This window comes from Phenylobacterium sp., from assembly GCF_030646615.1.
Taxonomy (GTDB): Bacteria; Pseudomonadota; Alphaproteobacteria; order Caulobacterales; family Caulobacteraceae; genus Phenylobacterium.
The window spans coordinates 1-113,120 of record NZ_JAUSLG010000073.1; the positions used below are offsets into that span (position 1 = coordinate 1).

Here is a 113,120-nt window from a genome sequence, read left to right on the forward strand (position 1 = left end):
CGTGATACTGCCGCTCGAAGCCGCCGATGGTGTTGACCTCGGTGACCCCCGGCGTGTTGCGAAGTTGCGGCCGGATCACCCAATCCTGCAGGGTTCGCAGGTCTTCGGGGGTATAGCTCCCGCCGTCCGGCTTGCGTGCACCGGGCTTGGCCTCCAGCGTATACATAAAGATTTCGCCGAGACCGGTCGCGATGGGTCCCATCTCCGGCGAGACCCCTTCGGGAAGCTGGCTTCGGGCAATCTGGAGGCGCTCGTTGACCAACTGGCGGGCGAAGTAGATGTCGGTGCCGTCCGCGAAGATGGCGGTCACCTGGGACAGGCCGTAGCGCGAGACCGAGCGCGTGTACTGAAGGCCCGGCACGCCCGCCACGGCGGTCTCGACTGGGAAAGTGATGCGCTGTTCGGCCTCGAGCGGCGAATAGCCCGGGGCCTCAGTGTTGATCTGAATCTGGACGTTGGTGATGTCCGGTGTGGCGTCGACAGGCAGGCGCTGGAAACTCCAGACGCCGACCGCGGCCGAGACCAGGACAATGGCCATGACGAGCCATCGGAAGCGGATCGACTGTGCGATGATGCGTTCAAGCATGGTCTGCGCGCTCCCTAGTGGTCATGGCTCGCGCCGGACTTTTCGATGTCCGCGCGAATGAGGAAGGCGCCGTCGCTGACGTACTCGGTCCCGGGCTCAAGTCCACCGAGCACCTCGGTCCACTCGTCGGTGCGGCGCCCGAGTTCGAGCATCCGGACCTCGTAAGTGTCGCCGACCTTGGCGTAGACGACCGTGAAGTCCCGGAAGGGCTGCAGAGCCTTGGTGCGTACCGCGAGCGGGACGCTCCCCTCCCCGACCTGAACAACGCCCTGGACGCCCAGGCCTGGACGCCACACGCCGCCTTGGAACGGCAACTCCACGTGGGCGATGAGTGTCTGGCTGATGGGATCGGCCGCCGGCAGGATGACCTCGATCACACCCATGGCGCGATGACCGCCGGCTTGGCTCACGACCTCGACCCGCTGACCAACCCGCACGCGCTCGGCGTCCTTCGGATAAAGGAAGAATTCCGCGTGCAGCCGTGTCGGATCACCGATGGTCAGCATCGGACTGGTTCCGGCCATCGTTCCCACATTCACCGTCTTGGTCAGGATGACGCCGGAGATCGGGGCGGTGATCGCGTAGGTCTGTAGGCTCTCGCTCGATTCCACGCGCGCCAGGACCTGACCCCGCGTCACGCGCTGCCCAAGGGCGGCATTGAGGCTGACGACCCTCCCCGGGTATCGGGCGAAGACCTCACTCTGGCCTTCCGGTGTGATCTCAACACGGCCGTTTAAGGGAAGTGATTCGCCGAGCACCGCGGCTCCCGCCCGCTCTGTCTTAACGCCGCCAGCCTTGGCGGCGTCTGCCTTGATGACCGTGCGGCCCTCATAGGACTGGTAGGTCCACGCCGAGCGCGCACCGCCTCGCGTGGCGGCGACGCTGACGTCGAAGGAGTGCGGTTCGGAGACGACGCCGGGGCTGGCGAGATAGTCGGCCTCGGGCGTGAAGGTGAAGCGGTCGATCTTCGGTCCAAGACGGGTGAGCGCGATCGAAACCTGGACCTGGCGCGGATCCAGCGGCTTATCCTTCAAATAGGGATAGAGCCGGAACAGCGGCGCAGGGCCTTCCTCGTAGATGGTGACTTCAAGGCTGAAGTCTCCGTCGCGCAGCAGGCGACCGTTGTGCGGGCCACGTTCGTATTCAGCTGGACCAGCTTCGGCGCCGGCTTCGGCTGTCGGGGTCTTGGACCGCTCGCCGCAACCGGTGAGCAACCCGGCGGCGAGGACGAGGGCGAAAGGCGCAATGCGCCAGGTTCGGACGGGCGTCATTAGCGGATCTCCGCGGTTCGGGTTTGAGTGAGGCCAGCCTGACGGCCGGACAGCCGATCAAGGGCGGCCTGATCAAGGTGGTATTGGCGCAGGACGCTGACCCGGCGGGCCCGCGCGTCGGCGAGTGCGCGCTCGGCCTCCGTGACGTCGAGGTAGCTGAAGCCTCCGCGATTGAAGCCTTCCCGCACCTGCTCGACGGACTTGATCGCTGGGGGGATCACTTCGGCGCGGATCCGCTCGGCCTCGGTCGCTGCCGACGAAATCCTCGCGATCAGCTGAGCGATCTCACGTTCTCTGGCGAGGCGTGCAACCGCGATGTCCGCCTCAGCGGCGGTCCGCTCGGCCCGCGCGCGTTCTATTCCTGACCGATTGGTATCGTAGCGCCGCAGCGGGATCGTGCCGCCGACAACGAAGGCGACGTTGTTTCCGTCGCCGAGGTAACGGATTCCAGCCCGGACGGTCGGATCAACGACAGCACGCGCCTGCTCCACGCGGATATTGGCGATGGCGACGTCCCGTTCGGCCTCGAGGAGCGCGAGGTCCGCGATCGTCAGGCTGGCGGGGACAACAGGTCCCTTGGCTTCGAAGAACGGCTCGAGCGCTAAGCGGAATTCTGGGCCGCCGCCCCAGAACCGGGCGAGCGCGGCGCGGGCGTTGCGGGCGCGATCCCGAGCCTGGTCACGCGCTATTTGGGCCTGAGCCGTCATCATATCGGCCCGGGAACCGGCGAAGAGCGGGTCGCGCGCAGCTTTCACCCGCCGCTCGATGTCAGCTTGGGATTGGTGAGCGGCGATGAGGCGAGCTTCCGCGATCAGCAGCTCGGCCTCGGCCGCGGTCGCTTCGGCGTAGGCGACCTGGACATCCCGGAGCAGATCGAGCGTGCGCACCTCGCGCCGCAGGCGGGCGACATCGATCTCGGCACGCGCCCGCCCCGTGCGGGCCTCGCGCTTGCCGCCCCGTTCAACGGTCTGCTGATAGCTGACCGTGGCTTCTGTCCGGTCGAGGAGGGAATAGGCGCCGGTGCCGGCGAAATTCTCCAGCTCCACCCCTAGCGTCGGGTTGGGCCGCACCCCGGCCTGACGCAGGTTGGCCTGCGCCGCTGCAAGGCGAGCGTCCGAACCCGCGAGCGTCGGATCCGCCCCCGCCGCTTTGGCAAGCGCCTCCGTGAGGCTAAGGGCTGGCGGCTCTGTCTGTGCCCTCGCCGCCGTCAGGCTCGCGAGGTTGAGTGCGAGCGTGGCCGCGATGGCCAGGCCCAGTCGCGCGCTGGCGCGACACCGGAATCTGAATGGCATGTGTCTCTCGAAGCATGGGTGATCAGGCGCGCGCGGCCTGATTGCCGCGCTACGTCAGGCGATGACTTCGAGAGGTGCTCTTGGAGGGCGTTCTAGCCCTAGGATCATGCCTGAAGACGGCGGCGCATCGTTTGGCCCACGCAGCGACAGGGCTTGCGCTGAAATCACCGACGTGGCGTCCCCGCGAGGGAGCGGAGCAAACTGCGGGCCGTCCCCGTGATGGTGGTGCGAGGGTCCGTCCGTAGATACGTCATCGGCGGCGCTGACTTGCGGCTCGTCGTGACCCGCCTGATGGTCGTCGTGGTCGAAGTGGATCTCTAAAGCCGGGTGATCCGCCATCTGGCTGTGCTGAACCTGATCCACAGTAGCGATAGTGGATTGCGAGGCGAGCACAGCCGTCAACGCCACGCATAGCGTGGCGAGGAACGTCCTCAGCTTCGTGGCTCGCAGAGCTAGCACTTTAGAACTCCCGACACGCGTTACTAGGTTGTGCGGCTTGGCGAAGCAAGACGAACGACGGTCATGTGACTACATGCCCGCCTTCGGCCAATGGTGGTGAAGATCATCGATGACGAAAGGGTGCACGTGCGCTGCGCGTGTGCTGACAGGCTTACCCTCTCCCTCGCGCAGGTGCGGATGTTGGGGCGGCAGGTCCGGATGCACGTGCGCAAGTTCGTCAGGGTCGGCGGCAGGCCAGACCTTGAGCGCGACGACCACGCCGACCAGGCTAAGGCCGGCGAGGGCTACGAAAGTTGGCGCCATGCCGTAGGCGGCTCCGAGGGAGCCCGCCACAGTGTAGGTCAACAGCCAGCAGGCGTGCGACAGGGCAAACTGAGCGGCGAAGAGCGCGCTGCGGTCCTCAGGCGTCGCCGAACGCCGCAAGAGCCGTCCTGACGGGGTCAGGACGGCTGAATAGCCTACTCCTATGATCGCCCACAGGATCAGCAGTGAGACCCAGTGGTCCACGCCAGGCGCAACGGTGAGCAAGGCCATGACGACCAGGGCCACGGTCAGAAGGCAGGAAGCGGTGATCATAACCGTGCGGTCGCCCACACGCTCCAACACGCGCGGGAGCAGCAGGGCCGCGACCATCGAACCGCCACCGAAGGCGGCCAGAGCCAAGGCCATGTCGTCGGCCGATCGGCCGAGCAGGGTCCGCACAGAGACGACGGTGTTGACGATCACCATGGCGCCGGCGGCCGCGGCTGCGAGATTGAGCGCCAGTAGCCCTCTCAGCCTTGGTGTCTTGAGGTAGATGCGAACGCCGCGCGTGGTGCGCGCGTAGATTCCGCCTTCGCGCGCCACGGTCTTGGGCTGCGGGACGATGACAGAGACCACCAAGGCGGCTGAGGCCAGGAAGCCGACGACAGTTCCGCCAAAAAGCCAATGGAAGCTGATGACCGTGAGCAGCGCGGCGGCCAGCATCGGGCTGACTAGGCTTTCCATGTCGTAGGCCAGACGCGAGAGCGACAGCGCCCGCGTGTAGCGCTCCTCGTCTGGAAGAATATCCGGTATGGCGGCCTGGAAGGTCGGCGTGAACGCTGCAGAAGCCGATTGCAGGAGGAAGATCAGCAGGTAGACCTGCCAAATCTGGGTGACAAAGGGCAGCGTGATGGCCACAGAGGCGCGCACCAGATCCATCGACACAAGGAAAGCTCGTCGCGGAAGGCGATCGACGAAGGCGTTCACGATGGGGCCGACGCCAATGTAGGCGATCATCTTGATCGCCAACGCGCCGCCAAGCACAACGCCGGCGTTCGCGCCGGCCAGGTCGTAAGACAACAGACCCAGCGCTACTGTCGCCAGGCCGGTGCCGACCAGGGCGATCACCTGCGCCAGGAAGAGATGTCTGTAGGTTCTGTCCGCAAGAACGCTCAACATCACCAGTCCCTCCGTTGAGTCATGACAGCGAACCTCGGGGAGGCGACGCGGAATCGCTGAGGGTGTGGCCCTTCCCCTGTTCGCTCAGCCGATCGACACGGCGCTTCAAATCCTTCGACATCATCTGGCGAGCACGAGGTTGCATCTTCCGCCAGGCGCGGATTTCAGGAACGGTTCGACCACAGCCGATGCACCAGCCTGATCGACCATCAAAACTGCAGACGCTGATGCATGGATCGCCCGACTTCACGGGTGGACCGCCGCCGGCTGAACCCCAAGAGGCGTTGACGGGGCCTTTCCCTCTTCAGCCCCAACCTTGCGCGGCAGCAGCCGGGCCGAGTTGAGGATGAAGGCCATTTCGGACGCGACGTGAATGAATGCCGCCATCAGGGGATTCAGCACCCCCACGGCCGCCAAGCCTATCCCGATCGCGTCGATCGCGAGCGTGCCGGCGAAGTTCTGCCAGATGATGCGCCGCGTGCGCCTTGCCACCTTGAGGGTCTCCACGAGACGGACAAGATCATTGCCCAGCAGCACGACGTCGGCGCTCTCCTGGGCGACGTCCGTCCCAGACCCCATCGCGATGCCGACGCTCGCTTCGGCCAGTGCGGGTGCATCGTTGACACCGTCGCCGACCATGGCGACCGTCCGCTTCTGCTGGATGAGCGCCTGGATTCGCGCGAGCTTGTCTTCCGGCAGGAGGCCGGCTTCAATTTCCTTGATGCCGAGGCTGCGGCCCACAGCCTGAGCAACGGGAAGCGCGTCGCCGGTCAGCAGGAGAGTGCGTATCCCGAGAGCCGTCAGGCTTTCGATTGCGCGCTTGGCTTCGGGGCGCACCGTGTCAGCCACTGCAATCGCGCCGAGCAGCACTCCGTCCCTGGCGACATAGACCTCCGAGGCCGCTTCGACGCCGAGGTTCAGCGGCGCTGTGATCGCCACGCCGTTGTCCCGCATCCAAGCCTGGTTGCCGACCAGGATCATGGAGCCCGTCACCCTGGCGGCGATGCCCCGCCCGGGCGTGTAGGCGAAGTGTTCAGGCTCAGCAACCGGGCGTCCTTGGGCCTTGGCATGGGTGATGATGGCCTTGCCCAGCGGGTGCTCCGAGCGCAGCTCAGCTGCGGCAGCCGCGTCGAGCAGATCTTCGGCGCTGACGCCGGGCGCGGCTACGACGGCTTGCACTTCCGGCCGGCCGAATGTGAGCGTGCCGGTCTTGTCGAGCACCACGGTGTCGACCTTGCCGAGCGTTTCGAGATGGACGCCGCCTTTGATGATGGCGCCGAGCCGAGCGGAGCGGCCGATGCCGCCGAGGATCGCAAGTGGGGTGCCGGCTGCGATGCCGCAGGCGCCGGCGACGATAATCACGGAGATGGTCGAGTAGATGTTTTGGGTGATGAGGTAGGTCAGGACGGCGGAGCCGAGCGCAAAATAGACCAGGTAGCCGGCCATGCGGTCGGCCAGGCGTTGGACGGGTGCGCGCGAGCGCTCGGCCCTTTCTACCGCCTCGATGATCTTGCCGTAGCTGGTGTCGCGCCCGATCCGCTCGGCGCGCACTTCAAGCGCGCCCGACTGATTAATCGACCCGGCGAACACTGCGGCGCCTTCGATCTTCTCCACCGGCATCGATTCGCCGGTGATGCGGGATTCATCGACGAAAGAATTGCCGGACAGGACCGCGCCATCGACCGGGATACGGCCGCCCGGAGCCACCAGGATGGCGTCGCCAATATTGAGCTCGGCAGCGGAAATCGTCCGAATGGAGCCGGTTCGGCGGACGGAAACCTCGCTGGGCAGGAACTCCAGAAGATCCCGGATCGCCTTGCGCCCCCGCCCGACCGTCAGGCCTTCGAGGACCTCGGCCACCAGAACGAAAAGCGTGATGACCAGGGCGGTGAAGAATTCGCCGATTGCAGCAGCCGCGACGATGGCGATCGTCATCGACAGCTCCATCGTCATGCGGCGTTGAAGGACGTTCTCGAACGCTTCCTTAAGGATCGGCCAACCGCCAACCAGAAGGCCGACAACGCCGATCACGCTGATGGTAGGGATCGGCTCCCACACCTTGAACCAGACCAGCGCCGCAGCGACAGCCACGAACCCAATACGCAGGGCTTCTTGCCGCTCGAATGGGTGTTCGTGGTCGTGACCATCTTCGTCATCATGATCGTGATCATGAGAATCATGCCGATGGGTGTTTTCGTTCAGCGCGGCTGGCGCTGTCGTCCGGACCTCCGCCTGGTCGGCCAGGCTTGCCCGGTCGCGCTTCGTTTGGTCGGCCATGGCTGGCTTCCTTGTCATTTCAAGTAACTGCGGACGACCTCGATCAGCTGTTCGGCGCCTTTGGCGCGTTCGGGATCAGGGTCGTGCGCCGGATCGACGACATGATTGCGAATATGGTCTTCCATAACCTCGGCCATGAGACCGTTCATCGCCCCGCGGACCGACGCGATCAGCTGAAGCACCTCCGCGCAGTCGGTCTCCGTCTCTAAGGCGCGCTCAACTGCTTCCACTTGTCCGCGAATGCGCCGTACGCGGGCGATCAGCTTTTTTTTCTCCCGAACGGTGTGGCCCATCGAAAACCCTCTACGTGTAGAGATAATATAGGGGGGTATGCTATCAGCATCAAATGAAACGCGCCCGTTCCCCGTTGATTCATGGCGACAGCCAGATGAGGCGGAGCCAACTAGATTGAGGGCTCAGGAGGCTGCGGTGCGTAGACCCTCACAGACACCTCGTCGGGAGACCCAAATGAGAAACCGCTATTTCGGCCTTGCCGCCCTCTCCGGCGCCACGGCTCTCCTCGCCACCAGCCCCGCCTGGGCTCACGCCCAGCTGGTGAGCTCCAATCCTGCAGCCAACGCCGCCGTCGCGGCCGCGCCGAAGGTCATCACCCTGACCTTCAACGAAAAGCTTGTGCCGGCCTTCTCCAAGTTCGAGCTCACCATGCCGGAACATGGCGGGATGAAGGTGCCGGTGAAGACGACCGTCTCGACGGACGGCAAGAGCATTACCGGCACGCCCGAAGCGGCTCTGGCGAAGGGCGCCTACAAGATCGTCTGGACGGCGGCCTCGGCCGACGGCCACAAGATGAACGGCGAAGTGGCCTTCAAGGTCGGTTGACGTGCTCGAGTCTGCGGTCGTCGTCCTCAGGCTGATGCAGTATGCGGGAGCGATGGTCCTCATGGGATCATCGCTCTTCTTCATCTATGCCCTCCCCTCCACGGGTCCCGGCTCGGCCGCGGAGGCGCCGTGGACCCGCAGGCTGCTGGCGGGCGCGGGCGCGCTGCTGGCGCTCGCGACGCTGCTCTGGATCGCGGCCCAGGCCAGCGTGCTGGCCGGATCGATGGTGGAGGGACTCAAACCCGAGGCGCTCGGCGCCGTGGTGACGAGTATGGACCTCGGCAAGGCGGGCGTCCTTAGGGCGGGGGTCGCCCTCCTGGCCACGATCCTCGCCGTGATGCTGAGGCCAGCGCGAGCCAGCTGGATCGTCGCGGCCGCGCTCGGAACTCTCGCGACCGCAACCTTCGCCTGGATGGGTCATGGCGCGGCGACGGAGGGGCCAGGCGGTGTCATCCACCTTGTCTCCGACATCCTTCACAGCTGGGCTGGGGCCGTCTGGATCGGCGCGCTTGTGGCCTTCGCGCTGATCCTGCGCATCCGCAGCCCCGCGCCGGCGGGCTTGGTCGCCCTGCACCGGGCCCTGCACGGCTTTTCGGGCGTGGGCGCGCTGCTGGTGGCGGTCCTGGTGGCGACCGGACTCGCCAACAGCTGGTTCTTGGTCGGGGTGGACCGGATCGACGGCCTCTGGACCACCCCTTATGGGCGGCTCTTGAGCCTCAAGCTCCTCCTGTTCGTGGCCATGCTCGGCCTGGCGGCCGCAAACCGCTTCCGGCTGACGCCTGTCCTGGCCCTGGCCTTGGACGAACCATCGCGGCAAGGCGCGGCGCTTGCGGATCTCCGCCGCAGTATCGCGCTGGAGACCGCCGCCGCCCTCGGGGTCGTCGCGCTCGTGGCCTGGTTCGGCACGCTCGCGCCGCCGGCGGCGATGTGAATCCTATGGCGCGCCCGCAAGACACAGCATCGCGAAACCAAGTGACAACGGTCGCTGTGGCGCTAGGCTCACGGGCGATGCGCTTCCTGCTCGCCCTTCTGGCCGTGTTCGGCCTCCTGGCCAGCCCGGTGTCCGCCGCGGCGGCCCAGGCGACCTGCCAGGGACATGGCGACGCGATGATGAGCATGGCGATGGCCGACATGCCGGGGATGGATCACGCCGACGGCGAGGCCGACCCCTGCTGCGACCCCGCCAAGGACGTGACCCCCTCGAAGCACGATGACATGAGCTGCCTTCTCGCGTGCATCGCCATGTGCGGCGTGACGGCGGCCCTCCCCAGCATGCCGCCCGTCAGCCTCCTTAAGGCTGATCACTTCGCGCCCGCGCCCGGGCGGATGGCGTCGTTGACGCCCCACGACCCCGGACGCCTCGAACGACCTCCCAGACCGATCACCTGAACCCAGCGCTGCTCGCCTGCGGGCGGCGCTTTGCGTGCAGAGCCCGGCCGGACTCCGTCCGGCCATGATGATCGATCCCAATCGGGAGTGTTTCCCATGACCTATCGTATTTCCCTGACCGCAGCGGCGCTGGCCCTCGCTGCGGCCGCGAGCGCCGCTTCCGCCCAGCCCTACGGCAAGGGCGGCAATTACAACATGGCGCCAAGCGCTCGGCCGCCCGCGGCCCAAGCCGCGCCCATGGGCGACTGCGCCTGTCCGATGATGAAGGGCGACCGGGCCATGCGCGAGCAGTGCATGACCGTGATGCTTGATCGTGGCCCGCCGACGCCCAAGAGCGGCTCCGCCGGCTGACCGTGATCGCTCTCGCGCGCCCTGATCCCCTTTGGGCGCGCGGTGAGCGAGGGCGCTTGCGGCCGGCTTGCCCGGCCGTCGGCGCTTCACGCCATCCCTTGTTCTCTTAAGAGGAGTTCCTCATGCGGCCTCTTTGGCTGATGCTGGGCGCCGCGTTCCTATCGAGCGCCGCCCAGGCCGCCCCCCTCACCTATTCAGCGGCGCTGCAACGCGCCGGCGAGGCTCCCACGCTTCAGGCCAGGGCGGCCGAGGTCGCAGCTGCTCGCGCGGCCGCAGGCGCGGCGGGACGCCTGCCGGATCCGAAGCTCCGGTTTGGCCTCGACAACTTTCCCGTCTCCGGTCCGCCCGCCTGGCGGTCCGGGCCGGAAAGCATGACCATGGCCACGGTCGGCGTGATGCAGGATGTCCCCAATGGCGCGAAGCGGCGCGCCGAGCGCGAGCGCGCAGCCGCCGATGTCAGCGCAGCCGAGTCGGGGCAGGCCGTGGAGGCCCGCAACGTCCGCCTCGCCGCCGCCGTGGCCTGGATCGACCTATATTACGCCCAGCGTAAGCTCGCGGCCTTGGCCGAGATCGCGGCGGCGCTCAAGCCGCTGCACGATGCCGCGCCAGCCCAGCTGGCGGCTGGCTCAAGCCGCCCGGCCGCGGCCTTGGAAGCGGACGAACTGACCGCGGCGCTCGGCGACCGCCGCGCCGAACTGTTGGCCGCCGCGGCCAAGGCCCGCGCTGAGCTGACGCGCTGGACCGGTGAGCCTGAACCGGAGGCGCTGGGGGATCCGCCGCCGCAGACCGTAGACGCCCCCAGGCTGCGGGCGGCTCTCGACCATCACCCGGCGCTGCTCGCCTACGACGCCATGGGCGGTCAGGCCGCAGCCGATCTGGCGGCCGCGCGGGCGGACAAGCGGCCCGATTGGAGTTGGGAGCTCGCCTATCATCGCCGCGACCCGATGTGGGGCGACATGGTCTCCCTCGGCGGAACTGTCAGCCTGCCGATATTCCCCGGCAAGCGACAAGACCCGATGATCGCCGCCAAGGCCGCGAGCGCCGGCCGCGTGAGCGCGGAGCGGGAGGCCATGCGCCGGCAGCTGCGCGCCCAACTTGACGCCGACCTCGCCGACCATGCCATGCGCCATGACCGCATGATGCGCGCGCAGGCGACGCTCGTGCCCCTCGCCCGACGCAAGGCGGATCTGGAAACGGCCAGTTACGCTGCGGCGAGCGCCAGCCTCTCCGATGTGCTCCAGGCCTTTCTGGAACTGGCGGAAGCTCGCGTCGACGCCCTGGACCGCGAGGCGGCCGTGGTCCGCGATGCGGTGCGCATCAACCTCACCTACGGAGCCGGCGAACCATGAGCGCCCTCAATCTTACCCGTGCTCAGCTGGCGGTCGGCGCCGCCGCCCTGACGCTGATCGGCGCCCTCGGCGGCTATGGCTTGGCGCACCTGCGCCAGACCGCGCCGGCCGCGAGCGCAGGCCCGGAGGCGGGGCGCAAGGTCCTCTACTGGTACGATCCGATGGTTCCGGGGCAGCGCTTCGACAAGCCCGGAAATTCGCCTTTCATGGACATGCAGCTGGTGCCCCGATACGCCGACGAGGCGCCCGGAACGGCCGGCGTGCGGATCGATCCGGCGCAGCTCCAAAGCCTCGGCGTGCGCTATGCGACGGTGCGGCGGACGGCCTTCGCCGAGGATCTCACCGCGCCGGGCCTTCTCGAATTCAATGGGCGTGACGTGGCCATCGTGCAGGCCAGGGCCGCAGGTTTCGTGCAGCGGGTCTATGGCCGCGCGCCCGGCGACGTTGTCACCGCCGGGGCGCCCATCGCCGATCTGCTGGTCCCGAGCTGGGGCGGTGCCCAGGCCGAGTATCTTGCGATCCGCAGGTCAGGCGACGCCACACTTGAGGCGGCCGCGCGCCAGCGGATGCGCCTTCTGGGCATGCCGGATCCCCTGATCGACTCTGTCGCCCGCTCGGGCCGCCCACATGCAGTCGTCACCGTCACCACACCCGTGGCTGGCGCGATCCAGACCCTCGACGTCCGCGCGGGCATGACCGTCAGCATGGGCCAGACTTTGGCCCAGGTCTCCGGCCTGAACACCGTGTGGATGACGGCTGCGGTTCCCGAGGCCCAAGCGGGCCTGGTGCGCCCCGGCGCCTCCGCCCGCGTCGAGCTGGCCGCCTTTCCGGGCGAGGCTTTCTCCGGACGGGTCAGCGCCGTCCTGCCCTCGGCCCAGACGGAAAGCCGAACGCTGCAGGCTCGGGTCGAGCTGCCCAACCGCGGCGGACGGCTGCGGCCGGGCATGTATGGGACCGTCCATCTCGACGGACCGACGAGGCCGGTCCTGGTCGTGCCGGCCGAGGCGGTGATCCGGACCGGGCGACGGGCGATCGTCATGCTCGCTCTGGACGGCGGGCGCTTCCAGCCCGTCGAGGTGAAGATCGGGCGCGAGGACGGCGGGCTTACGGAGATCCTCGGCGGCTTGCAGGAGGGCCAAAGGATCGTCGCCTCGGGCCAATTCCTGATCGACTCGGAGGCGAGCCTCGCTGGGCTGCAGGCCCGGCCACTCGCCCCGGCGATCACGCCTCAGTCCGCCACCGCGGCGCCGACGCTCCTTGAGAGCCGTGGCCGCGTCGAGGCTTTGAAGGGCGACCAGGTGACCCTCAGCCACGAGCCCGTCCCGGCGATCGGCTGGCCCGCCATGACCATGACCTTCAAGCTCGATCCGCCCGGGCTCGCCGCTGGCGTCAGGGTCGGCGACCAAGTCGCCTTCGGCTTTGAGCAACGATCGGACGGCCCTGTGGTTCGGCGGATCGCCCCGGCGGGAGCGCGCCGGTGATCGCCGCCCTCATCCGTCTCTCTGTCCGCTTTCGGCTCGTCGTGCTCCTGGGCGCTGCAGTCCTGCTGGCCTCGGGTCTCCTCGCCTTGCGCGCCACGCCCGTCGACGCCCTGCCGGACCTTTCCGACGTCCAGGTGATCATCCGCACCACCTACCCCGGCCAGGCGCCGCAGATCGTGGAAAGCCAGGTCACCTATCCGCTCACCACCACCATGCTCTCGGTGCCGGGCGCCAAGACGGTGCGCGGCTATTCCTTCTTTGGCGACAGCTTCGTCTACGTGCTGTTCGAGGACGGGACCGACCTCTATTGGGCCCGCTCGCGCGTGCTCGAGTACCTCAACCAGGTGCAAGGACGGCTGCCGGATTCCGCCAAACCGGCCCTCGGGCCCGACGCCACCGGCGTCGGCTGGATCTTCGAATATGCCCTCGTCGACCGGTCCGGGCGCCACGACCTCGCCCAGCTCCGATCCCTGCAGGACTGGTTCCTGCGATACGAGCTGAAGACCCTGCCCGGGGTGGCCGAGGTCGCCTCGATCGGCGGCATGGTCAAGCAGTACCAGGTCGTCCTCGACCCGGTGCGGCTGGCCGCCTACGGCGTCACCCAAGCTGAGACCGTCGAGGCGATCACGCGGGCCAACCAGGAGACCGGCGGCTCGGTCCTGGAGTTGGCCGAGGCGGAGTATATGGTCCGGGCCGGCGGCTACCTGAAAACCCTGGACGACTTTCGCGCGATTCCGCTCAGGATCGCGCCCGGCGGCGTCCCCGTGCGCCTCGGCGATGTGGCGACGATCCAGATCGGCCCCGAAATGCGCCGCGGCATCGCCGAGCTGAATGGTCAGGGCGAGGTGGCCGGCGGCGTGATCGTGCTGCGTTCGGGGAAGAACGCCCGCGCGACGATCGCCGCCGTGAAGGACAAACTCGTTGAGCTCAAGAGCAGCCTTCCGCCCGGCGTCGAGATCGTTACGACCTACGACCGCTCGCAGCTCATCGACCGCGCCGTCGCCAATCTGCGCGAGAAATTGATCGAAGAGTTCATCGTGGTGGCGCTCGTCTGCGTGCTCTTCCTCTGGCACGCTCGGTCGGCGCTCGTCGCCATTCTCACCCTGCCCCTGGGCGTCCTCTTCGCCCTCATCGTCATGCGGGTGCAGGGCGTGAACGCCAACATCATGTCGCTTGGCGGCATCGCCATCGCCATTGGCGCGATGGTCGACGCTGCCGTGGTCATGATCGAAAACGCGCACAAGCGGATCGAGCGCTGGGAGGCCGACCATCCTGGCGAGCCCCTGGTCGGTGAGACGCGATGGCGCGTAATCACCGAGGCGGCGGCCGAGGTCGGGCCGGCGCTCTTTTTCAGCCTCTTGATCATCACCCTGTCGTTCGTGCCGGTCTTCAGCCTGCAAGGCCAGGAGGGGCGGCTCTTCGGGCCATTGGCCTTCACCAAGACCTACGCCATGGCCGGCGCGGCGATCCTCTCGGTGACCCTGGTGCCGGTGCTCATGGGACTGCTGATCCGCGGTCGGATTCCGCCAGAGAGTTCCAATCCCTTGAACCGCTGGCTCATGGCCGCTTATCGGCCGGGGCTCGACTGGGTGATGCGGCGGCCGAAGACGACGCTGCTGATTGCGCTCATGGCCTTTGCGACCACAGCCTGGCCCCTTAGCCGGCTGGGCGGGGAGTTCATGCCTCAGCTGGACGAGGGCGACCTCCTCTACATGCCCTCGGCCCTGCCGGGGATCTCCGCTCAGAAGGCGGCGGAGCTGCTTCAGCAGACCGACCGGCTCATCAAGACGGTCCCGGAGGTGCAGACCGTCTTCGGCAAGGCAGGCCGGGCGGAAACCGCCACCGACCCTGCCCCGCTCGAGATGTTCGAGACGACCATCCAGTTCAAGCCACGCAGCCAGTGGCGCCCGGGTATGACGCCCGAGAAGCTGGTCGAGGAGCTGGACCGAACGGTGAAGGTTCCCGGACTCGCCAACGTCTGGGTGCCTCCGATCCGCAACCGCATCGACATGCTGGCCACCGGCATCAAGAGCCCGATCGGCGTGAAGGTCTCGGGCCAGGATCTGGCGCAGATCGACCGTATCGCCCACGACATCGAGGCCGTGGCTAAGACCGTGCCCGGCGTCTCTTCGGCCCTGGCCGAGCGCCTGACCGGAGGCCGCTATGTCGACGTGACCATCGATCGGGCGGCCGCGGCGCGCTACGGCCTCAACATCGCCGACGTCCAGGATGTGATCTCCACCGCGGTCGGCGGGCAGACCATCGGTCAGACGGTTGAAGGCTTGGCGCGATACCCGATCAGCGTCCGATATCCGCGCGAGCTCCGAGACAGCCTGGAGGGCCTGCGTCAATTGCCGATCCTGACCCCGGCGGGTCAGCAGATCATCCTCGGGACCGTGGCGGCGGTCGAGGTCACCGACGGACCGCCGATGCTGAAGACGGAGAACGCCCGACCCTCTACCTGGGTTTATGTGGACGTCCGGGGCCGCGACCTCGCCTCGGTCGTCGCCGATCTGCAGTCGGCCGTCACCGGCAAGGTGAAGCTCGCGCCTGGCGTCTCCGTCGCCTACTCTGGCCAGTTCGAATACCTGCAGCGGGCGACCGAGCGGCTGAAGATCGTCATCCCCGCCACCCTGGTGATCATCTTCCTGCTGCTCTTCATGACCTTTGGCCGTCTGGACGAGGCGGTGCTGATCATGGCCACCCTGCCCTTTGCCCTCACGGGAGCCATCTGGACCCTATATCTCCTGGGCTATCACCAATCGGTCGCCACAGGCGTCGGCCTCATCGCCCTGGCCGGCGTCGCCGCCGAGTTCGGGGTCGTCATGCTCATCTATCTCAAGGTGGCGCTCCACGACCGCGGCCCAGCGCCCTCACCGGCCCAAGTGGAAGACGCGATCCGCGAAGGCGCCCTTCTGCGGGTCCGGCCGAAGGCGATGACCGTGGCGGTGATCCTGGCGGGCCTCTTCCCGATCCTCATTGGTCACGGCGCCGGCTCGGAGGTGATGAGCCGCATCGCCGCCCCCATGATCGGCGGTATGCTGACGGCGCCGCTGCTCTCGATGTTTGTCGTGCCGGCAGGCTACCTGCTGCTGCGACGGCGACGTTCCGCGTCCTCAGCTGCAATCCTCAAAGGAGACCAACCATGAAGCGTATTGTCCTAACCGGCGGCATCCTGGGCGCAGTCCTTGCCTTGGCCGCGTGCGGTCAGGAGTCCGAGACGACCATGGTCGAAGCGCCGGCCGCGCCAGCGGCGGACACGCCTGCCGCCCCGACCGGCGATATGGCGGGGATGAACATGGCCGGCTCGCAGGTCGCCAAAACGGCCAAGGGAACGGGGACGGTGAAGTCCGTCGACGCTGGCGCCGGCGCCATCACGGTCGACCACGGCCCAATTCCGGAGGCCGGCTGGCCGGCGATGACCATGGCCTTCAAGGCGGCGCCCGACCTCGTCCAGAGCGTCAAGCCAGGCGACAAGGTGGCTTTCGACCTGACGCTCAAGGATGGCTCCGGCGAGATCACCGAGATCACCGCGATCACCAAGCAATAGGACGGGGGGCTGGGGCGCTCGCGACGGCGTGCCGCCTCAGCCGTGGCGCGCGAACACCCGCGTCTTGCCGCCGGGCAGCAGCAGGAGCGTCTGGTAGGGCTCTTTGCGGCCGTCCGGCGTCTCCATGCCGGGCGAGCCGAGCGGCATGCCAGGCACGGTGACGCCCAAGGCTTTCGGCCTCTCCTTGAGGAGCCGGCCGACGTCGACGGGCGGCACGTGGCCAACCGTGACGTAGCCCCCAATCGTCGCCACGTGGCACGACGAGAGTTCGAAGGGTACGCCGTAGCGCTTGTTCAGCGGCGTGACGTCATCGACCACCACCACCTTCGGCCGGTATCCGGCGCGCGCCATGGAGGTGATCCAGCCGCCGCAGCAGCCGCACGACGCGGTCTTGTAGACGGTCAAGGGCGGTGGCGCGGCCGCCCAGGCGCTCGGCGCCGCCAGAGCGGCGGCACCGGCGACGAGCAGATGACGGCGAGGAATCATCGAGGATCAGCCCCCAAGGGTGAGCGCTTCCCGCCGCAGCAGGACGCCTTGGCGACCGGCGCGGCTTCCGTAGCTTCCGCAGGCGCGTAGCCCGCCTCGCGGATGGCGTCGCTTACGTCCGGGCCGGCGGCGGTCGTAGTAACCTCGACCGACTTGCGGGAGAGGTCGATGGCGACTTGGGCCGCCGGATCGACACTCTTTACAGCCGCGGTGATGGCCTGCACGCAATGGCCGCAGCTCATGTCGTCGATTTGGTAGCGAAGCATGGGAATCTCCTCAGTCAAAGCCTCGCCCGAACAGATAGGGTTTCCCACGATAGGAAGGTCAAGAGCCCGCGATCTCTAAAGACGTTCGAGGATCGTCTTCATCTGCTTTATCTCCCGAGTCTGCGACGCGATGATGCCGTCTGGCCCGTAGCAGAGGTCGCGCAGTTCCGGATCCTTGAGCGAAGCCTCCTTGCACATCAACAGCGCGCCCGAATGGTGCGGAATCATCGACTGCACGAACTGGCGATCACCGACGAGGCCCTGCGCCCGGATGCCGATTAGCGAGAGCAGGAAGATGGCGACGAAGGCGACGTGCAAAAGCACGTTCAGCTTCGAGTTCATGTACATGGACTTCATCGTCAGCAACATGACGACGGCCATCGGGGCCCACATCACGAGCGCCATGTAGAAGAAATTGATGTTCTGGATGAATTCGCCCCAGCTGAATATCATCGTGAACATGGCGAAATACATAACCGCCAGACTCAGAGACAGATTGACGGCAAGCATCACATAGTGATGCCGCCGCCCCTTTGTGCTCATGCTGGCCTCGCCGTGGTGTGCGTCTTTCACGTCAACCTCCTGAGCGGTGTTGCTTCATAGCAACTCAAAACCAAGCTCTCAGGCCCACGATGAAACGCGTGCTCTCCACGTCTTCCCCGTGGGCGCGCACGAATTCGGCGGTGTCGCCGAACGCGCGCTCGTAAGAGACGCCGATGTAGGGGGCGAACTCCCGGCGGATTTCGTAGCGAAGCCGCAGGCCAAGCTCGCCCTTCGACAGGCCCGAGCCGATCTCGCTTTCAGGAATGTCCTGGGCCGCGAACTCAAGTTCCGCCCGCGGCTGCAAGATGAGCCGCTGCGTTAGTCGGAAATCGTAGCTGCCCTCGACACGGGCCAGCAAATCGCCCTTCTCGGACAGAAAGAGCGAGCCCTCGGCCTCAAACCAGTAGGGGAACATCGCGTCCACGGCGAGCGTGGCGTAGGCGCGCGAGCGTGGTTCCAGGTCGTAGCGGATGCCAGCCTGTACGTCGGTGTAGCGGGCGACGGCGCGGGAATAGAGGAGCTGAACCTCCGCGGCTTCCACGCCTTCGCGTGACTGGCCTTCCCCCTCGGTCTTGAAGACGAACCTATTGATGTCGCCGCCGTACCAGCCCTCGACCTCCCAGCTGTAGCGGTCGCCGTTCGGGGTCCACTCGAGCAGGTCCGCCTGGAGCTTGGAGACCCGCGAGCCCCCGTGCTCGCTCGCGAGGATACCGCGAGCGAGCTGCATCTGCCCCGTCCCGAAGACCCGATCGGCCACGTTGTCGGTGATTACGGCCGGCGCCGGCGCATTGCCGACCGGCAGGGCCGACCCCATCTGCCCGCCATCCATCGGCGCCATGGCGTGGCCCGCGTGCGGGTCGGCGGGGGCCGGCATCACGTGTCCGGCGTGCGGATCGGTAGGCGTGGCGGCGGGCTGCGCGGGCATCACATGCCCTGCATGGGGATCCGCGGGGGCTGCGGGCGTTTCGGCGGGCCGGGCGGGGCTTGAGGCGGGCGGCTTGGCCGGCATCACATGCCCCGCGTGCGGATCAGCGGCAGCAGCAGGCTGCGCCGGCATCACGTGACCGGCATGCGGATCGGCGGCCTGGGCGGCCGCTGCCGTTGCGGAACCGGCCAGCGCCAGGGCCAGGAGGGACGTCCGGATCATGCCGCCGCTCCTTCGACCGGGCGCACCTTGAAGACTTGGAACATGCCCGCGTGCATGTGGTAGAGCATGTGGCAGTGGAAGGCCCAGTCGCCACCTTCCGCGGTAACGTCGAATGACACCTTGCCGCCGGGCAGCACGTTCACCGTGTGCTTTCGCGGCAGATGGCCGACCGGTCCGTGCACCAGCTCGAAGAAGTGCCCGTGCAGGTGAATCGGGTGCGTCATCATCGAGTCGTTGATCAGGGTAATGCGCACGCGTTCGCCGGCTCGGAAGGAATAGGCCGGCGGGTTCTCGCTGAACTTCCAGCCGTCGAAGCCCCAGATGAACCGCTCCATGTTGCCGGTGAGATGGATGTCCATCGCGCGATCCGGCGGCCTGGGGTCGGGGTTGGGATCCAGCGCGATGAGGTCCTTGTAGACCAGCACCCGATGACCGACGCTTTCCAGCCCAAGGCCGGGATCGCCGGTGCGATCCATCGGCATGGGCGCGATCATCTGCACGCCCGGCCCCTTCTTGATTTGAGGGGCCTTCGACCAGTCCAGCATGTTCATGTCCATGCCGCCCATGTCGCCCATCACATCCGAGCCACGCTGGCGCGGCGGCGCCATGCCGGGCGGCGGCCCGGCGGCCATGCCCGGCATGGCGCTATGATCCATCCCCGGCATGCTGGAGTGGTCCATTCCAGCCATGCCCGTAGCGCCCATGCCGGCGTGCGCCGACATGTCCATGCCCATGTCCTTCATGGTCAAAATGGGCCGCTCACGTAGCGGCGGCACGGCCGCGCTCATCCCAGCGCGGGGCGCCAGGGTCGCCCGTCCCATGCCAGAGCGGTCGATCGCCTCCGAAACGATCGTGTAGGCGCGATCCTCGGTCGGGTGGACGATCACGTCGTAGGTCTCGGCGTTGCCGATCTGGAACTCGTCCACCTCGACGGGCCGGACATTCTGGCCGTCGGCTGCGACGACCGTGAGCTTCAGGCCCGGAATGCGGACGTTGAAGACCATCTGCGCCGCACTGTTGATAAAGCGCAGGCGCACCCGCTCGCCGGGCTTGAAGAGCCCGGTCCAGTTGTCCTTGGGGCCGTGGCCGTTGACGAGGAAGGTCATCACCGCGCCGGTGACGTCCGAGATGTCGGTCGGATCCATGAGCATCTTGGCCCATTCGATCCGTTCGGCGAGGGTTTGGTCCTTACCGGCAAGCAGGCCGGCGATCGTCTGGCGCTGATAATTGAAGACCCCGCCCTGCTGCTTCAGCCGCTTGAAAATCAGGTGCGGGTGCATCTCGCTATGGTCAGCTAGCACCAAGACGTGCTCGCGGTCGTAAGCGACGGGATCGGGCTTCGCCGGCTCGATGACGATGGGGGCGTAGTGGCCCTCCGCCTCCTGCAGACCCGAGTGGCTATGGTACCAGTAGGTGCCTGACTGAATGATCGGGAACTCGTAGACGAAGGTCTCGCCGGGGCGGATGCCGGGAAAGCTGACCCCCGGAACGCCGTCCATCTCGAAAGGCACCAGCAGCCCATGCCAGTGGATCGAGGTGTCCTCATCGAGGGTGTTCGTCACCGCGATCCGGACCCGCTGACCTTCTTTCAGACGAATGAGCGGACCGGGCACGGTCCCATTGATCGTCACCGCGTGTCGGCGCTCGCCGTCGATCGTGATCGGTGTGTGGCCGATCGTCAGCTTGATGTCCTCGCCCGAAAGGGTCGGGAGGGTCGAGAGTAGGCCCGGCGTCGCGCTCTGCGCCCAGGCGGGCAGCAGCGAACTGATCGCCGCTCCGCCCCCGAGTATGGCCGCCCCTTTGATCAAGGTGCGGCGGTCAAGGTCAGGTCGTGGCCGGGACATTCGAAATCCTACGATCGAAACAACACACGAGGTGATGGGGCTTCCCACTGTGGGAAGGTCAAGCGCCCCGACCACACAAGCTCTACGCAGCTCGGGGCCATCGCCCCTGAACTTCCGAGGATTAAATCGCCGAGCGGTCGATAAGCTCCGCAAGCTGCTGGCGGGCCCGGTAGACGCGCGTCTCGACGGTCTTGACGGTCACACCCAGGAGCAAGGCGGCTTCCTGCTGCGTGAGCTCGTCGAAATACGTCAGGAGCAACGGCTCCTTCAGCTTGATCGGCAGGCGGTCGATGGCCTTCTGGATGACGGCCCGACGCTGCGCCGAGACGGTCGCCTCCTCGCCATCGGGTGCCGGGTCAGGCTGCGCCTGAGCCTCGGGGGATTGCTCGTCCTTCTCGCCCAGGATGAGCCGGCGCACCGCCAGACGGCGGGCGCGATCACGGCATTTGTTCAGCGCGATGGCGCGGAGCCATACGGGAAAGGCGCGTTGGCCGTCAAAGCGCGCGAGCGCCTTCCACGCCGCCACGAAGGTCTCCTGCACGACGTCGACGGCGGCGTCGGCATCGGCGACGTAGCGACGCACAAAGCCGTAGAGCGGCGGGTTGTGCCGCCGCATGAGCGTCGTGAACGCCCGATCCTCCCCGTCCAGCGCGCGCAGGACGAGATCGGCGTCCGTCTCTTCCTCAAGCGTCACGGCGCCTGTTCAGTGAGGGCCTCAGCGACACGCTTGTCGAACTGCGCGGCCTGGTCCGGCGTCAACACGGTGCGCATCGCCAGGACGTGCAGGATGGTTTCGTTCTGAAGGGCCCCCATGGCGTCGTGGAACCGTTCGACCGCGGCCTTCACCTCCGGCGAGTACTCGTGACGCACCTGAATGGCCCGGGCGAGCTCGGCGTTGGCGGCGCGCAACTCGGCCTCCCGCGCCCGACGCCGGACCGCGAAGTCTTGCTCGAGCACGTCCAGCCGCTTCCGCTGCTCGGGGGCGAGCTTCAGCTCTTCGTGGACGAACTCATGCAACGAAGGCTGGTGACGCTGGTCATAGATGTAGCGCGCGCCAATCCAGGTTCCCCCAACGGCCGCGATGACCGTCAGGAGCAGCGTGAGGATCAGCCCACGGCTGAAGAAACTCATCCGTGGTGATCCAGAAGGGTCGAGGGCGCGAGCTCTGCCTTGACAGAGAAGGCGGACACCTCTTGCGACTGCGCCGCCACCGCTGCTGCAGTCACCCCACCGCTCGCCACGCCCAACCCCAGCGCGCCAATCACGGCCGCGGCTCGAGCCACATAAAGCGTCGGCGCCGCCGCCCGCGCTTGGCGGACGCGCTCGATGCCCTTCCAGACCCTCGCCTCCAGCCTCTGGTAGCTGGCGGGTAGCGGCTCCGATCGAAGCGCTCTCAGTTCGTCATCAAGTCCGTCGTTCATCGCAACACCCCGATCATTCGTCATGACTCTATACGCAGGATCTGGTGGGCTCCCCTCAACTGAGGGCCGGCGGCGCCGTCCCGCGTATGTCCTATAGAGGTCGGGAGCTGGGGGGCTGCAATGGTTCGTCGCGAAAGCGAAGCGCGCGAGGCTGGAGGCGTGTTTCCAGCCGATCTCCCGGCTCTTACCAGCGTACGCTTCTTGTTGGCCTTGGGGGTGGTGCTCTTCCACTATCAGCTGCAGTGGCCTTGGGACGCCATGTCGTCGACCGGGTTCTTCGACCGGGCGCGGCTCGGGGTCGACGCCTTCTTCATCCTCTCCGGCTTTGTCCTGACCCACGCCTATCGCGATGCGATCGCCGGAAACCGGATGAATTATGGCAGGTTCCTGATCGCCCGCTTCGCCCGAATCTACCCGGCGCACCTGGCTGTGCTCGCCTTCGTGCTGGTCATGGTCACCACGGCGAGCCTGGTGGGCGCTGAGTTCGACCGCAATCTCTACAATCCCGCCGGCCTCGTCACGACACTGCTCCTCGTTCACGCCTGGCTCCCGGAGGTGGTGAAAGCCGAATGGAACGGTCCCTCCTGGTCGCTGTCCGCCGAGTGGTTCGCCTATCTCGCCTTCCCGGTATTTGCGTGGATCGGTCTGAAGCTTCGGCGCCGGCCGATGCTGCTCTTAGCGCTGACCGCCCTGCTCTTCCTGGCGCTGGACCAAGTCTACCAAGCCCTGTTCGACGACATTGTAGTGCACGCTGAAGCGAGCATGGGCATACTGCGCATCATCCCCGAATTCCTCTACGGCGTGGCCCTCTACCGCTTAGGAGAACGCCTGCTGCTTGGTCGCCGGGCCGCCGTCCTGTTCGCCGGGGCGGCGGCGATTCTTCTCGTCGCGCTGATGCACCTGAAGGCCGACGACCGATGGATCGTCGCTGCAGCGGGCCCGCTCGTACTGGCTCTGGCTATGCTCTCGAAGGTACAGGCCGAGGGTGTCCTCAAGGCGCGCTGGCCCCGCCTCGGGGGCGAAGCCTCCTACGCGCTCTATCTCGTCCACATGCCCATCCTGATCGCCTGGAAGGGCGTCTGGTCGGCCGCCCAGGGGCGCGACAGCGGCTATGTACTCGGCTGGTGGGAGGTAGCCGCGCTCTTGGCGCTGTCGCTTCTGGCGGCCATCGCCCTTCACCTACTGTTCGAGGGGCCGGCCCGTGCTTGGATTCGTCGCCGGGCGGATCGCCTTTGGCCCGCCCCTGAGACTCGGGCCCAGATGCGACCAGGCTCCCAGCCGCCTGACATCTAGGTCAGGGTCCAAGGGCGAGCGATCTGATCGGCCTGGGCGGGCGCAAGGAGCCCGCGGCTGATCTGCTTAGGGCTTCGGCGTGCGTCCGCCATGCTTGTCGAGCCAGGCCTGTAGCTCAGCGATCTCCTTGCGCTGCTCGTCCGCCGTCTTCTGCGCCATCCTCTTGATCTCTGCGTCGTCACCATGCTTCAGCACCGCCTCCGACATGGAGACCCCGCCCCTATGGTGCTCGATCATCTTGAGCGCCCAGGCTCGATCGGGATCGGCGTCGTTGGCGGACATCATCTTCTGATGCATGTCCTGCATGCCCTTCATGTAGTCCTGCTTGGCCATTTGGCCGTGTTGCATGCTGGTGGGGCCCTGCTGAGCAAGGGCCGGTGCGGCGAGCAGCGCGGCCGCAGCCGCAACGATGGCGATCATTTTCATCTGGGAGCCTTTTGCGATCAGTGAAACGTCTGGAGGGCGGCCTGACAGGCCTGTTCGCAGCGCCGGCACGATTCGGCGCAGATGCGGCAGTGCTCATGCATGCTGGCGTGACGGTCGCATTCCTCCGCGCAGAGCCGGCAGGCCTCCTCGCATGCCCTCAGCACACTCTGGATGATCGGTTCGTTTGAGCCGGTGCGGCGTGATGCGATGTGGCCAGCGGCCGTGCAAATGTCGGCGCAGTCGAGGTTCAGGCGAATGCATTGGGTCAGCTGCGCGACCATCTGCTCGCCCAGGCAGGCATCGGCGCACGACGTGCAGCTCTGAGCGCAGTCGAAGCATTCCTCGATGCAGCGGATCAGGCTGTCGTTTGTGTTTCCGCGCACCTGGGGGTGCGTACTTATTATTTCATGGGCGTGCATGGCCGTCATCCTATGCAGGTGGATGGCCGCTGAACCCTCATTCTGGAGTTCCGTTCCGCCGCACGGGCCGAGGAGCGAAATCTTTTGTCCGTAGAACTGAAAAACCGAGGGAGCAGCCTTCCGCGTGCGTATTGCCGCTCGTCTTTTCCGGGCTCAAGCGGGTGGGGGTGAACTCATCATGGGAGCGCAGTGACGCTCACGCGAAGCCTCACAGCTAGCTTGCCGGAGATGGGAAACGCACGGGAGTTCGTCAGTGGGCGGCTCCGGGCTAAGCGTCATTAACATCCCGTGCTCGTGCGCTACGGCAGAAATGCACAGGGCCGGACCCGACGGCGCCACCTACATGTGTCCGTCCATCTTCATCGGCGGATCCGCTTTCTTCATCGGGATGGAGCCGTCGTTCTTGGCGCCCATGCCGTCGGCATGCGCCTTGGCGCCCATCTCCATTCCGCGCTCATGCGCATCGCGTTCCATCTCCATCCCTTCACGGTGCCCCTCGGCGCGAGCCTCTTCTAGGGTTTCAGACGAACTGGAATGATGCTCGCCGGCTTCGCCCGGGGCGTCGGGCGTCGTCGCCGGAGCCGTGGCGACGGGCGACGGGGCGCCGGGCGCCGGAGCCTCCGTCTTCTGCTCGCACCCGGCCAGGCCGATCGCCGCCAAGGCGACGGAGCCAGCCAAGGCCTTTAGCAGACGGGGCGGCAAGAGATGGGTCATGGGTCGCGTCCTGTCGGTGGGTCAACGAAGCGGCAGATAAAGTGAGGCCGACCGGCTGCAGCATGAAGGGCGCAGCCGGTCGGCCGCTTTCCTACTTCTTGGCTTCAGCCATCTTTGCGGCGCACTTTCCGTGCATCTTATCCATCTCGGCCTTGCTGAGCGGCTTCATCTTCATGACCCCGGGAGTGCCTTTCATGGAGGCGTGGTCATGCATGACGCGGCCGTCCATCTTCCGGCCCATGACGCTCTTGCACTCTTCGTGGGTTGGGTTGGCGGGATCCTTGACCGAAACGGTGGCGTCGGCCGCGGCCTTGTGATCCCCGTGTTCCGGCTGCGCGTAGCTCTGGCTGGCGGTGGCGAGGCCGAGGGCCGCGATGGCGACGAATAGGGTACGCATGGGTGTGTCCTTTGCTGGTCGGCGGACAGCGGCTCGCCGTGCCCTCGATTGAAATATGCCAAACCCTAGCGTTCCCTCCAAACCCAACCTTGATATCGATCAAGCGCCGCTGCGGCGGGACGCCAGCGCCATCAGTTCCGGAGCTTGCCGATCAGCTCGACCAGCTCGGCTGTCTTCTGTTCGCGCTCCGCCACGTCGCCGCTGGCCGCCATCGCACCAGCGACGCAGTGTTCGAGGTGGTCTTTCACGAGTTCGCCCTCAACCCGACGCAGCGCCGCCCTCGCGGCGTGCAGTTGCGTCAGGATGTCGAGGCAGTAGCGATCCTGCTCCACCATGCGGGAGATGCCTCGCACCTGCCCTTCAACCCGGTTCAGCCGATTGATCAGACGTGGCTTGTTCGTGCGTTCCATCAAAGCCTCCGCCGCTCGGTGCGGCAACATACAGAAAGCCGCGATTTGATCCATGCCCCACTGGGGTATATATACGCCGAACAGGAGGCCCCATGAGCGGTCAAGGCCATACCCACCATCATCATGCTGACCCCAGTGACCGCCAGGCGGCTGTCGTGGCGGTCACCGACCCGGTCTGCGGCATGACGGTTGATCCGGCGACCACCCCGCACCACGCGGAGCATGCGGGGCAGACCTTCCACTTCTGCTCGGCCGGGTGCCGCACCAAGTTCGTCGCCGATCCGGCGAAATACCTGACCAAGGATGAGGCCCCGTCCGCTGCGGCGCCGGCAGGGACGATCTACACCTGTCCGATGCACCCCCAGATCCGGAAGGAGGGACCGGGCAACTGCCCCATCTGCGGCATGGCGCTCGAGCCGGAGACCGCGACCGCCGAAGGCGGTCCGAACCCCGAGCTGATCGACATGACCCGCCGGTTCTGGGTGGGTCTCGTCCTCACCCTGCCCGTTCTCGCGCTCGAGATGGGCGCGCATGTCCTCGATCTGCACCGCTGGATTTCGCCCACGACGTCGAACTGGGTGCAGCTCGCCCTGGCGACCCCCGTCGTGCTGTGGGCCGGCTGGCCCTTCTTTGAACGGGGCTGGGCGTCCCTGCGGACGCGCAACCTCAACATGTTCACCCTCATCGCCATGGGGATCGGGGTGGCCTGGGCCTACAGCGTCGTGGCCACGCTGGCGCCGCACATCTTCCCTTCGGCGTTCCGGCGCACCGATGGCAGCGTTGCAATCTACTTCGAAGCCGCGGCCGTGATCACGGTCCTCGTGCTGCTGGGTCAGGTGCTGGAACTGCGGGCCCGCGAGCAGACCTCGGGTGCGATCAAGGCGCTGCTGGACCTCGCGCCCAAGACCGCGCGACGGGTCCGGACGGATGGGACTGACGAAGAGGTCACGCTCGACCAGATCCTGGTGAGCGACCAGCTGCGGGTGCGGCCGGGCGAGAAAGTCCCCGTCGACGGCGAGGTCGTGGACGGCCGCGTCTCGATCGACGAGTCGATGGTCACCGGGGAATCGATGCCCGTGACCAAGGAAGCAGGCGACAAGGTCGTCGGCGGCTCGATCAACAAGACCGGCTCCTTCGTGATGCGGGCCGAGAAGGTCGGGGCCGACACCCTGCTGTCGCAGATCGTCCACATGGTCGCCCAGGCCCAGCGCTCTCGGGCGCCGATCCAGCGCATGGCCGACCAAGTCTCGGGCTGGTTCGTCCCAGTGGTGATCGTGATCGCTGTCCTGGCATTCGCCGGCTGGGGGGTCTTTGGTCCCGAGCCGAGGTTTGCCTTCGGCCTCATCGCGGCGGTCTCGGTGCTGATCATCGCCTGCCCGTGCGCACTTGGACTGGCGACGCCGATCTCGATCATGGTGGGGGTCGGTCGCGGCGCCGGGGCCGGCGTGCTCATCAAAAACGCCGAAGCCCTGGAGCGGTTCGAAAAGATAGACACGTTGGTGATCGATAAGACCGGAACTCTCACCGAGGGGCGGCCAGCGGTCACCGCCATCGTGCCCGCCGCGGGTTGGGACGAAGCCGAAGTGCTTCGCCTGGCCGCCAGCCTCGAGCGTGGCAGTGAGCATCCCCTCGCGGACGCCATCCTCCGCGCCGCAAGCGATCGCAAGCTAAGCCTTTCAGAGCCGTCCGACTTTGACTCGCCCGTCGGCAAGGGCGTTCTGGGCTCGATCGACGGGCGGCGTCTGGTGCTCGGATCCGGCAAGTTTCTGAAGGAACAGGGGGTCGACACCGGGGAACTCGATAGTCAGGCAGAGTCGCTCCGCACTGACGGCGCTACGGCAATCTTCATGGCGGTGGACGGACAGGCCGCAGCGGTGTTCGCCATCGCCGACCCCATCAAGGCCACCACGCCCGAAGCCGTTCGCCTCCTGAAGGCCGAAGGCGTGCGGCTCGTCATGATGACCGGCGACAACCGCACCACGGCGCTCGCCGTGGCCCGCAAGCTCGGCATCGACGAAGTCGAGGCCGAGGTTCTACCGCAGGACAAGGCGGCCGTGGTCGAGAAGTTCCGCGCCGAGGGCCGCAAGGTGGCGATGGCGGGAGATGGCGTGAACGATGCGCCGGCGCTGGCGGCGGCCGAAGTTGGGATCGCCATGGGCGCGGGGTCCGACGTGGCCATCGAGAGCGCGGGCGTGACCCTCCTGAAGGGCGATCTGCAGGGGATCGTCAAGGCGCGGCGGCTGTCCCGCGCCGTGATGCGGAATATCCGCCAGAACCTCTTCTTCGCCTTCGTCTATAATGCGGCCGGCGTGCCGGTAGCGGCCGGCGTCCTCTACCCGGTGTTTGGCTGGCTGCTCTCGCCGGCGATCGCGGCGGCGGCCATGGCGCTGTCCAGCGTCAGCGTGGTGACCAACGCCTTGCGGCTACGAAGCGTAAAGCTCTAGCGCGGACGGGTCCCGTCCGCCGGCGGCGCCGGGTGCAAATCGGGTTCGTCCGGCGACATGATGTCGGTTTGCGACGGGTCCTTCCCGAAGGCGGACTGGTCGTGGGGTTCCCCCATTTCGTCCGCCGCGGCGGCAGGCGCGACCTCGCCAGACTGCGGGCCGCCGGGCTCTGCGGAGCAGCTCGTCAGGATGAGGAGCACGGCGGCGGCGAGCCCTTTCGTCGATGTGAGATGAGCCTGCGCGCTGGCCAGCCATCGCATACGTGAGCCCTCGCTACGCCGACTGTCGTTCGGTCGACGCGAAATGCTGGACGGCGTCGATCACCATCCGACGCACGCACCAGCGCGCGTAAAGCCCCGCAAGGGCTGGAAGCCACCTCGCCCACCCCCGGCTCGGCAGGGCGTAGTCGATCCAGACGGACAGGCGCGAACCGGCCCCCTCTTCGGTGATGGCGAAGCCCATCTCGTATCCGCCGATGACCAGGAGCCTCGGCTCCCCCGTTGTGCGCCAGACCTTACGGTGCGGCGGGTCGCGGACCGTGACCACCTCGTCGACAAAGAGCGACAAGCCAAACGCCGCGCCGCCCATGCGGATGTGCGAGCCCACCGCCTGGCCACGCCCCGCGTCGAACTCGTAGGTCATACGACCGCCGCCCATCATCACGGACGGTCGGCCCATGTGCTCGGCCAACCGGGTCTGGTCGTCCAGGCGGTCGAACACGGCCCGCGGCCGCGCGGGCGTCCGAGCGGTCGCCTCGCGGCGATGGCGGAACGCACCGACCTGGGGCCGTGCGCCGCCACCGGCGCCGGTCGGCGATGGTCCGACGGACTTGGCTCTCGGCATGGCGACCTCCAATCGATCGTAGCGTGACGCCGCCCGGAGAGGCGCAGGCGTGACCGCGCCAGGGCGCTAGCGGCGCGGGGCTTTGTCCTTCGTTTCCTCCGCCGCCGCCGTCTTGGCGGCGAACGGCTCCGGCGCCATCAAGAGGATGAAGGTCAGTCCAGCGCCCAGCGCCATGAGCAGCCACTCCCCGAGGCCGGCGGCGAAGCCCGCGAGCGCGGATACCCAGACCGCTGCGGCGGTCGTCACGCCGTGGATCGAGCGACCGCAGGCGGGGTGCATGATCACGCCGGCGCCGACGAACCCGACCCCCATCAGCACCCCTTGGAGCACGGTGCTGATGACCCGCGCGTCGTCGCTGTGGAGTCGCATGGCGATGACGCCGGCCATGGCGCCGGCTGTGGCGATCAGCGCGAACGTGCGCGCGCCGACGAAGCGGATCCGTCGGGACCGCTCGAGCCCGATCAGAAAGCCCACGGCCGCGGCGGCGACGACCCGAAGGACCACGTCGAGATCAGACACCAGCGACTTCCTCGCGCAGGACGGTCGCGATGAGCGGGGCCACGGAGATGGCGTTCGTGGCGTGCGGCACTGCGTCGGTGGAGACGACGCGCGCCGAAGCGCCGGCGACCTCGGTCAGGGCGTCGCCCCCGAAGATCGCGTGCACGATGGCGCAGATCGGGGGCGGGAACCCCCGCAAGCCGAGCTCGCGGGCCGCCGCCGTCAAGGTGCGGCCGGAAGACGCAATGTCGTCGATCAGCACCGGCTGACGGCCGGCGAATGCGGTCAGGTCGGGAAAGGTGATCCTGACGTCGCGATCGCCGAACCGCTCTTTGCGCAACACGACCACCGGGGCGTCAGCGGCCGCGGCCACGTCCGAAGCCCATTGCTCACTCTCGCTGTCCGGTCCGATCACCAGCGCATTTGGGACTTCGGAACGGATCCAGGCGCCGAGCAGATCCGCGGCATGGAGGGTCACACAGGGGATGGTGTAGAGGTCGCTGAGGGTCTTGAAGCGATGTAGATGAGGATCGACGGTGATCAGCCGGTCGAACGCGCCCGAGAGCAGGCGCGCGAACGCGCGTGACGTCACCGCCTCCCCCGCCTTGAACGCCTTGTCCTGGCGCATATAGCCGAGGTACGGCGCGACCAGCGTCACCCGTTTGGCGCCCTGCTCACGCGCGGCCGCAGCGACGAACAGGAGCGTCAGGATGACGCTGTCGATGCGCACCAGGCTGCAGACGATGTCGACCTGGCGGCCGGCCGGGTCGTCCAAGATGCGAACGTAGTGCTCGCCATCGGGGAACTGGCGCGTCTCGAGCCGCCCGAGCTCGGCGCCGGCGGCCTCAGCGAGCTTGGCGGCGAAGGCTTCATGGCCCGGCAGAGCCAGCATGAGACGCATGTCAGGCCTCCAGTTGCACGATGTCGGGGTTCGCGGCGGCGAATTCGAGCGCGTAGGCCAATTCGCCTTCCGCTTCGGCGTGCACGGTCATGAGCGGTTGTCCCTGGGCGACGTCGTCGCCCAGTCGCGCGTGCAGCATGACCCCTGCCGACTTGGCGTCCGGGGCGCCCGCGAGCTTGGCCAGCCTGGCTAGGGTCCGGTTGTTGATGCTTGTCAGCCGCCCTGCGCGGGATGCCAAAACCGGGTGCGTCAGGGCGGCCTTCGGCGGCTGCCGCAGCCCGCCTTGAGCCTCGCAAATGGCCTCAAACTTCGCCCACGCCCGTCCGTCCGCGAGCGTGGTCTCGGCAAGCGCAAAGCCTGTCCCGGCGGCGGTTCGGCCGGCCAGTTCGAGCGCGGCGCCGGCCAGCATGCAGGCGCGCCGCCGCAGGTCCTGCGGAGCGTGGGCTTCGTTCTTCAGCACGGCCAGAACGTCGTGCGCTTCCAGCGCGGGACCGATCCCGCGCCCGACCGGCTGCACGCCGTCGGTCATGACACACCGCAGTTCCACGCCGAAGACGCGCCCGACCTCGCTCAGCTCCGCGGCAAGCTCAGCGGCCGCCTCGTCGGTCCTGACCTTGGCCGTCGCCCCAACCGGTATATCGATCACGATGTGGGTCGATCCGGCGGCGATCTTCTTCGACAGCACTGAGGCGATCAGTTGGCCTCGCGTGTCGATGTCCAGCACCCGCTCCACCCGGATCAGGATGTCGTCGGCGGGACTGAGGCGGACCGAGCCGCCCCATACCAGGCAGGCGCCCTCCCGCTCCACCACGCGCCGCATGGCGGCGACGTCCAGGTCGACGGGGGCGAGCGTCTCCATGGTGTCAGCCGTTCCGGCGGGACTGGTGATCGCGCGCGACGATGTCTTCGGCATCAGCAGACCGTGCGACGCGACGATTGCCACGACGATCGGGGTGGTGCGATTGCCGGGAAGCCCGCCGACCGAGTGCTTGTCGATGACAATCGGCGATGGCCAGGTCAGCCGCTCGCCGACCTCGATCATCGCGCGCGTGAGGCCGACCGTCTCCTCGAGGTCCAGAGGGAGCGCCGAGCAGGCGGTGAGGAAAGCGGAAAGGTGAACGTCCGTGTAGCGTGCGGCGGCGACATCCCTGACGATCGACTGGAGCGCCGCCAGATCGAGCCGCTGCCCGTAGATCCGACGCCGGACCGCCGAGAGGGAGCCAAGAGGCGGCGGATGGCGGACGGTGAGCTCCGCCCCCTCGGCAATGCCCAGCCGCGCCCAGGCGGCTTCCGACAGGCCCGCTTCCCCATGGCCAAGAAGGCCGTCGGACACCTGGTACAGAAGCGCGAGCACCTCGCGCCCATTCGCCACTAGCAACACCTGCGAGCGCGGGCCGAGACCCTCGGAGCGGCAGACGTGGCAGTCCGAACGCATGAGAACGACGGCGTCGTCCTGGCTGAACAGTCCCAGCCGCCGAGCCTTCAGGGTCGGTGTGGGAGAACGGGGTTGCGCCTCCACGGTCACGACAGGCCGTAGGCTTCGTCCTGAGCGGAGATCGTGCAATCCCACCCCAGGTCCGCCTCGATGCGCGCCTTCAGTCCGACTGGGCCGTCATCCTCCCCGTGGACGATGAACGTCCGGGCCGGCGGGCGCTTGAAGCCGGCCAGCCAGCGCATGATCTCGTCCACGTCCGCGTGGGCCGAGAGCATCGGGAGGTTCGCCACCTCGGCTCGAATGGGGATCCACTGCCCGTGGATCTTCACTTCGCGGGCGCCCCCGAGCAGCGCCTGCCCGCGGGTTCCGGCCGCTTGATAGCCTGAGAAGAGCACGGTGTTGCGGGCGTCCGGGCCGTACGCCTTCAGATGGTGCAGCACGCGCCCGCCGGTCGCCATGCCGCTGGCCGATATGATCACCTTGGGCATGCTGTTGTGGCTTAGAGCCTTCGACTCGTCGACGTCGCGCGTATAGGTCGCGACCTCGCAAGATGCCCGGCAGACATCCTCGGCCAGCTTGTGATCGGCCCCATGGCGACACAGAAGGTCGGTCGCATCAGTCGCCATGGGACTGTCGAGATAGATGGGCGTCAAAGGCAGCGCCCCATCCTGCTTGAGTTTCGACAGCAGGTAGAGCAGCTCCTGGGCGCGCCCGACGGCGAACGCCGGAATCACGACAGTGCCGCCCCGCGCGGTCGTGCGCTCGATCACCTGCAGCAGCGCTTGCGCTGGCGCCACCGGATCGTGGCGACGGTCTCCATAGGTGGACTCCACGATCAGGTAGTCGGCGTGCGGCACGGGCTCGGGATCGGGCGTGATCGGATCGTCGTAGCGGCCGAGGTCCCCCGAGAAGACGACAGTCTTCCCGCCCCACCGAATCTCGACGGTTGCGGCGCCCAGGATGTGGCCCGCGTAGCGGAACGTGGCCGTGGCGCCATGTCCAAGGTCCACCGGTTTGCCGAAGGCGACGGGCCGGAGCTGGCCAATGGCGCGTTCGGCGTCATGCTTGCCGTACAGCGGGAGCGCGGGCTTGTGCTTGGAAAAGCCGTGCCGATTCGCGAACTCGGCGTCGCTTTCCTGGATCTTGGCGCTGTCCAGCAGCAGGAGTTCCGCCAGATCGGCCGTTGCCGCCGAGCAGTAGATTGGGCCTCGGAAGCCTTCTCGCACCAGCCGTGGCAGGTAGCCGGAGTGATCGAGGTGCGCATGGGTCAACACCACGGCGTCGATGGAGGCCGCCTCGCGGGACAGCGGCTCCCAGTTCTTGAGGCGCAGGGCCTTCAGACCCTGGAACAGCCCGCAGTCCACGAGCAGGCTTCGCCCCCCAAGCTCAAGCAGGTGCTTCGAGCCCGTCACCGTTCCTGCGCCGCCTAGCGACGTCAGCGTCAATTTGGCCATGCGCCCTCCGATCCCTGCCAAATACTACGCGCGCGGCCGGCCGCGCCCTTGCCGCAGATCAAAGCTGCGCCGCTTCCGCCCGTCACGTCACGAAGACGGGCGCAAAGCCGCCGCCCGGCGTGCGGAAGTTCGTTGTCTGACCCCGATAGACTCGCGCCGCCGCGAGGAGCGGCAAGCCGACGTAGGTGTAGAGACGTACGTCAAGCTTGAGCGCCAGGACCTCGCCGTCGATTCTAATGCGCCGCTCGGTCGGTGCGGCCAGTTCCTGGGCGATATAGCCCCCGCGCTGCACCTCCTCCCAGACCCCGCGGGTCATCTTATCGCCGCGATAGACCGCCTTGCCGCCGTGGCCGCCCGCCGGCTTGAAGAAGTACCGTTTGCGCGCCGACCACAGGGCCTCCGCGGTCTCTGCGCTCACCAGGATCGTTCGAGGCACCGCCGAGAGACTGCGCCGCTGGGCGGGCGACAGTCCCCAACCGGCCGGCGCGGCGGGGTCGGACAGCACCGTCAGGTTCCGCTTGTCCGCGAGGAGGGCGTGGTTGCGCGGATTAGGCGTGAGAACGACAGCGCCCGCCAGATAGGCGTCACGCAGCGCCCCGTGGCTCTCGCCATCCAGCGCGAAGTCGACCAGCCGGTTGTAAACCAGATCGATCACTTCCTCGCCGTGCCGAAGCTGGCCCTGGGCGAAAGACAACTCTGCAGGATCGACGATCCTGACCTTCAGGCCGCGCCGCTTGAACGCGCGCTGGGCGAGCAGGAACTCAGGGAAGAGGTACTGCTCGGTCGGGCGATCGTCGATGATGGCGAGGGTGCGCGGCTGACTGGCGCGACCCTGAGACCGCCACTCTTGCTCGAACATCCGCCACACGGCCGCTTCGAAATTCGCGGCCGGCGTCGCTTCGATCGCGTCTCGCGCCTCGCGGCAGCACGCACCCTGGGCGCGGGCGAGGAAGGCGTTCAGAAAGGCGCCGCCGGCGTTGGTGTTGACTTCGATCAGCTTCGGCCCGCTCGCGCCGAGATGGAAGTCGTACCCCGTGAAGACGCCGCGGGGCCCGAAGTCATGCCGCGCGATTTCGGGCGCCCAGGCCATCACCGCCGCCTGATAAGTGGGGTCGCTGGCCGCCGCCTCGATCGCATCGACGACCGCAAGCATGGCGTCCAGATCCGCGCGCGCGAGGAACACCGGCATTTCGGCGAAAAGGTGCGGCCGGCCGTCCAGCAGAGCCGCTGCGAGGTCGGCGTCCAGCGCTTCGGCCTGGATCGCCGCAACGAGGCTGGCACGATCCAGCGTGATGCAGAAGCACTCACGGTTGAGCACGGCGTCACGGTTTTCAACACCTCGAGCGTCGTGGGTCATGCCCTTCTCCTCTAAGCCAGTCGACATCAGCCTGACGAGAACCGGCATCTTCGCTACCCGCTCGGCGGGCGCGTGGCCCGCATTGATCGCGATCTTGATTGCGGCGATGGAATGGCCGGCGACCCAGGCGGGCTCGACAAGTCCCTCGGGCGGAGGCGCAGAGATGGCTGCGGTTCATGAGCAGCGCCGGGAATCTAGGGCGGTCGCAACGTCGTGATACGTCCGGGTCAATGTACCTTTACCATGCCAACGCCCTTGATGTTGTTGAACGAGTCGGTCTGGTGACAGAGGTAACACTGTTCGACCCGAGCCCCCTTCTGGCCTGAGATGGGACGGTCCATCATTTCGAAGTGCATCATGTAGTGGCTGGGCGGCGCCTTGTGGCACTGCGCGCAGTCAGTGGACTTGGGACTCGGATGGAGGAAGGTCTTGATCTCCCAGCTCTCGGTCTGGTGACAGCTGGCGCACTGCTTGCCGAAGAATCCGCCGTGAGGATCTTGAACCGCATGGCAGGTGGCGCACTGCAGGCTCCCCGAGCCGCCATCGCGCCGCTGTGCGACCGCCTCGAGCACAGCGTGATCCATTTTGGTGGGCCGGACGGCGCGACCCTGGTGCTCGACGTGACAGCCTTTGCAGTCCCCGATGTTCTGGTGAAACGCGGTCGCGGGTTTCATCAGCAACTCCTGCGCCGGCGCATGGCAGGTGACGCACTTCTCCGCCGTCACACCCGCGACCGGCGCATGGCAGCTTTCACACTTGTCACCCAGAAAGGCGTGGGCCTCGGAAAGGGCCCCCGGCCGCACCGCGCCCGTCCATCCAGGCAAGGCGTGGCTGCCACCTTGCCAAAGCGTCCACACGACCCCAACGACGAAGACCACGCCGAATACGCTCAGCGCCGCGTAGATCTGGCCCGGCAGCTTCATGGGAGCCACCTCAGTCCATAGTAGACGCCGGACCAGATGTGCAGCGCGAGCAGCGTGTACATGACGATGGCGGCGAGGATGTGGGTGACCACCCACCGGTTCAGCGCGCGCTTCAAAGTCTCGCGGGCGCCGATGGCGAACTCCAGGTCGGAAATGGCGCCTAGCAGGTGATTGACCTTGAGGCCGGAGGGATCGACCACAACCTCATCCTTCAGGCCGACGGCGGACAGCGCGAGGCTGTCATAGCGATCCCTCAGCACGGAGAGCTGGCGTTGTTGATCCCGCAAATCCTGGCCAAGCTCGACGAGGAAGTAGCGTCCGACAAAGCCGGTGGCGACGACCAGAAGCATTGAGACCATGAGCCCCACCCCCAGGGGACTCTCTAGCTTATGGCCTGAGTGCAGGACGCCCAGCACCGCGCCGATCGCCCCGGCATAGACGTGGAAAGTCAGAATCGCGCCAAGGGAGACCTGCCGCGCGCTGAGCAGCGCCTTCACCCGCCCCTGCCGCTTCACGAGGGCGTACGCCAGTAGGGCGACAAAGAGCACAGCTGCGGCTATGCCCAGGGCCCCGCCGGCCAAGCTCCCGGGAAACCGGGGCGCTGAATGCAACAGGAAGGCGGGCGCGGTGAGCGCAAGTGCGCTCAGCAGGCCTTCCACAATGACCTTCTCACTTCGCGTCATGTCACGCGTCCACGACGAGGTCGCCGACGGACTTCGCCTGGCAGGCGAGAATGACCCCGTCGCGCTTTTCCCCCTCCGTCAGAGAATCCTGGACCTCCATGCTCACAGATCCCTGCCGCAGTGGCACCTTGCAGCGGCCGCAGATCCCGACCCGGCACTCGTAGTCGATGGCGACGCCGATGGCCTCGGCGGCCTCCAGCACCGATTGGTCCGGCGCTAAGCGCCCGGACTTGTTGGACTTGGCAAAGGTCACCGTCGCCTGCGCCGACGGCGGGGCCGAGGGAGAGGCGACTGCGACATCGACGACGGCCGTGACCGCGGCTGCGGGGGGCTGGGTTTCCAGGACTGGACCACCCTTCGGGGGCGCGAAGTTCTCCGTCTTCACCTGATCGTCCGGCACGCCCATTCCGCGAAGGACGCCCTTCACCGCTTCCATCATCGCGGGCGGGCCACAGAGATGGACCCGGCGGCGGACGATCTCCGGAACGGCCGCGGTGATAAACTCGGGCGTCATAAACCCCACGGAACCAGCCCATTCGGTCCCTTCGGGCTGAGAGACGACAGTCGTGACGTGGACGTTCGGGTGCCGGCGCGCGAGATGCGCCAGTTCCTCGCGGAAGATGATGTCGGCGGGCGTGCGCACCCCGTAGAGAAGGTAGATGTCGTGGGGATAGGCGCGGTCCGTGAGATAGCGCAGCACGCTCATCATAGGCGTAATGCCAACCCCGCCCGCGATCAGAACGATGCCTTCCGCCTCCTGACCGGTGAAGAAGAAGCTCCCGGCGGGGGCGGCCACCTCGATGAGATCGCCGGCGTCGACGCGGTCGTGGAGGTGGCGAGACTCCAAGCCGTATTGCTCACGTTTCACGGTCAGCTCGATGTAGTCCCGTTGCGTGGGCGAAGAGGAGATGGTGTAGGATCGGCGGACCTTCTTGCCATCGATCTCGGAGGTGACCGTCGCGTACTGTCCCGGAAGGAAAGTGAACGGGAACGGGCCGAGGTTTGGCTCCATCAGCCGGAACGTCTTCACGCCGGGCGTTTCGTCGAAAATCGCCTTGATCCGCAGGACGCCGATCCAGGGACGCCGCGCGGGCGCTCCGGCTTCTGCCGCCTTCGACATGACAGCAGGGGCTGAACCCGGCGAAGCTGCGGGTTCAGCGGTCGATGGCTCAGCTGGAGCGCCGGGTGTCAGCCGCTCGGCCAGCGCCCCCACACGGCGCGCGCGGATCCATTGCAGCCAGAGCGCCCCCGTAAGAGCGGCGCCCAGAAGGATCATGAGCAGAACGTGCAGCCAGGAGAGACCGCGAAAGCCGCCAGCCATCTCTGAGCGGTCCGCCGGGGGCAGCGTCATCTCGTGTCGGAACCAGGCCAGAGCGGTCTGTTCAGGCGACTGGCCCGCCTCGAGCGCCCGAAGCGCGCCGGCCCCGCTTTGCGCCAACGAAAGACCGTCTCTGACGTCGCGCAGCGCGGTGAGCGCGGCAGCGGCGTCATTGGCGGCCTGGGCGCGATGCAGGGCCGCCTGCCCATCCGTGACCGCCTGCGAACCTGATCCCAGTCGCGTCAGCGCCTCAGGCCGGATCCGCGCGCGGGCTTCGTCGGTGAGCTTCGGAAAGTCCATCATAGACGCGTAGAACGGCTTGGGCCCCATGGGGCCGCAGCAACCCGCTGCGCCTTCGCCTGCGCCCCCGCCCATGCCAGAGGGCGCCATCATATCTCCCATCATGCCGCCCATACCGCTGGCCGCCGCAGGCGCCGCTGGGGGACCGGCGCCCATTGTGGGGTTGGGGGCCTTCATTCCGCTCATCCCTGAGGCCGCATCGGGGTTCGCGCCAGCTGGCGGCGGATGATGAGCGGCGTGGTCCTCGGCGGGGGCCTGCGCCCAGGCGAAGGTGGATGGTGTTGCGGCGGTTAGAGCCACAGCCGCGACGGTGGCGGCTCTTAGGGCTGTGACGAGAGGCGCCGACTGGGTGCCGTGCATATGCAGGTCAGATCCCTTATCCATAGCAACGCTTCTAGCCGAAAGGCTCGGCCGCTTTGAAGGCAAGACGTAAGAGACGCTGCGATGGAGCGTCCCTTACAGCGCCACAGCAACAGAAGGCTCCGCCATAGCGCCCATCAGGCGCTGCTGGGGGAGTAGCGAAAGAGGAGGTGCCAGATGGCAGGGGAGATTCGGGTCGGCGTCAACGGCTACGGGGTGATCGGCAAACGTGTTGCCGACGCTGTGCGTGCTCAGGCTGATATGCGCCTGGTGGGCGTCTCCGACGTCGCAGCAGACTGGCGGACGCGGGCCCTGCACCGCAAGGATATCCCACTGTTCGCCGCCACGTCCGAAGCACATGAGCACCTCGCGGCAAATCGGATTCCCGTGGAAGGGCGTCTGCAGGATCTGCTTGGAACCGTGGATGTCGTCGTAGACTGCACGCCCAAGCGGGTCGCTGCGGAGAATGTGCCGGTCTATCGCCAACTCGGCCGGAAGTTCATCGTGCAGGGCGGCGAAAAGCACGGCGTCACCGGTCACTCCTTCGTCGCGGAGTCCAACTATCAAAGCGCAGTCGGCCTCGACGCGACCCGCGTCGTCTCCTGCAATACGACGGCGACGGTGCGGACCTTGACCGCCCTGAAGCGGGCTGGGTTGCTCCGGCGCGCTCGCGGCACGCTCATGCGGCGCGCCACCGACCCGTGGGAGAGTCACCTTGGCGGTATCGTCAACACCCTCGTCCCGGAACCGGAGATCCCGAGCCACCAAGGTCCTGATGCTCAGACGGTCGACCCGGACCTCGATGTGCTGACCATGGCCGTCAAGGTCCCCGAGACGATCGCCCACCTCCACTACTGGTCGGTTCAGCTTTCCCGTAGCGCCCAGAAGGAGGAGGTGCTGGACGCCTTCCGCGCTTCGCCCCGCATTTTCCTCATGCCCGACAGCTATGGCCTAGCTGCGATCAATTCGGTCAAGGAGCTGATGGGGGACCTCGGCCGCTCCCGGGGCGATCTCTACGAGGTCGCGCTTTGGTCCGACATGCTGCGCGTGGAGGGCGACGAGGTGTTCTATACCTATATGGTCGACAATCAGGCCATTGTTGTCCCCGAGACCATCGACGCCATCCGGGCGCTCGCCGGCCGCGAGCCCTCTGGGGACGCATCGATACGCGCGACCGACGAGGCCTTGGAAATCTGGCGCGATCCGTTCAGCCCTGCTGGGGGCTAGCGTTCGCATCCCTTGCGGCGGCGCCGCCGCCGCTAACGGTTAGATTAGCCATGGCGCGCGAAGACCCGCGTCTTGCCTCCCGGCATGAGCAGCAGCGTTTGGTAGGCCTCGACATCACCCCTTGGGGACTCCATGCCGGGGGACCCGAAAGGCATGCCCGGAACGGCGATGCCAAGGGCTTTCGGCCTCTCGCGCAGCAAGCGCGCAATGTCGGCCGGCGGTATGTGGCCGACCACGACATAGCCACCGACCGTCGCGAGATGGCATGACGACAGCTCGAATGGTACGCCATGTCTGCGTCCGATCGGACTGACGTCCTCCACGACCACTTCCTTCATGAGGTAGCCCGCCCGGCGCATGTGGGTGATCCAGCCCTTGCAACAGCCGCAGCTGGCGGTCTTGTAGACCGTCACAGGGGTCGGGCTCGCCGCGAGGGCGGGTGCTCCGGACACAAGCGCCGCGCTGGCGGCCAGCAGATATCGACGAGTCAGCATCTCTGTCATTCCCTTGCGATTCAGCGGCGCGAGCCGCAGCAGCAGGAGCCGCTGCTTGTCGCGGCCGCCGCGTCCTGTGGGTACAAGGCCGGTGTATAGCCGGCCTTGCTGATCGCCGTCGCCACCGCGGACGGCTCGCGGTCAGACCGCACCTCGACCCGCTTGCTGGCGAGGTCAATGGCGATGTCCGCGGCTGGATCCAGCGCGTTGATGGCGGCGGTTACAGCTTGGACACAGTGCCCGCAGCTAAGGTCTTTTACGTGATAAAGAAGCATCGAAATCTCCTAGCTTGATGGCCTCCCCTGACCAGATGGGGCTTCCCACGATGGTAAGGTCAAGGCCGCGCATCGCCGGTGCACGCGCCGCCGATCGTCGGCGTTCCGAAGATGGATGAGCGCCGCCGTCGGCACGGCCGGGCCTTGCTCATTGCGGCATCTCCACGTGCCCGCCGAACCCGAAGCGCATCGCTGACAAGACCTGATCGGCGAATGTGTGCTCCACCCGGCTGCGATAGCGCGCGAACAACGCTGCGGAGAGGACGTTGACTGGAACCGCCTCCTCCATCGCCGCGTCGATCGTCCACTGCCCTTCGCCCGAGTCGGAGACCCGGCCCGAGAACTGGCTCAGCATCTGGTCCTTGGCCAAGGCCGCGGCGGTGAGGTCGAGCAGCCAGGAGGAGATGACGCTGCCGCGCCGCCATACTTCGGCGATATCGGTCAGATTCAGATCGAACCGTTCTTCGGCCGGCAGCTTGGCCGAGTTCCTGCCCTTGAGGATGTCAAACCCTTCAGCGTAGGCCTGCATCAACCCGTATTCGATCCCGTTGTGGACCATCTTGACGAAGTGGCCGGCGCCGGCGGGACCGGCGTGAATGTAGCCCTGCTCGGCGCGCGGATCCTCACCCTCCTGCTCCATACGGTCCGGTGTGCGCGGAATGGCGCCCAGCCCCGGCGCCAAGGCTGAGAAGATCGGGTCGAGCAGAGCGACGGTCGCCTTGTCCCCGCCAATCATCATGCAGTAGCCGCGCTCCAGGCCCCAGACTCCGCCGGACGTGCCGACGTCCACATAGCAAAGGTTCTTCTCACTCAGCGCGCGCGCGCGTCGAATGTCGTCCTTGTAGAAGCTGTTGCCGCCGTCGATGATGATGTCGCCCGGCTCGGCCAGGCCCGTGAGCGTCTGAATGGTGTTCTCAGTGGGCAGGCCCGCTGGCAGCATCACCCAGAAAATGCGCGGGGACGCCAGCTTGGCGGCGACGTCCTCCAGCGATGACGCCGACATCGCGCCCTCTCCGGCGATCGCCTCGATGAGCGGTGCGTTTCGGTCGAAGGCCACGACGTTGTGCCCTCCGCGCAACAGCCGGCGCGCGATATTCGCGCCCATCCGCCCCAGACCGATGACCGCTAGACGCATGGCGCTGGTTTCCTCATTGGGGACGTGCGGCGGCGGCCGCCTGCGGGTTCGCCAGGCGCGCCTGGGTCGGGTCCTGATGATCACCGAGAAGCGTATCGCGCTTGGCGGCCACGGCGTGGAGCAGGGCGTCCGTGGCCGCCGCGAAAAGCTCTATGCCCTCTTCAACGAGGCCACGGGTGACCGCGTCCAGGTCGAGGCCGAGGCGGTCCGCCTCCGAGAGCACGCGTCGCGCGCCCTCGATGTCCTCGGTGAGCGTCGGGCGGATCGCGCCATGATCGCGGAACGCCTCCAGGGTCTTGGGCGGCAGGGTGGTGACCGTGGACGGCCCAATCAGCGATTCCACATAGAGCGTGTCGGCGTAGGCGGGATCCTTCACGCCCATGGAGGCCCACAGCAGCCTCTGGGGCATCGCACCCATCGCGGCAAGCGCCTCCCAGCGCCCGCTCGCAAGCAAGGTCCGATACCAAGCGTAAGCGACCTTAGCGTTGGCGATGGCGACTTTGCCGCGGAGCGCCGCGAGGTCAGCGCTCTGCGGATCCTTTGCCCCCAACCGCGCGTCGATGGCATGGTCGATCTGCTTGTCGATGCGGCTGACGAAAAAGCTGGCGACGCTGGCGATTCGGTCGATGGGATCGCCCGTCTGAACGCGCGCCTCGAGCCCAGCCAGAAAGGCGTCCGCAATCGCTTGGTAGGCGCCGAGCGAAAACAGCAAGGTGACGTTGACGTTGACCCCCGCCTCGACCAGCGTCCGAAGGGCGGTCGCGCCAGCCTTGGTGCCGGGCACCTTGATCATCAGGTTGGGCTCGTCGACGGCCGCCCATAGCCGCTGGGCCTCCGCGACGGTCGCCGTGGCGTCGTCGGCGAGATCCGGCGAAACCTCGAGGCTGACATAGCCGTCCTTGCCGCAGAGCCTGTCGTAGACGGGGCGCAGGTCCGCTGCCACGGCCTTAACGTCGCTGATGGCCTGGCTCTCGTAGAGGTCCTGCGCGGTGGCCTCGGCTCCGCCGGCGATCGCTCGGAAACCCGCGTCATAGGCGTCGCCGTGACCCATCGCCTTCTCGAAGATGGAGGGATTCGAGGTGACGCCGGTGACCCCGTCTTCCTCAACGAGCTTGCGCAGGCCGCCGTCGGACAGGAACCCGCGATCGATGAAGTCGAGCCAGACCGCTTGTCCGGCCTCGCCAAGTCTCTTCAACCGACTGGTCATGAGTGCTTCCCGATGAGGTCACGCGCGACCGCGCAGACATTTTCGATGGTGAAGCCGTAATGGTCCTGGAGCATGGCTAACGGCGCCGAGGCGCCGAACGTCTTCATCGTGATCGTGTCGCCGTCACTCCCGACATAACGGTCCCAGCCGATCGAGCCAGCCTGCTCGACGGCGAGCCTTGCGCGTACCGCGTCGGGAAGGACGTGCTTGCGATAGGCATCGTCCTGCATCTCGAACAGATACCAACTTGGCAGCGAAACCACGCGCGAACGCACACCCTCCGCGCACAGTTTTTCGTGGGCCGCCACGACCAGCGGCAGTTCGCTTCCGGTGCCGATCAGGATGATCTCGGGATCGCCACCCTTGCACTCGGCAAGGACGTAGCCGCCCTTCTGCAAGCCCTCCGCGGAGGCATACCGCTTACGATCGAGCGTTGGGATCGCTTGACGAGACAACACCAACGCGGTCGGCGCGTTGCTATGCTCCAGCGCGACCTTCCACGCTACGACCACTTCATTCGCGTCGCCCGGGCGGATCGTGTTCAGCCCTGGAATGGCGCGCAATGTTGCGAGATGTTCAACCGGTTGGTGGGTTGGACCGTCTTCGCCGACACCAATGCTGTCGTGTGTGAACACGAAGGTGACCGGCAATTCCATGATCGCCGCCAGCCGGATCGGTGCGCGCATATAGTCGGCGAAAACCAAGAAGGTCGAGCAGTACGGACGCAGATAGGACAGCGCCATGCCGTTGGCGATCGAGCCCATCGCGTGCTCGCGCACGCCGAAATGCAGGTTGCGGCCCGCAGGATCACCGCGCCCGAACGCCCCCGCCCCCTGGAAGGTCATCTTTGTCTTGGTCGACGGCGATAGGTCCGCAGAACCACCCATCAGCAGCGGGACGTGGGGCGCTATGGCGTTGAGCACCTTGCCGCCACTGTCGCGCGAGGCAAGGCCTATGGCGTCTGTCGGAAAGCTCGGAAGTGCGGCCTGCCAGCCACCGGACAGCTTGCCTTCACGGAGCAGGTCGATCTGTGCGGCTTCCATCGGAAAGGTCTTGCGGTAACGCGCGAAGGTCGCCTCCCAGGCCTTCCGCACCGGCCTGACGCGCTCCGCAATGGCCGCCTGGAACGCCTCTGCCACGCCGTCCGGGACGAGGAACTGGCTGTCCTCAGGCCACCCGTAGGCCTTCTTGGTGGCGCGGACGTTGTCCTCGCCTAGCGGCTCGCCGTGCGCTTTCTCGTTGCCGGCCCTTGGGCTCCCCCATCCGATCACGGACTGCACCACGATCAGCGTGGGCCTATCGTCGGTCGTCCCAAACACGTCAAACGCACTTGCGAGCGCGGCGGTGTCGTTGGCATCCTCAACATGGACGACGTTCCAGCCATAGCCCTCGAAGCGTTTGCCGACATCCTCGGTGAATGCGAGCTCGGTCGATCCTTCGATCGAGATACGATTACTGTCGTAGATCCAGCACAGGTTCGACAGCGCCAGGTGGCCGGCGAGGGACGCTGCCTCGCCCGAGACGCCTTCCATCATGTCGCCGTCGCCACACAGCACATAGACGTCATGGTCGAACAGGACGAACCCGTCGCGGTTGAAGCGGGCGGCCAGCGCACGCTCCGCAATCGCCATGCCAACGGAGTTTCCGCAGCCTTGGCCGAGGGGACCAGTGGTCGTCTCGACGCCCGTGGTGATCCGGTATTCGGGATGGCCGGGCGTCTTCGAGCCGAACTGCCGGAACTGCTTGATATCCTCCAGGCTGACCGCGGACTTTCCAGTCCGCTTCCCGTCGGCCGCGATCTCCTTGACCCCGGCCAGGTGCAAAACTGCATAGAGGAGCATCGAGGCGTGACCGACCGACAGAACGAAGCGATCGCGGTTCGGCCAATCGGGCGTGTCCGGATCGTAGCGCAGGAAGTCTCGCCATAGGGTGTACGCCACCGGGGCCAGCGCCATCGGCGTGCCCGGATGGCCCGAATTTGCCTTCTGCACGGCATCCATCGCCAGCGTGCGGATCGTGTCGATCGCGAACCTCTCGGGCGTTCCCGCCCTTGGCGAAGCGGCGGACCCAGGCGCCTGGTCGATCATCGGCCACCTCTTCCAGCCACGCCCGACTGCGCGCCAGAAGCCAGCAACCGGCCAGCCTTTCTGAGCATGACCGGTGAGGAGGCCAGGTGAGGTACGTTTCGACAGCTTGGGGCCGCAGTGTGGGCTACCGAACGTCGGCACAGACCATGGTGGTCGAGGTCATTCGCAGCCACTCGCGCCTCCTGCCTTCTGTCTTACCGGGCGGTCACAGGGCACAGCCAAACGTCTGATCCGCGAACAAGTGTTGGAGGCCGCGTGCTCATGACCCCAATCATGACTTGGTCACCAAATGCCTCGGCTGGCCGGCGCCAGCGGACCCTGCGCCGCCTGAGGGAACTAGTGTTCGTGAGCTTTCGGTGCGTCGGCCTTCGGCGCCGGCGGATGGGATCCGGACTTGTGTTGTGCCATGCCGCCGTGGCCCATCATCTCGCCGCACATTTTGTGCATCTTGTCCATGTCCGCCTTGGCCATAGGCTTGCCATCCGCCCCCTTCATGGCGCCCATCTGACCTTTGCCGGCAGGCATCTGGCCGCCCTTCATCCCGCCGCACATTTCGTGCGGCGCGGCTGTGGCGGCGGGAGGCGGGGTCTTCGCAGGCGGCCCGTCCGCCAGCGCGTAGCTGGCTGAGAACAGGGCCGATGCGGCGGTGATCGTGATGATGAGGGACTTCATGGTTTGGCTCCAAAAGCAGGGTTGCTGGTAAGGACGCTCGCACCTCCACGCCATTACGCGCATCAATGGTGGGAAGCGCCGTTCGGACTGTTTCTCGCTTCCTAAAACAGCCCGCGCGGCTGGTCGTCGTAGCTGACGAGCAGGTTCTTGGTCTGCTGATAGTGCGACAGCATCATCTTGTGGTTTTCGCGCCCGAAGCCTGAGGCCTTGTAGCCGCCAAAGGCGGCATGCGCCGGATAGACATGGTAGCAGTTCGTCCACACTCGACCGGCTTCGATCGCTCGCCCCATCCGGTATGCGGTTCCACCGTCGCGGGACCAGACGCCGGCGCCCAGGCCGTAAGGGGTATCGTTGGCGAGCCGCACCGCCTCTTCCGGCGAGTTGAAGCGGGTCACCGCCAGGACCGGGCCGAAGATTTCCTCCTGGAAAATCCGCATGTGATTCTCGCCCACGAACACGGTCGGCTGCACAAAGTAACCGGCGTCGAGCTCGCCGCCCGGCAGCGCACGCTGACCGCCGGTAAGGCACTGCGCGCCCTCCTGCTTGCCGACCTCGATGTAGTCCAAAATCTTGGTGAGCTGACCTTCTGAGGCCTGGGCCCCCATCTGGGTCATCGGGTCCAGGGGGTCACCGACCTTGATGCTGGCGACGCGGCTGATCGCGCGTTCCATGAAGGCGTCGAAGATCGACTCGTGCACCAGGGCGCGCGACGGGCAGGTGCAGACCTCGCCCTTGTTGAAGGCGAAGAGAGCCAGGCCCTCCACGGCCTTGTCGAGGAAGCTGTCGTCGGCGGCCATGACGTCGGGCATGAAGATGTTCGGAGACTTGCCGCCCAGCTCCAAAGTTTGCGGGATCAGGTGTTCGGCAGCCGCCTGCATGATCTGCCGGCCCGTCGTGGTCTCGCCGGTGAAGGCGACCTTGGCGACGCGGGGGTTGGCGGCGATCGCCCGGCCAACGGTGCCGCCTGGCCCGGTCACCACATTCAGCACGCCGGGCGGCAGGATGTCGGCGGTCAGCTCGGCGAACAGCATCAGCGTGAGCGGAGTCTGGGAAGCGGGCTTGATCACAGTGCAGTTGCCCGCCGCCAGCGCCGGGGCGAGCTTCCAGGCGGCCATGAGTAGCGGGAAGTTCCAGGGGATGATCTGGCCCACCACGCCAAGCGGTTCCTTGAAGTGGTAGGCGATCGTCTGTTCGTCGATTGTCGAGATCGAGCCTTCTTCGCTGCGGATGCAGCCCGCGAAGTAGCGGAAATGATCGATGGCCAGAGGCACGTCAGCGCCGCGCGTCTCTCGGATCGGCTTGCCGTTGTCGATCGTCTCGGCGAGCGCGAAGAGATCAAGGTTCTCCTCCAGCCGATCAGCAATCTTGTTGAGCATCCGAGACCGCTCGCTCGGCGAAAGCCGCGCCCAGCCCGACTTGGCCGCATGCGCCGCATCCAGCGCCGCCTCCACATCCTCAGCTGTCGATTGTGCGAATTCGGCGATCGGCGCGCCGTTGATGGGGCTGTGATCGGTGAAGTACTGCCCCCTCAGAGGCGGCGACCAACGTCCCCCGATGAAGTTACCATAGCGGGCCGGGACCTTGCCCTGGGCTCGCACAGACTGAATGGCGCTCTGGAACAAGGTGTTCTCCATGTATTCGCACGCGCGCTGACCTGCTCGCAACGGCCCCGTTCCAGCGGACCGCCGCCGGTTCAGAGAAAAAGAGCCCGCAGCGGACCCACCGCATCACTCTTTCTGCTTGGGCGGTGCGTCGCCTTGACGGGGATCAAAGGTAACCTTTAGCCTGATCACTACGAAGGATGCACGAACAGGATGAGGAAGGCAGACCCATGGCGACGATGATGAAGGCCGCAGTCGTGCGGGAGTTCGGCAAGCCGCTGGTGATCGAGGAGGTCCCCATTCCGACGCCTGGACCCGATCAGATCCTCGTGCGCACGGCCGCAACCGGCGTCTGTCACACCGACCTGCACGCCGCCAAGGGCGACTGGCCGGTCAAGCCGAACCCACCCTTCATCCCTGGCCACGAGGGCGTGGGTGTGGTGGTCGGGGTCGGCGCCAACGTGCAGCGGGTGCGGGAGGGCGACCGCGTCGGCGTGCCCTGGCTGCATACCGCGTGCGGCTACTGCCCGCACTGCCGCACCGGCTGGGAAACCCTCTGCGGCTCTCAGAAGAACACCGGCTATTCCGTGAACGGCAGCTTCGCCGAATACGCGGTGGCGGATCCCAATTATGTAGGGCGCTTGCCCGACACCCTGGACTGGGGCGCCGCAGCGCCGCTGCTCTGCGCCGGGGTCACCGTCTACAAAGGCCTCAAGGAGACGGAGGTGAAACCCGGGCAGTGGGTCGCGATCTCGGGGATCGGCGGGCTCGGACACTTGGCGGTTCAGTACGCGAAGGCCATGGGCATGCACGTCGCGGCGATCGACATCCATCCCGAAAAGCTGGCGTTGGCCAAGCAGCTGGGCGCAGACCTCACGCTGCACGGCCGGGACACCGACCCCGTGGCCGAGATCCAAAAGCAGATCGGCGGGGTTCACGGGGTGCTTGTCACGGCCGTTTCGCCGGCGGCCTTCGAGCAGGCCTTCGGGGCGCTACGGCCGCATGGGACCATGGCCATGATCGGCCTGCCGCCCGGCAAGTTCGCCATGCCGATCTTCGACACGGTGCTCAAGCGGATCACCGTCCGGGGCTCGATTGTCGGAACGCGGCAGGATCTGGAAGAGGCGCTCGAGTTCGGGGGCGAAGGCAAGGTCGCCGCGCACTTCTCCTGGGACCGGCTCGAGAACATCAACGAAGTCTTCGAACGCATGGAACGCGGCGCGATCGATGGGCGCGTAGTCTTGAGCCTGGAATAGGCGCTTCGCTTACCTCAGGCGCGCCAGGTCGGTGTGTCTGGGGCGCCGCCGGAGCCCGAGGAATGCGGTGGGACGGTGAAGGGGTCGCGCCGCCTGAGGGCGGCGCGACTTGTTGTCCCCTCCGAACCGCAGCGCTTACATGTGATCTTTCATAGAGGGGTCGGCCTTGGCCGCGGGGGCCATCGGCATGCTGTCATCCTTCATCGGCGGCGAGTTGGCGCCAGACGAAATGCCTGAGCCCTGGGCGTCTTTCTGCATAGCCATGCCTTGGGCGTGCGCGTCTCGCTCCATTTGCATGCCTTCCTTGTGGCCCTGGGCGCGCGTTTCAGCCTCGGTCTCGCCATGCGCCGCCGCCGTAGCGGGCGTTGTGGTGTCGGTGGCCACAGCCGCCGCGTCCACAGCGGCTGCGGGGGCCTCGTCCGTCTTCTGGTTGCAGCCGGTGATCGCGAGAGCGGCGACCGACGCGGTCAAAAGAGCAGCGGATCGGCAAAGGTTAGATATAGTAGTCATTTATTTCTCCTTCGGGGTTTGAACAGTGGGGGACGAGCTGATGAGCATGGCGTTTGTCGAGCCACTGGCTGCCTGGCTGCAGCACGCTACGGTGACGATGGCGCTGTTCACGGATGCTATTGCCGTGGCTGTCATCGCCGCAGCGGTTCTCGGTGCGCTTTGGCGAACCGTGGAACGCACTTGGAAGCGGAACGCGGAGGCAGACTGCCCTGGCGAGGGGGCCCGCCTCCGTCTTGCCCGCTCTTTGGCCTTGGGCCTTGAGTTTCTCTTGGCGGCGGATGTGATGCGAACCGCGGTCGCGCCGACATGGACAGAAATCGGCCAGCTCGCCGCGGTCGCAACGTTGCGAACGGCGTTGAACTTTTTCATCCAGCGCGAAATCGACGCCGCTGAACGCAGGAAGGGCTAAGGCCCGCTTCCAGGCGCCCGACGAACGGCTGCGAGGGGAACAGGCGGCTGAGTGGCTCAAAACCACGCACGGACCCCCACGACGACGGATAGGTTACTCGTGCGCTCTCCCTCGGCGCGCGCCATTCTCTTTGTGTTGCCGTAGGTCTGTCGCCAGGCGACGCCGACATACGGAGCGAGCTCACGGCGCAACTCGTAGCGAAGGCGGGCGCCGATCTCTGTGTCGTTGAGGCCCTCGCCGACGCCGAAACTCCGATCTGCCTGGAGCGCGGCGTTTGCTTCAATGCGGGGCTGAAGGATCAGGCGCTGCCTCAGCAAGATATCATAGGACGCGGTCACCCTGGCCGAGACCTTGCCATTTTCGCTAACGAACACAGCCGGCTCCAGTTCGTAGCGATACGGTGCGAGGCCCTGCAGACCAATGACCCCGTAGACGCGCGACCGGTCTGGACCTGGCCCCGAGCGCCGAGCGTATCGCACGCCGGCTTGGAAATCGAAGAACGGGGCGATGAGTTGACCGTAGAGCAGCTGGGCCTCTTGCTCGCTGTCGGCACGTTTGGATGTGCTCTGCGCGCCCTCGCTCTTGACCCACAGGCGCTTCACGTCGCCCCCATACCAGCCGAAGACGTCCCAGCGGATAACGCCCGGGTCCTCGCTCTCTCGGTACTCTAGGAGGTCGGTGAGGAAGTATCCGTAGTTGGCGCTATCGGCCGTGGGCTGTGGCCATCCCGCGCGCTCAGCGAGATTGGGCACCGTCTCGGGACCTCGTTCGGAAGCGGCGGGCGCCGCGCGATTTGCGGCAGGCGGCATAGCCATTCCGGAGGGCATGCCGGCGTCGGGCGAAGCGGGCGCCTCCTGCGCGTGAACAACGGCAGGGGCTGCCAGGAAGGCGATGGCAAGAGCGGCCGAGCGCATCGGGATCTCCTACTGAGGGGGCGAAGAGACTTCGATGACACGGAACATCCCCATCTCCATGTGCAGGAGGAGGTGGCAATGCATGGCCCATTGGCCAGGCGCGTCGGCGGTGATGGCGACGGTTAGCCGCTCGGCTGGCTTGACGCTGACGGTGTGCTTGCGAGGTTGATGGGCGCCCGCACCGTTCTCGAGCTCCATCCACATGCCGTGCAGGTGGATGGGGTGCTCCATCATGGTGTCGTTGACCAGCACCAGGCGCAGGCGCTCGCCGTAGGCAAAGGGGATGGGCGCGCGGGCCTCCGAGTACTTCTTTCCATCAAAGGACCACATGTAGCGCTCCATGTTGCCTGTGATGTGCAGCTCGATCTCGCGTGTGGGCGTGCGCTGGTCCTCCTGCGGCGTCACGCTTCGCAGGTCGGCGTAGACCAGCACCCGCGCCGCAGGATCGTCGAAGCCAGAGCCCGGTTCGTGGAGGCGGCTGCGCGCCACCATCGCCACGGAGGAGTTCCCGACGCCATGGGTGTCGGGGCCGTGGATGAACGGCGCTGCCGCGCCTGGCTTGGCCGCGAGCCTCGTTCCCATGCTCGCCATAGCGCTGGAGGCCTCGGTCGCCGTGGCCGCGCCATGGGCGTGCGCGCTCGTAAGCTGAGCCTCGACCGCCGCACGACTTCGTTCCACGGCCATGTCGCCCGCCGCGTGCCCAGCCATGTCCATGACGGGAGCCTTGGGAGACGCCGTCGCACCGGACATACCCGTCATGCCCGCCATGTCGCCGGACATCTCCATTCCCGACATGTCCATGCCCATGTCGGCCATGGTGCGCAGCGGTCTCTTGCGACGGGGCGGGATGGGCGCTGTCATTCCGGCGCGCGGCGCGAGCGTGCCGCGCGCAAAGCCACTGCGGTCCATCGCCTCAGCGAACAGGGTATAGGCTTGGTCATCGGGCGTGACGATGACATCGAAAGTCTCGCCCGGCCCTATCCGGAACTCGTCCACGTCGACGGGCTGGACATTCTGCCCGTCCGCCTGGACCACAGTCATCTTCAGGCCCGGGATGCGGATGTCGAAATAAGTCATCGCGCCGGCGGCGATGAAACGAAGCCGCACGCGCTCGCCGCGGGTGAATAGGCCAGTCCAGTTCGCGTTCGCTGTCAGGCCATTGACGAGATAGGTGTAGGTGTAGCCGGTGACATCGGCGAAATCCGTCGGATCCATCCGCATCTTGGTCCAACTCATCCGCTCGCTGAGGGTCGCTGGCCAACCATCGCGCGCGGCATCCCGAAACAGGTCCGCGACCGTCCGCCTTTGGTAGTTGTAGTACCCCGCCTGCTTCTTGAGGTTCCTGATGATCTGCTCCGGCGGCTCGAAGCTCCAGTCCGACAGCATCACGACGTAGTCCCGCTCGTAGGCGAACGGCTCAGGACCGGCAGGATCGATGATGAACGGGGCGTAGACGCCCAGCAATTCCTGTCCCCCGGAATGGCTGTGGCACCAGTACGTGCCGCTTTGCAGCAGCGGGAAGCGATAGGTGAAGGTTTCGCCCGGCGCGATGCCACCGAAACTCACGCCGGGGACGCCATCCATCGCGGGCGGCAGGATGATCCCGTGCCAATGGATGGACGCAATTTCCTCGAGTCGGTTTGTGACCCGCAGGACGGCTTCCTCACCCTCCCGAAAACGCAGCAACGGACCTGGGATCGTCTGGTTGATGGCCATGGCGCGGCCGGGGCGATCTCCGACCATCAGCTGGAAGTGACCGATCTCAAGGTCTAGAGCGCGCTCGCCCCTCGTTCCCGCGACAGGAGGGAGTGCGGCCTGGACGACGCTGGTCCGAGCGTAGGCCGGCGCCGCACGTGCAAGTGCGGCGGAGAGCCCCAGACCCCCTCCGGCCGCCAGCATAGCGCGGCGACTGATGAGTTCACGCGAACCGAACATAGACCCTCCTCGCCGCTCCCGGCGCTGATCAGACGCGTCGGCGCGCGTTACATTACAAGCCTACGGGCTATCGGCGTCGCCGCTCCTCGAGAGCCGGAACGCGCGATCAGAACGACTGACCGCAGACTGTTCGCCAACCTGTCCGCTACAAAGGCCCGCTGGAGATCGAGACAGCCACCGCCGTACAGGGCCATCGCTCCGTCTGGGAACTCAAGTATTCACCGGTGAAAGCCCTCTTTGACTCGAGCTCCACAGCATCTATTCCTCGATATCGCTTACGCGCATCTCCGCCCGCTCGCCATGTTGGCGGAGCACATCAACCATCCTTTGGGCCTGATCTACAGCGACCGCCTTGCACCAACATGGCGTCATCATCTGGTGATCGCGCCGAACAGCCCAGCCGTAGGCTTCCTTGACCACTTCAAAGGTGATCGGTCCGCGATCCCGGCTGCTCGTCGTGTCAGGTTCCGCCATGGCTGGCCTCCTTCAATGGCTGCGTTCGCGACCAGTGATGACGCAGACGCATTCTTATGACGCGAGAGCTTGGCGCGCCTTACACCGGCGGCGCGATCGCCCGTCAGCTCGGCTCTGGCGGAGATGTAACAATGAGGGCGATCAAGCGTCCTAAACCGCACGTCCTGGCTACAGGAGCCAATCCCCGCCCGTGCGGGGAGCGGCCTTCGACTAGTCGCTATTGGCGTCGTGCCAGGCCTTGAGCCATGTCAAGGCGACGCACAGCAGGAGCAAACAGGAATTCGCCATGAGCTCCCGTCCCGACCATTCTTCAGCCGCCGGATCCGACCCCGATGAAAAGCTGTCAGCCGTGGCGGCTGCTGACGCGGCCGTCCGGCGCGAACTCGTCGAGTGTCATCGCGATTTCCTGACCTTCCTGCGTCGCCGGCTGGGGAACCCACATGACGCAGAGGACGTGCTGCAAGAGTTCATCGCCCGCGCGTTGGATCGCTCCAGGCACCTCAGGGATGTGCAATCGGTCCGCGGCTGGCTCAGCCGGGTTCTGGCGACGACGCTGGTGGATCATTACCGGCGGGCGGGCCGCCGAAAAGATTCTCCGCGCGACCCGGCTGACCTTGAGGCGCTAGCCGTCGCGCCGGACCCTGAAATCGAAGCGGCCGTCTGCTTCTGCCTCTATCGTTTGCTCCCGACGCTAAAGCCAGAATACAGCGAACTGATCTGGCGGGTCGATCTACTTGACGAGCCCCGAGACCGGGTCGCCGCGTCGCTTGGGCTGACGCTCAATAACGTCACCGTGCGTCTCCACCGCGGGCGTAGGGCGCTGCGCACGCGGCTCGAGGAGATCTGCCTCACCTGTCCAGAACACGGATTTCTCGACTGCCGGTGCGATGAGGGTGAGCGAATTCGTCTGATTCACATGCGGCGGGCGGCGGCGGGCTAAGCCGCAGGCACGGGCCACGATAGAAAGGACGATGTTCTGTCAATGTGGCGCGCCCATCAAGCACCTGGCGCTTAGCGGCTACGATCTTCTCCGCTCCGCTGGGAATCTGTGGGGTCGCTTTTTGGATTCAGCGCCCACCGCTCAAGCTAGCCAGGGCCTGCTGGGCGTCGCCCTGGATAACCGCTAGGTGATCTGGACCGACGAAACTCTCCGCATAAATCTTGTTGAGGGGCTCGGTCCCTGATGGGCGGGCGGCGAACCACCCGCTCTTGGCCTTAACCTTCACGCCGCCGAACGGCTCCCCGCGGGGGCTCGCGATCTCTACCGACAACACAGGCTCGCCGCCGAGCTCAGCAAGTTGCAGATCCTGCGGTCTGAGGCCTCGCAGCCAGGCTTTTTGCTGCGGTGTGGCTGGCGCATCTAGACGTTCATAGTAGGAGGGGCCGATTGCGTCGGCCACCGACGTGTAGACCATGCTGGGGTCCTGGCCGGTTCGCGCAAGGATTTCCGCAGCCAGAAGCCCGAGGCTGAAACCGTCCTTCTCCGTTGTCCAAAGCGACCCGTCGAGCCTTCGGAACACCGCGCCGGCACTCTCCTCGCCCGCGAAGCCCAGGGCGCCGTCGGAAAGTCCATCGACGAACCAGCGAAATCCCACCGGCGTCTCAACCAGCGGCCGCTGAAGTCTGGCGGCGAGCCGGTCGATGAGGGCGCTTGTGACCATGGTCTTGCCGATCGCGAGCCCGGCAGGCCAGGCGGGACGGTGTTCAAACAGATAGGCGACCGCCGCCGTCAGATAACGGTTCGGCTCCATCAGCCCCCCCGAAGGCGTCACCACGCCGTGGCGGTCGGCGTCCGGGTCGTTGCCGAAGGCGATGTCGAAGCGAGCCCGCAGGTCGACCAGCCGGGCCATCGCATAGGGCGAGGAGCAATCCATCCGGGTCTCGCCATCATGATCGGCCGTCATGAACGCGAACTGAGGGTCGATCGCCTCGCTGACGACCGCACCGTGCAGACCATACGTCTCCAAGACCAGAGGCCAGTACTCAGCGCTGGCTCCGCCCAGGGGATCGATCCCAATATGCACCCCGGCGGCGCGGATCGCTCCAAGGTCCACCACCTGCGGCAACTCGGCGATGAAGGCAGTCCGATAGTCGTAACGCGCCGCATGCGAAGACCGCGCCGCGCGGGCGTAAGGAACGCGCATCACGTCCCGCAACGCCGTCGGAAGCGCAGCGTTGGCGAGCTGCTCGATCGCCTCAGTGATCCGAGGTTCGGCTGGCCCGCCGTGCGGCGGATTGTACTTCAAGCCGCCATCCTGGGGCGGATTGTGAGACGGCGTGAGAATGATCCCGTCCGCCAGCCCTGAGGTGCGCCCCATATTGTAGTGCAGGATGGCGTGCGACACCGCAGGCGTCGGCGTGTAGGCGTCCCGGGTGTCGAGCATCACCGTAACACCGGCGGCGACGAAGACCTCGACGGCCGTCCTGAGCGCGGGCTTTGAGAGCGCGTGGGTGTCGCCGGCCAGGAACAGCGGTCCATGGATGCTCGCGGCTTTGCGGTGACGACAGACGGCGGCGCAGATCGCCACGACATGCGCCTCATTGAAGGTCCCCGCGAGCGCCGAGCCGCGATGGCCGGAGGTCCCGAAGGCGACGCCTTGGGACGGATCTGTCGGGTCGGGGCGGACCGCCGTGTAGGCGTCGATGAGCTTGGAGACATCGATCAGATCCGCCTTTCCGACGGGGCGTCCTGCCCGGGAATCCACGCTACGGGTCAAGCCGCACCAGCCTTCGGGTCAACGGCGCCCAGCCGGACGCGCAGACGCCGGACGCCGTCCGCTGAGCTGAGGGGTATGCGCAACGGTCGCTCGCGCAGCCGAACGCCGTCCAGTACGGCTTCGGCGACGCCCCGGCAGACGCCGTCGCGGTTTTCCACCTCTATCTCGTAACGGGCGGCGCCAAACCGGTAGACGAGCTTGAAGCCTGGCCAGTGTCGCGGAATGCACGGATCGAGCAGCAGGGCGTCGCCATGGCGCCGCAGGCCGAGAAGCGACTCTAGTCCCGCGCGGTACATCCAGCCCGCGGCGCCTGTATACCAGGTCCAACCGCCCCGCCCGAGGTGTGCCGGGTGCGAATAGATGTCGGCAGCGACCACGTAGGGCTCAACCTTGTACCGCTGGGCCTCAGATGGCGTGCGGCTATGATTGATCGGGTTGAGCATGGCTAGGAGGCTTGCGGTCCTGTCGCCGTCCCCCACCGCTGCGAAGGCCATCGCCGTCCACACCGCGGCGTGAGTATATTGGCCGCCGTTCTCTCGCACGCCGACTGGGTAGCCCTTGATATAACCGGGGTCTTTCGGACCCTTGTCGAAGGGCGGCGTGAACAACAGAGCTAGGCCGGCGTCGGCGTCGATCAACTCACGTTCAACCGCGGCCAACGCCTGTCGCGCGCGGTTCGGCTCCGCCGCCCCGGAGAGCACGGCCCACGATTGCGCAATGGCGTCGATGCGGCACTCGTCGCTGTCGGGCGAGCCCAGCGGCGAGCCATCGTCGTACCAGCCGCGAAGGTACCAGTCGCCGCCCCACGCGCTCCGCTCGAGCGCGGCCTTTAGGCCCTCGGCGTGGGCAGCCCAGCGCCCTGCGTGCGCCGCCTGCCCGAGAGCCGCCGCCAACGGTGCGAATTCCGTCAAGGTGCGCTGGAGAAACCAGCCCAACCACACGCTCTCGCCTCGGCCGTGCTGGCCGACGCGGTTCATGCCGTCGTTCCAGTCGCCGCCGCCGATCAACGGCGCGCCATGGCCCCCCACCTGCAGGCTGGCGTCGAGCGCCCGCGCGCAGTGTTCGAAGAGGCTGGCGCTCTCGCCGGTTCCGGGACGGAAGAACGCCTCGGCCGCGGTCGGCTCAAGGGCCTCACCCTCCAGGAAGGGGATCGGCTCGTCGAGCACCGCGCGGTCCCCGGTGGCGACGACATAATTCGCGACCGCGTAGGCCAGCCACACCCGGTCGTCGGAAAAGCGGGTGCGGACCCCCTGGCCGGAGTGGGGCAGCCACCAGTGCTGCACGTCGCCCTCGGGGAACTGGCGCGCCGCCGCCCTGAGCAAGTGCTCGCGTGCGGTTTCGGGGGCCGCATGCACCAGCGCCATGACGTCCTGCAGCTGATCGCGGAAGCCATAGGCGCCGCTCGCCTGATAGAAGCCGGCCCTCGCCCATAAGCGGGACGCGACGGTCTGGTAGAGCAGCCAGCCATTGAGCATCAGGTCCAGGGCTGGGTCGGGGGTTTGCACCTGTACGGTCCCTAGGAGACGCTCCCAATAGGCGTCTACCTCCGCCAGGACGTCATCCAAATCAGCCTGACCGTAACGCGCGATCAGCTCGCGGGCGGCGTCGGCGTCCTCGCCCTCCCCGATGAGGAAGACCAGCTCGCCCGTCTCCCCGGGCGCGAGCGACAGCGGCGCATCCATGGCCCCACAGGGGTCTAGCGCGGCCCCTGTTCGGCCGGAGAGCGCGCCGCCCGCCAGACCCGCTGGCCGACGCAGGCTGCCGTTGCGACCGATGAATTCCCGGCGATCGCCCGTCCAGTTCGTCTGGCGGCCACAGGCGTCAAGAAACGCCACCCGCTCCCCAAAGCTGGGATCCCAGCGGTTCTGCGCCATCAGGGCCCCGCTCGCTTCATCGACGTGCGTGACCGTAAAGGGCGCTATCGCGTCGCGGCTTTTGCCGAGGACCCACTCCACATAGGCGCAGGCCGACAGCCGGCGCGGTCGGTTGGACAGATTGCGGACTTTCAGCCGCAGGATTTTCACCGGGTCTAGCAGCGGCGTATAGGCGAGGAGCTCCGTCTCGAAGTCGCCGACCGTGGCTTCGAATCGGCTGTAGCCGCGGCCGTGGCGGCAGACATAGGTCGCCTCTGGATCCCGCACCGGGTAGGCGGTCGGGCTCCAGAGCTCGCCGGTTTCCATGTCGCGCAGGTACAACGCCTCGCCACCGCGATCGGCGACCGGGTCGTTCGACCAGGGGGTGAGCTGGTGCTCGCGGCTATTGAGGGCCCAGGTGTATCCCGAACCTTCCGCGGAGATCTGGAACCCGAAGCTCGGGTTGGCGACGACGTTGATCCAGGGCGCCGGCGTGGTCTGGCCAGGGCTGAGGACAACGACATACTCCCGGCCCTCGCGCGCGAAGCCGCCGATCCCGTTGTAGGCCTCCAGGTCTGGGACAGGCGATGACCGCAACGGCCTAGCGGGAACCTGCGGCGCCGCCAAAGGTGGCCGCGGCCACTCGCGCTGATCCCGTAGCCGGTCAAGCTGGCCTTCCAGCCGGCCGTGCTGCGCAGACAACACAACCCGCGCGACCGACAACAGGCGGGCCTGGAGCGCGGGCGAAATGAGGTCGCCGCGCAGCACGTAGACCCCGCCCGGTAGTGGCTCTTCGTCTGGCGCGCGGCGGGATTGCGTCACGCGCACCAAGGCCTCCAACGCGCCTTGCAGGTCTTGGATGTAGGAGGCCGCGTGGTCATTCAGGATCACGACATCCACCGGGAGCCGCTGCAGCTTCCAGTATTCCGCTGCGTGGAGCAGGTCGCGGGCGGTGGCGAGATGTTCGAGGTCGTCTATCCGCAATAGGATCAGAGGTAGGTCGCCTGATATGCCCAGGGCCCAGAGGTCCGGCTGCCCCCCCGCGCCCGCCGCCACCACCTCTGACGGGGGTCTGAGCGCAGGCGCCGCGTAAATCAGGTGGCCGGCCAGGCGCTGGAAGTTGTCGGCGTCCCGGTGGGTGACGCCGAGATGGCGCAGCTGCACCTGCGCCCGAGTCCACGCCAAGGCTGCGGCCCGTTCGCAGGCTGCGGTGTGAAGATGCTGATCCAACACCTCCAAGATGGCTTCGCGCGAGCCGGCGGCGAAGGTCCAGAAGGAGACCTGGGCTGTAGAGCCGGCGGCGATCCGCACGCGTCGCCGAAGCGCGAAGATCGGATCGAGCACCGCGCCGGCCTCGCCGGTCAGGGGGCGGCCTTCGAAGACGGCGATCGGTGCGCGGACATCGCGGTTCCGGCCCAGGAAGCGCGCGCGATCGGTCTCGAATTCCGGTTTGCCGAGCGCCTCGCCTTCGACGATCGCCAGATGGGCGGCCCAGAGCTCAGGCTCCTCCGGCGCCCGGCGTCGACGGGTCGCAAGCAAGGCGCCCCCCAGCGCCGGATGGTGTTCCGTCTCTACGAACAGCTTGGAGAACGCCGGGTGGGCGGCGTCGGCGGCGTCGGGCGCAAGGACCAGCTCACCATATGAGGTGATTTCGACTTCGCGCTCGACGTCGCCGGCGTTGGTCAAGGTCACGCGTCGGAGCTCCCCGTCATCCTCCGCAGAAACCAGCACCACGAGTTCAGTCGCTAGGTCGCCATCGCGGCGCGAGTATTCCGCGCGGTCGGCGAAGAAGGTCACGCCATACTCCGACGGCTCGGCGGCGGTAGGCTGATAGCCGGTGGACCAAACGCGCCCGCTCGCCACATCGCGCAGATAGATGAAAGCGCCCCAGTCGTCGCGCACGCTGTCTTCGCGCCAGCGCGTTAGCGCCTGGCTTCGCCAGCGGCTGTAACCGCCTCCCGCAGCGGTGAGCAGCACGCTGTAGCGACCGTTCGACAAAATATGGGTCGCGGGACTCGCGCCGTGCGGCGTGGAGTAGCGGCGCCCGAGCACCGGTTCCGGCGCCTCGGTCAAGCGCGAGCCCTCGCGTTCGGCGGCAGCCGTCGCCGGCCGAACGTCACGCGGCATTCGCTCGTGCAGGAGGAGCTCGGCGGCCTGCACGAGCGGATCGGCGTGGAAGCGCTCGCGCAAAAGTCCTCCCAGCAGAGTGTTGGCCAAGGCGGTGACCGTCATCCCCTGGTGATGGGCCATGAACGATCGCACGATCGCGACCCGCGTTCCCTCTGGCACCCGCGCGGGCGTGTAATCCAAGGCCTCATAGAAGCCGTGGCGTCCCTTTGCGCCCGCCGCGGCCAAGACCTCGAAGTTGGCGACGGCTTCGCGCGGATCGATCATCGCGGCGAGCGCTGTCGCATAGGGTGCGACCACGGCCTCCTCGCCGAGGCCTCGCTTGAGACCGAGACCCGGAATCCCAAAGTTCGAGTATTGGTAGGTGAACTCGAGATCCCGCGCGTTGAACCCTGATTCCGAGACGCCCCAGGGCCGCCCATGGCTCCGCCCGTAAGCAATTTGGCGGCGCACGACCGCCCGCAGCGACCGCTCCAGCAGACTGCCGGCGGGCGAGCGCATCACCAGAGACGGCATCAGGTACTCGAACATGGACCCCGACCAGGAAATCAGGGCCGCGCCCTCAGGCGTAGGTGTCACCGCATGACCAAGTCGAAACCAGTGGCGCGCCGGCACGTCGCCCTTGGCGATGGCGAGAAAGCTCGCCAGCCGGGCCTCTGAGGCTAGGAGGTCATAGCAATTGGCGTCCAACGTCCCGTCGGCGACGCGGTAGCCGATCGACAGCAGTTTGCGGTCGGGATCGAGCAGGAAGCCGTATTCCATCTCCAGCGCCATCTGGCGCGCGACGGCTTCCGCCGCCGCGAGGCGGCGGTCCAGCTCAGAGAATTCCAAGTCGCGGAGATGGCTGCGGAGCCCCGCCTCCACCGCGGATAGCCAATAGGCCAGCTCTGCGGCGTCCTCACGCTCCGCCAACAGACCCCGCAGCGGTTCGGCGAGCCCCGCCCATTCGCGCAGTACGTCGTCGAACGCACTTCGGGCGTGCTTCCCCTCCTCGCCGCCGCCAAAGGTGCCGCAGAAGTCCCGCAACGCCTCGTCCAGACGCCGCCAGGTCTGATGCGCGGGCACCGCAGGCGCGCAGAGCGGCGCCAGTTCTTCCCTCGCCAGGCCAATGGCGTCGGACACGCCGGCCCATCGCGCCAGCGGGGGCAGCGGGTGGTCCCGCCATACGTGGCAGCTCGCGGCGAGCGTCAGCAGGCATCCGGCGAGGTTGCCGCTGTCCACGGTGGACACATACAGCGGCTCGAGCGCGCGCAGGTCGCGCGTGTCATACCAGTTGAGGAAGTGGCCGCGTCGCCGCTCCATGCGCTGCAAGGTGGCCAACGTGGCCTCTATACGCTCCAGGGCTTCACCGACGCCGATCCAACCGAGGTCGCGCGCGCACGCGGTCGAGAGGAGGTAGAGACCGATGTTGGTGGGCGAGGTGCGGTGGGCGACGGCCGGCGGATCCTCCTGAACATTGTCCGGCGGCAGGTGGTTGTCGCCGGCGGTGACGTAGGCTTCGAAGTAGCGCCAGGTCCGACGCGCCGTCAGACGCAGCGCGGCCGTGTCAGCCGGGGTCAGCTCGCCCGCTTCCGGCAGGGGTTGGATCCGGCTGACTCGCTGAGCGACCAGCGGTGCGAACAGCCAGGCGAGAGAGATGCTGACCCCTACTGGCCAAGCCTTTCCGGACCAGGTCGCACTGATCGCAAGGCCTGCCAGGGCCAGGGGCAAGACGCTCCACATCCGTCGATAGAAGTCGGACACCTCCAACCGCAGGCCCGCGGCAAGCTGCGCCGCCGGCACCCATTCCAGCAGCCGGCGCCGGCTGACGAACAGCCGCCACAGGGTCCGGACGATGGCGTCGGACATCAACCACGCCTGGTGGGGCAAGAGCGTGACCAGCAGAAGCGCGCGCGCGGCTGCGACTCGCAGGTCCGCGCCCATGCCTCTCAATCGGTCTCGCGTGCGTATCCCGGCCGCCCGCGGCGCCAGGTCATCGATCAGCGGCATGAGCGCCGGCGCGACGACCGAGCCCAGCACGAACAGGGTCCAGACGACGGCATGGCCGCCGAGCGTGGCCCAGCCCGCGAATAGCGCCGCTACGGCCGCCGGCGCGGTCAGGGTCCGCCGCAGATTGTCGAGCATCTTCAGCCGGCCGATGACCGGGAGCGGCCCCGGCGCCGCGCAACGGCCGGCTGGGATACGCAGTATCCACGGCAGCAACTGCCAGTCGCCGCGAGCCCAGCGGTGATGTCGCAGGCTTGCGACATCGTAGCGCGTAGGCGCATCGTCGACCACCTCGACATCGGACGCTAGGCCGGCGCGCGCATAGACTCCCTCGAAGAGGTCATGGCTCAGCAGCGTGGATTCCGGCACACGTCCGGAAAGCGCCGCCTCGAAGGCGTCTACGTCGTAGATCCCTTTCCCCCCGTATGAGCCTTCGCCGAACAGGTCCTGATAGACGTCGCTGACAGCGGCGGCGTAGGGGTCGATCCCGCTCGCGCCCGAGAACAGCCGGTGGAACAACGAGCCGCGATGGCCCACCGGCAGCGCGGGCGTAATCCGCGGCTGCAGGATACCGTAGCCCTCCACCACCCGCTGCTTTCGAGTATCCAGGCGCGGGCGGTTGAGCGGATGGGCCATCTTGCCGATCAGGCGACGCACCGTGTCATGCGGCAGGCGCGTGTCGGCATCCAGCGTGATGACATAGCGCACGCCCGCAGGGACGCTGATCTGTCCCCCGGGCGGGGCGACGAACGTCGTGTCCTGCGCCCCGCGCAGCAGGCGGTTCAACTCCTGCAGCTTGCCCCGCTTACGTTCCCAGCCGATCCAATGCCGTTCGCTGTCGTTCCACACGCGACGGCGATGGAGCAGCAGAAAGCGGTCTCCCCCGGGCGCCGGGCCGTATTTCCGGTTCAGAGCCGCGACGCCTTCGGCGGCCAGCGTGAGGAGATGGCCGTCTACCGGCTCGCTATCGCGGTCCGCGTCGATCCAGTCCGACAGCAGGGCGAAGTGGACGTCACCCTCGACACTGGCAAGATAATGAATCTCAAGACCTGCGACTTGTTCCTGGATCGCCGCCGGGCTGGTGAGCATCATCGGCACCGCTACGAGGGTGCGATGCTCTGAGGGGATTCCGCCCGCCAACTCGAGCGCCGGCAGGAAGCTCGCCCGAATGCTGTGGGTGATGACTGCGTTGACGAGCGCGACGGCGAGCTCCAAGGCGGGAACGACTCCGAGCACAGCCAAGGCCGCCAGCCACACGCCGTCCAAGCCGGCGGCGCGCAGATAGAGAAGCGGCGCCAGAAGGATCACGGCCGCCGCAGAGATGATGCCCGCCGCGTAGCCCCCGGCGCCGAGGCGCTGGAAGGTCCGAGTCAGGAGCTCGCGCCGCGGCGGTCTAAATCCCAGCGCCCGTTCGAAGCGGCGCCGTTCCGACCCGATGAGGTGACAGCCGACGTGGCAGCTCGCCACCTCGCCCGGACAGGCCCCAGCGCGTGCGATGGCGGCCCGAGTCACTTCCATCTCACTCTTGCCGCTGCCGCGCGAGAGGGCCTCGATTGCGGTGCGGTAGAGATTGCGGGTCGCGAAATTCATCTCCCCGAAGTCACCTGCCCGCGTCAGGGCCGCATCGACGAGACTCATCCGCTCGACCAGGTCCAGCCAATCCACCTCCGAGATGCGCCGCAGGCTGGTGACGATGTTGCGAACGGTGCCAGCGGCGGCGACCTGCCGATCATGCTCGCCGCGAACGACCGCGTCAGCTGTAACGCTCTGCCCAGCGAGCTGCTCATCCACCCAGCTCAACACGGGTGCGATACTCGCATCCTGGTCGCGCAGCCGGTGCACCAGCTGCATCGTGAAGGCGTCTGTGAACCGCCGCCGACCTTCCCAGCCCCGCAGCACGGCGGCAGCGGGTTCGGGATCGCGACCGTAGGCGCCGAGCAGCCGGTCCGCCAGTTGGTCGGCGGTAATGCGGGCCTCGCGGCTGTCCAAGATTTGGTCGGCGAGGCGCCGTAGATTCTCCACGAGAATGAGGCGCAGGGTGATCGCCACCGCCCAGAGCTCGCCGATGGTGAGCGGGTGGACGCTCTGGTAGGCGTGGACGTAGCGCTGCAGCATGTCCACGTCAAAGCGGCTGTCCGTGTGGGCGACGAACGCCCAGACCAGGCCAAACACCCGTGGGTAGCCGGCGAAGGGACCTGAGATCAGCTTCGGAAGCTGCCGGTAATAGCCGGGCGGCAGGTCGCGCCGAATCTCCCGGATCTGCTCCTCGACCACATGGAAGTTGTCGAGCAGCCACTGCGCCGCGGGCGTTGCGCCGTCGTCGCCCCCACCCGAGCGTTGCAGCACCACAAAGGCCTCGATGAGCCGGCGCTGATTGTCCAGCAGGCGGCCCGTGAGACTGCGGCCGGCTTTCGGGCGGCCGTCGACGGGCTGAGCCAGGGCAAGGCTCTTAGCGTGCGCCTCAAGCCGCTCGACGCTGAACAGTTCGGCGCGAATGGGCGTCTCGTCCGACCACAGGTCGCCGGACCTGTGGTCGAGCGCGCGTCGGACCAAATCTATCGGCATGGTGGAAGCCCGCGGCGCCTGGCGCAGTCAGGGAACCCGCGGCGTCGGCGCGAGTCGCCCCCGACGCCCGTGTGTTGTCCAGGGCCGCTGTTCATCTTCCATCAGACGCATGTGCATCGGCCGCCATTACAGCAACTGCTCGCCGTTCAATGCGGCTTAGGCGGTCCCCGCTTGGAGTTGATAGCGATCAGCGGCGCGGATGACGGCTGTTGCGCCGCCGTTAGCCGTCATTCCCCACTTCAGGGTGGTGGCAACCAGACGGCGGCATGGTGCCCTAGGCCCCCGCGAAAGCGAGACGCTCCTCGGCGCCCCGGCGCACTTTGTTGCCTGTTATTCCCCACCGCGCTTGGTCTCGAGAGCCGGCGCGGGGGCGGCCAACGTGGGCCACCCAGCTCCGCGGTCATCCTGAAGCGCACCACCCCGTCATGGGGCGATGTCCGTGGCGCGGCGAGATCGCCCGCAGCGGCCGTCGAGGCCTCCGAGCCCACCATGGTCGCCGGCGATCGTCCCGAAGCAGCACCGCAATTTTGACCGTCAGGTCCGACCGACCCGTCCAGCAATGGCTTTCGTGGTCCGCTGGATGGGCTGCGGGCGCGGCGCTTCGAGCATCGTGGCCTCCTGATCTCCTCGCCGAAAAGGCCGCCGTCAGCCAACGCGCCTTGATGCAGGGCAGCTCCACCTGGCTGGACGCCCCCTCTGTAAGTTCAGGCCGCAGCCGGCGTCTTGTTCGAACGCGCGCCGAGGTCGCCTTCACCTGCGGATTTGTACAAGGCGTTCGTCGCCGCTGGCCTGTATGACTGCTTTCGCGGCCAGCGCTGAGCTGCGGAACGGACGAGCGCCCCCCTCGCTCGCCCTCGCCTGATCAGGTGCTGCGCCGGGAGCGGGCCCTCGGGTCCGCTCCCAAGCGCGCTTCGACAGCACTCTTGATGTGCTCGATCCCGAACGAACCCTGCGCCACAACGAACCGCTGCGGAGCATCTCCCGCGGGCGACGCCCTGCGACGACACCCCCCAGGCGCGCCTTCACGCAGTTCTTCCATTCACGGGTCAGCGAGGATGAAGCATTGCAGGTCCGGCGCTTGGACGTCGGCCAACGTCTAGTGGCCGTCGAACCGGCAGTGCAGAATGGCGGGCAGAGCGTGAGAGACGCGGGGCACCCTCGTATCCACCGCGCAGAATAGCTTTGCTATACGCGCGTCGTAGCGAAAACCCTCAGAATTCATCTCCTCCAGAAGAAAATAGTTAGGCTTGATTCTGGCCAAGGAAGACTCACAAACTGGCATTGATATTTCGCGTCGATCAGCTCCAGGAATCAGTCGAATGCTTTACGCCAGGGCCGCGCAATTCGAGGACGCTGATAGCAGATCAACCTTACAGTCACGGGAACCCTTCTCAAAATTTGCGGATACTCAAGGTAGCGCGGACGATCTGGCCCTGCAGCTGGCCGCTCAACGGCCCCGCCAGCTGCGCTTCTTGCGCAGCCGTCTGCCCTCGCTGCAAGACGCCGAGGACGCCTGGCAGGACGGCGCCATTAAGTTCCTGCAGCACGCTGAATCCCTGTGCGCCGCCGAACGCCCTCAGACCTGGATGGACGTCTCCCTGCGCCGGCTGGTGGTCGACCGCTACCGAAGGGCCGCCGTCCAGCGCCGCACTCTCCACGCCCTCGCCAACCAGCCCCCGCCGGACGCGGCGGACGCGGCGGACGCAACCGAGGAGCTCGTCGCCCCAATCGATTGCCTGAAGACCGCGCTCCACGCGCTTAAGCCAGAATATGGCGAAATCCTCGCCGCGACTTATCTCGAGGACCGCCCGCTGAAGGAAGTCGCTCGCGACCTGGAGCTCACCGCCAATAACGCCGCCGTGCGCGTCCACCGAGCCCGCAACGCCCTGCGCCAGGCCATGGCCGAGAAGTGCCCAGTCTGCCCACTGGCCGATTGCTGGGCGAAAGACAGGGTTGAAAAGCTGCTCCAGACCTGACGCGGGCCAGCGACGGCCGCGCCAGCTGCGTGATCTAGAAAACGTAACCCGCCCGTCGCAGCCGTAGCCGCGCTAGAACCATCGCACTGCCGCTCGCCCTCCGCACCCTCCGGCTCTCAACCCTTGACGCCCGTCATTCCGAAGGGCGTGCCTTTCGTACGCGTATCCGAAGCAGAAAGAGCGGAGGCGGGCGTCGCGGCTCATGTTGCATGCTTGGCCTTCGAGATTGGTACGCCCCCGCCGCCAGCTATGTGAGGACGACCGGGGGCGTCTGGTCCCCTCGGCCCCTGCGGTCGTCTGGGCTGAATCGTCGGCGGCCGTTGCGGCCGGAGGCGTCACAGTCGGTGTCGCGGTCGCGGTCGGCGCGAGCGAGGCGTCGGTCTCCTTTCGCAGGCCGCGAGCGACAGGAAGAGCGCCGAGGCGCCGTCGAAGCGCGCCGCGGGTGAAGTCGGAAGGATGTTCATGGGCACTTTTTTGAAGCGTCTGCCACGTGCGTCACCAAGAGGCTTTGCGGCCCCCGTCGCCGTTTGCGACCGGGGCTGTTGGGCGTCAACGGCGATCGTCCTAGCGTGTGTCGGACGGGGTGTTGGCTGGAGCAAGCCCCGCCCCAGGCGCATGCTGTTCGCGCAGCCTTCTACCGACCTCAGGCCCCTCGCCATGGTCGTCCTCCCCTTCGCCCGTCGCCTGCGATGGCGTGCTGGCTCCCGAAGTTGCGGGCGCGGAGGCCGCCGCAGCAGGCGTGCTCTCCGTCTTTTTCTCGCAGGCGTCGAGCGCCAGGAGCAGGACCACTGCAGAGGAGAATGCGGCGAGTCGGCCGGTGGTGTTCATGTCGGTGTCTTCATGGGGCGGCGCCCGGAGCGGCGCGGCCATGTTGAGAAGCTACTTGCGGGCGGTTCAGCTGCCCTCGACCGGCGCCTTGGGTGTGACGAACTTGGGGCTTCGGCGCCGCCTGGGGCATCGTCTCATGCTCCATGGGAGCGGCCTTGTCCTTGCCCATCGGCATGCCATAGCCCTTCATATACATGCCCTGGCCGACACCTTTGCCCTTCATGTCGCCGCAACCTTTCTCCATGCCGGCTTGCGGAGGCGCGTCGGAACTCATGGACGCGGGCGGACCCATAGCGCCATGGCCGGCGGGCGGGCCGTGACCGGCGGGAGGTCCCATTGCGCCGTGACCGGGCTGCGCCCTCTTGGCTGGCATGCCGCCTTTGCACCCCTCGCTCATGGCCGGTTTCGCCGGCGCGGTATGGGCGGCCGGCGCGGCGGCGGGCATCTGATATCCGCCCTGCTGAGCCTGCACGAGCGCGGGGCTGAGGGTGAGGGCGGCGAGGACGGTGGCCGCGGAGAGAAGGGTGTTCAGGTCGAATCTCTCGGATTCCCGGATGGGTTCACGCCACCCTGCGGCGCGCGCGGGGCGCCAGCCTTGCGGTAGATCAAATGTGTGCCGAGGCCGCTAAATCCGGGTGGGCGTGCCCAACAGCTCCAGCGCTGTAATCATCGCGCGCCGGGCGCGTCCCTAGGAATTGAACGCGGGTGCATGGTGGGGCCCGAGTACGGGCGCGCCCTGCCCGTCAGCGAGAAGCCCCGCTTCCCGCCGAGGAGTGGCCTCGCCGGCTGCAGGTCTGGACTCGCGGAGAGTCCTAGGAGGTTCGATATGAACAGGATGATTGGACGGGCTCTGGGCCTCTCGGCGCTTCTAGCGCTAATGCCTGTGCTGGGCTCTGCCGCCACAACAGAGGTCTGGCACCGGTACATCATGCGGGGTCAGGTCGTGGAGATGCAGGGCCAGGCGGTGATCCTTTGCGTCGGGACCGCCGAAGGGGCCAAGCCGGGACAGGTCCTCACTGTTGTCCGATTCATCGGAACGCCAGGAGCATCGAAAGGTGCGCCGCCCATCCCGCGCCGCGATGATGTCGGCGCGGTCCGCATCGACCGGGTCATCGACGAGCACTTCGCCGAGGCGACCCTGGTCAACGGCCAGGCCAGGAAGTTCGATCTGGTCGAACTGAAAGCTCGCTAGCGCGCCCGACGCGGCTCCATTCTGGAATCTCGAGGAAACGATCATGAAAGCACTTGTCTATGGCGGCCCCGGCCAACTCACCCTCACGGAGCGGCCGAAGCCTGAGCTTCAGGAGCCGGGCGACGCGATCATCAAGATGCTGAAGACGACGATCTGCGGCACCGACCTGCACATCGTGAAGGGCGACGTCCCGACCTGTGCCGCCGGCCGCATCCTCGGCCACGAGGGCGTCGGCGTCGTCGAGTCCGTCGGCGTGGGCGTCCGCGCCTTCAAGCCGGGCGACCACGTGCTGGTCTCCTGCATATCGTCCTGCGGCAAGTGCGAATTCTGTCGGCGGGGCATGTACTCCCATTGCACGACGGGAGGCTGGATCCTCGGGAACACCATCGACGGGACCCAGGCCGAATATGTCCGCACCCCCCATGCCGACACCAGTCTCTATCCGATCCCGGCCGGCGCCGACGAGGAGGCGCTCGTCATGCTCAGCGACATCCTGCCGACGGGCTTCGAGTGTGGGGTGCTCAACGGCAAAGTGGCTCCGGGGGCCACGGTTGCGATCGTCGGGTCCGGACCCATCGGTCTCGCCGCCCTGCTCACCGCCCAGTTCTATTCACCGGCCGAGATCATCATGATCGACGTCGACGACAACCGGCTGGGGATCGCCCGCCAGTTCGGGGCGACCCACACCATCAACAGCGCCGACGGCAAGGCCGTGGACGCGGTCAGGGCGCTGACCGGCGACCGCGGCGTGGACGCCGCGATTGAGGCCGTTGGTCTGCCGGCGACCTTCGAGCTTTGCCAGGACCTGGTCGCGGTCGGCGGGGTGATCGCCAACATCGGCGTCCATGGGCACAAGGTCGACCTGCATCTCGAGCGGCTGTGGTCCCAGAGCGTCACGATCACCACGCGTCTGGTGGACACCGTGACCACGCCGATGCTGTTGAAGACCGTTCAGTCCAGGAAGCTCGATCCGACGCGGCTCATCACCCATCACTTCAGCTTGGACAACGGCGTCGACGCCTACGACACCTTCCGCCGGGCGGCCGAAACCCAGGCCCTCAAGGTGATCATCAACACCTGAGAGATCTGATCGCAGGCAAACGCGGGCATCAACGCCCCAGATCCGCAGAATGGAGATGCAAGTGCGCGACCGCAGAGAACTCCTGGCCGTCCTCACCCTCGCCGGGGCCGCCGCCGCCATGCCCGCCGCGGCGCAAGCCCCCCCGTCCGGCGATGGTCATGGCATGTCGATGGATGACTGCGTGGCGCTCTGCATCGCGTCGCATCGTAGTTGCCTGACGAGCGCCCGGCACGTGATCGAACAGCCGGGACTTCGCGCGCCGGCGCAGTTCGTGGCGCTGCTGCAGGACTGCGCTGAGCTCTGCCAGACGACCGCCAATTCGATGCTCCGCGGGGCGCCGACGCACACTCTGCTCTGCAGCGCCTGCGCCGACCTCTGCGCCGCGTGCGCTCAGGCCTGCGACGCCTTCAAGGGCGACGCGGTGCTCACCCGATGCGCCGCGACGTGCCGGGAGTGCGGCGCGGCGTGCCGGCACATGGCCATGGCGATGTAGGACGGTCACCCGCCTCCGCCGGCGAGCCCTCCAGAAAGGACGACGCAAAAGCTCCGTGAACACGAACGTCATGGTCGGGATCGTCCAGGAAGTCACCGTCTGGCTGGCCGCAGCGACCGACGCCGTGGCCGTCGCCCTGATCGGCCTCGCCGTCGTCGAAGCGGTCGTCCGCAAGCTGGCGCTTGTGTGGCGACGGCGAGGCGGTGCGCCGAGCCCCGGCCCGCACGACCTTATCGAGGACACGCGCCTGCGCCTGGCGCGCTCCCTTGCGCTCGCCCTGGAGTTCCTGCTGGCCGCCGACATCATGCGCACCGCCGTCGCCCCGACGTGGCATGAGATCGGGCAACTGGCCGCGATCGCGGCGCTGCGGACGGCCCTCAACTTCTTCATCCAACGTGAGATCGACGGCGCGGCGGCACGCCGGACGCCTTGAGAGATTCGCCAACCGGCCTCGATCGGGTCGATCACGCCCAAGTCAGGACTTCGCCATGGCCGCCCCTGCCCGCACTGCCCCCCAGCGCCGCGCCTATCTGGTCGGCGGCGGGATCGCCTCGCTCGCCGCCGCGGCGTTCCTGGTGCGCGACGGCGGCCTTCGCGGAGCCGACATCGAGATCTTCGAAGAAACCGCGACCGTGGGCGGCAGCCTCGACGGTTCGGGGAGCGCCGACGTCGGCTACGTCGTCCGCGGCGGACGAATGTTCACCTACGAGGCCTACAGCTGCACCCTTGCGATGCTCGACTCGATACCATCGCTTGCAGACGCTGCGGTCTCCCTGAGAGACGAGATGCTCGCGTTCAACACGGAAGTGCGCTCGGACTCGCATGCGCGGCTCGTCGCGGGCGGACGGCGTCTGGACGCCTCCGACCTGCAGCTCACATCCCGCGACCAGCTCGACCTGGCGAAGGTGATGGCGACGTCGGACGCCGGATTGGGGACGAGACGCATAGAGGAGCTGTTCCGACCCGGGTTCTTCGAGACCAACTTCTGGTGCATGTGGGCCACCACCTTCGCCTTCCAGCGCTGGCATAGCGCCGTCGAGCTGAAGCGCTACATGCACCGTTTCGTGCAGGAGCTTCCGCGCCTCCACACATTGGGCGGCGTGCGCCGCACGCGGTTCAACCAGTACGACTCCCTTGTCCGTCCGCTCCAGCGCTGGCTGGAAAGGCAACCGTCGTGAGGCATGCCCCCAGCGAACCTTGCCGACCCAGCCAGCGGAAGCGCCGGCGTAATGTCAGCCGTGTCCCTGCGTCTATCTCGGGTCCGGCAAAGGCCACTTCGCGAAAGACCGCCGGCTTGATGACAAGGAACATAAGTCGTGGCGGACCCTCCCAATTCCCGCAGCATCCTACGCGGCTTGGCCATAGCCGCCGGCGGGGCGGTGCTGGCGTATCTCTTCTTCGGCGAGCACCGGGTCCACCTCTTGGGCTATCTGCCGTTCCTGTTCCTGCTCGCCTGCCCGCTGCTGCACATGACGATGCATGGGGGCCACGGCGGTCATGCGGGCCACGGCGACAAGGCCGGTCCTTCCCAGACGGACGCGCCTAAGGCGCCCCCCGCTCATCAACACAAGTCCTAGGGAGCCCCCATGCAGGAGCCGCAAGCCTACGGCCTTTGGTCGCTCGTGATCCTGAACTCGGTCCTATTCATCTTCTTCGCGTTCAGCTTCTTCAAGCCGAAGACGGCGCGCGACTGGCGCTCCTTCGGCGCCTTCAGCGCCTTCCTAGTCGCGCTCTTCACCGAAATGTATGGCTTTCCGCTGACCATCTATGTGCTGTCCGGCTGGCTGCAGAGCCGCTATCCGAACGTGAACTGGTTCAGCCACGACGCTGGCCACCTGCTGGAGATGATGTTCGGCTGGAAGGCCAACCCCCACTTCGGCCCGTTCCACATCATCAGCGCGCTGTTCATCGGCGGCGGTTTCTGGCTGATTTCCGCTGGCTGGAGCGTGCTCTACCGCGCCCAGCGTGACGGCCAGTTGGCGACGACCGGACCGTACAAGTCCGTCCGTCATCCGCAGTACGGCGGCTTCGCCCTGGTGATGTTCGGCTTCCTTCTGGAGTGGCCGACGATCCTCACCATCGCGATGTTCCCGTTCCTCCTGTTCATGTACTGGCGCCTGTCGATGAACGAGGAAAAGGAGGCGTTGGCGACCTTCGGCGAGCAGTACGCCGCCTATAAGCGTACGACGCCCGCCTTCTTCCCGCGGTTCGGGCGTCGGGACCGCGGGTCGGATCCGGCCCTCGGCCATTCCTGAGACCATCCGTCCTCTCCAGCCAGACAGAGCTTCATGCGCACCATCACCGTCGATGTATCGGGCTTCCGCACCCCGCTCGATCCGCTCGTCATCGAGAAGCACCTGCGGGCCCTGAAAGGAGTCCGCAGCGCTACCGCCAACTTCGCCTCCGCCTCGGCCAGCGTCGAGTATGACGATGCAGCGGTCAGCGCGGCTGAGCTCGAGCAGGCTGTGCGCGACTGCGGCTTCCACTGCCGCGGCGAACTCGTCCCGCAGCACGTCTGCGGGACCGCCGGCGACACGGTCTCACATGGGGCGCCCGCCCACGCGCACCACCGCGGAGCAAAGCCTGACGTCGCCGCCACTAATGCCGGCCACGACGACATGGCCGAGATGGGCCATGGCGCCGGCATGGACATGGCCGCGATGGCCCGGGACATGCGCAACCGCTTCCTGGTCGCCCTGGTCTTCACGATCCCGATCTTCTTCCTGGCCCCGATGGGCGTGGAAGCGCTGCGGGTGGCGCCGCCCTTCGGGTGGCCGCTGAAGCCGACGCTGTTCGTCCTGGCGAGCGCGGCGATCCTCTATCCCGGCTGGACGTTCTTCGTCGCCGCCGTGCGCGCCCTACGCAAGCGCGTCTTCAACATGGCCGTGCTGGTCCTGCTGAGCGTCGGCACCGGCTATCTGTTCAGCATTGGGGCGACCTTCTTCTTCGAGGGCGAGCAGTTCTACGAGGCCTCCGCGCTGCTGCTGGTCTTCATCCTCCTGGGTCATTGGCTGGAGATGCGGGCCCGCGCAGGCGCCTCCGAAGCCATCCGCCGGCTGATGGACCTCGCGCCGCCGACCGCCAGGGTGCTTCGCAACGGCGCAGAAGTGGATGTGCCCACGTCGGAGGTGGTCGCCGGAGACGAGGTGCTCGTGCGGCCCGGCGGCAAAATCCCGGTGGACGGGACGATCGAAGACGGCGCCTCCGAGGTCGACGAGTCGATGCTGACCGGCGAGTCCCTGCCGGTTTCCAAGACGGTCGGCGACACCGTGATCGGCGGTGCGATCAATAAGAGCGGCGCCTTCCGATATCGCGCGACCAAGGTGGGCGCCGACACCGCGCTGGCCCAGATCGTCAAGCTCGTGCAGGAAGCACAGAACTCCAAGGCGCCGGCGCAGCTGTTGGCCGACCGCGCCTCGCAGTGGCTGGTCCTGGCGGCCATCGCGGTCGGGCTCGCGACCTTCGTCATCTGGTTCTGGGTGATCGGCCAGACGCTGCTCTTCGCGCTCACCCTCACCATCACGGTGTTCGTCATCGCCTGCCCCGACGCGCTCGGGCTCGCGACTCCGATGGCGATCATGGTCGGCACCGGCCTGGGCGCGGCGAACGGCATCCTGATCAAGGACGCGGCGGCGCTGGAAGAGGCGGTGAAACTCGACATCGTGGTCTTCGATAAGACTGGCACGCTCACCACCGGCGAACCCAAGGTCGTGCAGGTCACGCCGGCAGCCGGGATCGACGAAAACGACCTCGTCGCCACGGCCGCAGCCCTGGAACATGGCTCCGAGCACCACATCGCCAAGGCTGTGCTGGCGCGCGCCGAGGGTCTGCAAGTCCAACCGGCGAGCAACTTCCAGTCGTTTGGCGGCAAGGGGCTCACGGGCGAGGTTGAGGGGCGCCAGGTGCTCTCCGGCAATCGCATGCTGATGGCGGACAATGGCGTGGAGCTCGGGGAACTCGCCGGCGAATCCGTGCGCCTTCAAGGCGCGGGCCGCACCGTGGTACACATCGCCCGCGACGGCCGGGTGATCGGCATCATTGCGGTCGCCGACGCCGCGCGTCCAACCGCCAAGGCCACGATCGCTCGCCTGCAAGAGTTGGGCGTCAAGGTGGCGATGATCACCGGCGACAACGAGGGCACGGCGAAGCGGGTCGCGGCCGAGCTCGGGATCGACATCGTGCTGGCCGAAGTGCTGCCGGGCGACAAGGCCGCCAAGGTAAAGGAATTGCAGGCGCAGAAGCACCGGGTTGGGTTCGTTGGCGATGGGGTGAACGACGCCCCGGCCCTGACCCAGGCCAACGTCGGCTTCGCCATCGGCGCCGGCACCGACGTGGCGATCGAGAGCGCCGACGTCGTGTTGATGCGCAGCGATCCCGCCGACGTGGTTAAGGCCATTGAACTTTCGCGCGCCACCCTGCGCAAGATGCACCAGAACCTCTGGTGGGCGGTCGGCTACAACGTGATCGCCTTCCCCCTCGCGGCGGGGGTGCTCTATCCCATCACGCTCAGTCCGGAGGTCGCCGCCATGGCGATGTCGGGCAGTTCCGCCCTGGTGGCCATCAACGCGCTTCTGTTGAAGCGCACGCGGCTCGGCGTGAAGGCGAGCACGGCTGAGACGCCAGGCGTCCTCAGCCCGTCGCCCGCCTAGTCTCGCCGTAAGGTTCCTCGCCGGCGCGCGTCAATCCTGTGCAGGCCAGTCAGAACGGTCGCGCCACAGGAGGAGACCCCGATGTCGACCACCTTCCATCAGTCCCGTCAGGCAGCCGCCGCCCATCACGGCGGCGTAGCGATTGTCCCGCTGGGTTTTACGCTGTCCATCTTCATGGCGGCGAGCTTTCTGCTCTGCGCGCTGGGCGGGTTCCTGCCCGGCCTGGAGACCCTGCATTTCCTCGGTGCGCTCTATCCAAGCCTCAACTGGACGAGCCCGGCTCTGATTGCGGCCGGTACCGCGTGGGCTTTCGCCTGCGGCTGGTACGTCGCCGTGTTCTGCGGCCTGCTCTACAACACCTTCTCCGCCCGCCGGAGCTGAGCGAACGGGCGCGCCAGCCAAGTCGGCGCGCTCCTCGTGACGAACATGAGGACTTCGTCCTGACACCGCTTGCGCCGAGCGCGAGCGCCGTGGAGGTGGTCGAGCGCAAGGGGGCCGGCCATCCCGACACCATCTGCGACGCGCTCGCCGAGCAGCTCTCACGTGACCTCTGCCGCGCCTATCGCGACGAGTTCGGGACAATCCTCCATCACAACGTTGACAAGGCGCTCCTGAGCGCCGGACGGTCAGCTCCGGCGTTCGGCGGCGGGCAAGTGGAGACACCGATCGAGATCTATCTCGGTGGTCGCGCGACGGCGTCGGCAGGCGGCAAGGACATACCGGTCGCGGAGATCGCCGTCGAGGGCGCGCGACGGTGGCTGGGCCAACATCAGCCGTTTGAGGCGCCCCCGCGTGCGTCCCGAGTCACCTTGTCGCACCCTATCGGACGGCGCTCGGACGGTTTCTCCGAGGCGGGTGGACCCGGGTCCAGTCCAGCCCTTCAACGAGCGCAGATAGCTGCGCCGAGGACAGCTTCATGACCCCCTCGCTGATCGGCGGCCACTTGAACGCGCCCTCGTCCAGCGCTTTCCACAGCATCACCAGCCCGGTTCCATCCCAGGTCACGATCTTCACCCGGTCCGCCCGCTTGGCTCGGAATACCAGTACCGTCCCCGCTGCGACATCCCACCCGAGCCGGCGTCGTCGATCTCGACCCGGGCGAACCCCAAGGGGTCCGAAGCCTCGCGCGCATCCCGCCGCCAAGTGAAAATCTGCGTCTTCGACAGGCTGTAGCGCGCAGACGCCTCGCCCACCGACGTCTCGTAGCTCTCCGCCACGATCTGGGCCTTGGCCTCAGCGCTCCACCGGCGCCGCTGCGCCGTCCCGGTAAACACCTCGATGCGACGCGCCGAAGGCATCATCAGCACATCATCACCAGGCATCATCAGCACCCCAAGCCCGCACACGGCCAATCGGCCGGCAGACTCGGCGATCACGTCAGCCCGGGGAAGGTGGGGTAAAAGGCTCGCTTACTGACAAAGCGCCGCTCGGCGCTGATGACGCGGTGACGTCCAGACGTCCGCTCATCGCTCCGGACGGCTCCAGATCCATACGCCGCCAATGAGGTTGACCGCGCAGGGGAGCAATGAGATTGGAAAGTCCAGCGCCACGAAGCCGACGATCGCGCTCAGGGTGAAGGCGATCAGCGCGGCGATCTTCCCCTGGCGGCTGATAGCGCGGTTCTTGCGCCAGGTGCGAATGTGCGGCCCGAACGTGGGGTGCTCCACGAGCTTGCGCTCCAGACGGGGACTGCTCCGGGCGAACAGAAACGCCGCTAGAACCACGAACGGCACGGTGGGCAGGGGCAAGACCATGCCTACGCCGCCAAGCGCAAGGGCGAGAAAACCTAGCAGTAGGTAGATTGGTCGTCCCATCCAGCGGCGCCGTTCGCTTTAGTCACCCCTCCGCATCGTCAAGGTCATACGCGGATGTATATTCGCGATCCGAGCGGCGAGGCGGAGCCAGGTCCGGCCGCTCGTGCGGATCCGGAGGGTGACCGGGCTGTGGGCCTACCGGACAACCAGCACCGGAACGGCGCTGTGAGCGAGAACTTCGGACGTCGTGCTGCCCAGAAGCAGGCGATTCAGGCCGCGGCGACCATGCGAAGCCATGACAATCAGGCTGCAGTCCCGCGACTTGGCCGCATCGATGATGGCTTCAGCGGGTTGGGCGTTCGGCACATGGAGCGTGTCGGCACTCACCCCGGCTTGGTCGGCCGCTCCCTTGGCGGCCGAAAGAATGCGGGCTTCAGGACCTCGTCGATGAACCGCTGGCGGGCGGCGGCGATGTGCGCTTTCTCGGACTCGGACGGGCCTCTGGAGCTTTTTGGCATCAGCGGCGATGTCCCTGGATGGGGGCGATCGGGCGCCAGTTCCAGGGCATGAGTTCATCGAGCTTCTGAGCGGGATGCTCGGCGATGCGGCCCAGGACGTCGGCCAGCTAGGCCTGCAGATCGACATCGTTGAGCTTGGCGGTGACGATCAGGCTGTACATGAAGGCCGCGCGCTCACCGCCGCGGTCGGAACCGGCGAACAGCCACGACTTGCGTCCCAGCGCGATGCCGCGCAGCGCCCGCTCGGCGGCATTGTTGGTCAGGCAGATCCGGCCGTCGTCCGTGAAGCGGCTGAAGGCGGTCCATCGCTTGAGCATGTAATCGATGGCCTTGGCCAGGTCGTTGCCGCGTGAGAGCTTGGCGCGCTGCAGGGTCATCCAGGCCTTGAGATCGGCGACCAGCGGGGCGCTGAGTTCCTGGCGCACGGCCTGGCGCCGGTCGGCGCCCTGGCCGGTAATCGCCCGCTCGATCTCGAACAGCGCATCGATGCGGTGCACAGCCTCCAGCGCCATCGGTGAGATCACCGCCGGCGCCTTGCCCTGGCCTTGCGGCGGGCGCTGGCGGCGATGTCGGCCAGCACGAAGAACTTGCGCCGGGCGTGCGCCCAGCAGGCGGCTTCCAGGACCGGGGCCGGCTGGCGCTGGGCGGCGTAGAGCTCGCCATAGCCGCTGTAGGCGTCGGCCTGCAGCACGCCAGCCCAGCCTTGAAGGTGGCTGGTGGGGTGCTCGCCTCTTCGATCGCGCGAATAGTAGAACACCGCCGCCGGCGGGGCCGGCCCGGCGAAGGGGCGGTCGTCCCGGACGTAGGTCCGACATCGGGCCATGTCGGTCTTGCCCTTCGCCAGCACCGGGACCGTGGTGTCGAAGATGACGTGTGTTGAGGTCGGCCAGCTGCTGGAAGAGGAGATTGTAGAGCGGCGGAACCCGGGCGAGGTTGTCGGCGAGGCGCCCAAATAGAGAGTCGTCGGCACGTCTCGCATGCGTCGCAGGTCGAAATCACGACGACGGCGCCGGCAGGATCACGGTCGACCAGGGCCCCATTTCCGGAGGCGGGCTGGCCGGCGATGACCATGGGCTTCAAAGCCGCGCCTGCCTCGTGCAGAGCGTGAAGGCTGGCGACAGGGTCGCCTTCGACCTGACTTTGAAGGACGGCGGCGGCGTACCAACCTTGTCTGTTGAGAGGCTGCTAGCTTGGCGGGGGCCGGGGAGCCCTTGGGAGAACATACCTGTCCCCGGTGATCCCCAGCGCCATAGTCGGTGGACGCCAGCGTCGCAGTTTGAAAAATATCAAGCGACGATCGCGGACGGAAAGGGTTCCGGCTCATTTGTTGGTCATTTCGGAACACATTTTAAGCATTTTCGCCACCAGTCTGCTCACTTTTTCAGATCATCGGCTTAGTAACCAGACAGAAACAACCCTGGACTGTTCTCAACCGGCGCCATGGTATAGGTTCAAACAACGTCTAGCAGGAGAGACAGAATAATGATGAAGAGGCTGTACATCTGGGGTGCGATCGCCGCAGCGGCGGCGCTTGCCGCGTGCGCGACCATCAATGAGCCGCCGACCGCTGAGCAGCGAGCGGCTTGCGAAAAGATGCTAGAAATGGGCGAAGGCGCCACGCACAGTCACTCGTCGGATAAGAGCGGGACGGTGAACACTATGAGCATGACCCATGCGCAGTGCCGCCAGCTGCTCGGTAAATAGTCCCTTGGAGGCGGCTAATTGACCGTCGCTAGGCGAAAATCGGCGCCGCCTCTTATCCCTGGGCGGCGCCGTACTTGGCACCGGGTGCGAGATGCCAATCACTTGTGATCGTTCGCTTCGGCGTATCAGCCTTGGGTTAGGAATCGGCATCCCGCGGCTATTGGCGCCCGGTGCCGCCTTCCATCGCCCATGTCCTTGAACTCTGGCGTCGGCAGCCGTGTCCTCGTGCTCGCGGGGGCGCGCGCAACGGCCGTGGTCTGGAGTTTCTCTTGGCCGCAGACATCATGGGCACGGCGGCCGCTCCCAATGGACCGAAATAGGCCAGCTCGCTGCGATCGCTGCTCTGCGCACGGCGTTGAAGTACTTTATTCAGCGTGAGCTCAATTTGCTTAGCGTCCGAGCCTCGTAAACACCACCGATCGGACTTTCATCTCCACAGTCGGTGAGTGTCGATACAACAGGGTTTGTTCTCCTGACGGCGACTTTGGCCAGCAAGGGTTCGGGCAGAGGAAGCAGCGACACAGAGTCCTGCGCCTCCGAGGATCAAAATCCACACACCGTCGCCAGCTGCGAATCCTGCGAGGGCGGAGACCCAAATGGCCCGAAACCCCCATCCATCCGAGGGGGGCGGCTTTTCGCGCGCGTATTCCAAGGAGATCGATCGGCGACTCCGACCGTCGGCGGCAGATTCCGCGTGCCCTTGACCTTCCTATCATGGGAAGGTCCATTTGAGCTGGGCATCGTCGTTGAGGAGCCAGCCAATGCCCGAACAAATCCTTCAGCCGCTGGAGATTCCCGTCCTGGGGATGACCTGCGCGAGCTGCGTCGGCCGCGTGGAGAAGGCGATCTCGGCCGTCCCTGGCGTCGTTCGCGCCTCAGTGAACCTCGCCGCCGAGCGCGTCCACGTGGAGCTCACGCCCGAAGGCCAGTCTGCGGCCGTCGTCGAAGCGATCCGCAAGGCCGGGTACGAGCCGCTTGAACACACCCTCGAACTGAAGATCGAGGGCATGACCTGCGCCAGCTGCGTCGGGCGGGTGGAGCGGGCGCTTCGCGCCACGCCGGGCGTGCTGCAAGCGCAGGTCAACCTCGCTACGGAGCGCGCCACGGTCACCGTGCTCGAGGGCGCTGATACAGCCGCCCTGGTCGCCGCCGTCGAAAAGGCCGGCTACCACTCCGCGCCGATCGTCGAAGCCGGCCCGGACTTCGCCGATCGCGAACGTGAGGCGCGCGCGGCGGAGGTCAGGGGACTGAAGCGGGCAGTGGGCCTCGCCGCCCTGGCGACCATCCCACTGTTCTTGATCGAGATGGGCCGCCATTTCGTGCCCGGCGCCCACCATCTCCTGGCGAGCACGGTCGGAGAGCAGCCCTGGCGCTTGATCAGCTTCGCGCTGGCCGCCTTCGTGCTGTTCGGTCCTGGCTTGCGCTTCTATCGCAAGGGCGTGCCGAACCTCGTTCGGCGCACGCCGGACATGAATTCCCTGGTGGTGCTCGGCGCGACGGCCGCGTTCGCCTATTCGACCGTCTCCACCTTCATACCCAGCCTGCTGCCGGCCGGAGCCAATCACATCTACTTCGAAGCCGCCGCCGTGATCGTCACCCTGATCCTGGTCGGACGCCTGTTTGAGGCCCAGGCGAAGGGCCGCACGAGCGAGGCGATCAAGCGTCTGATGACGCTGCAGGCGAAGACCGCGCGCGTGGAGCGGGCGGGCGTGGTCCTCAAGGTTCCCGTCTCCGAGGTCCTTGTCGGCGACATCGTCGTGGTCCGGCCGGGCGAACGGGTGCCGGTGGACGGCGAGGTCCTGGACGGGGCCTCTTACGTCGACGAATCCATGATCACGGGCGAGCCGGTCCCGGTCGAGAAAGGTCCGGGCGCCGCCGTGGTTGGCGGCACGGTCAACAAGACCGGGACTTTCCGCTTCCTCGCAACGAAGGTGGGCGCAGCCACCCTGCTCGCCCAAATCGTGCGAATGGTGGAGGCCGCCCAGGGCGCCAAGCTGCCGATCCAGGCTCTCGTCGACAAGGTCACCAGCTGGTTCGTGCCGGCCGTCATCGTCGGCGCTGTCTTGACCTTCGCTGCCTGGCTGGTCTTCGGCCCCAGCCCGGCGCTTAGCTTCGCGCTGGTCAACGCCGTAGCGGTGCTGATCATCGCCTGCCCGTGCGCCATGGGCCTGGCGACCCCCACTTCGATCATGGTCGGCACCGGCCGCGCCGCGGAGCTGGGCGTCCTCTTCCGCCGCGGCGAGGCCCTGCAGAGCCTACGCGACGTTCAGGCGGTCGCCTTCGACAAGACGGGGACACTGACGCTCGGCCGCCCGGTCCTGACGGACGTCCGCGTCACGGATGGGTTCACGGGGTCCGATCTCCTGCGCATGGTGGCGGCGGTCGAAAGCCGCTCGGAACATCCGATCGCCCAGGCGATCGTCGAGGCGGCCCAAGCCCGCGGCTTGCAGCTGCCCGAGATCTCCCGCTTCGAGGCCCTTCCCGGCTTCGGCGCTGAAGCGCTCGTCGACGGCCGGCGGATCCAGGTTGGCGCGGACCGCTTCATGGCGAAGCTCGGTGTCTCGGTCGCCCCCTTCGCCACCGACGCGGAACGCCTCTCAGGTGAGGCCAAGACGCCGATCTATGCGGCGGTCGACGGCGAACTCGCCGCCATCCTCGCCGTCGCCGACCCGATCAAAGACACTACGGCCGAGGCCCTGGCGACGCTGAAAGCGGCGGGTCTGAAGGTGGTGATGATTACCGGAGACAATCGGCGGACGGCGCAGGCGGTCGGCGCGGCGCTCGGCTTGGACGAGGTGATCTCCGAGGTGCTGCCGGACGGGAAGGTCGCCGCCGTGAAGGACCTGCAACAACGCTATGGCCGCGTGGCCTTCGTCGGCGACGGGGTCAACGATGCCCCGGCCCTGGCGAGCGCCGACGTGGGGATCGCCATGGGAGCTGGAACGGACATCGCCATCGAGAGCGCCGACGTGGTGCTGATGCGCAGCGACCTGCGCGGCGTGGCCACGGCGATCGCGCTCAGCCGCGCGGTGCTGCGGAACATCCGCCAGAACCTGGTCTGGGCGTTCGGCTACAACGTGGTGCTGATCCCGGTCGCCGCCGGGCTGCTCTACCCGGCCTTGGGCCTGTTGCTCTCGCCCATGGTCGCCGCCGGCGCCATGGCGCTCTCCAGCGTCAGCGTGCTCGCCAACGCCCTGCGCCTTCGCGCCTTCAAGCCTGTGGCCGCCCGAGCGGCCGCATCCCAACCCGCCGTTCAAGGAGCCGCCGCATGAACATTGGTCAGGCGTCAAAGGCCACTGGCGTGACCGCGAAGATGATCCGCTATTACGACGAGATCGACCTGGTGCGGCCGGCGAGCCGGACGGACTCGAACTACCGCGAATACGACGATCGCCAGATCAACGAGCTGCGCTTCATCAAGCGCGCCCGCAGCCTGGGCTTCTCAATGGACGAGATCACTCAGCTCCTGTCGCTGTGGCGGGACCGGGGGCGCCCGAGCCGCGAAGTGAAGGCGATCGCCGACCGCCATGTGGCGGATCTCGACGCCCGCATCGCCGAGATGCAGGCGATGGCCGAGACCCTGCGCCATCTTTCTCACTGCTGCGCCGGCGACGATCGGCCCGACTGTCCGATCCTCGCAGATCTGACGGAAGGTAAGGAACCATCGGACCCCGTCAGACGGCGGCCGTCCTTCAACCGCTAGTCCTGTAAAATCCGTCCGGCCGGCAAATGATGACGTTGGCGGAACTTCCTGTCTGAAGATGAGTTGCGGACTCGCCTTGCCGTTTTTCAATGGAACGACAGCAAACATTCCCATCGTAGCAATCTTCATCGAGGACGCGCCATGTCACACAAGCTTTCCCATGATTGGAAGGATACGCCCCTCCGGGACTTGGCTAAACAGTACATGGCCGCCGAGGGCTTTACGTTTGACTTCAATGCCGGCCGCGAGCGGTACGACTATCAAGTCTCCGTCGGCGACGAAGGGCGCGACGTCCTCGGTGGAAGAGGCGATCGGGACCACTTCTGGGGTCTGGACGGCGATGACCAGCTCTCCGGCACGCGCCAGAACGACGTGCTCTACGGCGACCAGGGGCGAGATACTCTGAGCGGCGGAGATGGGGCCGATCGGCTCACCGGCGGCAGCGACGGCGATCGCCTCTATGGCGGCGAAGACGCCGACGCTCTGATGGGCGGCGCTGGCGCCGACTATCTCGACGAGGGCGCCGGTCACGGCGATCTCAACGGCGGCATGGGGGATGACACCTTGGTCGGCGGGGCAGGCCCCGACGCCTTCGCCGTGGACCCGACCAGCGGGAACGACGTCATTCGCGATTTCACGGCGGGCCCAGGGATGTTCGACCACCTGGCGCTCCGCGACCTGCGCTGGGAGGATCTGACCTTCGAGGATACCGCCGCCGGCGTTCGCGTCAGCTGGCAGGGCGGCTCGGTGCTGCTGGAAGGCGTGGCGAAGTCGCAGCTCGCCCAGGACGACTTCATGTTCGCCGATACGCCCGACCTGCCGCCGGCGTCGCGCGACGCGACCGCCCCCGCTGCCGAGCGCCCGAGCCCGAGCGTGGAGGGTCCGAGCTTCGGTCACCGCGATCTTCCGGGCGAGCGGTTCGACCAGGCGGCGGACGCCTCCCTTCGCGACGGGGACATCAGCCTCGCCTTCACCGGCGACGAGGCCTACCAGGTAATCGTCGGCGAGCGCCAAGGCGACGCCCTGACCGGCGGCGCCAGCGTTGACAACATCTTCGGCCGAGACGGGGCCGACACCTTGGTCGGCCTGGGCGGCGACGACGTCCTACAGGGCGATGCGGGCGATGACCGGCTCGAAGGCGGCGACGGCATGGATCGCCTGGACGGCGGCATGGGGGCGGACACCCTGGTCGGCGGCGCCATGGTCGACGACGTTATGGGCATGGCCGGCGCCGACTCAATCGACGCCGGGGCCGGTCACGACATGATCGAAGGCGGGATGGGCAATGACACCATCACCGGCGGGACTGGCGCAGACGCGTTTATCGTTGATCCGGATAGCGGCTTCGATGTGATCACCGACATGGAGGTGCGCGGTGAAGCGCAGGGCGCCTTCGATCACCTTGCCTTGCGCGACATCCGGCCAGACCAGGTGACGGTCGTCGACCAAACGGAAGGCGCCTTCGTGTCCTGGAACACCGACCGAGACGCCGACGCCGAAGGCGGTGTTCTGCTGCAGGGCGTCTTCAGGGCGGACCTGCGCCAGAGCGACTTCATGTTCATCGATGAGCCGGGCTTTGTCGCCGGGATCAGCAACGCTGGTTCCGACTGGATCTTCTAAGCGCAAACCGCTCGCCGGAAGGCGAGCGGCTATCGCCACGCCAGCCTCCCAAGAGAGCAACGCGAGCGGCTCCAGCGCGACCACGTTGCCCGGTGATTGAAGCTGAGACGGCCGCGACGAAGTAGGATCCCGTAGTCGATCTTTCCGCCGGGCTTGAGTTCGCCTCGGATGCGAACGGCCTGCGTCCAAGCTCCATACCCTTCGAATTGAGCGAGCGAGTCCCACACCCGCTTGGGGAAGGCGCCCACGTCAATTTTCTTGGCGACTTAAACCATTTTCAGAACCTACACATCGGGCGCTTGTGCGGTCGTAGGCCCGGCGAGAAGATGCTCCGGACCGAGCTGGGGCTGTTGTCTCCCGGAACGCTATCCATGCTGCTTGTCCCGAGTCGCGCTCCCGCCCAGCGCGCCGAGCGACCCTTCGCGATAGGCCAGCAAACGCAGCGCATTCGCCACGACGAGGAGCGTAGACCCTTCGTGGAAGATCACCGCCGCGCCGATCTTCAGGCCGAAGATCGTCGCCGGGATCAGGAACGCGACCATCCCGAGACTGACAAACAGGTTCTGTTTGATGACGGCGCTTGTGCGACGGCTGAGGCCGACGGCAAAGGGCAGCCGCCGCAGGTCGTCGGCCATCAGCGCCACATCGGCGGTCTCCAGCGCGACATCCGAGCCGGCGGCGCCCATCGCCACGCCCACCGTTGCGTTCGCCATGGCTGGCGCGTCGTTGACGCCGTCGCCGACCATAGCCACGCGCCCCTCCTGCTCGCGCATGGTCTTGATGAACTCGACCTTGTCCTCAGGCATGAGGCCGCCGCGCGCCTCCGTCAGGCCGAGCTGCGAGGCGATTGCGTCGGCGACCCCCTGGTTGTCGCCCGACAGCATCACGAGACGCTTCAGACCCAGCCCGCGAAGCTGCGCGATCACCTCCGCCGCGCCTTCGCGCGGCGTGTCCAGGAGACCGAGAACGCCGAGGTAGGCGCCGGCTGAGCGGACAACCATCACGGTGCGACCCGATCTAGCCAGTCGCTCCGCCTCTGAACGCACCTCCTCGGGCACAGGCGGGCCATCGATCGCCTCGAAGAGCTTCAGCTTACCGATGAAGACGTCCTCGCCGCGGTAACGACCTCGGACCCCTTGTCCCGTTATGCTCTCGACGCTCTCGGCTCGACCGGGCGCCGCCGTAAGTGTCTCGGTCGCCGCGGTGACCACGGCGGCGGCCAAGGGGTGGTCGCTCTGCGCTTCGACGGCCGCGGCGATATCAAGGAGCCGTTCCTTGGTCACGCCGATCGCAGGAACCACGTCCGTGACGCGGGGCCGGCCCTCCGTCAGGGTCCCGGTCTTGTCAAAGGCGAGCGCCTTCAGCGTGCCGAGGTTCTCGAGCGGCCCGCCCCCTTTTACAAGCACGCCGCCGCGTCCAGCGCGCGCGACACCGCTCAGCACAGCGCTGGGCACTGAGATGGCCAGGGCGCAGGGGCTTGCGGCCACCAGCACGGCCATCGCTCGGTAGAAGCTCACGCTGAAGGGCTCGTCCACGACGAGCCAAGCGAACATCAGCATCACCACCATCAACAGAACGGCGGGGACGAAGATGCGCTCGAACTTGTCGGTGAATCGCTGCGTCGGCGAGCGCTGAGCTTCTGCCTCAGCGACCATGGTGACCACGCGCGCGAGGGTGGTCTCGCTCGCCCGGCGGGCAACCCTCACCTCCAGAGCCCCTGCCCCGTTGATCGTGCCGGCGAACACGCGGTGGCTGGCCTCCGCGGACTCGAAGGTCGCCTCTTGCGGAGCCGGGCTCTTGTCGACCGGCACGCTTTCCCCAGTCACCGGCGCTTGGTTGACGGCGCTCTCGCCGATGATGACGACCCCGTCAGCCGGCAGGCGCTCATTGGGTCGGACGAGGACGATGTCTCCGACCTCAAGCGCCTCGACCGCAACCTCTTCGATCGCCTCGCCGCGTCTGCGGCTAGCGCGTTCGGGCGCGAGGGCCGCCAGGGCCTCGATCGCCCGTCGGGCGCGGCCCATGGCATAGTGTTCAAGCGCATGCCCGAGGCTGAAGAGGACGAGCAGCAAGGCGCCTTCCGCCCATTCGCCGAGCGCGGCGGCGCCAGCCGCTGCGACCAGCATGAGGGTGTCGATCTCGAACCGGCGCTTACGCAGGTTGTCCACCGCCTCGCGCAGCGTGAAGTAGCCGCCGAAGATGTAGGAGAGGCCATAGAACGCGAGCGGAACAGGGCCGCTGAGGCGGAATGACGCCAGCCAGCCAACCAAAAGCGCGAGCCCGGAAAGCAGGGCGAACACCAACTCGGTGCGCTCGCCGAAGACGCCACCATGCTTGTGGCCATTGCCCTCGCCTGGCTTGTGCTTGTGGCCGGCGTGCTCGTCGCGCGAACCGCCGGCGCCGGCTGAAGCAGGCGCCTGTCCCAGGGCCGCTGCATGATTGTTCAGGTAGGCAGTTAGGGCCGGCTCATCGGTCAAACCACGATCGAACTCGACCACCGCCACGCCGGTAGGCCCCACCTCGGCCCTGACCACGCCACGCACGCCACGCAGATCGTCCGCCAGGCTGCGGGATGCGCGGGCATGCAGCGGTCGCGGTAAGCGAATGGTCGCGTGGCCGAATTTGGCGTCGATGCGCGCCCCTTGCTGCTCGGCGAGCGCTCGAAGCTGCGAAGGAGCGATGAGCGCAGGATCAAAGTGTAAGCATAGGCGGGCGTCCTCCCGGCCATCGACGTGAGCGTCGATTACGCCAGGCCGCCGCTTCAGCACCTGCGTCAGCTCCTCGACGCAGCGCTCGCACGCATCGGCTGCACCGGGGAGTAGGACCGGGATTTCAAGACGAAGCTTTTCCTCAGGCATCGCTGGGCTCCTCTGGCGTTTGTCGCGCCGCTTTCGCCGCGTCCCGGAGGATTTCGACACCTCCCTTCGCGGCAATCATCGCGACCGCAATGCCGACGATCAGGTCGGGCCAAGATCGGCCCAGCCACATGACGAGGGCGCCGGCGACCAGAATGCCGCCGTTGGATGCGAAATCGTTCAGGCTGAAGGTTTCAGCGGCGCGCATGTTCACGTCCTGACTTTGGACGCGGCGCAAGAGCAGAAGACAGGCGAGGTTCACGGCGGCGGCGACCAGCGCCAGAGCCATCATCGTCCAGCCGACAGGCTCAGCGCCGTAGATCCAGCGGCGGCCCACGTCGAGCAGGACGCCTACGGCGAAGATCAGGAGCATGATGCCCGAGATTCGCGCGGCGCGGCGCTTCCAGGCGGCGGCCCGACCCACCGCAAGGAAGCTGATGAGGTAGACCGCCGCATCGGAGCCGTTGTCGACCGCATTCGCCATCAGAGCGCTGGAATCGGCCACCAAGCCCCCAACCCCGAGCGCCGCAAACAGCAGCCCGTTGAGGATCAGCACCACCAGCAACGTCTTGCGCTGCTGGCGATCCTGGGCGGTCAAGGCATTCAATTCTCGATCCCCTCTGCGCCGCGGTGCTTCACCGCCTTGGCGGCGAAGGTCGGCAAGACGAGCAGTGTGAGCGCCGTGGCCATGAGAAGGCCCCCGATCACAACCGTAGCCAGCGGCTTCTGCACCTCCGCCCCGGCGCCGTGAGCCAGCGCCATAGGGATGAATCCCACGATCGCGACAAGCGCGGTCGTGAGCACGGCCCTCAATCGACTCGCGGCCCCCTCGTAGGCGGCCAACTCTGGCGCAAGCCCCGCGTCAAGGCGCTCCCGGATCGCCTGCATCAGGACCAGGCCGTTCAGGGTCGCGACGCCCGAGACCGCAATGAGGCCAACGGCCGCCGAGACGGAGAACGGCATTCCCCTGACCAGCAAGGCCAAGGCTCCGCCGACCAAGGCGAGCGGCACGCAGGCGAAGACCAGTCCTGCCTCGGCGAAGGATCCCAGCGCCATGAACAGCAGAAGCCCGATCAGCACGAACACGACTGGGATCACGAGCCCCAGGCGTTGTTCGGCGCGCTTGAGGTTTTCGAACTGCCCGCCCCAGGTGAGTGAATAGCCGGTGGGCAGTTTCACCTGCTGCTCGACCCTGGCCTGGGCGTCGGCGACGAAGCCGCCAAGGTCGCGACCGCGGACGTTGGCCTGGACCACCATCCTCCGGCTACCGTTGTCGCGGCTGATCTGGTTCTGGCCCTCCGCGATCTGGATGCGTGCGACCGAGGACAGGGGCACAGTCACGCCGCTGGACGTGGTCACAGGCAGGGCCGCCAGGGCCGCTGGATCGTTTCGGGCCTCGTCCGGCAAGCGGACGACCACGTCGAACCGACGATCGCCCTCGAAAATCTGACCGGCCTCGGCCCCACCAATTGCCGCGGAGACGGCTTCGGAGACATCCGCTGCGGCCAGCCCGTAGTTGGCGGCGGCGAACCGATCGACGGTTAGGGTCAGCGTGGGCAGACCGGAGGCCTGCTCGACGCGCACGTCGGCCGCGCCTTCGGTCTGGCGGAGCACATTGGCGACCTGATCGGCGGTCCTCTGTAACTCAACGAAATTGTCCCCGAATACCATGACTGCAAGATCGGTCCGCACCCCGGAAATGAGCTCGTTGAAGCGCAGTTCAATCGGCTGGCTGAACTCGAAGTTGTTGCCCAGCTGTTGTGCGGAAATCTTCTCGATCCGAGCGATCAGATCCTCCTTGGACAGGTTCGGATCGGGCCACTCATCCTTATCCTTCAGCACGATCACGGCGTCGGAGATGTTCGGCGGCATCGGGTCCACGGCCGCCTCCGCGGTGCCGGTCCTGGAGAACATCGTCTCGACCTCCGGCTGCGCCTTGATCGCCTTCTCCAGGGCCATCTGCATCGCCAGTGACTGCTCGAGAGACGCCGAAGGCACCCGCAGGGACTGCATGGCGATGTCGCCTTCGTCCAATGTGGGGATGAACTCACGCCCGAGGGTGCTGAAGGCGATCCCGCCAACGAGGACGGCGCCGAGCGCCGCCGCCAGGACGATCTTGGGACGCGCGACGGCCGCGCGGATCGCCGGTTCGATGCGCTTGCGGGCGAAGCGGAGGACGAAGGTCTCGTGTTCCTCCGCGCGCCCGTATGCATCCATGTGGACCTGCTTCGGGTCCCGAACCAACAGCGCCGTCATTGCCGGCACGAAGGTGAAGGAGAAGATGAACGCCCCCACCAGCGCCAGCATCACCGTGGCGCCCATCGGGACGAAGGTCTTGCCTTCTACCCCTTCCAGCATCAGCAACGGAGTGAACACCAGTAGGATGATCAACTGGCCAAAGGCAGCTGGCTTGACCATCTGCCGCGCGGCGGCCGCGGCGACGCCCAGTCGTTCCTGACGGGTGAGCATACGGCCGAGTTCCCCCCGCCGCTGGCTGAGCATGAGTAAGGTATTTTCAACGACCACCACGGCGCCATCGACCAGCAAGCCGAAGTCGAGAGCGCCGAGGCTCATGAGATTTCCGCTGATCCCGAAGCGGTTCATGCCAATGACCGCGAAAAGGAAGCTGATCGGGATCATCAGCGCCGTGATCGTGGCCGCGCGGATGTTGCCCAGCAGCAGGAACAGCACGACGACGACCAGCAGCGCGCCCTCAGCCAAGTTGCGAGCGACCGTCGTAATGGTCGAGTTGACGAGGTCGCTGCGGTTCAGCACCGGCGTCGCGACGATGCTAGGCGGCAAGCTCGGGCCCACCTCCTCGAGCCGCTCGGCCGCGGCCTGCGCCACGGTTCGGCTGTTCTCACCCGCCAGCATCAAGGCGGTTCCGATTACCGCTTCGTGGCCGTCTCGACTGGCGCCGCCAAGGCGAGGCGCCTGACCCATCTCCACGGTCGCCACGTCCGCGACGCGGACGACAAGGCCGTTGCGATTGACGACAGGCGCTTGCGCCAGGTCGGTCACCGTTTGTGCGAGTGCGTCCGTACGCACAGTGAGCGCCTCGCCCGCGCGCTGGATGAAGCCGGCCCCCGCCTGGGTGTTGGCCCGCTCCAGGGCCTCAATCAGATCGTTCAAGCCAAGCCCATAACTTGCCAGACGGGCCGGGTCGGGGCGAACAGCGTATTCTTTGACGTAGCCGCCGTTCACATCTACGCCCGCGAGCCCCTTGGCCGAGCGCATGCGGGGCGCGATGATCCAGTCCTGGACAGTGCGTAGGTAGGTGGCGCGCTCCTGCGGCGTCGTGAGGAACTCGCCTTCAGGCGTGAGATAGGCCCCGCCTGCCTGCCATCCGGGCTGCCCTACCGCAGCCAAGGTCTTCGGACCAAAGGGCACATAGTCGACCGTCCACATGAGGACCTCGCCGAGCCCCGTCGTGATAGGTGACAGTTCCGGCTCGACTCCTGTCGGCAAGGTCTCCCGCGCCTGCGCCATCCGCTCGGCCACCTGCTGGCGGGCGAAATAGATGTCGGTGTGGTCGGTGAAGATGACGGTGATCTGGCTGAAGCCGTTGCGGCTCAGCGATCGTGTGCTTTGGAGGCCTGGAATGCCCGCCATGGCGGTCTCCAGGGGATAGGTGACCTGCCGCTCCATCTGCTCCGGGGCGAGCGCCGGAGCGACGGTGTTGATCTGCACCTGCCGGTTTGTGATGTCCGGGACGGCATCGATCGGAAGTCTAGTGAGTTCGTAAAGGCCTAGCGCCGACACGAGCGCGGTCGCCAGAACGATGAACCATCGGAAGCGAACGGACGCTTCGATAATTGCTTTGAACATGCGCCTGCTCCCTAGTGGCCGTGCTCGGCCTCGCCCTTGGCCAATTCGGCCTTGAGCAGGAAGGCGTTGGTGGAGACGATGCGTTCGGCGCCGGTGAGCCCGCGCACGATTTCAGTGCGACCGCCCGCTTGGCGTCCGGTCAGGACTTGAGCGGCGCGGAAGCCGCCCTCGACCTGCACGAAGACGACGGAATTGCCCTCGACGGTCTGGACCGCCTCGCTCGGCACAGTGAGGCCGCCGCTTTCGCCGCCGGTCACGAGGGCCCCGGTGACGGGGGACCCCGCCGGGGGAAGGCTCGCGCCTTCGGGCCGCGCACGGATCACCGTGGCGCCGCTTTCTCCCGAGCCTGCATTGGCCGCGACGCCGGTAACGACCGCGTCGAACTCGCCTGTCTGAGCGGTGATCCGCATCCGCGCGCCCGCCCGCGTCTGCGCGGCGAGTTGCGGCGGCGCATTGAAGACCAGCTCGACCCGCGCCGGGTTGGTCACTTCGGCGATGACGCCGCCTTGGGTGACATAGCCGCCGGGTCCGACCTGCACGGCCGTTACGACACCGCCGATGGGCGACGAGACGCTCGTTCGCCCTGAGGCGTTCGGAGAACCAGCGACAGCCACCCTAGCCCGCGCAGCGCGTGCTGTGGCCTCGGCGCTGAGCGCTTGGGCCTGGGAGCTCTCCACCTCCTGTCGCGCCACTATGCCCTGGGTGCCGAGATTGCGATCTCGCTCGTAGGCGCGCCGCGCCGCGTTCGCCGCAGCCGCCGCCGCGTCGGCGTCGGCGCGCAACGTGGCGGCGTCACCACTGACGAGGACCGCGAGGGCCTGGCCCGCTCGGATGCTTTGCCCCGGCGCCACAAGAACCCGCTCAACGCGCCCGCCGACGCTCGCCCCAACGCTGGCGCGGGCATCAACCATCGGCTCCACGCGCCCGGAAATGCGTGTTTCGGCGCCACCGCCGCGACCCACCGCGACGACGGCGAGGCCCGACGCCCGAACCTGCTCCGGCGTAAGCTTGACAACGCCCTCAGACGCCTCGGCGGCCTCGCCCTCTCCGTGCGACTCCCCTTCGGCATGTTCGTCGGCCGCCTCGACGGCGGGGGGAGCGTCGCGATTGATCAATGCCGACAACCCGAAACCGCCGGCTGCGGCGACAAGGGCGATGGCGGCTACTGCGCCATAAAGACGCGTCTTATCCTGCTTCATTGGGAGTCTCCGGACCCGGCAACGCCGCTCATCCGAGCCAGGGCTGCCTGCGCGCTTACCCGCTCACTGGCGGCGGCGATGGTTTGACCGCGCGCATCCGTGAGCGCGCGTCGTGCAACAAGAAGTTCGGCGAGACTCAGCTTCCCGCCTTCGTAGCCGATGCGTGTGAGGCGGTAGGCCTCCTGCGCGGCTCGCTCGCCCTCCCGCGCGGCGGCGAGCCGCGTTTCTGCGGCAGCCGCACGGGCTGTGCTTGCGCGAACCGTCGCCTCGGCGTCGAACCGCGCCGCATTCAGACGGGCCTCCGCGGCGGTGACTTCCGCCTGGACCGCGCGGACGTTCCCCCGATTGCGATCGAAGAGTGGCAGAGGGACCGACACCCCGGCGATGAATGCTGACGCATCGGAATTCTCGAACCGTCGGAAGCCCACCGAGACATTCACGTCGGGAACGGCGCGCCGACGCTCCAAGGCGAGGCGCCGCCGTGCCGCCTCACGCTCAGCTTGCGCCACGAGATAGCCCGGCGCGGTAGATGCGACGGGCGAGATGGCGGAACGCGGCGGCGTTCCGTCCAGCAGGCTAACGGGGATCGACGTGATTGGCGCCGCCGATCCCGAAAGCGCCGTAAGGTTAGCGAAGGCTGTCGCTCCCGCCGCCTGAGCCTCCTCGACCGTGGCGCGGGCCGCCTGGACTGCAGCCTCCGCCTGAATACGCCGCAACTCAGGTTCGCGGCCTTGTTCGACGAAGGCGCGCGCGATGCGGGCATCCTCCTCCGCGAGCCCGAGCGCTTCCTGTGCGAGCACAAGTCGCCGATCGCTGGCCTCGGCTTCGGCGTATGCCACCGCAAGATCGAATCTGAAATCGACCTGGGCGCGCTGGGCGCGCTGACGGGCGGCTTCTACCTCCCCCTGCGCCGCGGAAACCCTGGCGGAACGCTTGCCGCCGAGTTCCAAGGTCTGAGAAATCGACGCCGTCGTCTCAGCTTGGCTAATGCCGCTGTACGGCCCAGACCCGGAAAAATTCTCGATTTCCAGGCCCACAGTCGGATTAGGACGCACGCCCGCCTGCTGTGCCAACCCTTCGGCTCGCGCGATGTCGGCGCGGGCTTCCGCCAAACGCGGCGCGGTCTCCTGCGCCTGTCGGAGTAGGTCGGTAAACGCTGGGGCGGGCTCGGCGACGCCGACGCCTGCCGACAGCCCCAAGGCGACGAGCCCCGAGGCGGCCGCCAACAGCGGCCTTCGATTATGGGTGAACACGGTCTTCCTTCTCGCTTGTGACGACGGAGTGCGCGCGTGCGCGCGTCGGTCGTCAGCCGCGAGGCGGTCGTTTCAGTCCGAAGTGGGGATCGGTCTTACGCACAGCGGTGCGCCCCAGGACGTGCTTGGCGCTAGGCAAGTCTGCGCCAACGCCGCCCACACCTTCGATCGGCACAAAGGGTGCAAAGTGGTGACAATGACCATGGATGCAGACATCCGCCGGTGCGCTGCCGTGGTCATCCAATGGCGCGGTCACCGTTTCACCGGCTGCGGTCGTGATTTCGGCCGCCGCTGCGCCGGAATTCAGATCGTTACCGCAGATGAGGGAGTCGACGCTCGGTCCTAGCGAAAGCACAGCGACGAGCAAGGCGGCTGCTAGCCACCGTAGTGCTCCGGACCATGCTGAAGGACTCGCCATCGCCCTGCCCTATACGTGTTCCGCACTGTGGCGGGAATGCGTTACATAGTTACGCAAATCCGCGCCGGCCGGAACGGCTCGGAGTTCCTTGCGCGCCTGACTGGAGATCTGCCACGCCGAGCGCAGGAAGACCGCCGCCAGCAGAACACCGACGAGAAGGTCCGGCCACCTCGACCCAGTGACGGTCACCGCAACGCCAGTGGCGGCCACCGCCAGGCACTGGATTAGGTCGTTGCGGGTGCAGAGCCAGACCGACCGCACGTTGGCGTCCCCTTCACGGAAGCGCACGAGCAGCAGCGCAGCGAGCAGATTGGCCGCCGCTCCGAATAGGCCGAGCCCCGAGATGGCGCCGCCTTCGGGCGAAGCGCCCGTGACCGCGCGCCAAACCGCCAGTCCGAGAATGCCCGCCGCCATCAGCGCAAGTGACCCGCTTTTGATGAAGGCCGCGCCCGACCGGACCTGGACGCTTTTGCCGATGGCCCACAAGCTGAGCGCGTAGGTCGCTGCATCAGCCGCGAAGTCTAGGGTGTTGGCCGCCAGCGCCGCCGAGTCGGCGAGCCAGCTGCCGATAGCCACGACGACAAAGCCCACCATGTTGATGACGATGACCGCGCTCAGCGTCCGGCGGTAGGCCAGCGAGGCGCCGTCGAACGCGATGGGCGCGCCGCAGCCGCAACTGCTGGCGGCCGGCTTATCGGAAGTGGAACAGCTCGACATGCCGCGACCCTGCATCCTCTAGTCGCTAGAGGATCAAGGGTCTATTTTATGGAACAAGGAGAATTCCATGATGTCACTCACGATCGGCAAACTCGCGGCGGCCGCCGATGTGAAGGTCCCCACGATCCGCTTCTACGAACAGATCGGCCTCCTACCCGAGCCGGTGCGCACCGTAAGCGACCGTCGGGCCTACGATCCCGCCGCCGTCCGGCGTCTGGCTTTCATCAAGCACGCGCGCCAACTCGGCTTTCCGATCGAGGCGATCCGCACCCTCCTCGATCTAGCCGACCATCCGGAGCGATCATGTGAGGACGCCAACAGCCTCGCCCAGGAACAACTCACCACCGTGGAAACAAAGATCGCCCAGCTCGAGGCGTTGCGCAGTGAGCTGAGGCGCATGGTGGCCGCCGGCTGCCAGGGGATCGCGGGCGATTGCCGTGTGATCGAAACCCTCGCTGATCACGGCCTTTGTGGCCGCGACCACTCAGTTCCTGGTCGGCTATCGTCGTAAGGCCGTTCGCGCGCAGACGAATCAACAGCCCACAGAACTCGGGCGTTTGCCCCAAAGTCGCCCCTTATCAGGCCGAAACAGACCGGCAACACGGGGGAAATGCGCGCGCCTGCCTGCTCGATTCAGGCCGTTCAAGCGTGGCCGCAAGCTCGCCTCTAACGGTTGTAGCTTTACTATAGAAAAAGTTCGAATCGCACCTTTCTAGTCAAGAACGCCCTTGACCTCGCCCATTCCGCGACTCACGGTTGTGACGCCCGGTAAAGGCGGGCGGACGCAATCAAGGGTCAGCTGCGATGAAAAACGCCGGTTCAAGCCTAGTTCGGGGGCGTGCATCGACCGCCCTGGCCCTCGTCGCCGGCGCCGCGGTCCTTTTCGCGGTAAGCCCGGCCTGGGCCGCTGGCGCGGGCACCGCCATGCCTTGGGAAGGCCCGCTCGACACCATCATGCAGTCGCTGTCGGGGCCGGTCGCCAAGGCCGTCGGCATCATCGCGATCGTGCTCACCGGCCTGGGCTTCGCCTTCGCGGAAGGTGGCTCGGCCCTGCGCAAAGGGATCGGCATCGTCTTCGGTCTGGCGATCGCCTTCACGGCCACGACCTTCATCTCGACCTTCTTCAACATGACCGCCGGGGCGGCGTTCTGATGGCCCGGTCCGACGTCGAAGGGTTTGAGATCGCCTTCCACAGCTCGCTGTCGGAACCGGTGACGATCGCCGGCGTGCCGCGCATGATCGCGGTGCTCAACGGCACCCTGACCGCCGTTTTGGCCTTGGGCCTGCAGGTCCCTCTGATCGGCATTCCGCTCGGCCTCGCCATTCACGGCGCCTGCTACTGGCTGAACAAGCGCGACCCCTACTTCTTCGACGCGCTCGGCCGCCACATTCGCCAGAAGCCGTACCTGGACGCCTGACGTGCGCGCTCGGCCTCACCCCTCCCCGCTTTTGGTCTCCTAGAGGTTTGCCGTGCTGTACCTGCGCGAGTACCGGCCCAAGGCTGATCGCCTGTTCGACCACCTCCCCTGGGTGGCCCTCATCGGGCCGGGGCTCGTGCTCAACAAGGACGGCAGCTTTCAGAAGACCCTGGCCTTCCGCGGCCCGGACCTCGCCAGCGCCACCGACGCCGGCCTGGTCGCGACCCGCGCCCAGCTCAACAACGCCCTTCGGCGCCTGGGGTCGCGCTGGTGCCTGCACATCGAGGCGGTCCGGGCCCCGTCCCAGACCTATCCGAGCAGCCAGTTTCCAGACCCCGTGTCGGACCTGGTCGATGAGGAGCGCCGCGAAGGGTTCGAGGCGCAGGAGCGTCACTTCGAAAGCCGCTACTTCCTGACCTTCACCTATCTGCCGCCCGAAGAGGCGATCTCGACGGCCGAAAGCCTGCTGCTGGAAAACGCTCCGTCGGGACGCGGCGCCCAGGGGATGTATCGCGCGGCGCTCAGCGACTTCCTCAGCACGGTCCACCAGATCGCCGACATCCTGACGGCGATCATGCCGGAAGTCGCAGAACTGACCGACGATGAGACCCTGACCTATCTGCACAGCTGCATCTCGACCAAGCGCCATCCGGTCGCCACGCCCGAGACCCCGGCCTACCTCGACGCCTTCCTCACCGACGATGATTTTCAGGGCGGCCTGCTGCCCCGCCTCGGGGGCCAGTACCTGCGCACCCTCTCGGTTCGGGCTTACCCGACCACCTCGTGCCCTGGCCTGCTCGACCGGCTCAATGAGTTGGGCATCAGCTATCGCTGGGTCTGCCGGTATCTGCCGCTGGACAAGGAAGACGCGCGCAAGGCGGTGACCACGGTTCGCAAGCGCTGGTTCGCCAAGCGTAAGGGCGTGATGGCGCTCCTGAAGGAGGCGATCACCCGCGAGCCGTCCCTGCTGGAGGATCCGGACGCGGCGGCGAAGTCCGTCGACGCTGACGCGGCCCTGGCCATCCTCGGCGGCGACTACGCCTCGATCGGCTACTTCACCCCGACCGTCACCTTGATGGACGCCGATCCCGACCGGCTGGCCAACCGCGTCCGAGAGGTCGAGGGCGCCATCAACCGGGCGGGCTTCGTCTGCAAGGTCGAGGACGTCAATGCGGTCGAGGCCTGGATCGGCAGCCTGCCGGGCCAAGCCTATGCCGATCTGCGTCGGCCCTTGGTGTCGTCGCTGAACCTTTGCGACATGATGCCGATGTCGGCCATCTGGCCCGGCCCGACAGTCAACGCCCACCTGTCGGCCGAATGTCAGAAGCGTGGGTATCCTGGCGTTCAGCCGGCGCTGTTGGTCACCCGCACCGCTGGAACCACGCCGTTCCGCTTCGACCTGCACCAGGGTGATGTCGGTCACACGATGATCGTTGGGCCGACCGGCTCGGGGAAATCGGTCCTGCTCAACACCCTAGCCATGCAATGGCTGCGCTATCCCGAAGCCCAGGTCTTCTACTTCGATAAGGGCGCCAGCTCCCGGGCGTCGACACTGCTCGTCGGCGGACAGTTCTATGTCCTGGGCGGCGACCAGAGCGAGCTGGCTTTCCAGCCGCTGGCGCAGATCGACGCTGCCGATGACCGCGCCTGGGCCCAGGAGTGGGTGCAGGACATCGTCGCCGCCGAGGGTGTGCCCATCACCCCGCCCGTCAAGGACGAGATCTGGAGCGGGTTGCGCAATCTCGCCGAGGGGCCGCGGGAACAGCGCACCCTTACCCTGTTGGCCGCCACCATCCAGGACCAGGCCGTCAAGGCGGCGCTCATGCCCTACACGCTCAGCGGCCCCTACGGCCATCTGCTGGACGCCAATCAGAACGCCCTCAAGACCGCCGCTTGGCAGACCTTCGAGATGGCCGAGCTGATGGCCAGCAAATCGGCGCTGGCTCCGGTCCTCACCTACATCTTCCGCAGTCTGGAACGTCGCTTCGACGGCCGGCCGACGCTGCTGGTGCTCGATGAGGCCTGGCTCTTCCTCGACCAGGGCGCCTTCGCGGCCAAGATCCGCGAGTGGCTGAAGACGCTGCGCAAGTTCAATGTCGCCGTAGTCTTCGCCACCCAAAGCCTGGCGGACGTCGCCCGGTCGTCAATCGCGCCGGCGCTGATCGAGAGCTGCCCGACCCGCATCTTCCTGCCCAATCCGGACGCCCAGACGCCGCAGATCACGGCGCTCTATCAGGACTTCGGCCTGAACCCGCAGCAGGTGCGGATCATCGCCAACGCCACGCCCAAGCGCGAGTACTACTATCAATCCACGTCCGGGAACCGGCTATTCGAGCTGGGCCTGGGCGGCGTTTCCCTGGCCGCCGTGGGCTCGTCCTCGCCCGGCGATCAGCAGCTCATCAGCCAACTCCTCGCGGACCATGATCGTGGCGAGTTCGCCGAACGGTTCTTCGCGGCCAAGGGCCAGGCGGATGTGGCCCGCTACCTCGGCGAGCAGCGGCGCGCCGCCTATCCGAGGGTGGCGTGATGGGCGCGCACGAGCTCTCCTTTGCGCCCGCTCATCCGCCTATGAGCCCGAGGGCGTTCGCCCGTCTGGCTTGGCTGAACCGTCACCTTCCGGGCGCGTGGACCGCCTCGCGACGCCGCCGGCGGATTCTGTTCCTGGCCCTGGCGGCGCCCGGCTTCCTCGCGGTCTTCGGCACGACCTACCACCACAATTTCTTCGTCATGCTGGCTGGTTTTGTCTTGTTCGGCGCGGCCGTCGCCTTTCGGGCGGTGTCCGAACCCCTGTTCGTCCAGGCGACAGGCGACGACCTCTTCCCGGCTCCTCATCCCTCGCACCAGAAGGACACTCCCCATGCGTAAGCAGCTCATGGCCGCGGCGGCGATCGTCGCGGTGTCGCTGGGGTTCGGGCCTTTGCCGCCGCAGCCCGCCGCTGCTCAGCAGATCGTCTTCGATCCGCGCGCCGTGGCGCAGGCGGTCCAGCAGGTGCGCCAGGGCCTGTCGCAGATCCAGCAGCTGCAGACGCAGGTCACCAATCAGATGGCGATGCTGCAAAAGCTCGGCACGGACGTGACCGAGCCTTTGGCGCAGATTAACGCCCAGGCAAGCCAGCTCATGCAGCAGGCCCAGGCCATCGGCTACAACAGCCAGAATATCGCCGGCCAGTTCCAGCAGTTCTACCCCGCCAGCTTGTCGGGCCAGAGCTTCGCTCAAATCCAGCAGCGGTTGGCGAGCTGGGAGGCGAACAGTCGGTTGACCTTGCAGGACTCCATGGCCGTGCAGAACCAGCTGGTGAGATCTCAGCGCACGACGGCCGGGGCCGTCAACGGCGCGGTGGCCGCCTCGCAAGGCGCCGCCGGACAAACGGCGGCGATCCAGGCCACCAATCAGTTGCTGGCCGCGCTCAGCAGCCAGCTTCAGGGCCTTCAGACGATCCTGATCGCGCAAGCGAGGACGCAAGAAACAATCCTGGCGCAGCAGCAGGCTGGGGCGGTTGCGGCCCGAGCTGAGACCGAGCGGGCCACGGCTTACACCAAGACTGGGAGTCGGCTGCCGAACATCTCGGATTTCCAATGATGCGGTCCTTGCTTGTCATCAGCTGTTTCGTTGCCGTTGGCCTCGCGGGCTGCGGAAAGCCCGCCACAGAGCCGAGTCAAACCGACCCGCCAGCCAAGGCGACGCCGTGTCCGGACATCAACAATCGTGACCGGAACGACCCATGTTCACCGCTGTACTTCAAGAAGAAGGGCAGCAGCCTTCCCGACAAAAACAGCCTCTAGGCTGGTAGTGCGCCGAGTTCGTCCATGGCCACCGCAGATCCTGCTGCTCTTGATCAATTCATCAGTGCGTTCACGGGTCAGGTGGGCAGTGGCTTCGGAGCCATTGCGGGGCCCGTCCAGGGCGTACTGGCGACTTTGGTGGTCATCAGCATCACGATCTCAGCGATCCTTTGGGCGATCGACGAGACGCAGAACATCATGGCTGCGCTCGTCAGGAAGATACTCCTGATCGGGTTCTTCGCCTGGCTGGTCACCAATTGGCACTCGCTGACCCTCACGGTCATCAATGGGTTTGCAAAGCTAGGCCTGCAGGCCAGCGGTGGCGGCTCGATTGGCGATTTCACGCGGGCGCCGACGAAGGCCGTCGAAGCGGGCCTCTCGGTGGTAATCGACCTTATCAAGTACATTGGCGACCTAGCGCAGCAAAATGCTGGCTTCGGCGCGCTCATGCATATCGACATGATCATCGTCGCGGCTGTCGCCGCGATCGGCATCCTGTTGGCCTTCATCGTTCTGGCGATCGAGATCGCCGTGACGATCATCGAATTCTACATCGTCACGCTGATTGCCTTTGTCGTCGTGCCGTTTGGGGTTCTTTCTCAAACATCCTTCTTGGCCGAGAAAGCTATCGGCTACGTGGTCTCCGTAGGGTTCAAGTTCATGGCGCTTGCTGTGATCGCGGGCGTCGGGATCAACATCTTCGAGACCTACACCTTATCGCCTCAACCGACCGTGGCGGAGGAAGCCGGCCTGCTCTTGTCGGCGATCTTCCTGATGATGCTATCGCTCAAAGTTCCCGCGATCGCCGGCGCCATGATTTCAGGTGGTCCGCAGCTGAATACCGGCGGTGCTCTCATGGGCGCGGCGGGTGTTGCCGCCGGCGCGGCGGGCGTAGGCCTCGCCGCCCGCGCCGCTGGCGGGGCGGTCGCAAGTGGTTGGGCGGCCGGCGGCGAAAAGATCGCCGCGGCCAGGGCCGCCTCAGGGAGCATCAATTCAGGTGGCCCGCGTCCCACAGGTGGCGGGTCTAGCGGCGGCGGCATGGCGGCCGACTTCGCCAGAGCGCCCGTCTCTACGACGGTCGCTGAAGGACGATCGGCGGCCAGCCGCCTTTTCTCCTCCCGCAACCAAAGTGAAGGCGAGACGCCCCCTCCCCCTCCGCCAGAAGCGCCCTCATCTGGATCCTCCGTCGTCTCGCGGGCCGAGGCCCGCCGTGGCGGCGGGCTCGCAGGCGCGGCTCGAGACAGCGCCGCTGCGGCCACCGCCGGCGGGGACGGAAGCGGGCCGGGCCTGAGCGCCACTCCAACCCGCCGCGATGACGAACCCGAAGAGTGACCCCAGTCGAGAGTGCGCCGATGAACCCTTTCAAACGACCGAATGACCGCTACGGCAATTCCGCCCCAGTTGAGAGCCCCTACCTGCGTGCCTCCCGGGAGTGGGACATGCGGATCGGCTCAGCCGTTGTGCAGGCCAAGAACTGGCGGATGGCGGCGTTCGGCGGGTTGGGGCTCGCGGCCTTGGCGCTGGGCGGCTTCATCTATGAGGCCAACAATACCAACATCGCCACCTACGTCGTGCCAATCGACCGCTACGCGCGGCCTGGCCGAATCGAGCTGGCCGGCCGGACCTATGAGCCGACCACGGCCGAGATCGGCTACTTCCTCGCGGACTGGGTGCGACGGACCCGCTCTAAGAGCATCGATCCCATCGTCATTCGAGACAACTGGACCGGGGCCTATCATTTCGTGTCGGGGCCGGCGATTGGACAGCTCAACGCCTTCGCCAAGGCTAACGACCCCTTCGCCAATGCCGGCACACAAGCGGTCAACGTCGAGATCGTGTCGGTCCTGCCGCGCAGTCCGCACACCTACCAGGTCCAATGGCGCGAGACGCAGTTCAACGCCGGCACCTCCGGGGTGACCGAAGCGTGGACGGGCCTGTTCACCACCAAGGTCGTGGCGCCGAAGAACGAGGCCGAGCTGAGGGCCAACCCGCTGGGGATCTACATCACCGAGTTTCAATGGAGTCGTGAGCTATGAGCGCCTTGTCCCCCAGACGGCTTTCCATGGGCGCTGCGGCGGGCCTACTCATCCTGCTGGCCGGGTCGGAGAATTCGGCGGTCGCCCAGACCGCCGCGCCACGACCGGCGCCCACCGCCGCTGCGCGGTCGGCGCCCTTGGCGCCGGTGGTCCTGGCTCAGGCCGCGGCGCCGACCCGGCCAACCTCAAGACGGCGAGAGGCGCCACGCACCTATGCGCGCCCGCCGGCGCTTTCGACCGTGCAATCCGCCAACCGCAGTGCGCGCGACTATCCGAGCGCTGGCGCCTATGTGAACGCCGCGCTCTACTACGACTTCGAGCCGGGGCGGCTCTATACTGTCCACACCAGCCCGCGCTTCCTGACGGCGATCTCCCTGCGCCCCGGCGAAAAGCTGATCTCCAAGGCGGCCGGCGACACCGTGCGCTGGGTGCTTGGCGAGACGGTTCAGGGATCGGGCGCGACCCAGCAGGTCATCGTGATGGTCAAGCCGATCCGCGGCGGCTTGCGCACCAACATCATCCTGACGACCGACCAGCGGACCTACCTGCTCGACGCCGTCAGCTACGAGGGCGACACTTACACCAGCGTCATCAGCTGGAACTATCCGCAAGAAGAGGCCCGCGAGCGGCAGGCCGCCCAAGCGGCCGAGACGCAAGGCGTCGCGGCTTCTGGCCTGGCGGTAGACTCTCTGCACTTCGGCTACCGCATCAAGGCCAATGGCTTTCGCGCGCCGCGCTGGCAGCCGGTCCGCGTCTTCGACGACGGGCTGAAGACCTACATCCAGTTTCCGCGCGACATGGCCACAACAGAGGCCCCGCCGCTCTTCCTCATTGGTCCTGACAAACAGGCCCAACTCGTCAACTACCGCTATCTCGGCGGCTACTATGTCGTGGACCGCCTGATCGACGTCGCAGAGCTGCGGCTCGGCGAAGGCAAGCAGACCGTGGTGCGGATCACCCGCACCGGCGAAGGGGGCCGCTCGTGACCCACCTTCCGCCCGATCCCCCTTTCAACCCTCACCCGCGCAAGGCCGCGCCGGAAGGCGTCCTGGCCGCGCCACGAAATCCGGTTACGCGCTGGAACCGCAAGTACCTGATCGCCGGGGCGACGGGTCTCGCCGGGATCGTGGCGCTCGGGTTCTACTTGGGCTTCGGCGGCGCCCACGCGCCCCAGGCTCGGCCGGAGGCGATGACGGACGCGGCCGACACGGGCCAGGTCCAGACGCCGGCGATCTCCACCAAGTATGCGGCGGGCTACGCCGATCCGGCGCTGCAGGCTCAGGCCCTGCCGGGGACCGCGGCCCTGCCGCCGCCGGAGGGCGCGCCCGGGGCGCTGCCGGCGGGCACACCGCCCCCGGCGCCGCCTCCGGCGCAGGTTGATCCGGTCATTCAGGCCGCGCGCGAGCAGGCCCTGGCGGCCCGGACCTCCGGTCCCTTCTTTGGGGGGCCGCCAGCAGCAGCGGCCGCTGCGCCGCCTTCGGATCTCGCGGCGCTGTCTCGGCCGATCGCGGCGTCCGCTGGGGCCGCCGGTGAGCCGGCGGCGGCCGACGTGCAACCCGCAAACGGTCAGGCGGCCAAGCGCCAGTTCGCCGCCAGCGCCCGGACGGACGACTATCTGACCAATCCCCTGCAGCCAGCGCTGAGCCCGTGGGAAGTGAAGGCCGGGAGCATCATCTCGGCGGCGCTCGTGACGGCCATCAATTCCGACCTGCCAGGCCAGGTGATCGCCCAGGTCACCGAGCCGGTCTACGACCACAGGACCGGGCGGACAGTGCTGATCCCGCAGGGCTCCCGCCTGATCGGCCAGTACGACAGCCAGATCGCCTACGGCCAGAACCGGGCCCTCATCGCCTGGAACCGGATCATCATGCCCGACGGCCGCTCCATCAACATCGGGTCAATGGCGGGCGCCGACCTCTCGGGAGCGGCCGGCCTGCAGGACAAGACCGACGGTCATTTCGGTCAGCTGGCGCGCGGCGTCATCCTCTCGACGCTGTTCAGCGTCGGGGCCGCCGCAGCCCAGGACGCCGGCAACCGCAGCTCCGGCGCGCTGGTCGTCAACTCTGCCGCCAGCGGCATCTCCAATTCCGCCCAGCAGGTCGGCCAGCAGATCACCGGCCGCGATCTCAATCGCCAGCCCACCCTGCGCGTCCGGGCCGGTTGGCCCGTCCGCGTGCTCGTCAGCAAGGACATGATCCTCGCCCCGTACCCGTAAGCGTGAGTGTTGCGATGACCCCATCGGCAGAGAAGCTCGGCCTCTTCCTCCCGGAAGGCCTTCACCAGGACATGCTCGACACCGCCGAGCGCCTGAACACCCGCAAGAACCCCCGGGGCAGCGTCAGGCTTATCTATGAGCGGGCTTTCCGCGAGCTGGTCGAAGCCCTCGACGGCGGCGAGGCGGTGACCTTTCCGGCGGTGCGCGGGACCAAGGACCGCGTGTCCGTCCGGTTGTCGAAGCCACTGTGCGTGCGGATCCGCCGGCAGACCGACGCCCTCAATCTCAAGCTCACCGATTTCGCATTCGCTGCGATCGACCGCTTCCTGCAGGCTACCCAAGGAGACGCCCATGACGCGCCCCGCCAAGACCGCCCTCGCCCTGGGCAAGATCGATCTCGAGGAGAAGACAACCGATCTGCGTTTGAAGCTGAAGGGCAAACTCGCCGTTGATCTCGCCGACTATCAGCGTGCCTTCGCTCAGGCGAACGAGCAGTCGCTGGAGCTCGACCAGCTGGTCCCTCACATCCTCGCGGCCTTCATCGACGCGGACAAAGGCTTCCAGGCCTGGCGCAAGGCGCAGCCCGCCTCATCGTAGTGGCTCTGCCGCCCCATCTCTCAACAGGTGGGGTTGACGCGTGCGGGCACCACAAGCCCTAGCGCGCTGAGTCGCGTCATGGCGGACTCGTTTCCGGAACCTCGTCAACCGCCCGAATCGGCCCTTTTTGTCCAAAAGGGTGCCATTCCAAGCCTTTAGGAATCGTCAGACTCACTGAACGCTGGCGTCGACTGAGTCGCGTCGCGGACCCTCCGCCCGCGCCTGGTCGCCTCAGAGGACTTCATCTTGACCTAGACGAGACCCCTAAACGGCGAGAGCCCCCCGTTGGCGCGGGAGGCTCTCGGAAATCGCAGGCGCCGTGTGGTAGCGGCTTGATTTGATCGAGTAAGCCTAAGCGGCGCTTTTTGCGTCGTCAAGGCCTCGAACAGGAGACCTATGGTCTTTTGCCTGCCGGTTTCGCAGCCGCGGAACGGCCTCGTCCCAGCCAGGAAGGGACGATATGCGAACGGCCTTATCAGGCGACGACTGGCGACCAGGTTTCGCTAAGCGCGCGCCCAACTTTGACGCGGTCTGCGCCCAGGCGCGGGCCTGGCGCTGGCAGGCCGGCGTCTCCGTCGCGCGGATCGCGGCGGCGGTGCTGAAAGGCACGCCGACGCTCACCGTGCAGCAGCGGATGACCCTGTTGCTCTATGTCGAGCACCTCAACCAGGACCGGCTCGAACAGGACGTGGCTACCGTTTGGCCGGGGACCAGTCTGATCGCTGACTATCTAGGCTGCACCGAGAGCAATGCCAGGGCCCACAGGCGCGCCCTGGAGGCCGCCGGCTTCATGGTTCGCGACTACACCCGCGCCAATCGGCCGGCTGGCGTCGAGGCCTACGACCTCGCTCCCCTCGTGGCTCGACTGGACGAATTGGAGGCGGCGGATCTCGCTGTCCGCGAAGCCGCTCAGGCCCGGAGGGCCGCCTATTCCGAACCGGTTGTCTTCAGTGAAAGAACTATCGCCCGGGCGCCAAGATTCACTCACCTAGAACAGTCCCATCAGAACGCCAGTTCTTCTGTACGAGGAAAGGACGCGCCTCCGGCGCGACATCAATCCGATCAGCGGCGGTCTACGCCCGCCGGGAACGGCACGACCACGAAATCCTCGAGCCAACGTCACAGCACCGACACGGACGGCGCCATTTGCTCTCCGAAGGGAGCAAGCGGTTTCTCCAGCGCCTTTTCTGAGGGGTCCGCGCCCGCGGAAATGGTCCGCCAGGAGCTTAGGGCCGCTTTCCAGGTCTCTCCGCGCATCGCCGCGCTGGTGGGGCCTGCCGCAGTGGCCGATCCGGCCAGCATAACGCCAGCTGACCTCGCCCGCGTGGCGGCGGCCGTCGATGAGCTGTTGCCCGAACGGGAGCGCAACAACGACCAGACCTTCGCCTGGGCCTTGAAGCGGCATGGGGTGCGCGCCGTCGCGATGCTGGCGATCGCCATCGAGGACCCCGACGTCCGCAGCCCGTGCAAATACTTCGGGCGGATGGCCTCCTATGAGCCGAAAGGGGCGCCGGACCTGCGGCTCAACTTCGCCCGGGTGCTCAAGGCCAAGGGTGACATTCCGCCGCCCGAACCGCCGCCGACCCTGATGGCCGCGCCGGGTATCGACGATCCCGTCTGGCAGAAAATCGAGGCGCCGTTGCGCCGGCTGGTCCGCGAAGGCTCCTATGGCAGCTGGTTCAGCCGGGTGGGTTTCCACGGGATCGATGACGGTGTGCTGACCCTGTCGACGCTCAGCCAGATCGCCGCCGATCGGATCAAGCGCGACTACGTCGATGCGATCCTACATGCAGCCGAGGTCGCGGAGGTCTTCGTCGACCGGGTGATTGTCACCCTGCGCAAGGATCGGCGATGATCCGGCGCTTAGGAGTCCTAGTCCTGGCCGCCGGTCTGGCGGCGGCTTCCCCGGCCGAGTTCACCGGGCCGGCCCGGGTCGTCGATGGCGACACCTTCAGCATCGGCGCCGAGCGGGTCCGGCTATGGGGCGTTGATGCGCCCGAAGGCCGGCAGGTCTGCCAGGATGCGAAGGGCCAGCGTTATGCCTGCGGCGACGCCGCGCGCGACCAGCTCGTCGGCTTGATCGGCGGCCGGATCGTGCGCTGCGAAATCCGGGACCGCGACCCCTATGGCCGCGCCGCCTCACGCTGCCAAGCCGGCTCGACCGATCTCGGTGGGGCCATGGTGCGGGCCGGGTGGGCGGTCGACTACGCCCAGTTCAGCCGCGGCGCCTATGCGTCGGCCGAGGCCGAGGCGCGCCGGGCCCGGCGTGGCCTTTGGGCCGGCCGCTTCGAGACCCCCTCGACCTGGCGGGCCGATGAACGGCAGGCGCGACCGGCGCCGGTCGCGCCGCCGCAGGCGGGTTGTGTGATCAAGGGCAACATCAACGCCCAGGGCCGGCGGATATTCCACGTCCCGGGGCAGCAGGATTATGCGGCTACCCGCATCGACACCGCCAGGGGTGAGCGCTGGTTCTGTTCGGCGGCGGAGGCGCGGGCGGTGGGCTGGACGGCGGCGGCGCGTTGAGTTCGGGCGAGATCCGCTCGTCAGATCCGGATGATCCCTTTCCCAGGGTTTCGTTGGCGCGCGGCGCGCGAGAGGTTTTCTTTGGCCGAGATCACCCGCAGCGTCGCCCGGTCTTGGTGGAATTGTCGGAAAGCTTCGGCGATGTCGGGATCGACAAAGGTCGTGGTCATCTGATTGTCGTCCGGTGTCGTCAGGACGCCGTGCGGGATCGTGTCCTGCCATCCCCGCTCAGCTCGGAAGACGACGACCAGGTGGCCGAAAGTCGGTTCGGCATGATCCAGATGGGCTTCCTTCTCCGCCAGTCGTACCCCTGAAACCGCGCACGCGACCCGCCCTTCTAGGTCGGCATGGTCGGCGAAGTGGCAGGCCTTGGCCGCTTTGATGTCGCTGGCGACGGCAGCTCGGCAAGCGTCATTGAACTCGCCGCTCTGGGCCTTGGGCTTTCCTGCTATGGCCGTTGGAAAGCTGAAGTCGGTCTCGGTGTCGTCGAGTCTCAACACCCAGAAGCCTGCGGTCTGCCAGCCCTCGCTCCGGTTCATCCGGCGCTGGAACGCGCGAACGCCGGCTCCAAGTTTGGTCTGGCCCACGCTGACCGTGGCGTCATAGCGCTCGAGGAGCGCCAGCAGATCGTCATGATCGGCGGGCGCGCTGATGATTCCATCGTCGGCGTAGCGCGCCAGGATGTCGCGAAAGTGCTGCTTGGCTTTTTCTTGGGAGGACCATGCGAGGCCGTTGCTGAGCTCGATCGCCATATTCCGTGCTCCAGCGCCGTGGTGCCACAGCCTTCAGGCCGTGCCGAGATCCTGGCTGGCGGACGGCGAGGCGCCGGCGCCGCTCGGCTGCCGGTCCGTCGAAAGCGTGATGGGGCCGAAGTAGCCGAAGTCGTCGCGGCACATGGCGATGGCGCGGGCCACGTCGCGGTAGACCTTGGGTTCGTCGGATTTGAACATAGCCAGACGGTGTTCGCCGGAGCGGCCGACCAGGCGCATCCAGACGCTCCATTCGCCGGCTTCTGACTCGGTGAGCCGGACTTCCTTGATCGCGCCGCCGCGTTCCAGGAACCAGTTGACGTTGCGGGCGCGGATGGGGAAATCGGGGTTGGTCGCGACGACCCAAGCCTCCTCGCTGCGCGCGTCCGTCTCTGTCTCGCGTTCAGCCATCATCTGCTGCGGCAAAGCCTGCTCCCCTTCAACGTGCTTAACTTGCCAGAAAAGCACGGTGCTGTCGCGGGGCGGTTGGTCGCGAGGCGCAAACCGCGCCCGGCTTTTCCGGGCAGGCGTCGCAATTTTGTACGCCTTCGTTGAGACCTGTGCAGTGGGCCGATATCGGCGTGTGTCTTTGGCGTGCGCGAGGAAGGGGGGAGCGCCCTCCCCCTGAGTCGCGAAGGCGAGCCTTGAGCGTCTACCCCCTCCAGCGGGGGCGCCCCCCCCCGCAACGCCCCCTGACCAATCCTTGGGGCAGACATCGGGTGCGGCCGAAGGACGGAGAAAGGGTCCCCCGAGACGACCCTGACGGGACAAAGGAGGTTCGACCCATGTCCTTGAAACCCATCGTCCAGGCCTTGGGCGGCGATCTCTATGATCGCGGCCAGCGGGCGAATATTCCGGCGCCGGGCCACCGCGCCGCCGACCGTTCGGTCTCGCTCTTGCTGCAGGACGGCCGGGTGATCGTCCACACCTTCGGCGACGGCGACTGGAAAGCCGTGCTCGACTATCTGCGCGGCGAGGGGCTGGTCGACGCGCACAATGCGCCGACCAGCCTGGCCCAATCCCGCCGGGCTCAGGCCGCCGCCGCCGGGGCGACCGGCCTGGAGCGCCGCCAGGCCGCCCTGCGGATCTGGGAGGCCGGCCGGCCGCTCGCCGGCACCTTGGCGGCGCGCCACTGCGCCCTGCGCGGCGTCAGCCGTCCGCTGCCCGGCCCGGAGGTCCTCCGCCATGGCGGCCAGACGCCGGTCTCGGCCTATGCCGAAAGCCGGCATCACCGCCCGGCCCTGCTGGCGGCGATCAGCGACAAGGACGGCGTCTTCACGGCCGTCGAGGTGACCTATCTGGCGGCCAGTGGCCGCCGCGCGCTCGACCTGCGCCTGAGCCGCAAGACCGTCGGGCCGTCGCCGGCCAGCTGCGCGGTCCGCGTCGATCCGGCCGCGCCGCAGATGCTGGTCGGCGAAGGGCTGTTCACGACGCTGTCGGCCAGCGCGCGCTTTGGCCTGCCGGCCTGGGCGCTGATGTCGACGCGCAACCTGCGCCGCTGGCGCCCGCCGCAGGGCGTGCGCGAGGTGCTGATTGCGGCCGATCGCGGCGCTGACGGCGAGGCCTCGGCCGAGCAATTGCGGGCGGGCCTGGCTGCGGCCGGGCTGAAGGCGCGGGTGGCGCTGCCGCCCGAGGGGTTTGGGGATTGGAACGAGGCCGAGGCCGCCGGCCTGCTCGATCCGGTCCAGGCCTGATCCTCAAAGGAGGGAGGAAGGGATCGGGCGGGTGCGCCCAAGGGCAGGATGTCCCTCGCCCGGGCGCTGGAGCTTAGACCCCGATGACCGACACTCAGACCGTTCCCGCCGTGCCGCCGACCCCGATGACCTCGATCAAGGTCCGCCTCGGCGACCTTGGCCTTGCGCCTGAGAACCTCCGTTTCAAGGAGCCCGCGGACGATGGCGTGCCGCAGTTGGCCGACACCATTCTCGCCGCCGGCGTGGTGATCCCGCCGATCGTGCGCCCCGGCCGCAAGGGCGAGCCGCGCTTCATGGCGCTCGACGGCCGTCGCCGGCGCCTCGGCCTGCTGCTGCTGCGCGAGCGCGGCGACGTCACCGACGACTATGAGGTCGACTGCCTGCTGGCCGAGACCAAGACCCAGCAGGTGGCCGGCATCATGCTGCCGGCGACCGAGCACGCCCCGGTCCACATCGCCGACGTGATCACCGCCATCGGCAAGCTGCGCAAGACCAAGCTGGACACGGGGGCCATCGCCGCGGCCCTCGGCTACGCCGAGCTGGAGATCAAGCGGCTGGAGGCCCTGGCGGCCGTCCATCCCCATGTCCTGAAGGCCCTGCGGGCGGGCAAGCTGACCCTGAAGCAGGTCCGCCTGTTCGCGCGCATCGGCGACAAGAAGCAGCAGGCCGAGATCGCCCAAACCGCGCTCGACGGCTATTTCCAGGACTACCAGCTGAAGGGCCTGGTGGCCGGCGGGCGCATCACGGTCGACGACCCGCGCTTCACCCTCGTTGGTATGGACCGCTATGTCGTCGCCGGCGGCCGGGTGAGCTCGGACCTGTTCGCCGAACTGCCCGACGCCCTGCTCGATCCGGAGATCCTGTCGGCCGCCTGGCGTGACCGCGTCCAGCCGATCGTGGCGCACCTACAGGCCGAGGGCCTGGCGGTCTATCTCGGCGACGACGGCGACTTTGGCGCGCCGGAAGGCTTCTCCCGCCTGCCTTACGTCTATCGTCCGGACCTGACCGAGGCGCAGAGCACGACGCTGGACGAGGCCCGCTACCGGGTCACCCAGCTGTCATCCGAACTGCAGGACATCGATCCGCAAGCGGACGACGCGCCCGGCGCCTTCGGCCCCTTGGTCAGCGCCATGGCCGCCGTCGCCGGCGCGCCGCTGGACCGCTGCAAGATCGGCGCGGTGATCCTGTCGCCGGCCGGGTCGGACTACGGGTTCGCGGCGAGCTTCTACTCGGTTCCGCTGCCGGCGGATGAGCTGCCGGAAGAGATCGACGACGAAGCGGACGACGACGACGAGGTTGAGGTCGACGGCCGTTATGGCCGGGCCGTGGCCGACATTGAGGTGCCCCAGGCCGATGTCGAGGTCGAAGGCTCCAGCCATGTCTTCCACGAGACCCGCACCGACGTCGCCACGCGAGGCCTGATCCGCGACCTGGCGGATGACCCGTCCGCGGCGCTGACGGTGCTGGTGGCGCAGCTGTTCAAGCAACTGGCCCTGCACTCGTCCGGCGGCCTCGACGCCTCGGCGCTGCAGATCTCGGGCGTGCGCTACAGCCGTGGCTCCACGCCCCCGATCGCGTCCCTGGACGGTGAGGTCAAGGCCCGTCTCGACGCCAGGCGGGCGGCCTACAAGGCCTCTGGCCTGCGGCCGATCACCTGGGTCGAGACCCTGGCGCACGGGGAGAAGATGGCCCTGCTCGCCGAGCTGACCGCCATGTCCCTGAACCTGCGCGAGGCTCGCACCTCGTCGATCCGCCACGGGGCTCGCGCCGAGGCCGCTGAGATCGCCGCGCTCTGCGGCGCCGACATCTCCGCCCACTGGACGCCGGACGCCGGCTATCTCGCCGTCCACTCCAAGAAGCAGCTCCTGGCGCTGCTGGACGAGATGGAGGCCGAGGATGAGCGGGCCAAAACGCTGAAGAAGGACGACCTGGTCGCCTTCGTCGGCGAGGCGGCGGCCGAGCGACAGTGGGCGCCGGCGGCGCTGGCGTGGGACCGGCCGGTTGAGGTGGAGGCAGGGGAAGACGCTGACGCCGACGCCGAGGGGCATGAATCCCAAGCCGATGTCGGGGAGGCTGACACGCTCGACGTGTCGATCGCCGCCTAAGACGGCCTTGAGCCCTCGCGTCCTGCGCGAGGGCTCTTGGTCTGCTGCGATCCTGCAGCGCCGGCGCCGGTCCAGTCGGGTCGGCGCTAGGGAGGGAAAGCAAGGGGGCGGACGGGCGAGCCCGTCGGGTCTGGAGGGAGGAGCCCTCCGCGGCGGGTGATCTGGATCGCTACCCATGAACGCCCTGCTTCCTCTATTTGCCGCTGATGTCGGCGACCACCACCGACCCGCCAACCTCCTGGCCGCCGCCCGCGCCCTGACCCCGCAGCTCAATCGGTCCCGTCCGCTGGACCGAAAGTTGGTGGCCAATGTCATGACCATGGCCTTTGGCGCCTCGGACGCGGAGGGCGCCTGGCTCTGGCGCGACGCCTATGACGCGATCGAGGCGGCCCTGGTGCTGCAGATCCGCCGCTTGGCGCCCCAGGTCGGCCGGCTGGAGGACGCGCCGGCCGAGATCGTCGCCCTGCTGGCCAACCTGGCCGAGCTCAGCCTCACCCACACCCGCCGTAGCGAAGAGCAGGTGGCGCTGGACCAGTTCTCCACCCCGCCGCAGCTGGGCGCCCTGGCCGTGCTCGCCGCCCAGGTCCGCCCGGGCGACCAGGTGCTGGAGCCCTCCGCCGGCAGCGGCCTGCTGGCCATCCTGGCCGAGGCCTGCGGCGGCGCCCTGACCCTCAACGAGCTGGCTGCTGGTCGCGCAGGGCTTCTGGAAGGTCTCTTCCCGCTCGCGGTCCGCAGCCAGCAGGACGCCCGTCACCTTCGCGACACCCTGCCCGGCTCGGGCGGCTTCCACGCTGTGCTGGCCAACCCGCCCTTCCAGCATCTGGAGGCGCATCTGCACGCGGCCCTGGACTGCCTGGCCGATGGCGGTCGACTGGCGGCGATCGTGCCGGCGCGGCTGTTCGAGGATGCGCCGGCGCTGCGCGCCCTTGCCGCCCGAGGCCCGATCCGCCTGCGACTGGCCTTCCCGGGCCGGGCCTACGCCAAGCACGGGACCTCGGTCGAGACCGGCCTGCTGGTGATCGACCGCAGCATGCCTGGCGGTGAGATTCCCGCCGTCGTCGTGGCCGACAGCTTGGCCGACGCGGCCCAGGCAGCCGCGGCCATCGAGGCCCGAGCGACCGCGCAGCCGCGCCAGTTCCGCACGGTGTCCCAGGTCTCCGTCCTGGCGCCTCGCGCCCGGGCCCTGGCCGCGCCGTCCAACCGGCTGGCCTTCCTCGCCACGTCCGCGCCCCTCGCCTACGAGGCCTGCGCCTGGTCGGGGGAGGGCCACGACGTCGGCCTCTACCAAGCCTACGCGCTCGGCCGCATCCGCTTCGCCACCTCGCGGCCTCACCCCTCGCCGCTCGTGGAATCGGGGCCCATGGCCTCGGTCGCGCCGCCGGCGCCGACCTACCGCCCGGTCCTGCCGATCCGCATCACCGACGACGGGCTGGTGTCGGACGCCCAGATGGAGACGGTGATCTACGCTGGCGAGGCCCACGCCCAGGTCCTGCCGGGGTCGTGGATCCTCGGCGACGCCCCGCACCAGGTGATCCTGGTCAAGGACGACCATCCCGGCGCGGTGTCGTTCCGCAAGGGCTTCTTCCTCGGGGATGGCACCGGCTGCGGCAAGGGCCGGGAGATCGCCGGCGTCATCGCCGATAACCTGGCCCAGGGCCGGTCGCGCGCGGTGTGGCTGTCGAAGAACGACGCCCTCCTCGAGGACGCCCGACGCGACTGGAGCGCCATCGGCGGCGCCAATGGCGACATCACCCCGCAATCGGCGTGGAAACAGGCTGACGCGATCCGGATGGACCGGGGCATCCTGTTCTCGACCTACGCCACCTTGCGCCAGCCGGCGCGGGGCGACCGGCGCTCTCGGTTGGACCAGATCGTCGATTGGCTGGGGGCCGACTTCGACGGCGTGATCGTTTTCGACGAGGCCCACGCGATGGCCAACGCCGCTGGCGGCGGCAAGGGCGCGCGCGGGGCCAAGAAGGCCTCGCAGCAGGGCATGGCCGGGCTGGCGCTCCAGAACCGCCTGCCCAACGCGCGCATCCTCTACGTCTCGGCGACCGGCGCCACCACGCCCGAGAACCTGGCCTACGCCGCCCGTCTGGGTCTCTGGGGCGGGCCGGAAGCGCCCTTCCCCACCCGCGACGCCTTCATGGATGCGGTTGAGACCGGCGGCGTGGCGGTGATGGAACTGATCGCGCGCGAGCTGAAGGCCATGGGGCTCTACATCGCCCGCTCGCTATCGTTCGACGGCGTCGAATACGACGCGCTGCATCATCCGCTGACGGAGGATGACATCGTCATCTGGGACGCCTGGGCCGACGCCTACCAGCTGATCCACCAGAACCTGCGCGCAGCGTTGGAGGCGGTCGGGGTGACCGAGGACGGCAAGGCCAAGTCCGGCTTGGCCGCCTCGGCCGTCCTCTCGGCGTTCGAAGGCTGCAAGCAACGCTTCTTCGGGCACCTGTTGTCGGGCTTGAAGTCCCCGTCCCTCGTGGCCGCGATCCGGCAGGACCTCGCGGCCGGCCGTTGCTCAGTCATCCAGGTAGTCTCGACCAACGAGGCGGTGATGGAGCGTCGCCTGGCCGAGATTCCGGCCGAGGAGTGGAACAACCTCGCCGTCGA

The 113,120-nt window shown here is 67.1% G+C and carries 103 protein-coding genes and 1 pseudogene (1 of these 104 running past the window's edge); 47 read left to right on the plus strand and 57 right to left on the minus strand.

All coding sequences use genetic code 11. The annotated features are described in order from the left end of the window. The 7 genes from Q7S93_RS12540 to Q7S93_RS12565 all read right to left on the minus strand — a co-directional run. On the minus strand, window positions 1–586 hold a 586-nt coding region (locus Q7S93_RS12540; protein ID WP_304714241.1), incomplete at its 3' end, for an efflux RND transporter permease subunit. 14 nt (window positions 587–600) lie between these two features. Further along, on the minus strand, window positions 601–1,857 hold the full coding sequence (locus Q7S93_RS12545; RefSeq protein WP_304714242.1) for an efflux RND transporter periplasmic adaptor subunit: 1,257 nt from the start codon (window positions 1,855–1,857) through the stop codon (window positions 601–603). Further along, window positions 1,857–3,149 carry a TolC family protein gene (locus Q7S93_RS12550; RefSeq protein WP_304714243.1) on the minus strand — a complete coding sequence of 431 codons (1,293 nt, stop codon included), beginning with the start codon at window positions 3,147–3,149 and terminating at the stop codon, window positions 1,857–1,859. Before Q7S93_RS12550 ends, Q7S93_RS12545 begins: the two co-directional genes overlap by 1 nt. Window positions 3,150–3,677: 528 nt before the next feature. Further along, on the minus strand, window positions 3,678–5,030 hold the full coding sequence (locus tag Q7S93_RS12555) for an MFS transporter (RefSeq protein WP_304714244.1): 1,353 nt from the start codon (window positions 5,028–5,030) through the stop codon (window positions 3,678–3,680). A 19-nt stretch (window positions 5,031–5,049) separates the two neighbouring features. Beyond that, window positions 5,050–5,280, minus strand: coding sequence for a DUF1289 domain-containing protein (locus Q7S93_RS19060; protein ID WP_370652153.1), 231 nt, complete (start codon window positions 5,278–5,280; stop codon window positions 5,050–5,052). Continuing rightward, a complete protein-coding gene (locus Q7S93_RS12560; RefSeq protein ID WP_304714245.1) occupies window positions 5,277–7,307 on the minus strand; it encodes a heavy metal translocating P-type ATPase in 2,031 nt (676 codons plus the stop codon). Before Q7S93_RS12560 ends, Q7S93_RS19060 begins: the two co-directional genes overlap by 4 nt. A gap of 14 nt (window positions 7,308–7,321) precedes the next feature. Then, a complete protein-coding gene (locus Q7S93_RS12565) occupies window positions 7,322–7,600 on the minus strand; it encodes a metal/formaldehyde-sensitive transcriptional repressor (protein WP_304714246.1) in 279 nt (92 codons plus the stop codon). Between the two features lie 175 nt (window positions 7,601–7,775). Between Q7S93_RS12565 and copC the strand changes: the two genes are divergently transcribed. From copC to Q7S93_RS12605, 8 genes are all read left to right on the plus strand, one after another. Beyond that, window positions 7,776–8,147 carry a copper homeostasis periplasmic binding protein CopC gene (gene copC / locus Q7S93_RS12570; protein ID WP_304714247.1) on the plus strand — a complete coding sequence of 124 codons (372 nt, stop codon included), beginning with the start codon at window positions 7,776–7,778 and terminating at the stop codon, window positions 8,145–8,147. A gap of 1 nt (window position 8,148) precedes the next feature. Then, the gene (copD, locus tag Q7S93_RS12575; protein ID WP_304714248.1) at window positions 8,149–9,078 is read left to right on the plus strand and encodes a copper homeostasis membrane protein CopD; all 930 of its coding nucleotides are present in this window, start codon (window positions 8,149–8,151) and stop codon (window positions 9,076–9,078) included. 77 nt (window positions 9,079–9,155) lie between these two features. Then, a complete protein-coding gene (locus tag Q7S93_RS12580; protein ID WP_304714249.1) occupies window positions 9,156–9,536 on the plus strand; it encodes a hypothetical protein in 381 nt (126 codons plus the stop codon). A 96-nt stretch (window positions 9,537–9,632) separates the two neighbouring features. Further along, window positions 9,633–9,887, plus strand: coding sequence for a hypothetical protein (locus Q7S93_RS12585; RefSeq protein WP_304714250.1), 255 nt, complete (start codon window positions 9,633–9,635; stop codon window positions 9,885–9,887). Between the two features lie 140 nt (window positions 9,888–10,027). Then, window positions 10,028–11,236 (plus strand): TolC family protein, encoded by a 1,209-nt coding sequence (locus Q7S93_RS12590; RefSeq protein WP_304714251.1) that lies wholly within the window; start codon window positions 10,028–10,030, stop codon window positions 11,234–11,236. Next, window positions 11,233–12,717 (plus strand): efflux RND transporter periplasmic adaptor subunit, encoded by a 1,485-nt coding sequence (locus Q7S93_RS12595; RefSeq protein WP_304714252.1) that lies wholly within the window; start codon window positions 11,233–11,235, stop codon window positions 12,715–12,717. Before Q7S93_RS12590 ends, Q7S93_RS12595 begins: the two co-directional genes overlap by 4 nt. Beyond that, on the plus strand, window positions 12,714–15,866 hold the full coding sequence (locus Q7S93_RS12600) for an efflux RND transporter permease subunit (protein WP_304714253.1): 3,153 nt from the start codon (window positions 12,714–12,716) through the stop codon (window positions 15,864–15,866). Before Q7S93_RS12595 ends, Q7S93_RS12600 begins: the two co-directional genes overlap by 4 nt. Continuing rightward, window positions 15,863–16,267: a copper-binding protein gene (locus Q7S93_RS12605; RefSeq protein ID WP_304714254.1), complete on the plus strand. Its 405-nt coding sequence runs from the start codon at window positions 15,863–15,865 to the stop codon at window positions 16,265–16,267. The genes Q7S93_RS12600 and Q7S93_RS12605 overlap by 4 nt, the downstream gene beginning before the upstream one ends. A gap of 36 nt (window positions 16,268–16,303) precedes the next feature. On the opposite strand, the gene Q7S93_RS12610 is transcribed toward Q7S93_RS12605, so the two are convergent. The 8 genes from Q7S93_RS12610 to Q7S93_RS12645 form a co-directional block, all read right to left on the minus strand. Next, window positions 16,304–16,753, minus strand: coding sequence for a DUF411 domain-containing protein (locus Q7S93_RS12610; protein WP_304714255.1), 450 nt, complete (start codon window positions 16,751–16,753; stop codon window positions 16,304–16,306). Then, window positions 16,750–17,019, minus strand: coding sequence for a heavy-metal-associated domain-containing protein (locus Q7S93_RS12615; protein WP_304714256.1), 270 nt, complete (start codon window positions 17,017–17,019; stop codon window positions 16,750–16,752). The genes Q7S93_RS12610 and Q7S93_RS12615 overlap by 4 nt, the downstream gene beginning before the upstream one ends. A gap of 75 nt (window positions 17,020–17,094) precedes the next feature. Continuing rightward, window positions 17,095–17,592, minus strand: a complete 498-nt coding sequence (locus Q7S93_RS12620; protein ID WP_304714257.1) for a DUF305 domain-containing protein — start codon at window positions 17,590–17,592, stop codon at window positions 17,095–17,097. A gap of 34 nt (window positions 17,593–17,626) precedes the next feature. Continuing rightward, window positions 17,627–18,709, minus strand: a complete 1,083-nt coding sequence (locus Q7S93_RS12625) for a copper resistance protein B (RefSeq protein ID WP_304714258.1) — start codon at window positions 18,707–18,709, stop codon at window positions 17,627–17,629. Further along, entirely contained in the window at window positions 18,706–20,553 is a 1,848-nt protein-coding gene (locus tag Q7S93_RS12630; RefSeq protein WP_304714259.1) for a copper resistance system multicopper oxidase, read from the minus strand. The genes Q7S93_RS12625 and Q7S93_RS12630 overlap by 4 nt, the downstream gene beginning before the upstream one ends. 121 nt (window positions 20,554–20,674) lie before the next feature. Next, complete coding sequence (locus Q7S93_RS12635) at window positions 20,675–21,247, minus strand: RNA polymerase sigma factor (RefSeq protein WP_304714260.1); 573 nt, start codon at window positions 21,245–21,247, stop codon at window positions 20,675–20,677. Then, window positions 21,244–21,684, minus strand: a complete 441-nt coding sequence (locus Q7S93_RS12640; protein ID WP_257817718.1) for a periplasmic heavy metal sensor — start codon at window positions 21,682–21,684, stop codon at window positions 21,244–21,246. Before Q7S93_RS12640 ends, Q7S93_RS12635 begins: the two co-directional genes overlap by 4 nt. Next, window positions 21,681–21,998 (minus strand): hypothetical protein, encoded by a 318-nt coding sequence (locus tag Q7S93_RS12645; protein WP_304714261.1) that lies wholly within the window; start codon window positions 21,996–21,998, stop codon window positions 21,681–21,683. The genes Q7S93_RS12640 and Q7S93_RS12645 overlap by 4 nt, the downstream gene beginning before the upstream one ends. A 135-nt stretch (window positions 21,999–22,133) precedes the next feature. Here Q7S93_RS12645 and Q7S93_RS12650 point away from each other — a divergent pair, with 135 nt between their 5' ends. Beyond that, window positions 22,134–23,267, plus strand: coding sequence for an acyltransferase family protein (locus Q7S93_RS12650; protein ID WP_304714262.1), 1,134 nt, complete (start codon window positions 22,134–22,136; stop codon window positions 23,265–23,267). Between the two features lie 66 nt (window positions 23,268–23,333). On the opposite strand, the gene Q7S93_RS12655 is transcribed toward Q7S93_RS12650, so the two are convergent. From Q7S93_RS12655 to Q7S93_RS12675, 5 genes are all read right to left on the minus strand, one after another. Continuing rightward, the gene (locus Q7S93_RS12655) at window positions 23,334–23,693 is read right to left on the minus strand and encodes a DUF305 domain-containing protein (protein ID WP_304714263.1); all 360 of its coding nucleotides are present in this window, start codon (window positions 23,691–23,693) and stop codon (window positions 23,334–23,336) included. Window positions 23,694–23,710: 17 nt separating this feature from the next. Beyond that, a complete protein-coding gene (locus Q7S93_RS12660) occupies window positions 23,711–24,112 on the minus strand; it encodes a four-helix bundle copper-binding protein (protein ID WP_293395145.1) in 402 nt (133 codons plus the stop codon). A 339-nt stretch (window positions 24,113–24,451) separates the two neighbouring features. Next, window positions 24,452–24,826, minus strand: a complete 375-nt coding sequence (locus tag Q7S93_RS12665) for a hypothetical protein (RefSeq protein ID WP_257835849.1) — start codon at window positions 24,824–24,826, stop codon at window positions 24,452–24,454. A gap of 91 nt (window positions 24,827–24,917) precedes the next feature. Next, entirely contained in the window at window positions 24,918–25,223 is a 306-nt protein-coding gene (locus tag Q7S93_RS12670; protein WP_066680675.1) for a hypothetical protein, read from the minus strand. A 131-nt stretch (window positions 25,224–25,354) separates the two neighbouring features. Then, window positions 25,355–25,633, minus strand: a complete 279-nt coding sequence (locus tag Q7S93_RS12675) for a metal-sensitive transcriptional regulator (RefSeq protein ID WP_066680674.1) — start codon at window positions 25,631–25,633, stop codon at window positions 25,355–25,357. A gap of 92 nt (window positions 25,634–25,725) precedes the next feature. On the opposite strand from Q7S93_RS12675, the gene Q7S93_RS12680 reads away from it, so the two are divergent. Further along, complete coding sequence (locus Q7S93_RS12680; RefSeq protein ID WP_066680673.1) at window positions 25,726–28,077, plus strand: heavy metal translocating P-type ATPase; 2,352 nt, start codon at window positions 25,726–25,728, stop codon at window positions 28,075–28,077. Here the strand turns inward: Q7S93_RS12680 and Q7S93_RS12685 are convergent. The 10 genes from Q7S93_RS12685 to Q7S93_RS12730 form a co-directional block, all read right to left on the minus strand. After that, entirely contained in the window at window positions 28,074–28,337 is a 264-nt protein-coding gene (locus Q7S93_RS12685) for a hypothetical protein (RefSeq protein WP_293395153.1), read from the minus strand. The two genes, Q7S93_RS12680 and Q7S93_RS12685, sit on opposite strands and share 4 nt — an antisense overlap. A gap of 13 nt (window positions 28,338–28,350) precedes the next feature. Further along, a complete protein-coding gene (locus Q7S93_RS12690) occupies window positions 28,351–28,920 on the minus strand; it encodes an SRPBCC family protein (RefSeq protein ID WP_231732256.1) in 570 nt (189 codons plus the stop codon). Window positions 28,921–28,986: 66 nt separating this feature from the next. Beyond that, window positions 28,987–29,439: an MgtC/SapB family protein gene (locus Q7S93_RS12695; RefSeq protein WP_066680670.1), complete on the minus strand. Its 453-nt coding sequence runs from the start codon at window positions 29,437–29,439 to the stop codon at window positions 28,987–28,989. Then, on the minus strand, window positions 29,432–30,319 hold the full coding sequence (locus Q7S93_RS12700; protein WP_066680668.1) for a ribose-phosphate diphosphokinase: 888 nt from the start codon (window positions 30,317–30,319) through the stop codon (window positions 29,432–29,434). Before Q7S93_RS12700 ends, Q7S93_RS12695 begins: the two co-directional genes overlap by 8 nt. A 1-nt stretch (window position 30,320) precedes the next feature. Continuing rightward, window positions 30,321–31,844, minus strand: coding sequence for a thymidine phosphorylase family protein (locus Q7S93_RS12705; RefSeq protein ID WP_304714264.1), 1,524 nt, complete (start codon window positions 31,842–31,844; stop codon window positions 30,321–30,323). Further along, window positions 31,841–33,208, minus strand: coding sequence for an MBL fold metallo-hydrolase RNA specificity domain-containing protein (locus tag Q7S93_RS12710; protein WP_304714265.1), 1,368 nt, complete (start codon window positions 33,206–33,208; stop codon window positions 31,841–31,843). Before Q7S93_RS12710 ends, Q7S93_RS12705 begins: the two co-directional genes overlap by 4 nt. 82 nt (window positions 33,209–33,290) lie before the next feature. Beyond that, window positions 33,291–34,565 (minus strand): hypothetical protein, encoded by a 1,275-nt coding sequence (locus Q7S93_RS12715; protein WP_304714266.1) that lies wholly within the window; start codon window positions 34,563–34,565, stop codon window positions 33,291–33,293. A gap of 227 nt (window positions 34,566–34,792) precedes the next feature. Beyond that, window positions 34,793–35,488, minus strand: coding sequence for a cytochrome C (locus tag Q7S93_RS12720; protein WP_293396226.1), 696 nt, complete (start codon window positions 35,486–35,488; stop codon window positions 34,793–34,795). Continuing rightward, window positions 35,485–36,171, minus strand: coding sequence for a hypothetical protein (locus tag Q7S93_RS12725; RefSeq protein ID WP_304714267.1), 687 nt, complete (start codon window positions 36,169–36,171; stop codon window positions 35,485–35,487). Before Q7S93_RS12725 ends, Q7S93_RS12720 begins: the two co-directional genes overlap by 4 nt. A gap of 1 nt (window position 36,172) precedes the next feature. Then, a complete protein-coding gene (locus Q7S93_RS12730) occupies window positions 36,173–37,789 on the minus strand; it encodes an FAD-binding oxidoreductase (RefSeq protein ID WP_304714268.1) in 1,617 nt (538 codons plus the stop codon). A gap of 537 nt (window positions 37,790–38,326) precedes the next feature. On the opposite strand from Q7S93_RS12730, the gene Q7S93_RS12735 reads away from it, so the two are divergent. Further along, the gene (locus Q7S93_RS12735) at window positions 38,327–39,376 is read left to right on the plus strand and encodes a type II glyceraldehyde-3-phosphate dehydrogenase (protein WP_304714269.1); all 1,050 of its coding nucleotides are present in this window, start codon (window positions 38,327–38,329) and stop codon (window positions 39,374–39,376) included. 44 nt (window positions 39,377–39,420) lie between these two features. Here Q7S93_RS12735 and Q7S93_RS12740 read toward each other — a convergent pair whose 3' ends face one another. From Q7S93_RS12740 to Q7S93_RS12770, 7 genes are all read right to left on the minus strand, one after another. Then, entirely contained in the window at window positions 39,421–39,879 is a 459-nt protein-coding gene (locus Q7S93_RS12740) for a DUF411 domain-containing protein (protein WP_304714270.1), read from the minus strand. An 11-nt stretch (window positions 39,880–39,890) separates the two neighbouring features. Further along, the gene (locus tag Q7S93_RS12745) at window positions 39,891–40,145 is read right to left on the minus strand and encodes a heavy-metal-associated domain-containing protein (RefSeq protein ID WP_304714271.1); all 255 of its coding nucleotides are present in this window, start codon (window positions 40,143–40,145) and stop codon (window positions 39,891–39,893) included. Between the two features lie 148 nt (window positions 40,146–40,293). Next, window positions 40,294–41,280: a phosphogluconate dehydrogenase (NAD(+)-dependent, decarboxylating) gene (gene gnd, locus Q7S93_RS12750; RefSeq protein WP_304714272.1), complete on the minus strand. Its 987-nt coding sequence runs from the start codon at window positions 41,278–41,280 to the stop codon at window positions 40,294–40,296. Window positions 41,281–41,293: 13 nt separating this feature from the next. Next, on the minus strand, window positions 41,294–42,487 hold the full coding sequence (gene tal, locus Q7S93_RS12755; RefSeq protein ID WP_304714273.1) for a transaldolase: 1,194 nt from the start codon (window positions 42,485–42,487) through the stop codon (window positions 41,294–41,296). Next, complete coding sequence (tkt, locus tag Q7S93_RS12760; protein WP_304714274.1) at window positions 42,484–44,574, minus strand: transketolase; 2,091 nt, start codon at window positions 44,572–44,574, stop codon at window positions 42,484–42,486. Before tkt ends, tal begins: the two co-directional genes overlap by 4 nt. Window positions 44,575–44,910: 336 nt before the next feature. After that, complete coding sequence (locus tag Q7S93_RS12765) at window positions 44,911–45,246, minus strand: hypothetical protein (RefSeq protein WP_304714275.1); 336 nt, start codon at window positions 45,244–45,246, stop codon at window positions 44,911–44,913. Between the two features lie 101 nt (window positions 45,247–45,347). Continuing rightward, window positions 45,348–46,868 (minus strand): aldehyde dehydrogenase family protein, encoded by a 1,521-nt coding sequence (locus Q7S93_RS12770; protein ID WP_304714276.1) that lies wholly within the window; start codon window positions 46,866–46,868, stop codon window positions 45,348–45,350. Window positions 46,869–47,077: 209 nt separating this feature from the next. Between Q7S93_RS12770 and adhP the strand changes: the two genes are divergently transcribed. After that, window positions 47,078–48,103: an alcohol dehydrogenase AdhP gene (gene adhP / locus Q7S93_RS12775; protein WP_304714277.1), complete on the plus strand. Its 1,026-nt coding sequence runs from the start codon at window positions 47,078–47,080 to the stop codon at window positions 48,101–48,103. A gap of 135 nt (window positions 48,104–48,238) precedes the next feature. Here the strand turns inward: adhP and Q7S93_RS12780 are convergent, their stop codons facing one another. Continuing rightward, window positions 48,239–48,613: a hypothetical protein gene (locus Q7S93_RS12780; RefSeq protein ID WP_304714278.1), complete on the minus strand. Its 375-nt coding sequence runs from the start codon at window positions 48,611–48,613 to the stop codon at window positions 48,239–48,241. A 40-nt stretch (window positions 48,614–48,653) separates the two neighbouring features. Here Q7S93_RS12780 and Q7S93_RS12785 point away from each other — a divergent pair, with 40 nt between their 5' ends. After that, the gene (locus Q7S93_RS12785; protein WP_304714279.1) at window positions 48,654–49,022 is read left to right on the plus strand and encodes a DUF1622 domain-containing protein; all 369 of its coding nucleotides are present in this window, start codon (window positions 48,654–48,656) and stop codon (window positions 49,020–49,022) included. A 56-nt stretch (window positions 49,023–49,078) separates the two neighbouring features. Here the strand turns inward: Q7S93_RS12785 and Q7S93_RS12790 are convergent, their stop codons facing one another. The 3 genes from Q7S93_RS12790 to Q7S93_RS12800 form a co-directional block, all read right to left on the minus strand. Next, window positions 49,079–49,936: a copper resistance protein B gene (locus Q7S93_RS12790; RefSeq protein WP_304714280.1), complete on the minus strand. Its 858-nt coding sequence runs from the start codon at window positions 49,934–49,936 to the stop codon at window positions 49,079–49,081. Between the two features lie 9 nt (window positions 49,937–49,945). Then, window positions 49,946–51,871: a copper resistance system multicopper oxidase gene (locus Q7S93_RS12795; protein ID WP_304714281.1), complete on the minus strand. Its 1,926-nt coding sequence runs from the start codon at window positions 51,869–51,871 to the stop codon at window positions 49,946–49,948. 258 nt (window positions 51,872–52,129) lie between these two features. Next, entirely contained in the window at window positions 52,130–52,345 is a 216-nt protein-coding gene (locus Q7S93_RS12800; RefSeq protein WP_304714282.1) for a hypothetical protein, read from the minus strand. 286 nt (window positions 52,346–52,631) lie between these two features. On the opposite strand from Q7S93_RS12800, the gene Q7S93_RS12805 reads away from it, so the two are divergent. Continuing rightward, window positions 52,632–53,285, plus strand: coding sequence for an RNA polymerase sigma factor (locus tag Q7S93_RS12805; RefSeq protein ID WP_304714283.1), 654 nt, complete (start codon window positions 52,632–52,634; stop codon window positions 53,283–53,285). Window positions 53,286–53,412: 127 nt separating this feature from the next. On the opposite strand, the gene Q7S93_RS12810 is transcribed toward Q7S93_RS12805, so the two are convergent. Next, window positions 53,413–55,062: a phosphoglucomutase gene (locus Q7S93_RS12810; protein ID WP_304714284.1), complete on the minus strand. Its 1,650-nt coding sequence runs from the start codon at window positions 55,060–55,062 to the stop codon at window positions 53,413–53,415. Then, entirely contained in the window at window positions 55,059–63,593 is an 8,535-nt protein-coding gene (locus tag Q7S93_RS12815; RefSeq protein ID WP_304714285.1) for a GH36-type glycosyl hydrolase domain-containing protein, read from the minus strand. The genes Q7S93_RS12810 and Q7S93_RS12815 overlap by 4 nt, the downstream gene beginning before the upstream one ends. A gap of 1,247 nt (window positions 63,594–64,840) precedes the next feature. Here Q7S93_RS12815 and Q7S93_RS12820 point away from each other — a divergent pair. Continuing rightward, window positions 64,841–65,569 carry an RNA polymerase sigma factor gene (locus Q7S93_RS12820; protein ID WP_304714286.1) on the plus strand — a complete coding sequence of 243 codons (729 nt, stop codon included), beginning with the start codon at window positions 64,841–64,843 and terminating at the stop codon, window positions 65,567–65,569. Between the two features lie 838 nt (window positions 65,570–66,407). On the opposite strand, the gene Q7S93_RS12825 is transcribed toward Q7S93_RS12820, so the two are convergent. Next, window positions 66,408–66,671 carry a hypothetical protein gene (locus tag Q7S93_RS12825; RefSeq protein ID WP_304714287.1) on the minus strand — a complete coding sequence of 88 codons (264 nt, stop codon included), beginning with the start codon at window positions 66,669–66,671 and terminating at the stop codon, window positions 66,408–66,410. Window positions 66,672–67,223: 552 nt separating this feature from the next. Between Q7S93_RS12825 and Q7S93_RS12830 the strand changes: the two genes are divergently transcribed. From Q7S93_RS12830 to Q7S93_RS19065, 10 genes are all read left to right on the plus strand, one after another. Then, on the plus strand, window positions 67,224–67,589 hold the full coding sequence (locus Q7S93_RS12830) for a hypothetical protein (RefSeq protein ID WP_304714288.1): 366 nt from the start codon (window positions 67,224–67,226) through the stop codon (window positions 67,587–67,589). A gap of 43 nt (window positions 67,590–67,632) precedes the next feature. Continuing rightward, on the plus strand, window positions 67,633–68,670 hold the full coding sequence (locus Q7S93_RS12835; RefSeq protein ID WP_304714289.1) for a zinc-dependent alcohol dehydrogenase family protein: 1,038 nt from the start codon (window positions 67,633–67,635) through the stop codon (window positions 68,668–68,670). Window positions 68,671–68,719: 49 nt separating this feature from the next. Further along, entirely contained in the window at window positions 68,720–69,163 is a 444-nt protein-coding gene (locus Q7S93_RS12840) for a four-helix bundle copper-binding protein (RefSeq protein WP_304714290.1), read from the plus strand. 55 nt (window positions 69,164–69,218) lie between these two features. Beyond that, a complete protein-coding gene (locus Q7S93_RS12845) occupies window positions 69,219–69,596 on the plus strand; it encodes a DUF1622 domain-containing protein (protein ID WP_304714291.1) in 378 nt (125 codons plus the stop codon). Window positions 69,597–69,651: 55 nt separating this feature from the next. Beyond that, window positions 69,652–70,341, plus strand: coding sequence for an oleate hydratase (locus Q7S93_RS12850; RefSeq protein ID WP_304714292.1), 690 nt, complete (start codon window positions 69,652–69,654; stop codon window positions 70,339–70,341). Window positions 70,342–70,479: 138 nt separating this feature from the next. Further along, window positions 70,480–70,740 (plus strand): DUF2933 domain-containing protein, encoded by a 261-nt coding sequence (locus Q7S93_RS12855; RefSeq protein WP_304714293.1) that lies wholly within the window; start codon window positions 70,480–70,482, stop codon window positions 70,738–70,740. A 9-nt stretch (window positions 70,741–70,749) separates the two neighbouring features. After that, a complete protein-coding gene (locus Q7S93_RS12860) occupies window positions 70,750–71,418 on the plus strand; it encodes a methyltransferase family protein (RefSeq protein WP_304714294.1) in 669 nt (222 codons plus the stop codon). A 33-nt stretch (window positions 71,419–71,451) separates the two neighbouring features. Next, on the plus strand, window positions 71,452–73,812 hold the full coding sequence (locus tag Q7S93_RS12865; protein WP_304714295.1) for a heavy metal translocating P-type ATPase: 2,361 nt from the start codon (window positions 71,452–71,454) through the stop codon (window positions 73,810–73,812). A gap of 81 nt (window positions 73,813–73,893) precedes the next feature. Continuing rightward, the gene (locus tag Q7S93_RS12870) at window positions 73,894–74,193 is read left to right on the plus strand and encodes a hypothetical protein (RefSeq protein WP_304714296.1); all 300 of its coding nucleotides are present in this window, start codon (window positions 73,894–73,896) and stop codon (window positions 74,191–74,193) included. A gap of 89 nt (window positions 74,194–74,282) precedes the next feature. Continuing rightward, window positions 74,283–74,732, plus strand: coding sequence for a methionine adenosyltransferase (locus tag Q7S93_RS19065; protein ID WP_370652156.1), 450 nt, complete (start codon window positions 74,283–74,285; stop codon window positions 74,730–74,732). On the opposite strand, the gene tnpB is transcribed toward Q7S93_RS19065, so the two are convergent. From tnpB to tnpC, 5 genes and pseudogenes are all read right to left on the minus strand, one after another. Further along, a complete protein-coding gene (gene tnpB, locus Q7S93_RS12875; RefSeq protein ID WP_304714409.1) occupies window positions 74,632–74,856 on the minus strand; it encodes an IS66 family insertion sequence element accessory protein TnpB in 225 nt (74 codons plus the stop codon). The two genes, Q7S93_RS19065 and tnpB, sit on opposite strands and share 101 nt — an antisense overlap. After that, entirely contained in the window at window positions 74,823–75,137 is a 315-nt protein-coding gene (locus Q7S93_RS12880) for a transposase (RefSeq protein WP_304714297.1), read from the minus strand. The genes tnpB and Q7S93_RS12880 overlap by 34 nt, the downstream gene beginning before the upstream one ends. Before the next feature lie 138 nt (window positions 75,138–75,275). Continuing rightward, complete coding sequence (locus Q7S93_RS12885; protein ID WP_304714298.1) at window positions 75,276–75,626, minus strand: YbaN family protein; 351 nt, start codon at window positions 75,624–75,626, stop codon at window positions 75,276–75,278. Between the two features lie 135 nt (window positions 75,627–75,761). Next, the gene (locus tag Q7S93_RS12890; protein ID WP_304714299.1) at window positions 75,762–76,142 is read right to left on the minus strand and encodes a universal stress protein; all 381 of its coding nucleotides are present in this window, start codon (window positions 76,140–76,142) and stop codon (window positions 75,762–75,764) included. Further along, window positions 76,084–76,946 (minus strand): annotated as a pseudogene (tnpC, locus tag Q7S93_RS12895) (IS66 family transposase); the annotation flags it as partial. The gene Q7S93_RS12890 and the pseudogene tnpC, both read right to left, overlap by 59 nt. Here tnpC and Q7S93_RS12900 point away from each other — a divergent pair. The 6 genes from Q7S93_RS12900 to Q7S93_RS12925 all read left to right on the plus strand — a co-directional run bounded on the left by Q7S93_RS12900 (window position 76,906) and on the right by Q7S93_RS12925 (window position 83,111). After that, window positions 76,906–77,040, plus strand: a complete 135-nt coding sequence (locus Q7S93_RS12900; protein WP_304714417.1) for a hypothetical protein — start codon at window positions 76,906–76,908, stop codon at window positions 77,038–77,040. The pseudogene tnpC and the gene Q7S93_RS12900 overlap by 41 nt on opposite strands. Before the next feature lie 526 nt (window positions 77,041–77,566). Continuing rightward, window positions 77,567–77,788: a hydroxylase gene (locus tag Q7S93_RS12910; RefSeq protein ID WP_304714300.1), complete on the plus strand. Its 222-nt coding sequence runs from the start codon at window positions 77,567–77,569 to the stop codon at window positions 77,786–77,788. 217 nt (window positions 77,789–78,005) lie between these two features. Further along, window positions 78,006–78,197: a DUF1622 domain-containing protein gene (locus Q7S93_RS19070; protein WP_370652157.1), complete on the plus strand. Its 192-nt coding sequence runs from the start codon at window positions 78,006–78,008 to the stop codon at window positions 78,195–78,197. A 352-nt stretch (window positions 78,198–78,549) separates the two neighbouring features. After that, window positions 78,550–81,060 carry a heavy metal translocating P-type ATPase gene (locus tag Q7S93_RS12915; RefSeq protein WP_304714301.1) on the plus strand — a complete coding sequence of 837 codons (2,511 nt, stop codon included), beginning with the start codon at window positions 78,550–78,552 and terminating at the stop codon, window positions 81,058–81,060. Next, complete coding sequence (gene cueR, locus Q7S93_RS12920) at window positions 81,057–81,491, plus strand: Cu(I)-responsive transcriptional regulator (protein ID WP_304714302.1); 435 nt, start codon at window positions 81,057–81,059, stop codon at window positions 81,489–81,491. The genes Q7S93_RS12915 and cueR overlap by 4 nt, the downstream gene beginning before the upstream one ends. Before the next feature lie 141 nt (window positions 81,492–81,632). Then, window positions 81,633–83,111, plus strand: a complete 1,479-nt coding sequence (locus Q7S93_RS12925; RefSeq protein WP_304714303.1) for a calcium-binding protein — start codon at window positions 81,633–81,635, stop codon at window positions 83,109–83,111. A gap of 365 nt (window positions 83,112–83,476) precedes the next feature. On the opposite strand, the gene Q7S93_RS12930 is transcribed toward Q7S93_RS12925, so the two are convergent. From Q7S93_RS12930 to Q7S93_RS12955, 6 genes are all read right to left on the minus strand, one after another. Beyond that, window positions 83,477–85,969, minus strand: a complete 2,493-nt coding sequence (locus Q7S93_RS12930) for a heavy metal translocating P-type ATPase (RefSeq protein ID WP_304714304.1) — start codon at window positions 85,967–85,969, stop codon at window positions 83,477–83,479. Next, complete coding sequence (locus Q7S93_RS12935) at window positions 85,962–86,564, minus strand: cation transporter (protein WP_304714305.1); 603 nt, start codon at window positions 86,562–86,564, stop codon at window positions 85,962–85,964. Before Q7S93_RS12935 ends, Q7S93_RS12930 begins: the two co-directional genes overlap by 8 nt. Before the next feature lie 5 nt (window positions 86,565–86,569). Then, a complete protein-coding gene (locus tag Q7S93_RS12940; protein WP_304714306.1) occupies window positions 86,570–89,794 on the minus strand; it encodes an efflux RND transporter permease subunit in 3,225 nt (1,074 codons plus the stop codon). 11 nt (window positions 89,795–89,805) lie between these two features. Continuing rightward, window positions 89,806–90,993: an efflux RND transporter periplasmic adaptor subunit gene (locus Q7S93_RS12945; protein ID WP_304714307.1), complete on the minus strand. Its 1,188-nt coding sequence runs from the start codon at window positions 90,991–90,993 to the stop codon at window positions 89,806–89,808. Further along, the gene (locus tag Q7S93_RS12950) at window positions 90,990–92,246 is read right to left on the minus strand and encodes a TolC family protein (protein WP_304714308.1); all 1,257 of its coding nucleotides are present in this window, start codon (window positions 92,244–92,246) and stop codon (window positions 90,990–90,992) included. Before Q7S93_RS12950 ends, Q7S93_RS12945 begins: the two co-directional genes overlap by 4 nt. 427 nt (window positions 92,247–92,673) lie before the next feature. Further along, window positions 92,674–93,381, minus strand: coding sequence for a cation transporter (locus Q7S93_RS12955; protein ID WP_304714309.1), 708 nt, complete (start codon window positions 93,379–93,381; stop codon window positions 92,674–92,676). Window positions 93,382–93,448: 67 nt separating this feature from the next. Between Q7S93_RS12955 and Q7S93_RS12960 the strand changes: the two genes are divergently transcribed. From Q7S93_RS12960 to Q7S93_RS13020, 13 genes are all read left to right on the plus strand, one after another. Beyond that, the gene (locus Q7S93_RS12960) at window positions 93,449–93,892 is read left to right on the plus strand and encodes a MerR family transcriptional regulator (RefSeq protein WP_304714310.1); all 444 of its coding nucleotides are present in this window, start codon (window positions 93,449–93,451) and stop codon (window positions 93,890–93,892) included. A gap of 293 nt (window positions 93,893–94,185) precedes the next feature. Continuing rightward, window positions 94,186–94,533, plus strand: a complete 348-nt coding sequence (locus tag Q7S93_RS12965) for a TrbC/VirB2 family protein (protein WP_304714311.1) — start codon at window positions 94,186–94,188, stop codon at window positions 94,531–94,533. Continuing rightward, window positions 94,533–94,799, plus strand: a complete 267-nt coding sequence (locus Q7S93_RS12970; RefSeq protein ID WP_293498093.1) for a VirB3 family type IV secretion system protein — start codon at window positions 94,533–94,535, stop codon at window positions 94,797–94,799. Before Q7S93_RS12965 ends, Q7S93_RS12970 begins: the two co-directional genes overlap by 1 nt. A 52-nt stretch (window positions 94,800–94,851) precedes the next feature. Then, complete coding sequence (gene trbE, locus Q7S93_RS12975; RefSeq protein ID WP_304714312.1) at window positions 94,852–97,326, plus strand: conjugal transfer protein TrbE; 2,475 nt, start codon at window positions 94,852–94,854, stop codon at window positions 97,324–97,326. Then, complete coding sequence (locus Q7S93_RS12980) at window positions 97,326–97,664, plus strand: hypothetical protein (protein ID WP_304714313.1); 339 nt, start codon at window positions 97,326–97,328, stop codon at window positions 97,662–97,664. Before trbE ends, Q7S93_RS12980 begins: the two co-directional genes overlap by 1 nt. Beyond that, window positions 97,657–98,379 (plus strand): conjugal transfer protein TrbJ, encoded by a 723-nt coding sequence (locus tag Q7S93_RS12985; RefSeq protein ID WP_304714314.1) that lies wholly within the window; start codon window positions 97,657–97,659, stop codon window positions 98,377–98,379. Before Q7S93_RS12980 ends, Q7S93_RS12985 begins: the two co-directional genes overlap by 8 nt. A 227-nt stretch (window positions 98,380–98,606) precedes the next feature. Continuing rightward, on the plus strand, window positions 98,607–99,914 hold the full coding sequence (gene trbL / locus Q7S93_RS12990) for a P-type conjugative transfer protein TrbL (RefSeq protein WP_304714315.1): 1,308 nt from the start codon (window positions 98,607–98,609) through the stop codon (window positions 99,912–99,914). A 20-nt stretch (window positions 99,915–99,934) separates the two neighbouring features. Beyond that, on the plus strand, window positions 99,935–100,618 hold the full coding sequence (gene trbF, locus Q7S93_RS12995; RefSeq protein ID WP_304714316.1) for a conjugal transfer protein TrbF: 684 nt from the start codon (window positions 99,935–99,937) through the stop codon (window positions 100,616–100,618). Next, window positions 100,615–101,604 (plus strand): P-type conjugative transfer protein TrbG, encoded by a 990-nt coding sequence (gene trbG, locus Q7S93_RS13000; protein WP_304714317.1) that lies wholly within the window; start codon window positions 100,615–100,617, stop codon window positions 101,602–101,604. The genes trbF and trbG overlap by 4 nt, the downstream gene beginning before the upstream one ends. Beyond that, window positions 101,601–102,833, plus strand: a complete 1,233-nt coding sequence (locus Q7S93_RS13005) for a TrbI/VirB10 family protein (protein ID WP_304714318.1) — start codon at window positions 101,601–101,603, stop codon at window positions 102,831–102,833. The genes trbG and Q7S93_RS13005 overlap by 4 nt, the downstream gene beginning before the upstream one ends. Before the next feature lie 351 nt (window positions 102,834–103,184). Then, complete coding sequence (locus Q7S93_RS13010) at window positions 103,185–103,430, plus strand: DUF2274 domain-containing protein (RefSeq protein WP_304714319.1); 246 nt, start codon at window positions 103,185–103,187, stop codon at window positions 103,428–103,430. A gap of 460 nt (window positions 103,431–103,890) precedes the next feature. After that, window positions 103,891–105,285, plus strand: coding sequence for a DnaA N-terminal domain-containing protein (locus tag Q7S93_RS13015; protein WP_304714320.1), 1,395 nt, complete (start codon window positions 103,891–103,893; stop codon window positions 105,283–105,285). Further along, complete coding sequence (locus Q7S93_RS13020) at window positions 105,282–105,953, plus strand: thermonuclease family protein (protein ID WP_304714321.1); 672 nt, start codon at window positions 105,282–105,284, stop codon at window positions 105,951–105,953. The genes Q7S93_RS13015 and Q7S93_RS13020 overlap by 4 nt, the downstream gene beginning before the upstream one ends. A 20-nt stretch (window positions 105,954–105,973) precedes the next feature. Here the strand turns inward: Q7S93_RS13020 and Q7S93_RS13025 are convergent, their stop codons facing one another. Next, window positions 105,974–106,705, minus strand: coding sequence for a DUF3223 domain-containing protein (locus tag Q7S93_RS13025; protein ID WP_304714322.1), 732 nt, complete (start codon window positions 106,703–106,705; stop codon window positions 105,974–105,976). A 33-nt stretch (window positions 106,706–106,738) separates the two neighbouring features. Next, window positions 106,739–107,128 (minus strand): hypothetical protein, encoded by a 390-nt coding sequence (locus Q7S93_RS13030; protein ID WP_304714323.1) that lies wholly within the window; start codon window positions 107,126–107,128, stop codon window positions 106,739–106,741. Between the two features lie 359 nt (window positions 107,129–107,487). Between Q7S93_RS13030 and Q7S93_RS13035 the strand changes: the two genes are divergently transcribed. From Q7S93_RS13035 to Q7S93_RS13045, 3 genes are all read left to right on the plus strand, one after another. Further along, window positions 107,488–108,396: a toprim domain-containing protein gene (locus Q7S93_RS13035; RefSeq protein ID WP_304714324.1), complete on the plus strand. Its 909-nt coding sequence runs from the start codon at window positions 107,488–107,490 to the stop codon at window positions 108,394–108,396. A gap of 83 nt (window positions 108,397–108,479) precedes the next feature. Next, entirely contained in the window at window positions 108,480–110,501 is a 2,022-nt protein-coding gene (locus Q7S93_RS13040; RefSeq protein WP_304714325.1) for a ParB/RepB/Spo0J family partition protein, read from the plus strand. Window positions 110,502–110,676: 175 nt separating this feature from the next. Continuing rightward, on the plus strand, window positions 110,677–113,120 hold the 5' portion of the coding sequence (locus Q7S93_RS13045) for a bifunctional class I SAM-dependent methyltransferase/DEAD/DEAH box helicase (protein ID WP_304714326.1). Its footprint extends 1,810 nt past the window's final position; the window shows 2,444 of its 4,254 coding nt (coding positions 1–2,444); its start codon is at window positions 110,677–110,679; its stop codon lies beyond the right edge, outside the window.

Bases quoted from the DNA above. Each gene is read 5' to 3' on its own strand.
- Q7S93_RS12545 (WP_304714242.1), bottom strand. From the start codon at position 1,857: ATGACGCCCGTCCGAACCTGGCGCATTGCGCCTTTCGCCCTCGTCCTC.
- Q7S93_RS12550 (WP_304714243.1), bottom strand. From the start codon at position 3,149: ATGCCATTCAGATTCCGGTGTCGCGCCAGCGCGCGACTGGGCCTGGCC.
- Q7S93_RS12555 (WP_304714244.1), bottom strand. From the start codon at position 5,030: ATGTTGAGCGTTCTTGCGGACAGAACCTACAGACATCTCTTCCTGGCG.
- Q7S93_RS12560 (WP_304714245.1), bottom strand. From the start codon at position 7,307: ATGGCCGACCAAACGAAGCGCGACCGGGCAAGCCTGGCCGACCAGGCG.
- Q7S93_RS12565 (WP_304714246.1), bottom strand. From the start codon at position 7,600: ATGGGCCACACCGTTCGGGAGAAAAAAAAGCTGATCGCCCGCGTACGG.
- copC (WP_304714247.1), top strand. From the start codon at position 7,776: ATGAGAAACCGCTATTTCGGCCTTGCCGCCCTCTCCGGCGCCACGGCT.
- Q7S93_RS12580 (WP_304714249.1), top strand. From the start codon at position 9,156: ATGCGCTTCCTGCTCGCCCTTCTGGCCGTGTTCGGCCTCCTGGCCAGC.
- Q7S93_RS12585 (WP_304714250.1), top strand. From the start codon at position 9,633: ATGACCTATCGTATTTCCCTGACCGCAGCGGCGCTGGCCCTCGCTGCG.
- Q7S93_RS12590 (WP_304714251.1), top strand. From the start codon at position 10,028: ATGCTGGGCGCCGCGTTCCTATCGAGCGCCGCCCAGGCCGCCCCCCTC.
- Q7S93_RS12595 (WP_304714252.1), top strand. From the start codon at position 11,233: ATGAGCGCCCTCAATCTTACCCGTGCTCAGCTGGCGGTCGGCGCCGCC.
- Q7S93_RS12605 (WP_304714254.1), top strand. From the start codon at position 15,863: ATGAAGCGTATTGTCCTAACCGGCGGCATCCTGGGCGCAGTCCTTGCC.
- Q7S93_RS12610 (WP_304714255.1), bottom strand. From the start codon at position 16,753: ATGATTCCTCGCCGTCATCTGCTCGTCGCCGGTGCCGCCGCTCTGGCG.
- Q7S93_RS12615 (WP_304714256.1), bottom strand. From the start codon at position 17,019: ATGCTTCGCTACCAAATCGACGACATGAGCTGCGGCCATTGCGTGCAG.
- Q7S93_RS12625 (WP_304714258.1), bottom strand. From the start codon at position 18,709: ATGATCCGGACGTCCCTCCTGGCCCTGGCGCTGGCCGGTTCCGCAACG.
- Q7S93_RS12630 (WP_304714259.1), bottom strand. From the start codon at position 20,553: ATGTCCCGGCCACGACCTGACCTTGACCGCCGCACCTTGATCAAAGGG.
- Q7S93_RS12640 (WP_257817718.1), bottom strand. From the start codon at position 21,684: ATGAGTTTCTTCAGCCGTGGGCTGATCCTCACGCTGCTCCTGACGGTC.
- Q7S93_RS12645 (WP_304714261.1), bottom strand. From the start codon at position 21,998: ATGACGAATGATCGGGGTGTTGCGATGAACGACGGACTTGATGACGAA.
- Q7S93_RS12655 (WP_304714263.1), bottom strand. From the start codon at position 23,693: ATGAAAATGATCGCCATCGTTGCGGCTGCGGCCGCGCTGCTCGCCGCA.
- Q7S93_RS12660 (WP_293395145.1), bottom strand. From the start codon at position 24,112: ATGCACGCCCATGAAATAATAAGTACGCACCCCCAGGTGCGCGGAAAC.
- Q7S93_RS12665 (WP_257835849.1), bottom strand. From the start codon at position 24,826: ATGACCCATCTCTTGCCGCCCCGTCTGCTAAAGGCCTTGGCTGGCTCC.
- Q7S93_RS12670 (WP_066680675.1), bottom strand. From the start codon at position 25,223: ATGCGTACCCTATTCGTCGCCATCGCGGCCCTCGGCCTCGCCACCGCC.
- Q7S93_RS12675 (WP_066680674.1), bottom strand. From the start codon at position 25,633: ATGGAACGCACGAACAAGCCACGTCTGATCAATCGGCTGAACCGGGTT.
- Q7S93_RS12680 (WP_066680673.1), top strand. From the start codon at position 25,726: ATGAGCGGTCAAGGCCATACCCACCATCATCATGCTGACCCCAGTGAC.
- Q7S93_RS12685 (WP_293395153.1), bottom strand. From the start codon at position 28,337: ATGCGATGGCTGGCCAGCGCGCAGGCTCATCTCACATCGACGAAAGGG.
- Q7S93_RS12690 (WP_231732256.1), bottom strand. From the start codon at position 28,920: ATGCCGAGAGCCAAGTCCGTCGGACCATCGCCGACCGGCGCCGGTGGC.
- Q7S93_RS12700 (WP_066680668.1), bottom strand. From the start codon at position 30,319: ATGCGTCTCATGCTGGCTCTGCCGGGCCATGAAGCCTTCGCCGCCAAG.
- Q7S93_RS12710 (WP_304714265.1), bottom strand. From the start codon at position 33,208: ATGGCCAAATTGACGCTGACGTCGCTAGGCGGCGCAGGAACGGTGACG.
- Q7S93_RS12715 (WP_304714266.1), bottom strand. From the start codon at position 34,565: ATGACCCACGACGCTCGAGGTGTTGAAAACCGTGACGCCGTGCTCAAC.
- Q7S93_RS12720 (WP_293396226.1), bottom strand. From the start codon at position 35,488: ATGAAGCTGCCGGGCCAGATCTACGCGGCGCTGAGCGTATTCGGCGTG.
- Q7S93_RS12725 (WP_304714267.1), bottom strand. From the start codon at position 36,171: ATGACGCGAAGTGAGAAGGTCATTGTGGAAGGCCTGCTGAGCGCACTT.
- Q7S93_RS12730 (WP_304714268.1), bottom strand. From the start codon at position 37,789: ATGGACTTTCCGAAGCTCACCGACGAAGCCCGCGCGCGGATCCGGCCT.
- Q7S93_RS12735 (WP_304714269.1), top strand. From the start codon at position 38,327: ATGGCAGGGGAGATTCGGGTCGGCGTCAACGGCTACGGGGTGATCGGC.
- Q7S93_RS12740 (WP_304714270.1), bottom strand. From the start codon at position 39,879: ATGACAGAGATGCTGACTCGTCGATATCTGCTGGCCGCCAGCGCGGCG.
- Q7S93_RS12745 (WP_304714271.1), bottom strand. From the start codon at position 40,145: ATGCTTCTTTATCACGTAAAAGACCTTAGCTGCGGGCACTGTGTCCAA.
- gnd (WP_304714272.1), bottom strand. From the start codon at position 41,280: ATGCGTCTAGCGGTCATCGGTCTGGGGCGGATGGGCGCGAATATCGCG.
- tal (WP_304714273.1), bottom strand. From the start codon at position 42,487: ATGACCAGTCGGTTGAAGAGACTTGGCGAGGCCGGACAAGCGGTCTGG.
- tkt (WP_304714274.1), bottom strand. From the start codon at position 44,574: ATGATCGACCAGGCGCCTGGGTCCGCCGCTTCGCCAAGGGCGGGAACG.
- Q7S93_RS12765 (WP_304714275.1), bottom strand. From the start codon at position 45,246: ATGAAGTCCCTCATCATCACGATCACCGCCGCATCGGCCCTGTTCTCA.
- adhP (WP_304714277.1), top strand. From the start codon at position 47,078: ATGGCGACGATGATGAAGGCCGCAGTCGTGCGGGAGTTCGGCAAGCCG.
- Q7S93_RS12780 (WP_304714278.1), bottom strand. From the start codon at position 48,613: ATGACTACTATATCTAACCTTTGCCGATCCGCTGCTCTTTTGACCGCG.
- Q7S93_RS12785 (WP_304714279.1), top strand. From the start codon at position 48,654: ATGAGCATGGCGTTTGTCGAGCCACTGGCTGCCTGGCTGCAGCACGCT.
- Q7S93_RS12790 (WP_304714280.1), bottom strand. From the start codon at position 49,936: ATGCGCTCGGCCGCTCTTGCCATCGCCTTCCTGGCAGCCCCTGCCGTT.
- Q7S93_RS12795 (WP_304714281.1), bottom strand. From the start codon at position 51,871: ATGTTCGGTTCGCGTGAACTCATCAGTCGCCGCGCTATGCTGGCGGCC.
- Q7S93_RS12800 (WP_304714282.1), bottom strand. From the start codon at position 52,345: ATGGCGGAACCTGACACGACGAGCAGCCGGGATCGCGGACCGATCACC.
- Q7S93_RS12805 (WP_304714283.1), top strand. From the start codon at position 52,632: ATGAGCTCCCGTCCCGACCATTCTTCAGCCGCCGGATCCGACCCCGAT.
- Q7S93_RS12815 (WP_304714285.1), bottom strand. From the start codon at position 63,593: ATGCCGATAGATTTGGTCCGACGCGCGCTCGACCACAGGTCCGGCGAC.
- Q7S93_RS12825 (WP_304714287.1), bottom strand. From the start codon at position 66,671: ATGAGTTCCGACGCGCCTCCGCAAGCCGGCATGGAGAAAGGTTGCGGC.
- Q7S93_RS12830 (WP_304714288.1), top strand. From the start codon at position 67,224: ATGAACAGGATGATTGGACGGGCTCTGGGCCTCTCGGCGCTTCTAGCG.
- Q7S93_RS12835 (WP_304714289.1), top strand. From the start codon at position 67,633: ATGAAAGCACTTGTCTATGGCGGCCCCGGCCAACTCACCCTCACGGAG.
- Q7S93_RS12840 (WP_304714290.1), top strand. From the start codon at position 68,720: ATGGAGATGCAAGTGCGCGACCGCAGAGAACTCCTGGCCGTCCTCACC.
- Q7S93_RS12850 (WP_304714292.1), top strand. From the start codon at position 69,652: ATGGCCGCCCCTGCCCGCACTGCCCCCCAGCGCCGCGCCTATCTGGTC.
- Q7S93_RS12860 (WP_304714294.1), top strand. From the start codon at position 70,750: ATGCAGGAGCCGCAAGCCTACGGCCTTTGGTCGCTCGTGATCCTGAAC.
- Q7S93_RS12865 (WP_304714295.1), top strand. From the start codon at position 71,452: ATGCGCACCATCACCGTCGATGTATCGGGCTTCCGCACCCCGCTCGAT.
- Q7S93_RS12870 (WP_304714296.1), top strand. From the start codon at position 73,894: ATGTCGACCACCTTCCATCAGTCCCGTCAGGCAGCCGCCGCCCATCAC.
- Q7S93_RS12880 (WP_304714297.1), bottom strand. From the start codon at position 75,137: ATGATGCCTGGTGATGATGTGCTGATGATGCCTTCGGCGCGTCGCATC.
- Q7S93_RS12885 (WP_304714298.1), bottom strand. From the start codon at position 75,626: ATGGGACGACCAATCTACCTACTGCTAGGTTTTCTCGCCCTTGCGCTT.
- Q7S93_RS12890 (WP_304714299.1), bottom strand. From the start codon at position 76,142: ATGAACTCATGCCCTGGAACTGGCGCCCGATCGCCCCCATCCAGGGAC.
- Q7S93_RS12900 (WP_304714417.1), top strand. From the start codon at position 76,906: ATGTCGGTCTTGCCCTTCGCCAGCACCGGGACCGTGGTGTCGAAGATG.
- Q7S93_RS12910 (WP_304714300.1), top strand. From the start codon at position 77,567: ATGATGAAGAGGCTGTACATCTGGGGTGCGATCGCCGCAGCGGCGGCG.
- Q7S93_RS12915 (WP_304714301.1), top strand. From the start codon at position 78,550: ATGCCCGAACAAATCCTTCAGCCGCTGGAGATTCCCGTCCTGGGGATG.
- cueR (WP_304714302.1), top strand. From the start codon at position 81,057: ATGAACATTGGTCAGGCGTCAAAGGCCACTGGCGTGACCGCGAAGATG.
- Q7S93_RS12925 (WP_304714303.1), top strand. From the start codon at position 81,633: ATGTCACACAAGCTTTCCCATGATTGGAAGGATACGCCCCTCCGGGAC.
- Q7S93_RS12930 (WP_304714304.1), bottom strand. From the start codon at position 85,969: ATGCCTGAGGAAAAGCTTCGTCTTGAAATCCCGGTCCTACTCCCCGGT.
- Q7S93_RS12940 (WP_304714306.1), bottom strand. From the start codon at position 89,794: ATGTTCAAAGCAATTATCGAAGCGTCCGTTCGCTTCCGATGGTTCATC.
- Q7S93_RS12945 (WP_304714307.1), bottom strand. From the start codon at position 90,993: ATGAAGCAGGATAAGACGCGTCTTTATGGCGCAGTAGCCGCCATCGCC.
- Q7S93_RS12955 (WP_304714309.1), bottom strand. From the start codon at position 93,381: ATGTCGAGCTGTTCCACTTCCGATAAGCCGGCCGCCAGCAGTTGCGGC.
- Q7S93_RS12960 (WP_304714310.1), top strand. From the start codon at position 93,449: ATGATGTCACTCACGATCGGCAAACTCGCGGCGGCCGCCGATGTGAAG.
- Q7S93_RS12965 (WP_304714311.1), top strand. From the start codon at position 94,186: ATGAAAAACGCCGGTTCAAGCCTAGTTCGGGGGCGTGCATCGACCGCC.
- Q7S93_RS12970 (WP_293498093.1), top strand. From the start codon at position 94,533: ATGGCCCGGTCCGACGTCGAAGGGTTTGAGATCGCCTTCCACAGCTCG.
- Q7S93_RS12980 (WP_304714313.1), top strand. From the start codon at position 97,326: ATGGGCGCGCACGAGCTCTCCTTTGCGCCCGCTCATCCGCCTATGAGC.
- Q7S93_RS12985 (WP_304714314.1), top strand. From the start codon at position 97,657: ATGCGTAAGCAGCTCATGGCCGCGGCGGCGATCGTCGCGGTGTCGCTG.
- trbL (WP_304714315.1), top strand. From the start codon at position 98,607: ATGGCCACCGCAGATCCTGCTGCTCTTGATCAATTCATCAGTGCGTTC.
- trbF (WP_304714316.1), top strand. From the start codon at position 99,935: ATGAACCCTTTCAAACGACCGAATGACCGCTACGGCAATTCCGCCCCA.
- trbG (WP_304714317.1), top strand. From the start codon at position 100,615: ATGAGCGCCTTGTCCCCCAGACGGCTTTCCATGGGCGCTGCGGCGGGC.
- Q7S93_RS13010 (WP_304714319.1), top strand. From the start codon at position 103,185: ATGACGCGCCCCGCCAAGACCGCCCTCGCCCTGGGCAAGATCGATCTC.
- Q7S93_RS13015 (WP_304714320.1), top strand. From the start codon at position 103,891: ATGCGAACGGCCTTATCAGGCGACGACTGGCGACCAGGTTTCGCTAAG.
- Q7S93_RS13020 (WP_304714321.1), top strand. From the start codon at position 105,282: ATGATCCGGCGCTTAGGAGTCCTAGTCCTGGCCGCCGGTCTGGCGGCG.
- Q7S93_RS13025 (WP_304714322.1), bottom strand. From the start codon at position 106,705: ATGGCGATCGAGCTCAGCAACGGCCTCGCATGGTCCTCCCAAGAAAAA.
- Q7S93_RS13035 (WP_304714324.1), top strand. From the start codon at position 107,488: ATGTCCTTGAAACCCATCGTCCAGGCCTTGGGCGGCGATCTCTATGAT.
- Q7S93_RS13040 (WP_304714325.1), top strand. From the start codon at position 108,480: ATGACCGACACTCAGACCGTTCCCGCCGTGCCGCCGACCCCGATGACC.